This is a genomic window from Rhodococcus ruitaii (genome assembly GCF_055230935.1).
This window is the reverse complement of sequence record NZ_JBUYWC010000003.1, coordinates 115,344-230,686: the sequence shown is the minus strand read 5'-3', so window position 1 is coordinate 230,686 and position 115,343 is coordinate 115,344. Positions and strand designations below refer to the sequence as shown.

Here is a 115,343-nt window from a genome sequence, read left to right as displayed (position 1 = left end):
GGGCTTCTCGTCGCTGCTGCCCGACACCCACTCCCCCACGCGGAGCAGGGCCGCACGGAGCTCAGCGGGATCGACGGTCTTGCGCGGTGCCATGGTCACCGAGCGTAATTCGCTTCCTACACTCGACCGGACGCGGTCCCGGTCGTAGCATCCCCCGTCGCTTCGCTCGCCCCCGCGACAATCCGCACCGCGATCGCCCCCCCGACATTGATCGCGAGATGAGCCAGCGCAGGCGCGAGCACGCTGCCGCTTCCCCTGCGCAACCAGGCGAAAGCCAGCCCCGACAAGCTTGTGACGGCCACTGTGGTCGCAACGCCGTCGCCGGCCGCAATCGCGGGACGCACATGCCACAGCCCGAAGGCCACCGCCTGCGGGAGAGGGCCGACGAGGGCCGTCAACGCACCGCGGAAGAGCAGTTCCTCGGCGAGAACGGTCCCGACCGGAATGTGCAGTCCGATCCACTCGTAGAAGTCCTCGCGGCGCCCGCGCTCGTCGACGAAGTGGGTGCGCAGCATCGGAACCGTCAACGCGACGGCATAACCGACGCCGATCGCGGCCGCTGCGGCAGCCCCCCACCGGAGCCCTGCCCGTAGCCGCGACGGATCGAGGCCCAGTGCGTGCCGGTCGAGGCCCGACGCGCGGGTCAGCGCCACCGCACCGACTCCGGCCCCCACGGCGAGCAGGGCGCGACCACGCGGCCCCACGGGCGCTGCTGGCAGCGCGGCGCCGAGCGCAACTGCAGCCACCGCAGCGAATGGGCCGCGCCATATCCCGACACTCACTTTTCCGGCCCCTGCGTCGCCCTCAACGCGTCCAGCGCAATCCGCACCCTCTCGGTGTCGGTATCCGTCCACCCCTCGGGCTGGGTCACCGCGACCCACCCGTCGAGCACGGTGGTGCCATAGTTGTGCCCGTGTCCGTCCGGCACTCCCGCCGCGTTCGTCAGGTCGGCCGAGACCTGCCAGAACGTGACGAACGGGAACCAGCGCATCTGCGGAAGGCGGTCTGGTCCGGGAGGTTCCGACAACCAGTCGGGGCGCGTGAACAGCAGGTCTGTCGACCACCACACGACAGGGTCCGACGCGTGTTGGATGTACAGCACGCGTGGTGACAACCACAGGGTTTCGGGAACGCCGATGCTCTCGCGGCTGTCCGCGAACCGCACTATGAGACCGTCGGCATACACCGGATCGACCTCGGTGCTGCCCGGATCGCGGCGCTCGACGAGCTGGCTCCACAACCGATTCGAATTCGGTGGGCCGACCCACAACACGCCGTCGACGGTTTCCCGGATCTCGGCGAGGCTGTCGAAAGCGCCCTCACCCGATTGGGTTCCGAGGCTTTCACCGTAGATGAACAGCTCGGGCCGCTCGTCCTCGGGGAGCTCCAGCCAACGCTGATGCACCGTGTCGATCAGCAGCTGACCTGCGGCAGCCGCCGTTTCCTTGTCGGCGAGGAACGAGATCCAGCTCGGGAGGAACGAGTACTGCCACGCGACCATCGCGACATCGCCGTTGTGCACGAGTTCCATCGCCTGCGCCGCCGTAGGGTTGACCCAGCCGGTCCCCGTCGTGGGGATGAGCACCAGCACAGAACGATCGAACGCGCCCGTTCGCTCGAGTTCGTCGACGATGAGAGCCGCACGTTGTTCGGGTGTGTCGGCGGTGTCGAGTCCGACATACGCGCGAATCGGTTCCTGCGCGGGCGCACCGTTGATCGCGCTGAGTTCGTCGGCGTCCAGTCCCCGCGACACGAAGTTCCGGCCCTCGAACCCGAGCGTCTCCCATGGTGCAAAAGATTCGGGGCTTCCCGATTTCATGGGGTCCAGCGGCTGAACCACACCGGGCCGGGTGCCGTCGTCCTGAATGCTGAACGCAGAGTTCGTGATCGCGTAGGCCACCCGCAGGAGTACGCCGTCGATGACCATGAAGGTCGCGAGGACGACGACCATGACCGCGAGTGTGCGGGCGAGCCCCACCGGCATACTTGTGCGACGGATGAGTTGCCCGGCGATCCAGCCACCGACATCGCGGAGCCCGCGCCAGAGCGAGATCAGGACGGCGGCAACAACGAAGCTGAGCAGACATGTACGCAGATAGCCGCTGGTCGTGGTGCCCTCGGCGTCCATGAGTGCGGCGAGCTGTCGTTGCTGACCGGCGGCGAGCACGAGCGCCACCAGCGACGCGAGGATGCCGGCGACCGGAACCGCGACCTTGATTGCCCGTTCGACGGGCAACGGAAGCGGCCACCACGATCGCCCCCTGAGCACGAGCCGGGTGATGAGCCAGCCGACCACGCAGCCCACGCCGTAGCCGATCGTAGCGTTGATCCCGCCGATGATGCCTTGGAAGAGCCAATCGCGCGGAAGCAGCGACGGCGTGAGCGACCAGCAGAAGAACAGAGCTGCGAAGGCCAGCCCGGTCGTATCGAGACTGAACCACCCCCACACCCGTGCGGTGAAGGGGTAGCGTTCACCGAAATCGGTGGCCGCAGCGATGATCTGCCCCTGCCGGGCTTCGATCGCCGCCAGCCGATCGACCTGGGCAGCTGCCATCGGCTACCCGAACAGGGCCGGCAAGGTCCTTTCGTAGACCTCGCGGAGTTCGTTCATGGGCACCGAGAAATGGCCCTGGATCTCGATCGAATCCGCTCCCTCGTCGACGACACCGATCCGGACCCACGGCAGGCCCCGCGCCGTGCACATACCCGTGAACCGGGACTCCTCGGTGCGCGGGACAGCAACCAACACCCGGCCGGCAGACTCGGAGAACAGGGTCACGAACGGATCCGCGTCCTCGGGTAACAGGACCCGGCATCCAGTCTCCCCTGCGAGCGCGGCTTCGACGACAGCTTGCACGAGCCCACCCTCGGACAGGTCGTGGGCGGCGGAGATCAGTCCGTCGCGGGATCCTGCGAGGAGGATCTCCGACAGCAGACGCTCGCGCTCGAGGTCGACCTTCGGCGGCACACCACCGAGGTGATCGTGCTCGACCTGCGCCCAGACGGATCCGTCGAACTCGTCGCGGGTGTCACCCAGCAGGATCAGTGTCTCCCCGGGCTCGAGACCCAGACCGGTGGGGATGCGACGGTGCACATCGTCGATCACCCCGAGAACCGCGACCACCGGCGTCGGCAGGATCGGTGTGGAGCCGGTCTGGTTGTAGAAGCTGACATTGCCGCCCGTGACCGGGATCCCGAGCTGAGCGCAACCATCCGCCAGGCCGCGCACGGCCTGCTGGAACTGCCACATCACCGCCGGGTCCTCGGGCGAACCGAAGTTCAGGCAGTTGGACACGGCCTTCGGGGTCGCGCCGGTAGTCGCGACGTTGCGGTAGGCCTCCGCGAGCGCGAGCTGCGCACCCGCGTACGGATCGAGCTGGGTGTAGCGGCCAGACGCGTCGGTAGCCAATGCGATACCCCGACCGGTCTCCTCGTCGATGCGGACCACACCGGCGTCGGCATGCTCGGCGAGGACTGTGTTGCCGCGCACGTACCGGTCGTACTGCTCGGTGATCCACTTGCGGCTGCACAGTGCCGGCGACGCGAGCAGCTTCAGCAGCGTGGCCTTCAGCTCCTCGTCCGTCTCCGGGCGCTTCAGGTTCGCGGTGGTGTCGGCGACGAGAGCATCCTGCGTATCGGGGCGCTGCACGGGACGCTCGTAGACCGGACCCTCGTGCGCGACCGTGCGCGGCGGCACGTCGACGACGGTCTCGCCGTGCCATGTGATGACGAGCCGCTCACCGTCGGTGACCTCACCGATGTCGGTGGCGAGCACATCCCACCTGCGACACACGGCCATGAACGCGTCGACGTTCTCGGGTGCGACGACCGCGCACATGCGCTCCTGCGACTCCGAGGAGAGCACCTCGGCAGGTGTCATGCCCGTCGCCCGCGTCGGGACACGCTCGAGGTTGATGCGCATGCCGCCGTCACCGGCCGCGGCAAGCTCGGATGTCGCGCAGGACAGCCCGGCGCCGCCGAGATCCTGGATGCCGACGACGAGCTTGTCGCGGTACAGGTCGAGGCAGCACTCGATGAGCACCTTCTCGGTGAACGGGTCGCCGACCTGCACGCTCGGCAGCTTCTTCGGCCGGCCACCGGCCGAATCGTCGAAGGTTTCGGATGCGAGGACGGACACACCGCCGATGCCGTCGAGTCCGGTGCGGGCACCGAACAGGATGATGCGGTTGCCGGTGCCGGATGCGAACGCCAGGTGTAGATCCGAGGTTCGCATCGCGCCCGCGCAGAGGGCGTTGACGAGTGGGTTGCCCTGGTAAGAAGCGTCGAACACGGTCTCGCCGCCCACGTTGGGCAGACCGAGAGAGTTTCCGTAGCCACCGACTCCGCGCACGACACCGTCGACGACCCGCCGGGTATCGGGGTGGTCGGCAGCGCCGAAGCGCAGCTGGTCCATCACCGCGATCGGGCGGGCACCCATCGCCATGATGTCGCGGACGATGCCGCCGACACCCGTCGCCGCACCCTGGTAGGGCTCGACGTAGGAAGGGTGGTTGTGGGATTCGACCTTGAAGGTGACGGCCCAGCCGTCGCCGATGTCGACGACGCCGGCGTTCTCGCCGATACCGGCGAGCATCGACGAGCGCATCTCGTCGGTGGTGGTCTCACCGAAGTACTTCAGGTGCACCTTCGACGACTTGTACGAGCAGTGCTCGGACCACATCACCGAGTACATCGCCAATTCGGCGTCCGTGGGGCGCCGCCCCAGGATCTCCGTGATGCGGGTGTACTCGTCGTCCTTCAGCCCCAGCTCCCGATAGGGCTGAGCGACATCGGGGGTTTCGGCGGCGTGGGTGACGGTATCCACGTGCGATGACACTGGGCGTCGGGTCCCTTCACTCTGGGATCGAGAAACAGCAGGATCGAAATCAGCAGGCCGGGCGGGTACTGCCGGGAGCCAGTCTATCGGTGGGTCGGCCTCCCCGGCTCTTCCGGTGCCGCGGCAGTGTCGGCAACCTGGGTGCCGCCCTGCTCGGCGGGCGTACTTGCCCGGGGTGCGGCGGGTGCGGTAGCGCCGGGATCGACCAGTCCACCCAGGTCCACGGTGACCTCGTTCCCCACTGCCATCAGCTTCGGCGCACCGCTGTGTTCGGCGTCGTACCGATACCAACCTGAGTCGAGGGTGAACACCGCGATCACCGGCGGACCAATGAGATCGACGATCCAATACTGCGGAATCCCGGCCTCCGCATACTCCGAGAACTTCGTGACGCGGTCGGTGCGGGCGGTGCCGTCGACGGTGACTTCGAGGATCAGCCGCACCTCGTCCGACGAAGCTCGATCGGGATCCGCGTCGACGAGTGCCCGGTCGACCACGATGACGTCGGGAATGCGCACGGTGAGCGGCTCCTGGGTCACCAGTACCTCCACCCCACCGAGCACGCACAGGTGGTCGGGGAGCTGCTCGTCGAGTTGCAACGCCAGCGCGAGGGCCGCGTGGTCGTGCAGCGATCCGGGTCGCGGTGACGCGACGAGAACCCCCTCGCACACCTCGATGTGGAAGCGGTCGTACTCGGGCAGTTCCACCCATTCGCCGAGGTTCAGCAGGTGATCGGGGAAGGACGGGACACTCACGGCCGACCCCCGATCGCGAACTGGACTGGACTGGACGACCTCAGTCTCGCATCGGTAGGCGCGCCGGTCTCAGGAATGCGACAAGCGCGGTGTGAGAAAAGCGGCAAGCGAATCCGCATACGTCGTCACGTCGGCGGCACCCATCAACTCCCGCGCCGAGTGCATGGCGAGCTGCGGCGCACCGACGTCGACGGTGGTCAGGCCCGTCCGGGACGCGGTGATCGGGCCGATCGTCGAACCGCACGGCAGATCCGCCCGGTGGACGTACCGCTGCAGGGGGACACCGGCCTGCTCACACGCGAGAGCGAATGCGCCGGCGCCCTCCGCGTCGGTCGCGTACCGCAGATTCTGGTTGACCTTGAGCACCGGTCCGCCACCCACCACGATCCGGTGGGCGGGTTCGTGCCGGTCGGGATAGTTCGGATGCGTCGCATGTGCCATGTCGCCGGACGCGACGATCGACCCTGCCAGGGCACGCAGGAACTCGTCGCGCCCACCGCCGCGCACCAGCACGATGCGTTCCAGGACGGTGTTCAGCAGATCGGAGAATGCCCCGCGGTCGGACATGCTGCCGACCTCCTCGTGATCGAACAGGGCCAGCACAGGCATCGGTCCCGCATGCTCGGCGACGTGCCCGGTGGCGGCGAGCAACGCCCGCTGCCCCGCGTAACACGTGGCCTGATTGTCCAGTCGGGGTGCGCTGACCAGATCTCCCCCGGCACCGACGAGCGAGCTCGGTGCCAGATCATGCGTCATGAGTTCCCAGCCGAGGACCGCGGAAGGGTCGATCCCGGTCTGCTCCGCGAGATAGTCGATGAACGACCGTGGGTCGCGGCCGATCCCCCACACACCGTTGAGGTGGCGCTGCGGATCGAGGTGCACGCCCTTCCTGTCCTCCGACAGGTGGATCGCGAGCTGCGGCACACGCAGCACGGGCTTGTCGATGCGGACGAGCACGTCCTCCGTGCTGTGCCCGGCCCGGACGGTGAACCGCCCGGACACCCCGAGGTCGCGGTCGAGCCACGAATTGAGCCACGCCCCGCCGTACGGTTCGAGGCCGACGAGCTGCCACCCGGCCGACGCGAGATCGGGATGCTGCTTGATGCGCAGATTCGGGCTGTCGGTGTGCCCGCCGACGATGCGGAACGGCCGGGCCGGGCTCGGGTCGTCGCCTTCGGTGCTCCACGCGATGAGCGAGCCGCCCCGGATCACGTAGTACCTGCCCGGGTCGGCAGGCCAGCCGGTGGTCTCGTCGAGTTCGGTGAACCCGCTGTCGGTCAGCGTTGCCGCGACGGTCGCGCACACGTGGAAGGGTGAGGGCGACAGGTCGACGAAATTACACAGACCCTGGGCATCGGCATTCGTGATCGAAGGCATGCAAGCATCTTCGCACTCGCCGCTGAGGTCAGCGCCCCGACACCGCGGGCTGGGCCTGCCCCACACTCACGGTGACGGCATCCTGGTAGAACGCCACATAACCGCGGATCCGGGCCACCTGCTCCCAGGGTTCCTCGTAGCTCCAGCACAGCGACTGGTGGCCGTCCCCGTCGAAACGCCAATACGTGGCGTCACCCTTGAACGGGCACCGCGACCCGGCGTCCCCGGCCGGTGTCAGTTCCACGACGACATCTGCGCGTGGGAAGTAGAACACCAGGCCGTGGTCCTGCTCGTCGACCAGCAGGGATGCCGTGGTCTCGGCGAGCAGCACCCCGTCCAGCGTCGCCCGCACCACATTACGGCGCGAGTGGATATCGACGCGGTAGTCCGGCCTGGCCGCGAAGCCGGCGCTGCCCTCGGCACGTCTCCCGGCATCGTGCACACTCATAGGCTTTCTCCTGTCCGCCGTCACAACCGCGCGCTCGCGGGTATCGCGGAATGGTCGGCCTGCAGCGGCCGGATCATCGCTTCCTGGGTGAACGATGCGAGCAGGTCTCCGCTTTCGGTGTGCACCTGCCCACGCACGTAGGACATTCCGCCACCCACCTGCGTGCTCTCGTGCGAGTAGAGCAGCCATCCGGTCCACCGGACGGGTTCGTGGAATGCCACCGACACCGTCATGATCCCGGTCGAGATCGTCCGGTGCGCCTGGCTCGTTCCGACTCCGTCGTGTGCCCGCATGGTCGCGGAAACCGACAGGTGGCCGGTGAAGTGCGCAACGAGCGCCTTGGCGAGATCGGTGCGCGTCGGGATCTGGTCGTAGTGCAGCCAGGCGTACAGTTCCGGCGGCCCGACCACTTCCGGGCTACGGACGTCGGCAACGTCGACGACCCGCAGCTCCCGCCCGATCATGGGCATTTCGTTCCGGTGAGCGTCCTCGGGTGGAACCACATCGGGCCGGGGCGCGTGGTGGCGGATCACGTCCGGAGTAGGACGATCCGCGAGGATCGACACCATTGCGTGGCGTCGGCCGCTCTGGCAGACGGCGACATTTGCGCTGACCACGGTGCGTCCCGCGTGAACGACATCGATCTCGAAATCGACCGGCTCGTCGGCATCGACCGCGCGCGAGAAGATCGCTCGCGCGGATCGAACCTCCTTGTCGGGAAACCGTTTCGCTACCGCAACGATCGACTGGGCGAGCAGTTGGGTACCGTCCACTACGCGGCGACCTCCGCCATCACTCTCCCCGGTGAAGCTGTTCTCCCCCGTCTGCGACACGTCGAAGATGCGCAACATGCGCTCTACCGAAGAGCCTTCGGGCACAGGCGCTTCACCCGAAGCACCGGGATTCGCAGTGATGGGATCGGACGGCGCCGTGTCGGAAGGTGCCATGTGCCGCTCCTTCGGGAGTGGGCTCGGGAACGGTGCGCTATCGGAAACAGTGCGCTACAGCATACGTCGGGGCTGCCCGACTGTGGATCCCCAAAGTTTGCGTATTCCTACTCACGACACTGCCGATCGCGTCCGGCATACTTGACCCCGGCGCCATCGGAGGGGACGGAGGTGGCTCCAGCTCGGGATCCGATCGGGGGGTTGAATTCCGGGTGTAGACGAACGAGGGACCTCGAAGCCGATCGGGACGGCGACGGGGTCCCTCGTTCCGTTCCGAGCACAAGACCTCGCCGCCCAGCGGGCAGCGAGGTCTTGTCGAATCAGAGGATCAGGCGTTCACTACCGCATCGAGAACGCTGTAGAACATTCCGAGCCCGTCGTCGCTGGGGCCGGTGAGCGCCTCGGTGGCGTGCTCCGGGTGCGGCATGAGACCGACGACACGGCCGTTCGCCGACGAGATACCCGCGATGCCGCGCTGCGAACCGTTCGGGTTGTCGCCCGCATACCGGAACACGACGCGGCCCTCACCCTCGAGTTCGTCGAGCACCTGATCGGAAGCCTGGTAGCGGCCCTCGCCGGACTTGAGCGGCACGAGGATTTCGGCGCCCGACTCGTACCGCGACGTCCACGCGGTGTCGGTGGCCTCGACCTTCAGCCACTCGTCGCGGCAGACGAAGTGCAGACCGGCGTTACGGGTCAGTGCACCCGGCAGGAGCCCGGCCTCGCACAGCACCTGGAAGCCGTTGCAGATACCGAGGACGGGCATGCCGCCCCGCGCTGCCTCGACGACCTTGCCCATCACCGGAGCGAAACGGGCGATCGCGCCGCAACGCAGGTAGTCACCATAGGAGAATCCGCCGGGCACGATCACCGCGTCGACATTCTTCAGGTCGGCGTCGCCGTGCCACAGGCTCACGGCCTCGCCGCCGGCAAGCTTCACGGCGCGGGATGCATCGACGTCGTCGAGCGTTCCCGGGAACGTGATGACTCCGATGCGGGCGCTCATGCCTCACCGTCGATTCGACGGACCGTCCAGTCCTCGATCACGGTATTCGCGAGAAGACCCTCGGCGATCTTCTCGAGCTCGGCGTCGTCGACGCTACCGTCGATCTCCAGCTCGAACCGCTTTCCCTGACGGACGTCGGACACGCCCGCGAAGCCCAGCCGCGACAGCGCCCCGACAATGGCCTGGCCCTGGGGGTCGAGAATCTCGGTCTTGGGCATGACTTCGACGACGACACGCGCCACGTGCTGCTCCTCGGTAGTAGTGCTGGCACCCGGGGACGGACACCGGACACGGTGCAGTTTACCGGCTGACGCGTGTCCGCTCGGCACCACGCCCCACCCTCCCCCCCAACCAAGCTCCCCCCAACCGAGCGAATGGCACACTCGTCTCCGTCACCCGACGGAATGATCCATTCGTTCATTCGTGTGGCGGCATACTCGGTCCCATGCGACTCACCCACTTCGGCCACTCCTGCATCCTGCTCGAACACGACGGCACCACGATCCTGTTCGACCCGGGCACGTTCTCGCACGGATTCGAGGGCATCACCGGCCTCGACGCCGTCCTCGTCACCCACCAGCACCCCGATCACGCCGATCCGGCACGGCTCCCCGCACTGCTCGAAGCAAATCCCGATGCCGCGCTGTTCTCCGACCCGCAGTCGGCGGCGATGCTCGACGGCAACTGGTCGGCAGTGCGTCCGGGCGACACGTTCTCCGTCGGCAATCTCACCGTCCGCGGCACCGGTGGACGCCACGCGGTGATCCATCCCGAGCTGCCCGTGATCGACAACACCGCCTACCTGGTCGGCGACGACGCGAACCCGGCACGCCTGCTCCATCCGGGTGATTCGCTCTACATCCCGCACGAGAACATCGACGTGCTCGCGCTGCCGTCGGCCGCTCCCTGGCTGAAGATCTGGGAGGCGGTCGACTACCTGCGCGCGGTGAACCCGCGGGTCGCGGTGCCGATCCACCAGGGCATCATCACCGACCAGGCCAACGGGATCTTCTACGGCCGGTATTCCGAGATGGCGCCCGCGGGCACCGAGTTCCGGGTGCTGAAGCACGAGGACGGCGCCGAGCTCTGATGGACTACCGGGCAGCGCGACCTGCGGCCCGGCCCGAGAAGATGCAGCCGCCGAGGAACGTGCCCTCGAGCGCCCGGTAGCCGTGGACGCCGCCGCCACCGAAGCCCGCGACCTCGCCCGCGGCGAACAACCCGTCGAACACCGATCCGTCTGCCTCGAGCACCCGCGACGACAGGTCGGTCTCGAGCCCACCGAGTGTCTTGCGGGTGAGCAGGTGCAGTTTGACGGCGATGAGCGGCCCGGCCTTCGGATCGAGGATGCGGTGCGGCGACGCGATCCGCGCGACGCGATCCGGCTTGTAGGCACGGGCTGCGCGCAGCGCGGCCACCTGCAGGTCCTTCGTGTACTTGTTGGCGATCTCCCGGTCGCGGGCTTCCACCACCGACCGCACCGCCGCGTAGTCCAGCGGCGCGTCGGGGGTGAGTTCGTTCATTCCGGCGACGAGATCTGCGAGGTTGTCGCGCACCACGAAGTCGGCGCCACGCTGTTTGAACGCCTCCACCGGCCCGGGCGCACCCGATTTGATGCGTTGCAGCAACAGGCCGATGTCGCGACCGGTCAGGTCGGGATTCTGCTCCGAACCGGAGAGCCCGAACTCCTTTTCGATGATCTTCTGGTCCAGCACGAACCACGTGTGGTCGTGCCCGGTGCCCACGATGTGCTCGAGCGTGCCGAGAGTGTCGAAACCGGGGAACAGCGGCACCGGGAGTCGCTTGCCGGTGGCGTCGAGCCACAACGACGACGGCCCGGGCAGGATGCGGATGCCGTGGTTTGGCCACACCGGGTCGTAGTTGGTGATTCCCTCGGTGTAGTGCCACATGCGGTCGCGGTTGACGACGTTGCCGCCGGCCTTCTCGGTGATCTCGAGCATCCTGCCGTCCACGTGCGCGGGCACCCCGGTGAGCATGTGCTTCGGCGGCGCACCCAGGCGTTCCGGCCAGTTCTTCTTCACGAGGTCGTAGTTGCCCCCGATCCCGCCGGAGGTGACGATCACAGCACCTGCAGAGAACTCGAAGTCGCCGACGGCGGTCCGCGACGACTTCACTCCGCGCGCGGCAGTGCTCGGTTCGAGGACGGTGCCGCGCACGCCGGTGACGGCGCCGCCCGTCACCACCAGTTCGTCCACCTGGTGGCGGTGCTTCAGCGTCACCAGCCCGCGATCGACACCGTCACGGACCTTGCGCGCGAACACCTCGACGAGCGCGGGACCGGTTCCCCACGTGATGTGGAAACGCGGCACGGAATTGCCGTGGCCGCCGGCGTCGTAGCCGCCGCGTTCGGCCCAGTTGACCATCGGGAAGATCTTCAGGCCCCGCTCTCGGAGCCAGGCGTACTTCTCGCCCGCCGCGAACTCGACGTAGGCCTGTGCCCAGCGACGCGGCCAGCGATCTTCGTCGTCACGGTCGAATCCGGCGCTGCCCATCCAATCCTGGAGGGCAAGTTCGTACGAGTCTTTGATGCCGAGGCGGCGCTGATCCGGACTGTCGACGAAGAACAATCCGCCGAATGACCAGAATGCCTGTCCGCCAAGATTGTTCGAGTTCTCTTGATCGACGATCAGCACCTTGCGGCCCGCGTCGATCAACTCCCCGGCAGCGACCAACCCTGCAAGACCCGCCCCCACCACGATCACGTCTGCTTCCATGCCCGTGAACATTACCGAGCGGTAGCGCCGAACGGGAGGGGGTCGAGCCGGAAGAAGGTGATTCAGGCCACGCTTCGATCGAATACAGTGCGCTGCCAACGGTAAACGCTGGGCTCGGCGCCGTGATGCAGCGCGATGTCGACCGCGTCGAGCATCGCCTGCCGCGGCCCCGGCTTCGCCAGATGCGCCCCGGAGATCGCGACGCGCAGCAATTCGCCGCGCCGTGCGACGCGCCCGGCCCCGATCACCATGGCCCGGCACCACCACGGTTCGGTTTTCGCACCGTCGCCGATCCCGTACACACGGGACTTGACGACCGTGTCGCGCTCGAGGTCGCGGATACCTGCGACGTCGGCCATGAGCCGGAACCCCGTCTGCGGAAGCGCGGCGAGCGCACCGGGCGACGCGAGCCAGCGCGGCGGCGCGAACAGGCGGGTGCGCAGTCCGGTCTCCTCGAGCACACGATCGGCCGCGAGCAGCCGCAGGCGGGCCTCGTGTTCGGGAAGTGTGGCGAACTCGGCGCGACGCCGCTTGGTTGCGGCCTGGTCGTAGCCGTGCAGCACGATCGCATCGCCGCCCTCACGACGTTCGAGCAGCCACTCCTGGGTATCCGGATCGTTGATCAGCCGGTAGTGGTCCTTGAGCCTCGGCGCCACGAACAGCGACAGCGGCACACCGCGTTCATCCATCTCGCGCGCGAATCCGTCGACGTCGTCGCGTGTGGCGTCCCTGATCCCCGACACCGATACGATCAGCTGTCCGCTCATGTGTGCCACGATGCCGCACGCGAATGAACAGAAGTCATCGGGGGCCTGAAAACCGGCACAACACCTGCCGGCCTGGCGGCACACTGGGATAATGACCGACGAGCCTCGCGTGGACTGGGATCCGCGTTCCGAAGCGGTGCAGAAGAACCAGGTCGCGGCGTACGACGACATGCGCAGTCGATGCCCCGTCGCACACAGCGCCTATCGCAACTGGACGGTGTTCCGGCACTCCGACACGGTGGGGATCCTCGACGACCCCGACACGTTCAGCAATGCCGTGTCGTCGCACCTTTCCGTCCCCAACGGCATGGACCGGCCCGAACACACCCCGTTCCGCGCGATCAACGACCGGTACTTCACGCCCGAGAGAATGTCGGCATTCGAACCGGCATGCCGGGAAGTGTCGCGGGATCTCGTCGACTCACTCGGCGGCGGCGAGGCCGAGATCGTCGCCGCGCTCGCCGAACCGTTCGCAAACCACATCCAGTGCCGATTCATGGGCTGGCCGGAGCGTCTCCACGAGCCGCTGCGGGAGTGGACCCGCAAGAACAGGGAGGCGACGCGCGCACTCGACCGCGAGGCCATGTCGGCGATCGCCCTCGAGTTCGACGGCTACATCCGTGAGCAACTCGACGAGCGCCGCGCCGCGCACCCACCCGCCGACATCACGACCGAACTACTCGCCGAACGCGTCGAGGGCCGCGCATTGTCCGACGCCGAGCTGGTGTCGTTGATCCGCAACTGGACGGTCGGAGAACTGAGCACGATCGCGTCGTGTGTCGGCATCCTCGTCTCGTATCTGGCGGCGAACCCGGACATCCAAGCTCATCTCCGCGCGGAGCCGAACCGCATCGGTGCGGCGTGCGACGAGATCCTGCGCATGCAGGCACCGCTGATCGCGAACCGTCGGCGCACCACGCGGGAGGTGACGATCGCCGGGCGAACGATCCCCGCGGGCGAACGCGTCATGGTGCTGTGGGCCTCGGCGAACCGCGACGAGGATGTCTTCGGCGACCCCGACGAGTTCCGCCTCGATCGCGATCCGGTCGACAACCTGCTCTACGGCCGCGGCATCCACAATTGCCCGGGTGCCCCGCTCGCGCGGCTCGAGTTGCGGGTTCTGATCGAGGAACTGCTCGCCGCCACCGTGTCCGTCGACGCCGTCCCGGGAGCGACACCGGTCTACGCCGCGTATCCGGCGGGCGGGTTCGCGTCGGTGCCGGTGTCACTCCAGCGGAGTTGACCGGACGCGGTCTCGAAGGCCGGGACCGAAGCCCCTGTCGCGACCGGAGGGGTCTATTTTTCGGGCGTGACGAACCGGCATCCGACATTCCCCAGCCTGCTCTCGCCCGGCTCCATCGGCCCCCTCGCCCTGGACAACAGGGTCGTGATGCCCGCGATGGACATGAACCTGTGCGAGGACGGTGAGATCGAGCAGGGCGACATCGATCATTTCGTCGCCCGCGCCGCGGGTGGAACCGGGCTGATCATCACAGGTTGCTGCGCTGTCGCCTACCCCGCCGGCTGCACCAGCACCAAAGAACCCGGGCTGTCCGAAGACCGGTTCATCCCGGGACTCAGAGCCCTCGCCGACGCAGTCCACGAGGCAGGCAGCAAGCTGTGCGTGCAGATGACGCATCACGGCAAGGTGGCACGCATCGACACCATCGAGGGCCGGCCGCAGCTGGTTCCGAGCATCCCGAAGCCGCCGAGCGACATGAGCGCCATGGCGGACTGCACCCCCGATGAGCTGAAGAAGATGGCCGCCATCCAGGGCGGCAAGAAGACGACCTATCACGAGGCCACCGAAGACGACCTCGCGTGGCTGGTCCGCATGTTCGCCGAGGCTGCGGGCCGCGTCAAAGCCGCCGGTGGCGACGCGGTCGAGATCCATGCCGCCCACAACTACGTTCTCGGCGGTTTCCTGAGCCGGTACGCGAACCAGCGCACCGACGAATACGGCGGGTCGCTGGAGAACCGGGCACGACTGACGGTCGAGGTGATCCGCGCTGTCAAGGCCGAGGTCGGCGACAGCCTCGCCGTCATCGTGCGTATGGCCGGGCAGGAGTACGGCGAAACGGGCGGCCTCACCGTTGCGGAATCGGCCGACGCAGCGCGCATGTTCGAGGAGGCCGGGGCAGACGCAATCCATGTCACGGGTACCGCACTGAACGCATTCGCGAACTTCACCGACGGCCCGCTTCCGGACAAGGTCGGTTACTACACCGACAACGCCTCGGTCATCAAACGCGCACTGTCGATCCCGGTCATCACCGTCGGCCGAATGCTGCCCGATGTCGGCGAGACGATGATCGCCGAGGGCCGCACCGATTTCGTGGCGATGGGCCGCCAGTTGCTGGCCGACCCCGATCTGGTGAGCAAACTGAAGGCGGGACGGACCGAGCAGGTCCGGCCGTGTATCAACTGCTACGTGTGCGTCCAGGAGAACTTCTGGGACGACACACCGATCTGCGCGGTGAATCCCGCGCTGGGCGACGAGGCCCTCGTGCCCTTCGTGCGGGGCGCGACGAGCAAGAACGTCGTGGTCATCGGCGCCGGACCGGGCGGCCTGGAGACGGCCCGGGTCGCGGCCGAGCGCGGTCACCGCGTCACCGTGATCGACAAGACGGACCGGCTCGGCGGCACACTGTGGTTCTCGTCCCTCACCACCCCCGACAACGAGCGCCTGCTGACGTGGCTGACCGAGGAGATCACCAGGCTCGGTATCGACGTCCGGCTGAACACCGAGGCAACTGCGGAGTCGATCCGCGCATTGAACCCGGACGTCGTGGTCGTGGCCACCGGCGCGGTACGTGAACGACCGGCGATCCCCGGCGGCACCCTCCCCCACGTGCACACCGGCGACAGCATGCGTGCGCTGATGACGGGTACCGGCGACGTGTCGGATCAGTCGCTCGTCCTGCGTGTCGCGGGCACGCTCGGCAAGCTGGCCCGCATCACCACCAGCCCCGGCAAGATCCGCACACTCAGCAGCAAATACCTCAAGTTCGTTCCGATGGCCAAGGACGTCGTGGTGATCGGCGGCTCGCTGGTCGGGCTCGAGCTCGCCGAATTCATGGCCGAACGCGGCAGCCACGTCACGCTGCTCGCGGAGGGTCAGCAGCTCGGGGTGCCGATGGCGATGCCGCGCCGGTGGACCGCCGTCAAGCATGCGCGCGAGGTCGGCCTCGACATCCACCGCAACGCGACCGTGCAGCGCATCACGCCGAAGACCGTGGAATTCACCGTCGACGGTAAAGCCATGTCGGCGCCTGCACGCATGGTGATCGTCGCGTCCGGTGTCTCTGCGGCGGCACCGCTGGCCGACCAGCTCGCGGGCTCCGGCCTCGACGTGCGCGTGGTCGGCGATGCAGGCAGCGTCGACTACATCGAAGGCGCCATCCACACGGCGTGGAAGGTCGCGACCGAACTCTGACCGGTCCCGACAATCGCAACGGCCGCCGACATTCCTGTGTCGGCGGCCGTTGCGGTACGGACGTCAGGCGTCGGCAGGGTCCTTTTCGAGTGCCGCACCCGCGAACGTGTCGCGGTGCACGGCGTCGGTGAGCGGGCGTCCGGCGCGCCACCCGAACCGCTCGAGATCGGGGACCTCCTGCAGCGCGGTGACCGGTCCGACGCACAACCATGCGATGGGCCGGACCGGATCGGAGACACCGACGAAGTCGGCGAGGAACGGTTCCTCGTAGAACGAGACCCAGCCCACACCGAGTCCCTCCGCGGTCGCGGAGAGCCAGAGATTCTGGATCGCGAGCACCGCGGAGAACAGACCGGATTCGTCGATGGTGTGACGACCGAGGATGTGCTTGCCGCCGCGGTCCGGGTCGTAGGTGACGACGATGCCCGTGCCCGATTCGACGATGCCCTCGACCTTGATCGGATCGAAGGTTCCCTTGCGGTCCTCCGGCAACGAGTCGGCGAATGCCTGACGGCATCCGGCCACGTGCTCGGCGAACTGCGCGAGACGCTGCCGATCCTGCACGACCACGAAGTCCCAGGGCTGAGTGTTGCCGACGCTCGGTGCGTGGTGCGCGGCCCCGAGGACTCGCCACAGCACTTCTTCGTCGATCACGTCCCCGCTGAACTCGGCGCGCACGTCGCGGCGCATGCGGATGATGTCGTACAGCGCGTCGCGCGCATCGGTGGGAAACATGTCTTTGCTGCTCTGTTCTCGTGCTGTGTCGATCAGGATCAGGGTCGATCAGGATCAGGCCGGAAGGATCTCTTCGAGCGCGTCGATCACCTCGGGTGCGTCGGGCTCGGTGCGAGGACGGAAACGGTTCGCGATCGTGCCGTCGGGCGCGATCAGGAACTTCTCGAAGTTCCACTGGATGTCGCCTGCTTCGCCGCTCGCATCGGCCTGCTTCGTCAGTTCGACGTAGAGCGGATGCCGGTTCTCGCCGTTGACCTCGATCTTCTCGAGCAGCGGAAACGTGACCCCGTAGGTGGTGGAGCAGAACTCCTGGATCTCGTCGGCGGTACCGGGTTCCTGACCCATGAATTGGTTGCACGGAACACCGACGACGAACAGCCCGCGGTCGGCGTAATCCTTCGCGAGCTGCTCGAGCGCGGTGTACTGCGGCGTCAGGCCGCACTTGGAAGCAACGTTGACGACGAGCAGCGCGTGGCCGTCGTACGCACCGAGGCTGGTGGGTTCACCGGAGAGGGTGTTGATGGCAATGTTCTGCAGTGGCGTGGTCATACGACCAAACTATCGTGTCGGCTGCGCCACGGGCCCGGCACAGCCGCGCGGCCTGCGGACAGTAAGGCCGTGATCGGCACCAGGTTTCTGTCCGCAGGCGGCGCGTACGTCGAACGCTATGCACCCACCTTCTCGAGGGTGTGCTCCTTCTCCGGCTCGGGGAACCCGTGGTCGTCACCCAGTGCGCTCTCGTCGAACGGCTGCCGGCCCGAGAGCACCTCGTCCACCCGCTCGCGGTCGATCGACCGGGTCCAGGTTCCGATCAGGAGCGTCGCGACGGCGTTACCGGAGAAATTGGTGACCGCGCGCGCTTCCGACATGAAGCGGTCGACACCGACGATCAGCCCGACACCGTCGAGCAGGTCGGGACGATGGCTCTGCAGGCCACCTGCCAGCGTCGCGAGGCCGGCACCGGTGACCCCGGCCGCACCCTTCGACGCGATCACCATGAACACCAGTAGCGACACCTGCTCGGACAACGTGAGCGGACTCCCCATGGCGTCGGCGACGAACAACGCGGCCATCGTCAGGTAGATCGCGGTTCCGTCGAGATTGAACGAGTATCCGGTGGGCACGACGACACCCACGGTGGTGCGCTCGACGCCGAGATGCTCCATCTTGGCGATCAGGCGCGGCAGCGCGGACTCCGACGACGACGTCGCGAAGATCAGGAGGTATTCACGGGCAAGGTAACGGACGAGTCTGAACACCGAGACCCCGGCGACGGCCTTGAGCAGCGAGCCGAGCACACCGAACACGAACACCAGGCACGTGAGGTAGAAGGCGAGCATCAACGCACCCAACTGCACGACTGCGTTCAGGCCCGTCTGCCCGACCACGTTGGCGATTGCGCCGAACGCTCCGATCGGTGCGAGCCACAGGATCATCGTCAAGATCTTGAACACGAGCTTCTGGACATGCGCGACGCCGCGCAGAATCGGTTCGCCGGACTTCCCGATGCCCTGGAGTGCAAAGCCCACGAGCAACGCCACGAACAGTGTCTGCAGCACGCTGCCCGCGGTGAGCGCCGACAATAGCGACGTGGGAATGATCGACGAGATGAACTCGGCGGTGCCGCCGGCGGCGTGCGCCTGCTCCGCGAGTGCGGCGCCCGAGTCTGCGGTCGCCGGGTCGAGTGTGAGACCCGAGCCCGGGTCGAGAAGATTGCCGACCCCGAGTCCGATCGCGAGGGCAACCGTGGACATCCCGATGAAGTAGACCAGGGCGAGGCCACCGATCCGGCCGACGCTGGCCGCGGCACGCACCGATCCGATGCCCAGCACGATGGTGCAGAAGATTACCGGGCTGATCATCATCTTGATGAGATCGACGAACATCGTGCCGAGCACACCGAGCGACTTGCCCGCCTCGGGCGCCTGCCATCCGACAATCACGCCCGCGACCACCGCGACGATGACTCCGATGTACAACCAGTGGGTGCGGTCGCGGCGTTTCGCCCCGCGCGTGGTGATACTCATATGTGCCCTTCACGTTGTGGTGCGGTGTCGGCGACGAACCTGCTCGAATCGGGGTTCTACCGGCTCGGATACGGTGACCGAAGTCACGCTCACTGTGAACATCGTGGAGTGAAGGGCTTGTCCACAGAAGATTGCGTGCATTGTGTTCACGGGGAAACGCGCGCGTGAGCGATCGGTGAAACGGCGCGCGGCGGGAGGTCGACATGGGGTCAGGACCGGGCCGGAACCGTCCCTCGAGCGTCGCGCGACAACTGCTGATCCTGCAGCTGGTGGTGTTCACGGTGATGGTCGTCGTGGCGGGGGTCCTGTTCGTGCTCGACGAACGCCGCGAGGCCGACAACGCAACCGGTCGCGAGGTGAGCGATATCGCCGACACCTTTGCGCAGTTTCCCGAGGTCGCCGAGGGCATCGTCGCGGGCGCCCCGGACGGCGCCCTGCAGGTGCGGGCCGAACAGGTTCGCGTCTCCACCGGGGTCGATTTCGTGGTCGTGATGGGCATGAACGAGATCCGGCTGACCCACCCCTCCCCCGAACAGATCGGGCTGCCGTACACCGGCCACACGGATGTCGCCCGGGCGGGCGAGACGTTCACCGAGGTGTACACCGGTTCGCTCGGCCCGTCGATCCGGGCTGTCGCACCCGTGTACGACGAGACGAACGACCTCGTCGGCTTCGTGTCCGTCGGCGTGACCCGCACCCATATCTGGGAGGAGTTCGTCGCGGGGCTACCCACGATCCTCGGAATAGTCGCGGCAGGTGTCGCGGTATCGGCCGTCGGCGCATATCTCATCGCCCGGCGGTTCCGCCGGCAGACATTAGGGCTCGACGCGCGACAACTCCGCACTCTCTACGAGCATCACGACGCGGTGCTGCATTCCATCGGCGAGGGGTTGCTCGTACTCGATATTGAGCCGTCACGACCGCGGATCGACGTCGCCAACGACGAGGCACGGCGACTCCTCGATCTCCCGCACACGGGTCCGGTGCCGTTCGACGCGCTGCCCGCGACCCTCCGCGATCTGGCGACCCGCCACGACGTGCGGGACGAAGTCCACGTGACCGAGGGCCGTGTACTCCTGGTCAACAGCGATCCAGTGCGGTGGGACGGACGAATGCTCGGCACGGTCGTGACGCTGCGGGACCATACGGAACTGCAGAGCGTGCTCGGCGAACTCGACGCGGTGAAGGGTTTCGCCGATTCACTGCGCGCGCAGGCCCACGAATCCGCCAACCGTCTGCACACGATCATCACCATGGTCGAACTCGGCAGAACCGCCGAAGCGGTCGCCTTCGCGACCGACGAGCTTGCACTGTCGCAGGCGCTCATCGACCGCCTCACCACCGCCGTACGTGAGCCCGCGCTCGTCGCGCTACTTCTCGGAAAGAGTTCGGACGCCTCCGATCGAGGTGTCGAGCTGACGATCACCGAGGACACTGCACTCGAATCCACCTCGACCATGAGCACTCGCGACCTGGTGACGCTCGTGGGCAACCTCGTCGACAATGCGATCGACGCCGCGCGCACGTCGGACGAACCATGGGTCGAGGTGGGGATACGGCAGGATGGAACAACCATGATCGTCGAAGTCGCCGACAGCGGACCGGGCATGTCCGCACAGACCCTGGCCCGAGCAACCACCCGCGGCTATTCCACGAAGTCCGATCATCACGGGCTCGGTCTGGCGTTGGTCAACGGACTCGTCGCCAAGTACCGAGGAAGCCTGCGTACCGAGCAGTCTCTCGGCTCGATGGTGGTCGTGGAAATCCCGCTCGATCGCACCGGTACCGACGACGGTGCTGGCGAATGATCCGTGTCCTGATCGTCGAAGACGATCCGCTGATCGCGCAAGCCCATCGCGAATACCTCACTCGCATAAGAGGATTTGCCGTCACGGCGACGGTGCACACCGGACGGGATGCACTGCGCGCCGTGGCCGCCGCAGCCCACGGAGGCGAGCCGATCGATCTCGTACTCCTCGATATCGGACTTCCCGACACCAGCGGACTCGACGTCGCGGCCTCGCTCAGCGTGTTCCGGCCGAGCCCCGACATCATTGCTGTGACCTCGGCGCGCGAACTCGAAGTGGTGCGCACCGCTGTTGCTCGCGGGATCGTGCTGTACCTGCTCAAGCCGTTCACCTTCGCGGCCTTGCGCGACAAGCTCGACCACTACGTGGCCTACCGCGAGGCACTCGACAGCGGGAGCAAGGCTGCCGGTCAGCACGAGATCGATCGGGCAATGGGCGCTTTGCGCTCATCCGACAGCCGGGCCTCGAGCCCCAAGGGGATCGTCCCGGCGACACTCGATCGGATCGTCGGCTATCTCCGCAAGGCCGACGGCCCGTGCACTGCGGCCGAGGTCGGGGCCGGGATCGGGGTATCCCGGGTGACGGCGTGGCGCTACCTCGAACGCCTCGCCGACGACGGGGCGCTCGCGCGGGTCACCGAGTACGGCAAGGCTGGGCGTCCGCAGGTGCGCTATACCCGCCGGCCGTGACCGACGCGGTCACCGCCGGCACCGGAGACCGACGGCGGAGCCGGATCGCACCACTTGTCAGACAAGCGCTACTCTGTGCACTGGTGTAGCGTAAGGACCGGCGCCGGAGAACAACACAAGGAACGAGAGGATGCAGGCACTCACACGGACACCATTGTCCGAACAGGCGGCGGAAGCATTGCTCGACGAGATCGGCAACGGGCGATGGGAGATCGGCGAACAACTTCCCGGTGAAGTGGCACTGGCGCAGGAGCTGTCCGTGGGACGCTCGACAGTTCGCGAGGCCATTCGCCGCTTGGCCGCTCACGGGGTTCTCACCACCCGGCAGGGTGTGGGGGTGTTCCTCGCGGCGCGGGAACCGGTGGCACCGTGGAATCGGCTGGTCCAGATCGGAGAGATCGTCGAGGTGGTGCAGGTCCGGGTCGCTATCGAATCACGGGCTGCCGGGCTCGCAGCCCTGTGCCATCACGGCGATGACGAACGATCGATCCGGCAGGCACTGGACGCACGCAATGCTCTCGTTTCCGGCACGGCCGAAGACCTTGCCGCAGCGGATATCCGACTACACCGAACGATTGTTGCGGCCGCACATAATTCACTGTTGCTCGCGCTGTTCGACAGCCTGCAACAACGCCTGATCGGCGCCATGACCGATCTGCTGGTCATGATGCCTGCAACCGACCGCGACGCGGCCGACCACGTCGCCGTCGTAGAAGCAATCGTCGCGCGGGACACCGATGCTGCCGAGAAGCTGACCAGGGCACACCTGCTGGGACTCGCCGATGCCCTTACCCGAAACCACCGATGAGGACCACGTGAACATCGACAGCCGCCCTCCGGTCCTCCAGGTACACGGCGTCAGCGTCGTGCGCCAGGGCCGCCCGCTCATCGCATGTATCGACTTCGAGGTCCGCGCAGGCGAACAGTGGACCTTACTCGGGCCGAACGGCGCCGGAAAATCGACGCTACTCGCCTTGTGCGGGGCACGACTACACCCGACCACCGGCACGGTGCACGTCCTCGGGCATCGGCTCGGGCGTGTCGACATGCGCTCGTTGCGTACCCACATCGGCCATGTCGACCCACGGACCCGCATCGACCCTCACGTCACCGTGCGTGAGGCAGTGCTGACCGGACTCTATGCGTCGAGCGCGCTGCCGCCCCGAGCCGAGCCCTCGGTCGCCGAACGGACGAAGACCGCAGAATTGATCGAGATGCTCGGCCTCGGTGCGATCACCACCAGCCCCTGGTCGGTGCTCTCACAGGGAGAACGGGGCCGCGCCTTGATCGCGCGCGCCCTGGTCACCGACCCAGACCTGCTTCTCCTCGACGAGCCGACAACCGGTCTCGACCTTGCGGCTCGCGAGACTCTGCTCGGTGCCATCGCCGAGCTACAACAGCTCCGTCCTGAACTGTCCTCGGTGCTGGTCACCCACCACCTCGAAGAACTTCCGGCGTCGACGACACATGCTCTTGTCCTCGCGGGCGGCACAGTGGTGGCTCGCGGTGGCGTGGAGGACACCTTGACCTCCGAAACGATCACGCGTGCGTTCGGGCACCCGATCGTCCTCGAGCGCCGCGCCGGACGCTGGTCGGCCACCGGAGCTGTTGGAGCACACAGCGGTTAGACACGGCGCGCCGCGGTCAATGCGTCCCGGTGAACTCCACAACCGTCGAACCCCAGCCGATCGCTCCGAATCGGGGCTCTCCACAGCCCGCGTCCGAAATCAGCGCGGACAGTTCCGCCGCGGTGCGCTTACCCGATCCGTGCAGGCACAGATTCAGGAGATCGGCCTCGGTGTCGTGGTCGTCGGTGGTTTCCGGGTCGAGCAGATCAGTGACGAGCACGACCCTGCGCGCGGATGCACTGAGCGCGCCGAGCAGTATTCGCGCATCGGCGTCCGGGTGGAAGTCGACGAGGTCGACCGCAACGGCCAGGTCGACGGGTGCTACCAGGACGGTGAACTCGCTGGCGTCGACCCGGCCGATCCGGGCCCGTCGAGAGTCCGCCACGTCGCCCAGATTCCGGGTGGTCTGCGTGGGCAGTCCCACGAGAGTGATGTCGAGTTCCGGGCGGAGACGGGCGAGAGTGTCCGCGTACACCCCGGCGCCCTCCCCGTAGAGCGCGACGGTGCGTACCCCGTCGAAGTCGAGTGCATCGGGGAGAGCCGGTGCGCGGTAGACAGCTCCCGAGGCGACCTCCTCGTGGTAACCGTCCGCGAACGCAGCGTCCTGCTGTTTGTCCGAGAAGCTGTGTCCGGCCGCGGGAGCCCCCGTCCGCACCGATTCGAGAAGCCCCAGGAACGCCAGGTCGAGCCTGGTGTGGATCTTGTCGAAGTGCAGAGCCTCGCTGGCGAACGCGTCCTGATCGGCGAGGATCGATCCCATCTCGGTGAGCACGAATCGCCCGTCCTCGACCGCGATCAGGTCCATCAGCACCAGATGGCGCAGCAGCTTCGCCGTCGCGCCGGCGTGGGTCCGGCACTCGACAGCGATCCCCTCTGCGGTGCCGGCACCGCCGTCGATCGCCTCGAACAGACCGACCGTGACCGCTGTCCTGATTGCCAACGGGGGCAGCAACTCCGACATCTCGTGCAGTTGCGTGTCCGGGTCGACCTCGGTGTCCGCGGCGGCGGCCTGCGGCGCCGGTACGGTCGGCGCGACCTCACGGTGACGCCAGTAGCCGGTAATCTCGACGAACTGCTTGGCGATCTCCTTGTCCTGCTTCGCCCAGCGACGCAACGGCTTGATCGTCAGAGTCTCGCCCGCAACCCACAAATACGGCTGGCCCGGCCGCCATGTCGCTGCCTTTACTGCCTCGACCAGCCGCGACTCACCGCCACTTTCGGAACGGACCAGCCACGTGAGGTCCAGAGGTGCCTCACACTTCAGTTCCTGGCGATGCGACGGCTCGGCCACCTCGATCACCACCGTCGCAGGCAGGTCGGGCGGGAGTTGCTCGAGACAGTGCGCGATCGCGGGCAACGCCGTCTCGTCGCCGGCGATCAACATCCAGTCGGTTTCACGCGGCAGGCCGGCCGAGTGCTTCGGTCCGGCCATCAGGATCGTCTCCCCCGGCTGCACGCGATTCGCCCAATCGGAGGCCAACCCGCCCTCGTGCATTGCGAAGTCGATGTCCATCTCGCGCGTGTCCGCGTCGAAACGACGCACCGTGTAGGTCCGGCTGTATTGAAACGCTCCCGACGGCCATTCGACGGCGCCGCTGTCGGAGTTCCGCGGCACCTCGAATGGCAACTCCCCGGTCCGGGGGTCGACGGGCAACAGCTTGACGTCGTCGTCGAAGCCGCTGGTCCGCACCGGGGGCAATTCGACACCGTCTCGAACGTGACTGGCCATCGATGGTCCGCCGACCGTCACCCGTCGCATACCGGAAGTGACATCCTCGACTCGGAGGACGTCGACCTCCCGAATGCAGATCGGAAACACCTCGACGTCACGAACAGTTCCTGCCATCGATAGACCCTTCTCCACTGGATCGGCGCTCGCAATGCACAACGGCCACCTATGGTGCCATGGAGTCGATCTGCGGTGGGACGCTAGGAACGGAGCACCCCGGAAGTCTCCAGCACCCACGCGAACTCGAACGCCACCTCACGCCACTTCTCGTATCGACCCGACACACCGCCGTGACCGGCGCTCATCTCGGTCTTGAGCAGCAACGGCGACTCCCCCGTCTTCGTCGCACGCAGCTTCGCCACCCACTTGGCGGGTTCGACGTACAGCACGCGGGTGTCGTTGATGCTCGTGATGGCGAGGATCGCCGGGTAGTCCTTCGCCTCGACGTTCTCGTAGGGGCTGTACGAGCGCATGTACTCGTATACCTCCGGGCTCGCGAGGGGATTGCCCCATTCATCCCACTCGATCACCGTCAGCGGCAGCGACGGGTCGAGGATCGAGGTGAGCGGATCGACGAACGGCACGTTCGCGAGAATGCCCGCGAACAGTTCGGGCGCGATGTTCGCGACCGCACCCATGAGCAGTCCGCCCGCGCTGCCACCGTCGGCAACGAGCCGATCGGGGCTCGTCACGCCGGTGTCGACGAGGTGCCTCGCGCACGCGACGAAGTCGGTGAAGGTGTTCTTCTTCGTGAGCGACTTGCCGCGCTCGTACCAGTGGCGGCCCATCTCTCCACCACCGCGTACGTGCGCGACCGCGAACACCATGCCGCGGTCGAGCAGCGACAGTCGCGCGACCGAGAAACCGGGGTCGATACTGGCCTCGTAGGATCCGTACCCGTACAGCAGGGTCGGGGCGTTCGCAGTTGTGCCCTTCTTCGCGACGATCGACAAGGGGATCTTCGTTCCGTCGTCGGCACTCGCCCAGGCGCGGCGCTGCTCGTAGCGCGACGGATCGAAGTCGCCGAGCACCGGCTGCGACTTGCGCAGCAGCAGCTCGCCCGTGCCCACGACGTACTCGTAGACCCGCGTCGGGGTGATGAACGAGGTGAATCCGAGTCGCAGGGTGGGCTGCGTCCACTCCGGGTTCGCTCCGGGACCGACGGCGAACAGCTCCTCGTCGAACTCGAGTTCGTGGAGGTCGCCGTATCCGTCGTCGGTCAGCGGCCACACCGCGAGCCGGGTGAGTGCTTCGCGTCGGTAGCTCAGCACGAGGTGCCCTTCGAACGCCTCGACATCTTCGAGACGAACGTCCTTTCGGTGTTCGATCAGGGTGCGCAGCGCCGACGGATCCTCGACGGGGGCTTCCGCGAGGACGAAGTTCTCCGCTTTCTCGCCCGTGCCCGGGTCGACATCGTTGTGCAACACCAGGAACCGGTCCCGGCCTCCGACGACGGCGTGCTCGGCGCCGTATTCGACACCTTCACGACGAGGCAGCAGAACGCGGAATTCGCCTGTGGGATTGTCGGATTCGAGAACCCACCCCTCGGTGGTGATCTTCGATCCCACCCAGATCATCAGGTACTTCTCGCTACGAGTTGAGCCGATCGACACCCAGTACCGCTCGTCGGGCTCGTGGAAGACCTTCACATCGTCGTCGACGGCGGTGCCGAGCCGGTGCCGCCACACGGTGTCGGGGCGCCAGGACTCATCGACCGTCTGATAGAAGATATGGCTGTGGTCGAGGGTCCACGTGGCGCCGGGCGCGGTGCCGGGGATCTCGTCGGTGAGGAGTTCACCGGTGGTGAGATCCTTGAACTTCAGCGTGTACCGCTCGTCGCCCACGACGTCGGTCGAGTACGCAAGCAGAGTGCCGTCGTGGCTGAGTGAGAACGCACCGATGGAGAAGAAGTCGTGCCCCTCGGACTCGACGTTGCCGTCGAGCAACACCTGCTCGCCGGGCAATTCGGTGCCTGCCGTGACCTCCGGCGGGGTCCAATCATCTGGGTCGGTGATCGGGCACCGGCACTGGATTCCGTACTGCTTGCCTTCGACGGTGCGGGCGTAGTACCACCATTCGCGCATGCGGGTGGGAACCGACATGTCGGTCTCCTGCGTCCGCGACTTGATCTCCTCGAAGATCGACTCCCGAACCGGTGCCAGATGCGCGGTCTGCGCCTCGGTGTACGCATTCTCGGCTTCGAGGTACGCGGTCACGTCCGGGTCGTCCTTGTCGCGCAGCCACTCGTAGTCGTCGACGAACGTGTGGCCGTGATGGATGCGCTCGTGCGGAACCTTCGTGGCAACGGGCGGGGTCGGGGAGGTCATCGTGGTCAGCCGATCCAATCGTCGAAGGACAGTCCGGAAATGCGTTCGTAGGCCTCGATGTAGCGTGCACGGGTCTTGTCGACGATGTGCTGAGGCAATGCCGGAGGCGGGGTGTCGGAGGCACGATCCCACCCGGATTCGGCGCTGGTCAGCCAGTTGCGGACGATCTGCTTGTCGAAGCTCGGCTGCACCTTCCCCTCTTCGTACTCGGCCAGCTCCCAGTACCGGGACGAATCGGGGGTGAGCACCTCGTCGGCCAGCACGAGGTTGCCGGCCTTGTCGCGACCGAACTCGAGTTTGGTATCGGCGAGCATGATCCCGCGCTCGTACGCATAGATCGCTGCGCGGTCGTAGATGTCGAGAGTGTCCTGACGCAACTGCATCGCCAGGTTCAGTCCCACCTTCTCGGCGACCTGCTCGAAGCTGACGTTCTCGTCGTGATCGCCGAGCGCGGCCTTGCTCGCAGGCGTGAAGATCGGCTCCGGCAACTTGCTGGCTTCGACGAGACCGCTGTCCAGGGTCACCCCGCACACAGAGCCCGTGGCCTGATAGTCGGCCAGGCCCGACCCGGTGAGGTAGCCGCGTGCCACACATTCCACCGGCACCATCTCGAGGCGCTTGACGATGAGCGCGCGGCCGAGGACCTCGGCGGGAATCCGCTCGTCGTCGGGTTCGCCGGCAAGATGGTTGCTCGCGTCGAGGAGGTCGAAGAAGAACACACTCATCGCGGTGAGGACTCGCCCCTTGTCGGGGATCAGCGTGTCCAGGACATGGTCGTAGGCCGAGATCCGGTCGCTGGCCACGAGCAGCAGGTGCTCGTCGTCCACGATGTAGAGGTCGCGGACCTTGCCGCCTGCCAGGTGTGAGTAGGACTCGAGTGAAGGACGCACGGTGACACCTTAGTAGTCAGCACCGCCGCGTATCGCACGCCGTGGCGGATATCCTATTTGCCGGAAAAGACTTGTGACGATCGTCCCGGACGACGACGTAGCGAATCGGCGGATGGTGGCGAGCCCGTGCCAGGTCAGGTTCCCCTAATGTGACCGGTATGACGAATCGAGACGGGCTACTTCCTTCACTCATCGAAGTGTCGGCGATCGTGGATATCACGCCGGGTATGCGGCGGGTCACCTTCGCCGGGCGCGGCGTCGAGGTATTCGCGGCCGATCCGACGCGGGTACCGAACATCAAGCTCGTCTTCCCCCGGGCGAACGGCGACCTGGATGTTCCCGGCAACGACGGTCGTGGCCGTCTCACCTGGGACGATCCGACCGTCAAGCAGCAGATCCGCACGTACACGGTCCGGCGGCTCGATGCAGACGCAGCCGAGATGGACATCGATTTCGTCAAGCACGGCGACGAGGGCCTCGCCAGCGGATGGGCCGAGCGCGCACAACCCGGTGACGTGATCGGCGCTGCGGGTGGCGGTGGCGTCACCGCGGCGCGATCCGACTGGTACCTGATCGTCGGTGACGAGACCGCCCTGCCCGCGATCGGCCGGATGCTCGAGCACATGCATACCGATGCCACGGGTGTCGCGATCATCGAGGTCGCCGACGTGCACGAGCGGCAGAACCTCGCGCATCCGGCGGGCATCGAAATCCGGTGGGTCCACCGCGACGGCGCGCCGGCCGGTACGACAACGCAGTTGTTCGACGCCGCGACCGCCGTCGAGATCCCCAGCGCAGCACTCACGAAGTTCGCGTGGGTATCGGCCGAGTCGAAAACGGTACTGGCCATGCGGAAGTGGCTGCGCAAGGAGGCAGGCTTCGACCGCAGGTCGACACTGGTGATCGGCTACTGGCGACGCGGTATGTCGGAGACCGGTTACGGCACGACCGCCGACCACGATCGCGTCGACGACGAGCACGACGACGAGCACGACCATGGGCATGGGCATGGGCATGGGCATGCACACTCCCATTGAGACAACACCGCGGCGGTGTCGTAATTGCAACGGAACCGCTTGTTCCGTTCTGCCGCGCAATCAGGCACCATCTTTCCGGTGAGGACCAGACGCGGCGACAACCGATCCACCGACGACATGACGTATATCCCGCTCGGCTCGTCCGGCCAGGCGTCGATCGAACTGCGGAATGCCACGGCGATGCAGGACACTGCAGACTACGAATCACTGCGCGCAGCAATGGACGCGGAGTACTACTGGCGCGGTGTCAGGGAAACGTTCCAGATCGCGGATGATTCGTTCACCATGGTCTCGAGGGAGACACGCGATCGCCTCGACATCTCCGCAGCCGTGATGGCGCGCGCATCCCACTGGGTCAGCACCATCGAACTGGCCGCGGAGGGAGTGCACCTGTACGGGGCTCTCGTCGCATACACGCAGGGTGTCGGCGACAGCTACTCGGCGATCGAATCATGGGCGCACACCACGAAAAACGCCCTGCGGCCATGACGCGGATGCTGTGACCGGTCGGGGCCTCCCGCACGAGCAGCACCGAGCCCGGTAGGGTCGGCCGTGTGCCGGCGGGGGCACACGGCACCATTACGCTCGTGCTTGTGAAGACGATCCCCGGACAGGGGCTAGGTGCTCACTTCCTCGAGGGTCTTGTGGTCACCGTCGTCGAAGGTCCGCAGGGTCTTCATGAACACCGCCAGGATCACGGTGAGCAACAATCCGGCCGCACCGTAGGCCGCCAGCGCAACCTCGATCGGCACCAGGGACGCCACCACACCCGCGGCGACCGCCCCCAACGACGTACCAGCGGTGACCTGCGCCGACCACACCGCGGCAATGCGGCCGCGGTATTCGTCGGCAGTGTTGCGCTGCACCGTTGCGAACCGGACGACGTCCGCGAGAGAATCCCCGAACCCGAAGGCCGCCAGCCCGAGCACCACCACGATGAACACACCGGTGACGCCGGCACCGGCCAGTCCCGCCGCGGACACGGACATCAACACGAAGATCACCAGCCCGGATCGGCGCACCGATCCCGTCCACCCACTGGTGAGGGAACCGAGCACAGCACCGACCGCCGGTGCAGTGTAGAGCAGCCCGACGACCGACGGCCCCGCATTCAGCACCTCGTCCGCGAACTCCGGAATCAGCACTGCCCAGCCGGTCAACAGCATGGCGACGAAACCCACGACGAGCACCTGACCGACCACCCGGTTGCTCACTGCGTATCGGAAGCCAGACACGATCGAACCCAACGGCGATTCATCCGACACCTTCTCAGGTGGCAGCGAAGGTAGTCGAGTGATACAGAAAGTGGTGATAACGGTGGTGAACGCGGCAAGCGAATATGCCAGTCCCACACCACCGGCCGAGATCACGACACCACCCAATGCGGGCCCGACCATCGATCCGAGGTCTGCGGTGAGCGCCATCAACGCACCGGCCGCCGCCAGTTTGTCCCGAGGTACCAGGCTCGGCGTCACAGCCATGAGCGCAGTGGCCGAGATACCACCCGCGATTCCGTCGACGACCGAAAGCACGTAGATCGCCCACATCTGCGGTTCGGGGAGGAATGCGTTGACGGCGAGCAACGCGAACGCTACCGCGGCCGTCCCCCGGGCAATCGCAATCACGTTGCGCCGGTCGTATCGGTCGGCCAGTAGTCCACCGACGAATGTTGCTGCGAACGTTGTGATTCCGAGGATGGTGGATACGGCGGCGACATGCGCCGTCGACCCGGTGAGCTGGTACACCTGTATCGGCACCGCGACGATGAGGAATCCGAGCCCCAGCAACGAGACCACACGTGCGGTGAACAGGAAGCGGAACTCCCGGCTCGTGCGGAGCGGCCCGATATCGATGGTCAATTTGTCGACGAGTGACACGGCAACCTGCTCACTGCCCGACGAGCAATGAGAACCAGTGCTCGAGTTCGGGTTGTTCGGCGAGGGAGACGAAGTCGACCTCGGCTCCGGTTCCGCGCCACTGCTCCACCAGCGCCATCAGGCGCACCGAGTCGAGTCCCTGGTCCACGAGACTCACCGTCGGATCGAGTTCGTCGTCGTCGAGTTCGAGGATTCGTGCGGTGTCTTCGATCATGGTCATGCGATCCAGCATTGAGTTTCTCCTCCTGTTACGAATGTGCGCTGCTACGAACGTGTGCGACTGCCGGCGAGAAGCCGCGTGTTGTCGTCGGTCAATGCCACGACCATCAGTTCCCAGGCGCGCGCAAGAGCGTCGAGCATGTGTGCGTCGACCACTCCTGCCGCCGCCGCGAACTCGCAGTCGAGAACCGGTCCGAGCGGCGTGTCCTCGGTGATCGCGTCGACCAGCAGCACGTGGCCGAGCGGTGTGGACGAGTCGACGGAACCGCCCATCGCCGTGGCTTCGGGTGCACCCGACCACGGGCTTCCCGACTCCTCGCCGAGGGTCAGTCGTCCGAGATAGTTGAAGACCACATCCGGCGGCCGATAGTCCGCGAACCGCTCCGCGAACTGCGAGTCGAGACGTCGTAGGATTCCGAACCCGATGCCGTTGTCGGGCACCCGACTCACAGCCGCCGCCGTGGCCTGCAGCGCGGCGCCCGCGCTGCGAGCATCGAGGGGCGCACCGGCGACATCGACGTCCGACAGGTCGACCACCAGCGGATACATCGACGTGAACCACCCGACCGTGCGTGACACATCGACACCCGGCACCACCTGTTCCTCCCGGCCGTGTCCTTCGCGGTCGATACGGACGACGTCCCCACCGCGCACCGATGCAACCGCCACGGCGAGCGCGGCGAGCAGGACATCGTCCACGGCATCCGCCGCAAGAACCCGTTCGGTGACGTCGACGGGCAGGCGGACCTTCACCGACCGGGTGTCGTGGACAGTGTCGCGTGCCGGATCCAGCGGCCGGGAACCCAACCGGGGTTCGTCCGCTGCCACCGCCTGCTGCCACGTAGTCCAGGACGTGACGATCCGCTCGGACCGCGCCGCCTTCACCAGTTCCGCTGCCCACACCCGGAAGGGTGTACCGGCAGAGGTCAGTCCGACGACCTTCCCGCTTCCGGCCTGCTCGACGGCGTCGGCGAGATCGGGTACCAGGATGCGCCACGACACACCATCTACCACCAGATGGTTCACCGCGAGGAGCACACGGCCGGCACGGTCCGGCCCGAAATCGAACCAGACCACCTGCATCATGACGCCGTTCGCCGGATCCAGTGCTTCGTACGCAACCTCACGCTCACGCGCGAAGACGTCCGTGAAATCGTCGTTCGAGGACAGCGCCACGCGGCGCACCATGTGTTCTGCACCAACATGTTTCGCATCTGCGAACTGCTCTGGCACCGTCCACTGTGCTGCGCTGCTCTCGGTAATCACGAATCGCGATCGCAGCATCGGGTGCGCGGCGAGCAGGGCCTCGACGGCTGCCTCGAGGACCGGCACGGTGAGGCCCACGGGCGCGACGAGCAGGCGTGCCTGTGAGAACCGGTCGAGGCTCACTCCGGGCTCGAGCACATCCCACACGATCGGCGTCACCGGCACATCGCCGGTGGCGACGCCGAGCACCGCCGGCACCGCAGAGCCGGGTTCGGCGGCGTCGATCGCGACCGCGAGATCCTCGACCGTGCGCAGTTCGAGCACCTGCCTGGTAGTGATCCACATTCCTGCCGCGCGCACCTTCGACACCAGCTGGATGGAGACGATGGAATCACCTCCGAGCGCGAAGAAGTCGTCGTCGACACCCACCCGCTCCAGACCCAGCACGTCGGCGACGACCCGCGCCAGCGCGACCTCGGTCGGTGTGGTGGGTGTCCGGCTGCCGACGAGCAACGAGAAATCGGGTTCGGGCAATGCCTTCCGGTCGACCTTCCCGTTTGCGGTCACCGGGAACACGTCGAGGACGAGTACAACGGCCGGCACCATATAGTCCGGTATGCGTTCCGCAACACGTCTGCGCACCGCGGACGGGTCGACGTCGCCGTCGGGGATCACATATCCCACCAGACGCATGACGCCGCGCGCATCGGTGTGGGCGAGCACCACCGCGTCACGCACACCCGGCACGGCGGTCAGGACCGCTTCGACCTCGCCGAGTTCGACGCGGAACCCGCGGATCTTCACCTGGTCGTCGCCGCGCCCGAGGAAGTCGACGACCGGCGTCTCTCCTTCACCCCACACCCGTCGGACGAGGTCGCCCGTGCGGTACATGCGGGCACCGGGGTCGCCGAACGGACCGGGAACGAAACGCGCACACGTCAAGTCGGGCCGGTCGAGATAGCCGCGGGCAACGCCCGCTCCGGAGACGTACAGTTCGCCGACCACCCCGATCGGGACGGGACGGAGCATCGGGTCGAGGACATAGGCACCGGCGCCGTGGACGGCCCGGCCGAGGCACGGGGCGTCAGCGTCGGTGACTGCGCCGATGAGCGAATCGACGGTGCATTCGGTAGGACCGTACAGGTTGAAGGCCCGGCCATCAGTGAGCATCCGAAGCCGTTGCCACGAAGCCAGATTGACGGCTTCACCGCCGAATCCGACGGCGGCCGGACGATGGTCGCCGTCGTAGAGTCCGGCCGCGAGCATGCGGTCCAGGAACGACGGGGTCACCTCGAGGAAGTCGAGTTCGTGGTCGAGCGTGTACGCCGTCATCCGTTCCGGGTCGCGCATCGTGTCTTCGTCGAACACGTGCACGGTGTGGCCGTCGAGAAGCCACAGGGTCGGCTGCCACGACGCGTCGAATCCGAACGACCAGGCGTGACCGACCCCGATGCTGTCGCGGCCCGATGCGGCCACGGTCGGGAGGTAGAGGTCGGCTCGGTGACTGTCGAACAGGTTCAGCAGATTCGAGTGAGTGACGGCGACGCCTTTCGGGAGGCCCGTCGAACCCGATGTGTAGATGACGTAGACGCCGTTGTCCGGGTGCAGTACACCGAGTCTGTCCGTGTCGGTGACGGGCACGGCGGGCAACTCCTCCAACTGCTGCTCGACGGCGGGGTCGTCGAGGACCACGAGGCGAGCATCGCCGGTGATCGGGGCGATGCGGCTCTGCACCGACGCGACCGTCACGATCACGCGTGGCGCCGCATCCGAGACGAGGTGCGCGAGCCGGTCCTGCGGGTACGACGGATCCATTGGGAGGTACATGCCACCTGCGCTGATGGACGCTGCGATGGCCACAATCATGTGTTCTGAGCGCGGCAGGGCAAGACCGACCACGGTCTCCGGGCCGATGCCTGCCTCGATGAGCAGGCGTGCCACACGCGTCGACCTGTCCCCCAGGTCCGCGAACGACAAGGTTGTCGCACCGGACACGACTGCATCGGCGTCCGGGGTACGGGCGATCTGCCGCGCCAGAAGATCCGCGACAGTGCTCACGCCGCATCCCGGTGCGGGCGCGGTCGCCGACCACGCGCCCGACAGTCCGGCACGTTCGGATGCCGTCAGCAGATCGAGTGCCGCGACGGTCGACGGGCGTTCGGACGCGAGTTGCTCGAGGATCCGTACGAGGCGTTCACCGAGGGCAGCGGCGTCACGATCGCTGAACAGGTCGGTGCGGTATTCGAGGCCGAGGTGCAACGTGTCGTCGAGTCCCGCCACGAGTACCAGCGGGAAGTTCGTGGCGTCGCTACCACCGACCGACGTGACCTGCAGACCACCGTCGCGCTGTGCGCGGTCGAGCGCGTCCTTGTCGATCGGGTAGTTCTCGAAGACGAGGAGGGTGTCGAACAGATCGCCGATGCCCATGGCACGCTGGATATCGGCCAGGCCCACGTACTGGTGGTCCATCACCCGGTTCTGCGCGCTGTGCGTGCGGGTGACGACGTCGGCAAGAGACTCGCCCGCGGCAGTGGTCACCCGGACGGGGATCGTGTTGATGAACAGGCCGATCATCGACTCGACCCCTGGCACATCGGGAACACGTCCCGAGACGATGGCCCCGAAGACCACGTCGCTCCTGCCGGTGAGCGCTCCGATCAGGACACCCCACGCGGTCTGCACGAGGGTGTTCACCGTGACTCCGCTCCCTCGGCTCGTCGAGGCGAGGCGTCGGGCCAGTCCGTCCGGTCCCGGCACGGTGAGCTCGCCGGGGAACTCCGGACGCAGGGCTGCACCTGCCGGTGCGACGCGAGTCGGTTCGTCCACTCCGTCGAGTACCTCACGCCACACCTCGACACCTGCGGCGACGTTTTGCTGTCCGAGCCAGGTGAGGTAGTCGCTGAACGGCGCCACCGGTGGTAGCGACGACGCGCTCCCCCCGGCCGCGTAGATCTGCAGGAGTTCTTGCACGAGAAGCGGGGTCGACCATCCGTCGGAGACGAGGTGGTGCATGGCCAGCAGCAGTCGCGCCGAGCCGGGGCCGGTGACCGCGAGGGTGAATCGCACGAGGGGCGCTGCCCCGACGTCGAATCTGCGGGCGCGGTCCGCCTCCAGGAGGTCCGCTACTCGGGCGTCGAGGTCGATCGTGTCGCTCAGGTCGAGTTCGGTCAGTTCGGGAACGGCAGTGCGTCGTACCACACCCACCGGCTCTCCGGAGGGTCCGATCTGGAACCCTGTGCGCAGCACTGCCTGCCGGGCGACGAGTTCGTTCATCGATCGACGCAGCCTCGCGACATCGACCGGCCCTTCGAGGTTCAGGACGGACTGCATGATGTACACGTCGACACTCGCATCCGCGTCGCCGTCGTCGAGGCCGGACAGGAAGTACATGCCGCGCTGCAGCGGCGTGAGGGGCACGACGTCCTCGATCCCTCCGGGTGTCGCGGCATGCAGGTCCAATACGTCGTCGACGGTGAATCCGGATGCGGTGAGCGCCGACGGTACGGGTACGCCGATCGCGTCGGTGGAGGCGACACCCACCAATAATTCCAGTGTTGTGCACCACTTTTCGCCGATCCGGCTTACGATGTCAGACGCGAGAGCACCGGCCGAGAACGTGAACACTGCGGACAGCGCGGCGCCGTCCGGGCCGTCCTCAGTGATCGCATTGACCTCGAGGACGTGATCGAGCGGTGTGGACGGGTCGACGGAACCGCCGAGTGCTGCGGTCTCGGGCGCCGCCGACCACGGTGCCTGAGCGCTCTCGCCGAGGGTCATCCGCCCGAGGTAGTTGAACATCACCTCGGGGGCCCGGTAGTCGTCGAACCGCGTACGTGTCGCGGTGTCGAGGTGCCGCAGGATACCGAAACCGATGCCGTTGTCGGGGATTCGCGCGATGGATTCTGCGGCGTGCGCGACCGCGCGTACGAGGTCGCTTCCGGTAAGTGCGTGCTCGCTGCCGAGTTCGACGGTCACCGGATAGAGCGAGGTGAACCATCCGACGGTGCGCGACAGGTCTGTACCCGGCGCGATCTGTTCTTCTCGACCGTGCCCTTCCAGATCCACCCGCAGTGATGCTCCGCCACGCACGTCGGTGACGGCCAGTGCCAATGCGGCGAGCAGAACATCGGCGACACCGATCCCGAACGCGGCCGGGACGGTGGTCAGGATTCGCTCGGTGAGTCCCGTGGGGACCTGTACCTCGATCGACGAGGCGGTGGCGACGGTGTCGCAGGCCGGATCGAGCACTCTCGAACCGACAGCCGGTGCGTCGACCGATTCGACCGAGGGTGCCCACACGGGCCACGACGCCGTCACACGGTCGCTTTCCACCGCGGCGGTGAGGGAGGTCGCCCAGTCCCTGAACGAGGTGCCGGAGGTGTCGAGTTGCGGAGTGTCACCACGACGTGCGGCGTCGACCGCTGAGGCGAGGTCCGGCACCAGGATGCGCCACGAGACGCCGTCCACGACGAGATGGTGAGCGACGACGAGGATGCGTCCGGCACTCCCCGGCCCCGGGTCGAGGAACACGACGCGCAGCATGGTGCCGGCCGCGGGGTCGAGTGCCGCGACGGCATCGGTGTGTGCGGAGTCGACGAGTTCGGTGAGGTCGTCGTGCTCCCCGGTGGGCATCGTGATCCGGTGGACGAACGGGGCCGCGTCGGGCACCGCCTCGGGCACGATCCACGAGGGAGCGGCGTCGTCGCTCGTGAACTGCGAGCGCAGCATCGGGTGCGCGGCCAGTAGCGCCTGTACAGCGGCGACGAGATCCTGTTCCCGCATGCCTGCAGGCGCGATCAGTACCCGTGACTGCGTGAATCGGCGCAGCGTGTCGGAAGTCATCGTCGCGAGTGACTCCCGGACGATCGGGGTGATCGGGACCGAACCGGTCGCGACCGCGACCGAACGTGCCGGTTCGGCAGCGGGCGTGTCGCAGTTCGCCGCGATCGCGGCGGCAGTCCGCAGTTCGAATACCTGTCGCGCCGTCGCATGCACTCCTGCGGCGCGCAACCGTGACACGAGCTGGATGGAGACGATGGAATCGCCTCCTAGCGTGAAGAAGTCGTCGTCGACACCCACGTGTTCGAGGCCGAGAACGTCGGCGATCGTCGCGCACAGAGTCTTCTCCGTGTCGGTGCGAGCCTGGCCGGACCCCGCGAGTACCGCGAAGTCCGGTTCGGGTAACGCCGTGCGGTCCACCTTGCCGTTCGCGGTGAGAGGTAGCGCGGGTAGTGCCACGATCACCGCGGGAACCATGTAGTCGGGCAGTTGCGCGGCGAGCGCCGTGCGGATTGCGCCCGTATCGACGTCGTCGCCTGCGATGTATCCGACGAGTCGGGTGACCGCGCGCGCATCGGTGTGCGCGACCACCAAGGCCGTGCGCACGGTGTCGTGTGCGGAAAGGGCGGCTTCGACCTCGCCGAGTTCCACGCGGAATCCGCGGATCTTGACCTGGTCGTCGTCGCGGCCGAGGTATTCGAGTTGCCCGGCCGGAGTCCATCGCACGACGTCCCCCGTGCGGTACATACGGGCAGCCGGTCCGAACGGGTCGGCGACGAAGCGGCCGGCAGTCAGCCCGGGACGCCCCAGATAGCCCCGGGTGACGCCGTTGCCGGAGACGTACAGTTCGCCGGCGACACCGAGAGGCACTGGCCGTAGCCAGTGATCGAGTACGCGGACTCGGGTGCCCGGTGTGGGGCCACCGATGGTGACGGTGTCTCCGGAAATCTGCGCGCTGGTGGCGTCGACGGTGCATTCGGTGGGCCCGTAGCAGTTCTGCGCCCAGACGTCCGCGGCGGCGAGACGCTCCCACAGCATGCGGCTCACCGCCTCGCCACCCACGGTGACCGCAGCGGGGGTGTGCGTGGCCGGATCGAGCAGTCCCGCGTCGAGGAGCCGGGCCATGAGGACGGGAACGGTGTCGATGTAGTCGATCCGGTGGGTGCGCACGTAGCCGACGATGTGCTCGACATCGGCGCGGTGCTCGTCGGACAGCACGTGTAGCACATGGCCTTCGAAGAGCCACGTCAGTGCTGCGACGGCTGAGTCGAAGGCGAAAGGGTAGGTCAGCAGGACGCGCCACTGCCCGTCGCGCGGGGTTCGGCCCCCGCAGTGCATCGCGGTGGTGCGCTGGGCGGCGTGCAGGTCGGCGAGGTTGGCATGGGTGACAGCGACGCCCTTCGGCAGGCCGGTGGACCCCGATGTGTAGATCACGTAGGCGGTATGCGCGGGCTGTAGCGGGCCGCGACGGTCCGCGTCGGTCAGCGGGGTCGCGGCGAATCCGGCGCGGGCGGAGTCCACGGCCGGATCGTCGAGCACGAGCACCTCGACACCCTCGAGCAGCCGGCCGAGCGTCGCGGCGATCTCGGACGTGGTGATCACGAGTCGGGGCGCGGCGTCGGAGATCATGTGCTGCACGCGGTCTGCTGGATACGACGGGTCGAGCGGCAGGTAGGCGCCGCCGGCGGTGAGCACGGCGACGATCGCCTCGATCATCTCGGCGGTGCGGGGCAGTGCGAGTCCGACCCGGTCGTCCGGTCCGACGCCGCGGTCGACGAGCAGCCGCGCGAGTTGCGCCGAGCGGGCACCGAGTTCGGCGAAGCAAAGCCGCCTGTCACCGCATACCACGGCGGTGCGGTCGGCGTCGGCAACAAATGTGCTCGCGAGCACATCGGCGACGGTGTGTGCGGCAGGTGCGGGCGGCGCGGCGGACCAGGTGCCGAGCACCCGGTCGCGGTCGGCGACAGGTAGTACGTCGATGTGCGCGACCGGCATGTCGGGACCGGAGGCGAGCGCACCGAGGATCGTGATGAGCCGGGCACCGAGTCTCCGGGCCTCGTCGACACTGATCAGCGACTCGCGGTGATCGAGCCCGAGGACGAGGCGATCGGACATGCCTGCGGTGAGGACGAGTGGGTAGTTGGTGGCGTCGGTGCCGTCGGTGTCCGCGATCGCAATGCCGCCCTCCCGCTGCGCGCGGTCGAGCGCGGCACGGTCGACGGGGTAGCTCTCGAAGATCGTGAGAGTGTCGAACAGCTCGCCGATTCCGACGTCTCGTTGTACCTCGGAAATCCCGAGATAGTGATGGTCGACGGTGCGGGATTGTTCGAGCTGAACGTGGCGGAGCAGAGCGCTCACCGTCACGGCGGGGTCGAGCCGCACCCGCACCGGCACGGTGTTGATGAACAGACCGACCATCGACTCGACGCCGGTCAGTTCGGGCGGGCGCCCGGATACGGTAGCGCCGAAGAGGATGTCGTCGCGGCCGAGCAGACCTGAGAGGAGCATCGCCCACGCTGTTTGCAACACGGTGTTGAGCGTGACGCCGGTATCGCGGGTGAGTTCCGACAGTTTCCCGGTGAGGGCCTCGGGGACCGGGACATCCAGTTGGGCGCACCGCTCGGCCGAACTGGTGGATCCGGGGGGTGTGAGAAGGCTCGGTTCGCTCACGCCGGACAGGGTCTCGCGCCAGAGTGCCCGTGCGGCATCGTGATCCTGACGACCCAGCCACGCGAGGTAGTCGCGGTAGGGCCGAACGGACGGAAGGGCCGATGCCGAGCCCCCGGCCGCATAGATCTCGAGCAGCTCACGGACGAGGATCGGTGTCGACCAGCCGTCGACGACGATGTGGTGCGCGGTGAGCAGAAGCCGCACGTCGTCGGGCGCGAACCGTACCGACAACCATCGCACCAGCGGCGGCTTCGCGAGATCGAACCAGGTGCGCAGGTCCGCGTCGACGAGTTGCTCCAGCCGGGCCTGCGCCTCATCGGGCGCAAGCCCGCTGAGATCTTCGGAACTCCAGATCGACTCGACGCCGCCGACGACCAGACCCGCGGTGCGTCCGTCTTTGCGCGGGCGGAAACACGTGCGCAGGGACGCGTGTCTGTCGAGCAGCGACTGCGCCGACTCGCGCAGCCGGTCCTCGTCGACCGTGCCCGTCAATCGGATCAGGGACTGCACCGTGTAGGCGTCGGGGTCTGCCGTCCCCGCGATGCGAGCGGTCTCGTCAGGAGCAGCGACCGTACTCAGATAGAGCAGTCCCTCCTGCAGAGGTGAGAGCGGGACGATGTCTTCGAGCGCGGTGGAGCGAGTCATCTCTGCTTTCCTGACGGTACGGGATATTTCGGACACGACGACCACAGCCCCCGAGTCAGGGACGTCGGGGGCCGTGCCGTGGTCGAAGTGGCGCGGGTGTTCCCGCGACGGGTCTTACTCCTGGGGTTGGTTCGCCGGCAGCTGCTCCAAAGCCGCGTCGATGGAATCGAGCGCAAGGAGCGCAGTTTCGTAGGTTGCCGCATTGGCGTGCTGGACGGCGACGAGGTTGCCGGCCTTGACTGCGGGCAGTTCCTGCCACAGCGGCGAATCGAACACTTCCTGCAATTCCGGGGTGATCGAGCCGTCCGCTTCGACGCCGTAGACGATCACATCGATGTCAGCGAGGTTCTCGGGCATCCGTTCCATCGACAGGTACTCACCGTGGACGTCGGCCGGGTCGGCGGGCTCGCCGGGGAAGGTGAAGCCGAGGTCGTCGAACAGGTTGGTGGTGTACGACGACTCGTACTCACGCATGAACTCCCCGGGCTCGGTGCCGCACACACTGCACAGACCCGCAAAATCGAGTGTGCCGAGGGTATCGGCGTACTTGTCGGCGATCTCAGCGGCGCGGGCGTCGTAGGCGTCCTTGGACTCACCGTAGGTGTCACTGACGTTGGCGGCATCGGCATACTGCTCACCGAGCTCGCGCCACTCACCCGGGTCGGTCGGACCGAGGAACACGACGGGCGCGAGCGCCTCGAGTTTCGCGACGTCGACCTGCTCCTGCACGCGCGCCGGGACACCCATGATGATCAGGTCGGGATCGGCTGCGGTGACCGCTTCGTAGCCGATCTCGGCAACGTTCCCATCGGGCGCGACCTTCGGCAACGCCTCATACGCGGCGAGGGTCTCCTCGTCCATGCTCTCGATCTCGCGAGTCCACTCACAGACCGCAGCGAGGTTTGCCCCGGCCTGGATCAGCGGGAACGCTGCGTAGCCGCACGCAACGATGCGCTGTGGGTCGGCCGGGATCTCGATGGAACCGTTCTGAGCTTCGAACGTACGCGTCGCAGAGGAGGCAGCGGTGTCGGTGCCTTCGTCGGCGCTGTCGCTCGAGCATCCCACCAGCCCGACGGTCAGCGCAGCCGCTGCGCCGAGCACAGCGATGCTGCGCACCCGACTCCGTTCCAGAACCCGCATGGTGTCTCCCACATGTCTCTCAGCCGCGGCGCGTTGCCCCGGTCACGATTGGTTAGGCTAACCGAAAGGAGCTGCCCCGCCAAGCGCCTCGTTTATCCGAATTCCAACGAGAATTCGTCGACCTCCGACTGGTCCAGGCCACTCAGCGTCAGGTCCGACGGAGTGAAACCGCCCGCAGCGTCATCGACCGAGTGGTCCGCGAGCGCATGCAGTGCTGCGATCCAGGCGTCGGACAACGCCTCGACCGATGCTTCCGCCACGAGTCCGGGGCTGTATCCGAAAGTCCCCCGCAGAATCGGCTCGTCTCCCGAATCGTCTGTGAACACACCGATCTCCACCGCGTGCGCGACCGGCATGTCGGACTCGGTCGAGCCACCGAGCGCCGCAGCCTCAGGTGCGCTCGACCACGCCTGCCCTTCGGTCTCGCCGAGCGTGAAACGACCGAGATAGTTGAAGCCGATATCCACCGCTGGCTGCGCGGCAAGCTCCCCGCCACGCGCATCGTCGAGGTGTCGCACCATCCCGAAGCCGATCCCGCCGTCCTGGATCTCGCGCAGGTGTTCCTTGACCCGCTTGAGCGCGTCACCCGCGCTCCTACCGCCGGCGAACGCATCGGCGAGGTCCAGATGACCGACATCGAGCCGCACCGGATACAAGGTTGTGAACCACCCGACAGTCCGTGACAGATCCGCACCGGCCACGGCCTGTTCCTCCCGGCCGTGGCCCTCGAGATCCACCACCACGGCGCCCTCCCCGCACGCCTTCGCGGTTGCGAGGGCAAGCGCGGTGAGCAGAACGTCGTCCACTCCGGCATGGAATCGCTCGGGCACCGTCGTGAGCAGCACATCGGTCAGCGCCGCAGGAACCTGCACCTGAACCGTAGCGGTCTGCGCCATCGTGTGCGACGCGGGATCGGGTTCGCCCGAGGCCACACGCACCCGGCCGCCCGGGGCGAGGATCCGCTGCCACAAAGATATTTCGGAGCGGCGCGCAACGACACCGTCGCGTAGTCCCCGGGCCCACTGCCGCAGCGACGTGCCCGCACGCTCCGGAGTCGTCCCGTCCAGCGCGCCGGCGAGATCCGGCACGAGGATGCGCCACGAGACGCCGTCGACCACGAGATGATGCACCGCGATGAAGACCCTGCCCGGTACGTCGGGGCCTGCGTCGAAGAACACCACCCGCACCAGCGCACCCGAAGCCGGTGCCAGCGAGAGGTATGCCGTCTCGGTGGCCGCGACGATCGCGTCCCGCGGGTCGGACAATCCGGAGATGTCGATGCGGGACACCACCTCGGCAGCATCGACCGCCCCCACGGGACGCACATCGAACGTGCGTGCCCGATCGTCGAATACGGCGCGCAGGGCGTCGTGGGTGTCGAGCAGGGACTGCACCCCGCCGGTCAGTGCCTCGAGGGTGAGCCCGACCGGTGCGAGCAGCAACCTCGACTGCGCGAATCGCGCATACGGCCCGCCGCGGTCGAGCATGTCGTGAACGATCGGGGTCGCGGGGATCTCTCCGAGCGCCGCTTCCACATCCACCTCCGCGACGACCGACTCGACATCGGCCGCTCGCGACAGTCCGGCAGGTGTCCGATGTTCGAACACGTGCCGCGCGGTGAATCGGATCCCGGACGCGCGCGCCATCGACACCATCTGGATGGACACGATGGAATCGCCACCGAGCGCGAAGAAGTCGTCGTCCGGCCCCACGAGGTCGAGGCCCAGGACACCGGCCATCACCTCACACAGTCGCGCTTCGATCTCATCTGCAGGCATCCGCCTCGCCGACGCGGGCTCGAACTCCGGTGCCGGGAGCGCCCTGCGGTCGATCTTGCCGTTCACTGTCACCGGCAGTTCGTCGAGTACGACGGTGATCGCGGGAACCATGTAGTCCGGGAGCCGATCGGCGACGTGCACTCGAAGCTCATCCGAAACGGCACTCCCGAGTACTGCTGTGTTCCCGAGTACTGCTGTGTCCCCGGCGACATAGGCGACGAGTCGTTTGCGGCCCGGTTCGTCTTCTCGGACCACGACCGCCGCGGCCGAGACCGCCGGGTGCGCCGCGAGGACCGACTCGATCTCCCCGAGTTCGACGCGGAACCCGCGGATCTTGACCTGATCGTCGGCACGGCCGAGGTATTCGAGTACCGGACCGGCCTGCTCGTCGGCGACAACACTCCACCGGGCGAGGTCGCCGGTGCGGTACAGCCGGGCACCGGCACGTCCGAACGGATCGGCGACGAACCGCCCCGCTGTCTGCGCGAACCGCCCCACGTAGCCGCGGGTGACATGCGGACCACCGACATACAACTCACCCGGCACCCCGGGAGGCACGGGTCGCAGCCAGCGGTCCAGCACGAACACGCGGCCACCGACGATCGGGACCCCGAGGTTCGGAGCACTGCCGGGCGTGAGCACCGCGCCGGTCGCATCCACCGTGCACTCGGTGGGACCGTACATGTTCGACACCCGCAATCCCGGGATCACCGAAAGCCGCTTCCACAGATCCGTGGGAACGGCCTCGCCCCCCATCGTCAGCAACGACGGCCGATGGGCAGCGTCAGGATCCACGAGACCTTCGTCGACGAGGCGCGCAGCAAGCACCGGCCCGCAGTCGAGCGCGTCGATCTGCTGCTCACGGACGTACCGCACGATCGCCGCCGCATCGGGCAGCAGGTCCTCGGCGAGCACATGCACCGTGTGTCCACCGAGCATCGCGAGCAGCGGTTCGATCGATGAGTCGAACGCAAACGTGTAGCTCAGCAGAACCGCGCGGCGCTCGACCGCCGGATCGCCGACGGTGCGGGTGCGCACGGTGTCCCACAGGTTCACGACACCGCGATGCGGCACCGCAACACCTTTGGGCGTGCCCGTGGACCCCGACGTGTAGACGACGTACGCGGTGTTGTCAGGTGCCGATCTGCTGGATTCCGGTGCGCGGGCTCCGAGGTGACCGGAGAGAGTCCCCTCGACGGACCGGGAAGCACTTTCGCACACGGCCAACGCATCGAGATCGATGATCGTCGAGACTCCCGCGTCTGCGATCAGATACTCGTTGCGCCCGGAGGGTTGATTCGGATCGAGCACCAGGTATGCAGCACCCGACTTCCACACGCCGAGGATCGCGGCCACGATCCGCCCGTCACGGGGAAGGTCGAGTCCCACCACTGCTTCGACACCCACACCCAGGCCGTTCAGGTACAGAGCGATCCGGTCGGACCATGCATCGAGTTCGCGGAACGTCAGGGTCGTCGAGCCCGCCACCACCGCGACCTCGTCCTGGAACTGCGCGACCGTGGCCGCGAACAACTCCGGCACTGTCGCCGGCTCGGTGTCGGCACGCACAACCTCCTCAGACCTTCCTGCGGTCAGCAACTGACGCTCCGCATCGGTCATCAGATCCAGCTGCGAGAGCCGCGCATCGGGGTCGGCACACAGCACCGCGAACGCACGCACGACCCGCGCCGCGAGGGCGTCCGCGGATCCCTCGTCGAACAAGTCGCGTGCGTATTCGACTCGAACGCACAGGCTTCCGTCATCCACCTCGATGATGTCGAAGGTCAGATCGAACATCGCGGTGTCGTTCGCAACGAACGACGGTGTCGGCGCGAGGTCGGTGAATCCGGTGAGAACCGGCGGACTCTGATACTGCACCATCACCTGGAACAGCGGCTGGCGGGCTGCGCTGCGCTCGGGATTGAGTTGTTCGACGACGCGGTCGAACGGCACATCCTGATGCGAATACGCGGTGATGTCGCTGTCCTTGATGCGGGACAGTAGTTCCCGGACGGTGGGGTTTCCGGACAGGTCGGTGCGCAACACCACCATGTTGACGAAGAAGCCCACGAGGTCGTCCAGTTCCGGGGCCGGGCGTCCCGCGGTGGGTGAACCGAGGGGAATGTCCTCGCCTGCCCCGCTGTGCGAGAGCGCCAGCGCGACCGCTGCGTGCACCATCATGAACATCGTGGTGCCGGTCGCACGTGTCGTGGCCCGGACCCGGCCGGCGAGATCGACCGGGACCGGATGTTCTACGCCACCACCGGAGTACGACGCCACAGTAGGGCGCGGACGGTCGGTGGGAAGTTCGAGTTCTGCGGGGATCCCGGCCAGTTCGTCATGCCAGAACGCGAGCTGCCGCGCCGCGAGGGAGGTCTCGTCGGCAGCATCCCCCAACAGGTCACGTTGCCACACGGCGAAATCGGCGTATTGCACCGGCAGTGGGTCCGGCTCGTACGGTTCGCCGGACACACGCGCGGAGTAGAAGCCACCCAAGTCGCGCAACAGTAGCGGGGTGGACAGTTCATCGCTCGCGATGTGGTGCGCGAGCACGAGCATCACGTGTTCGTCGGGCTCGATGCTGAAGAGTCGAATGCGCAGCGGTACTTCATGCTCGAGATCGAACGCATGCCTCGCCTCGGCGTTCAGGCGGTTGTCGAGATGTTCGCGGCGCACGGATTCGACCGCACACGGGGGCGGCACCTCGTCGAGGATGCACTGCAGGCCCACTCCGTCCTGTTCGGTGAGCACCGTGCGGAGGCTTTCGTGCCGGGCCAGCAGGTCACCGGTCGCGCGGGCCAGTGCGTCGGGGTCGACGTGTCCGTGCAGACTCACCGTGATCGGCACGTTGTATGTGGGGCTCGGCCCCTCCATCCGGTACATGAACCACAGGCGTTGCTGCTCGAACGACAGCGGTGCGAGGCCGTCGCTCTCCCTGCGGAGAAGCTGTGGCCGCGCGGGAGCCGCTGTCACCCCGTCGCTGCAGCGCACGGCCAGCTCGCCAACCTGCGGGTGATCGAACACGGTGCGGATGGGCAGTTCGACACCGAGGGCGTCGCGGATCCGGGCGATGAGCTTCCCCGCACTGAGTGAGTGACCGCCGAGTGCAAAGAAGTCGTCGTCCACACCGGCCCTGTCGAGCCCGAGAATGTCGGCGTAGATCTCGCATAGTGCCCGTTCCGCATAGGTTTCCGGTTCGCGGGACGACACGAGCCCGGTGAAGTCGGGGTCGGGGAGCGACTTGCGGTCGAGCTTGCCGTTCGACGTGAGCGGCAGTTCTCGGAGAACGACGAGCGCCGCCGGCACCATGTATGCGGGCACGAGTTCCGAGATGAGACGCCGCGCATCGACGGGGTCGGGCACATCGTCCCCGACGAGGTACCCGATGAGCCGAGCGACACCCGACGGGTCGGTGCGAACCACTGTCGCGGCACGGGAGACCCCGGGGAGCCGCACCAGCGCGGCTTCGACCTCGCCGAGTTCGATCCGGAAGCCGCGGACTTTCACTTGGTTGTCGACACGGCCGCGGTAGACGATGCGCCCGTCCTCGGCCCACATGACGCGGTCGCCCGTGCGGTACAGACGTGCGTGTGGTCCGCTCCCGAAGGGATTGGCGACGAACCTCGTCGCGGTCAGCGCCGGAGCGTCGAGGTAGCCGCGCACCACGCCCGGGCCGGATACGTACAGCTCGCCCTCGGTTCCGGCCGGGACCGGCGCCAGACCGGCGTCGAGGATGTAGACGCAGTTGTTCGCCACGGGTCGCCCGACGACAGGTGCATCACTGTCCGAGACCTCCGCGACGAGCGTGTCGACGGAACACTCGGTGGGGCCGTAGAAGTTGAATGCCGGCCCGCTGCGCGCACGCAGGCTCTGCCACAATCGGTCCGAGACGGCGTCGCCGCCGAAGCCGAGGGTGGGCGGATTGCCGTCCGGGAAGAGTCCGTCGTCGACGAACTGTTCGAGCTGACCCGGTGAGAACTCGACGAAGTCCCACTTCTCGGCGTGCGCACGGTGCGCGAGGGCGGCCGGATCCCGTTGCGTCGTCTCGTCGACGATGTCGATGGTGTGGCCGTCGAGCATCCACAGGAGCGGTTGCCACGACGCGTCGAACGCAAACGACCAGGCGAGACCGAGCCGAAGAGCGTCGCGCCCGGATTCTCTTGCAGCCCTGGTGAAGACCTGGTCGCGGTGACTGTGGAAGAGGTTGACCAGCCCTCGGTGGGGAACCACCACGCCCTTGGGGCGCCCGGTGGAGCCGGACGTGTGGATCACGTAGGCGATCGAATCGGGGGTGAGCGGGCCACGTTCTGCAGAGTCGACCGGCTCATCGGAGACTTCGTCGAGGTCGAGGGCGTCGAGCGCGATCCGGGTGAGGGATCCGTCGGCTTCTGCCACCCTGCTGTCGGTGCTGCGGGAGGTGAGCACACACACCGGGGCGGTGGAACCGAGGACGTGCGACAGGCGTTCGAGTGGCTGATCCACATCGAGTGGAACGTACGCGGCACCGGTCTCGAGGACCGCGTGGATCGCGACGAGGGCGTCGACCGTGCGCGGCACCGCGAGCGCAATCCTGACATCCGGTGCGCGCAGATCCTGGTGCGACAGGAGATATCGCGCGAGTTTGTGGACACGGGAGCCGAGATGCGCGTAGGTGAGTGTCGTCGTGACATCCGCGACCGCCGGTGCGTCGGGGGTCTTCTCGATCTGTGTGTGAAACAGGTCCACGAGAGTCAGATCCGGTGAGACGGGGATTCCGGGGCTGTGGTTCCAGTGGTCGAGGATCTGTCGGCGTTCGGCCTCGGTGAGGATCGGCAGTCGCGCGAGCGTCGTGTCGTGATCGATGGTGGTGACCGCGTCGAACAGCGCGTCGAGCCGCGCGGCATGGATCTTCAACTCGTCGTCGGTGTAGATATCGGCGTCGGCGTCGAGAAACACCTCGAGCCCGGCACTGCCGTCGAGCGGCCGGACGGTGACCATGAAATCCTGCAGCGGGCCGCGGGCCACGGAGTGCACGGCCGCGCGGATGTCACCGAAGCGTACGAGGTCGCCGAAGGGCTTGACGTTGACCGACGGGCCGATGACACCGCGCGAACCGGAAGGAAGCCGCAGGTCGTGGTGGATATCCTCGCCGCGGTAGCGGTAGTGCTCACGACACAGCGCAACCGATTCGCGAACCTGTTCGACGAGCGAGGACAGCGTATCGCCCGCAGTGGGGCGCAGGCGCAGCGGCACGACGTTCACCGCGCTCATCGGGACCGTCAAGGCTGCCGAGCCGAGCCGGTTCATGACGGGAAAGCCGACGGTGAGGTCGTCGCGACCGGTAGCGCCGCGCAGGTAGGCCGCGACGAGCGCGGTGACCGCGTCGCCCCAGCTTCCACGTGCGGACTTGCCGAGGGCGGCGAGCCCGGCCTGGCGGCCGGCGTCGAGGGTGAAACGCACAGATCGAGACCGGCGCGCGATGTTGCCTGGGCCGGGTTTCAAGGCGACGGCTTCATCGACGTCGGCGAGGTAGTCGGCCCAGAATTCGCTGTCGGTGGCGAAGTCGGCCGAGGCCCTGTAGTGCTGCTCCTCGAGCACAACCGGTTCGACCGCGGTGAATCGCAGGGGCGGCGTGCCGTCGCCCGCGACGAGCGCGGTGTAGTGCTCACCGATACGCTTGTTGAACAACGAGAATCCGAACGCATCGAGCACGAGGTGGTGTCCGCACAGGTAGAGCGCGACATGATCGGCGGCGAGGCTCAGGACGGCGGCGCGTACACACGGATCGACGGCCGGGTCGATCGGCCTGGCGAGGTCGGTCGTCATCCACTGATAGGCCGCGTCCCAACGATCGGTGCCGGTCGCGCCGGATGCCGTGAGATCGACGACGGGAACGTCACCGAAGGAGCGTCGGCCCGGGAACTGTACGACCGTACCGTCAGGTTCGACCCGGAAGTCGGCAACCAGCACTTCGCAGTCCTGCGCAGCAGCGCGGACCGCCGCGGCGAGCGCGGCGAGGTCTACCGATCCGCGCAGTTCGATGCATTCCGAGGTGTTGAAGATCGGGTTGCCAGGATCCAATTGCTGAGCAAACCATACGCCTGTTTGGGCGCGCGTCAGGGCGAGTCCAGCGGTCGAAGGTCCGGACATGGGCACCGATCATCCCCTTTTGCGGCGGTCGAAAAGCTTTGAACGCGAAACAGATACGCGGCGCTGCACGGTGCGGCGCAGTATGGAACAGTACCAAAGGTAAGCCTAACCGTATATCTTCGTCACCGGTCGTGTGCACCCGCCGCGATCGATCAGCCACAACCGAAAGGCGTGAGTATGCACGCACCGGTCGCTGTCGCTACCGCAACCGGCCAGGTCGGACGGACCGCAACGCATCCGTTCGTGCTGTCCCGCCCGCACGGCACCACCCTGACGCACGGTGTCCGCGACCGCTTCGACTCCGCCGACGACGCTGCCGGTGCACTGCGCAACGGACGGGTTCGAGCCGTAGCCGGAGCCCTGCCCTTCGCGCCCGGGCACCCGGCGGCGCTCACCGCACCTATGACACTCGAGCACACCCCCACCCCATACACGACGACGCCTCCCATCCTGCCCACCATCCGGATCACCGGTGTCCTGCCCGCCGAGAACGAACACGTCGACCGCGTGGCCACGGCGCTGCGCCTGCTGCACGACGACGAACACGCACTGGAAAAGGTCGTACTCGCCCGCACCCTCACCCTCGAGGCAGAATGCGGCATCGACCCGGCGACACTCCTGGCCGCCCTGGTGTCCCACGACACCGTCGGCAACGGATTCTCCGTCGACCTCAGCGCTGCGGGCGCGAAATGGTCCGGACGTCATCTGGTGGGGGCAAGCCCCGAGGTGCTCATCCGCCGCCGCGGGAACCTCGTCAGCGCCCACCCGCTCGCCGGTTCTGCTCCTCGCAACTCGGATCCGGAGGTCGACCGCGCCACCGCCGAGGCGCTTCGCGCATCGGCCAAGAACCTGCGCGAGCACGCGCACGTGATCGAGTCGCTGCGGGCGTCGCTCGAGCCCCTGTGTTTGGAACTGGACATTCCGGATCACCCGTCCCTCACGAACACTCGACAGTTGTGGCACCTGGGTACCCCGGTGTCCGGCAGACTCCGCGACACGTCCGTCACCGCCCTCGACCTGGCACTGGCCGTCCACCCGACCCCTGCGATCTGCGGCACTCCCACCGGACCGGCCCGCGAGGTGATCCACGAGCTCGAAGGCGACCGCGGCTTCTACGCCGGTGCCCTCGGCTGGTGCGACGAGAACGGTGACGGCGAGTGGATGGTCACCATCCGCTGCGCTGTCCTCGAACCCGACGGCACGACATTGACCGCTCACGCGGGTGGCGGCATCGTCGCCGAGTCCGATCCGGCCGACGAGCTGGCCGAAACCACAGTGAAATTCGGCACCGTCCTCGACGCCTTCGGAGTTCGGCGATGACCGCCCCTGTCGCCCTCGTCGTCGGCGCAGCCCAGGGCATCGGCCGAGCAACCGCCCTGACACTCGCCGCCTCGGGCCACCGCGTCGTCCTCACCGATCGTGATCTCGACGGGCTGAACGAGACGGCGGCACTGCTGAACAGCGCAGCACCCGTCTACCAACTCGACATCCGCGACCGCGACGCCGTGGACACCGTGATCGCCGATGTCGAGAGCACGCACGGTCCGATCGAGGCACTCGCCCATGTGGCCGGGGTATTCTCGATCGCCTCGATCCTCGACTGCGATCCGGACGAGTGGCAACGCATCCACGACATCAACGTCACCGGGCTCGTCTCGGTACTGCGGGCCGTCGGACGTGCGATGCGCGACCGCAGATCCGGATCGATCGTAGTGGTCGGCTCGAACTCCGCGGGGGTGCCTCGGATGGGCATGGGCGCCTACGGGTCGTCGAAGGCCGCTGCAAGCATGCTCGTTCGAATACTCGGCCTCGAGCTCGCCGAGTACGGGATACGGGCCAATGTCGTCGCGCCGGGTTCCACCGACACTGCGATGCAGCGGTCACTGTGGCCAGATCCCACGGACGGCACCGGCGCACGAGGTGCAATCGAAGGGGATCCCGCACAATTCAAAGTTGGAATCCCATTGGGACGCATAGCCGAACCCGAGGACATCGCCGACTCGATCGAGTTCCTGCTCTCTCCTCGCGCACGGCACATCACCATGCAGACCCTGTACGTCGACGGCGGCGCCACGCTGAGATCCTGAACCGATACACCACCTACGACGTAAGGACCCCTCGTGACCTCCGGCCTTTCGCGCAGCGCGCTCGCCGACACCGTGCCCTATCCCGACGACTTCGCCGAACTGTACCGCGCGGCCGGTTACTGGACCGACGAGACCTTTGCGCAGTTCCTGCCCGCACGCGCCGACGCGTTCGGTGATCGAATCGCCGTCGTCGGACCGGACGCACGCGGCACACAACGCCGTGCAACGTACCGCGATCTCGAGGAGTCGTCCGCCCGGATTGCGGCGGGGCTCCTCGCATCCGGCATCCAACCCGGGGACCGGGTGGTTCTCCAACTGCCGAACATCGTCGAGTACACCGAAGTGCTGTTTGCGGTCTTCCGGATCGGGGCACTCCCGGTCTTCGCGCTCCCGGCCCATCGCTCGTCCGAAATCGGATACTTCTGCCGGTTCAGTGATGCGGTCGCGTACATCATCGGCGCCGAACACGGCGGGTTCGACTACCGCACGCTCGCCCGAGACGTGATCGACGGCCTCGGCCGCCCGCTCACCGTGATCGTCGCCGGAGAGGCCGAGGAGTTCACCTCGCTCGACTCGCTCCGCACCCACCACCGGACCGATGCAGCAGATCCGTCCGCCGACTCGGTGGCCTTCCTCCAACTGTCCGGCGGGACCACCGGAACCTCGAAGCTCATCCCCCGCACCCACACCGACTACCTGTACTCGGTGCGCGAATCAGCCCGAATCTGCGGCGTCGATGCCGACACCCGGATGCTCGTGATTCTTCCTGCGGCACACAACTTCCCGATGAGTTCCCCCGGAATCCTCGGAGTACTGCATTCCGGAGGTGCGGTGATCTTCGCTCCGGATCCGAGCCCCGACACCGCCTTCGAGGTGATCGAACGTGAGCGGGTGACCATGGCGTCGCTCGTTCCGCCGCTCGCGCAGGCGTGGTTGTCCGCGCGAGCACGCAGCCACCGAGACCTGTCGTCGTTGCAGGTATTGCAGGTCGGTGGGGCGAAGTTCCCGTCGGAGGCGGCCAAACGGGTGAGGTCCGAACTCGGCTGCACGCTGCAGCAGGTGTTCGGCATGGCCGAGGGGCTCGTCAACTACACACGTCTCGACGACGACGAGGACACGATCGTGTCGACCCAAGGCCGCCCGATCAGCTCCCACGACGAAATTCGAATACTCGACGACGACGACAATCCCGTCCCGGTCGGTACCCCCGGCCATCTGCTGACCCGCGGCCCCTACACGATCCGTGGGTACTACAATGCGCCCGAACATAATTCGACGACCTTCACTATCGACGGTTTCTATCGCACCGGCGACATCGTGCGGATCACCGACACCGGCTACATCGTCGTCGAAGGTCGCGCCAAGGACCAGATCAATCGCGGCGGCGAGAAGATCGCTGCCGAAGAGGTCGAGAATCACCTGATCGCTCATCCAGCGGTGCTCGACGCCGCCATGGTGTCGATGCCCGACCAGTATCTGGGTGAACGCACGTGCGCGTTCGTGGTGACCGAAGGCGACACACCCAAAGCTCTCGTGCTCAAGACCTTTCTCCGCGAGCGCGGGCTCGCGGCATACAAGATCCCCGACAAGATCCGGTTCGTGGATGCATTCCCGGTCACCGGTGTCGGAAAGATCAGCCGCAAGGAACTCCGGCGCGCGTTGTCGGCGACCCTGCAGCAATAGGACTCGGTAGACGGCGGTGGCCACCGCCGTTCTACTCACACTACGGCAGGTTGCCCGACACGGGCTTCGAGCGCGGCATAGCGACCGCCGAGCGCGACGAGCGCGTCGTGAGAACCGCGTTCGGCGATCCTGCCGTGGTCGAGGACGACGATCTCGTCGGCGTCGCGGACCGTCGAGAGCCGGTGCGCGATGGTGATGGTCGTGCGTCCGTGTCGCGCGGTGTCGATCGCCTGCTGCACCAGACGTTCGGTGTCGTTGTCGAGCGCACTGGTGGCCTCGTCGAGTACGAGAATCCGCGGATCACGAAGCAACGTGCGGGCAATCGCGAGCCGCTGCTTCTCGCCGCCGGAGAAGCGGTGACCGCGGGCTCCGACGACGGTGTCGTAGCCGTCGGGCAGCGATACGATCAGGTCGTGGATGCGGGCGGCGCGGGCGGCGTCCTCGATTTCCGCGTCGGTTGCGTCGGGCTTCGCATAGCGCAGGTTCTCGCGCACGGTCGCGTGGAGGAGATACGTCTCCTGCGAGACCACGCCGACCAGCGCCGCGACATCGGCGAGCGTCATGTCGCGTAGGTCGATGCCGTCGATCGTGACCCGCCCCGATGCCGGGTCGTGCAAGCGCGCGACGAGAGAGCCGAGCGTGGTCTTGCCGGATCCTGTCTCGCCTACGAGCGCAACCTGAGTTCCTGCCGGAATCTCGAGGGTGATGTCGTCGAGTGCAAGACGGTGGGCGCCGTCGTACCGGAAGCCGACGTTGTCGAATCGCACTGCCCCCGAAACTCGATCACGGTCGATGCGGGCCGGTTTCTCCGGGTCGTCGATCTCGACGGTGAGATCCAGGTACTCGAAGATGCGGCTGAACAGCGCGAGTGAACTGGTGATGGAGATTCCGACGTCGAGCAGGCTCATCAGCGGCCGGAACAGGGTCGATTGCAGGCCGGTGAAGGCGACGAGGGTGCCGATGGTCATGCCGCCGGACGTCGCGGGTAGCCCGGCCACGAGATAGAGCACCGCGGGGATCGCGGAGAAGACGATGTTCATGGTGGCCATGCGCCAACGTCCGGACAGTTGCGCGTGCAGTTCGAGCTCGGCAAGCTCGTCGGAGGTCCGCGCGAACTTGCCGGACAGTGCGGGACCGGTGCCGAGAGTCTTGACGAGGAGCACTCCGCTGACGGACAAGCCCTCTTCGATCTGGGTCTGCATGTCCGCCAGGCGGCGCTGTTGCCGCGCGGTGATCACGCGGCGCATCATCGCGACGCGGCGGGTGAGCCAGATGGCCGGCGGCAGCACGATCAGCGACAGCAACGCCAGCCGCCAGCTGAGGATCGTCATCGCGACGGCGGTACCGACCACGGCGGTCACATTGGACGCGATGGACGTGGCGGTGGACGTGACCACCGACTGCATTCCGCCGATGTCGTTCGTCAGCCGCGACTGGATCTCGCCGCCGCGGGTCCGCGTGAAGAAGCTCAGCGACTGCCGCTGCAGGTGGGAGAACACACGGGTGCGCAGGTCGTGCATGATCCGCTGCCCGACGGTCGTGGAGATCCACGTCTGGGCCACCCCGAGCAGCGAACTGGCCACGGTAACGGCGAGCATGCCGCCCACCGTCCACAGCAGCAGGCTCACGTTCTGGTGCGGGATCGCGTCGTCGATGACGGCACGGACGAGGAAGGGATTGGCGAGCGAGATCGTCGACGACGCGACGATGAGCGCGACAACCACGGCAATCTGCCAGCGGTAGGGAGCGAACAGGGCGCCGATGCGCCGCAGGCTGACGGGCGATTCCTTCAGCTGTTCGATGTCTTCGGGGGCGACCTTGCCGCCGCGGCCTCTGCCGCCGGTGGGCTTGGTGCCGGGTGGGGGCTGCATCATGCGCACCACCTCGATTCATGATCCGTTCGCATTTAGTGAGGTTGCCTCATTACGAGGCAACAGTCAACTGAGGTATGGTAAACGTCATGTCGGACTCCCCCGCCACACTCCGTGATCTCCTCATGGCCACCACTCGTACGCTGCGAAAACGGTGGCACGAGAGGATCCGCCCCTGGGAGTTGTCCCCGCACGAACACCGGGCGCTGCGGGTGATCGGCAATGTCGGCGAGCCCGCCCGCCTGGGCGTCGTCGCGAAATCGCTGCACATCGCGCCTCGGTCGGCCACGGAGGTCGTCGACCGGCTCGAGTCCCGCGGCCTGACCGAGCGACTGCCCGACCCCGCCGATCGACGCGCGGTGTGCGTGCACCTCACCTCCGACGGACGGCACCTGCTGACCGAGCTCGACGCCGCGCGCGATGCCGACGCAGCCGAAGTCTTCGCCCCACTCGATGCTGCCGAACGCGCCGAGCTCGCCCGCCTGCTGCGCAAGCTCACCGACGACCACAGGTCGCACACCGGAAAATCCGTTGCCCAGGCGAACGAGTGTCCGTAACCTCGGCGAGCGTCCACTCATCCGCGAAGGGAGACGCAGACATGCTGCCGGTCACCGAGCGCGACATCAGGTCGTCGTTCATCAACTGCTCGAAGGGCGACGCAAAACGCCTGTCCGTACCCGCCGACCTGGACAGCCTCCACTGGGATGACCTCGATTTCCTCGGCTGGACCGATCGGTCGTATGCCGGCCGCTGCTACGTGGTGGCCCAGCAGGACGACCACCTGGTCGGGGTCGCGTTGCGGCACGAGTCCGGCGGCAGACGGCCCGCGCAGATGTGCTCGATCTGCCAGACCACACACCCGAACGGTGGAGTACACCTCATGGCGGCACGCAAAACCGGCGAGGCCGGGCGTCGTGGAAACACGGTCGGCACCTACATGTGCGCCGACCTCGACTGCTCGCTCTACGCGCGTCGCATGAAGACTCCGAGCGGGGGCCGCCTGTACCGCGACGACTCACCGCTCGACAGCCGCATCGAGCGCGTCCGGTCCAATCTGGACGCCTTCATCACCCGCGTCGGCTCCTACTGATACCGGCGAGCGATAATACCTCGATCGCGCAAGAACTCGACGATCACCGCGCTGGCCTCCGCCGGCGTAGTCGTGGTCGTGCAGATCCGCAGGTCCGGGTTCTCCGGCGTCTCGTACGGGGAGTCGATACCGGTGAAGTTGACCAGATCTCCGCGACGCGCCTTCTTGTAGAGGCCCTTGGGATCCCGCTGTTCGGCAACCTCGATCGGGGTGTCGACGAACACCTCGCAGAACTGGTCCGGACCGATCACTTCGCGTGCCGCCTCACGGTCGGCGCGGAAGGGCGAGATGAACGACGCCAGGACGATCAGTCCGGCATCGGCCATCAGCCGGGCGACCTCGGTGACTCGGCGAATGTTCTCCACCCGGTCCGCCTCGGTGAATCCGAGGTCCCGGCCGAGGCCGTGCCGGATGTTGTCACCGTCGAGCAGATACGTATGACACCCCAGCGCGTACAGGGTGCGCTCGAGCTCGTTGGCGATGGTCGACTTCCCTGAACCGGACAGGCCGGTCAACCACAGGACCTGTGAACCGTGCCCGTTGAGCGCCCGGCGGGCATCGCCGTCGACGTCGACGGCCTGCCAGTGGATGTTGCCGGACCGGCGCAGCGAATGGGTGATCATGCCGGCGCCGACCGTAGCTCCGGTGAGCCGGTCGATCAGGATGAAGCCACCGGTGTCGCGGTTCTCGGAGTAGGGGTCGAACGGCACCGGCCGGTCGAAACTGAGATTGCACACCCCGATCTCGTTGAGCGCAAGTGTGTTCGTGGCGATCTTCTCGAGTGAATCGACGTTGATCTTGTGCTTCGGCTTGGTGACGCGCGCGGCCACCGTCATCGTGCCGATCTGGCACACGTACGAACGCTCGGGGAGCATCTCGTGCTCCCCCATCCATACCACCTGCGCCTCGAATTGATCTGCGACACCGGGCGAAGCGTCGCTCGCGGCGAGCATGTCGCCCCGGCTGATGTCGATCTCGTCGGCGACGGTGATCGTGACGGATCGACCCGCGACGGCTTCGTCGAGATCGCCGTCCATCGTGACGATCCGGTCGACGGTGGTCGTCGTACCGCTGGGCAGTACGCGCACGCGGTCGCCGGGATGCACGCAGCCGCCGACGATCTGTCCCGAGAACCCTCGGAAGTCGAGGTCGGGCCGGTTGACCCACTGCACCGGCATGCGGAACGGCGCATCGCGCCGATCTTCTGCTATCTCCACCGACTCGAGGTGTTCGATCAGCGTCGGGCCCTCGTACCAGGTCGTGTTCCCGCTGTGTTCGGTGAGATTGTCGCCCAGGTACGCCGACATCGGGATTGCGACGACATCGGTCACGCCGATCGCGGCGGCAAACGCCGAATAGTCGTCGGCGATCTGCTCGAACACCTCCTGCGAGTAGTCGGCCAGGTCGAGTTTGTTGACAGCCAGCACCACGTGTCGGATACCCAGCAGCGACACCAGATACGAATGCCTCCGGGTCTGGGTGAGCACACCTTTGCGTGCATCGACGAGAATCACGGCGAGGTCGGCAGTAGAGGCTCCGGTGACCATGTTACGGGTGTACTGCTCGTGTCCCGGGGTGTCGGCGACGACGAACTTGCGGCGTTCGGTGGTGAAATACCGGTAGGCGACGTCGATCGTGATGCCCTGCTCGCGCTCTGCGGCCAATCCGTCCACCAGGAGCGCGAAGTCGAGTCCGCCGCCCTGGGTGCCGACCTTGCGCGAATCCGATTCCAGCGCCGACAGTTGGTCCTCGAAAACAAGTTTCGACTCGTACAGCAACCTGCCGATCAACGTGCTCTTGCCGTCGTCGACACTGCCGCATGTGATGAAGCGAAGCATCGACTTGTGTGCGTGCCGCTCCAGGTACTGATCGATATCGTCCGCAATGAGATCGGAGGGATGCGTCATCAGAAGTAACCTTCCTGCTTCTTCTTCTCCATCGACGCGGTGCCGTCGTGGTCGATCACGCGACCCTGACGCTCGGACGTGGTGGTCAGGAGCATCTCCTGGATGATGTCGGTCACGGTCGCGGCGGTGGACTTGATCGCGCCGGTCAGCGGGTAGCAACCGAGGGTGCGAAACCGGACACTCTCGAGTTCGGGCACCTCTCCGGGTAGCAACGGCATCCGGTCGTCGTCCACCATGATCAGTGTGCCGCTGCGCTCCACGACGGGTCGCTTCGCGGCGAAATAGAGGGGCACAATGGGAATGCTCTCCTGCCGAATGTATTCCCACACATCGAGTTCCGTCCAGTTCGACAGCGGGAACACGCGGAGGGACTCGCCCGGAGATTTCCGCATGTTGTACATCCGCCACAGTTCCGGACGCTGACGCTTGGAATCCCACCGATGTTCGGCAGACCGGATCGAGAACACCCGTTCCTTCGCGCGGGACTTCTCCTCGTCACGGCGGGCCCCACCGAACGCGGCATCGAACTTGTACAGATCGAGGGCCTGCTTGAGTCCCTCGGTCTTCCACATGTCGGTGTGGATTGCCGACCCGTGGGTGAACGGATTGATCCCCTTGTCGATACATTCCGGGTTCTTGTACACGAGCAGATCGAGATCGCCTGCGGCGGCGGTCTCGTCACGCAATTTGTACATCTCGCGGAACTTCCACGTCGTATCGACGTGGAGAAGCGGGAACGGCAACCGCGACGGGTAGAACGCCTTGCGTGCCAGGTGCAGCATTACCGCGCTGTCCTTGCCGACCGAGTACAGCATCACCGGGTTCTCACTCCCCGCGACCGTCTCTCGCATGATGTGAATGCTCTCTGCTTCGAGGCACTCCAAGTGGGTCAGGGACTTTCCGATCGTGCTACTCATCGTCCGAGCACCTCCAGTGCATCTCCGGCCAAGTCGGGACGGCAGATCAACAGGTCCGGCAGCCAGGGATTCTCCTGGTTGTAGCGGAGCGCGGAACCGTCGGTCCGTGAGACATGCAGTCCAGCGGCACGCGCCACCGCTACGGGTGCGGCCGAATCCCACTCGAACTGGCCTCCGGTGTGGGCATAGATATCGGCCTCGCCCCGCACGACGGCCATGGCCTTCGCGCCGGCCGATCCCATCTCCACGAGCTCTCCGCCGAGAGCGTTCGCGAGGGCGAGCACGGGTTCGGGTTTGCGGGTCCGGCTCACCAGCACGCGCGGCACCGCGCGTCGAGACACGGTGTTCCGGGTCGCGGAGCCCGACGGAAGGGCAGTGCAGAATGTGCACGCCATCGCCGGAACAGCGACGGCGCCGGCCACGAGCGCCCCTCCCTCGACGAGAGCAACGTGGACCGCCCAGTCGGTGCGACCGCGTTCGCCGAACTCCCTGGTCCCGTCGAGCGGATCGACGATCCATACGCGATCCGCCCCGAGTCGAGCGTGGTCGTCGGCGCCCTCTTCCGACAGGACGGCATCGCCGGGGAACCTCTGCGCGAGAGCACCGACCAGATACTCGTGGCTCCGCAGGTCGCCCATCCGGCGGATCTCATCCGGATCCGCGCCGTCGGCGGCGAGATCGGATCGAATCTCGAGGAGTAATTCTCCTGCAGCAGTTGCCAATTCTGATGCAGCGAACGCGTCGACAGTATTCGCTGAGGGTTCGCGCGAGCACGCCGCCGCAGTGACGTCATGGGCCATGAAGTGACTGTAACCACAGAACGAACAATGTTCAATCTTGAGTTCGAACAACGTTCGTTCTCGACAACAGTGCCGTACGACATCCCTGCACGTCGTGCATCGGCAGCAACCATCCCCGGCTACGGTGGGACGATGGGCAACGCAAGCAACAAGTCGATCTACGGCGACGCCGAGGCCAGGCGGCGCCGCACACTCGACGCGGCCGCAGCCCTGCTGGATGACGGCGGATACTCGGCACTGACGATCCGTTCGGTCGCGAAAAGCTCAGGGACGAGCGTCGGGTTGATCTACCAGTACTTCACCGACAAGCAGGACATCTTCATCTCGCTGCTCAACGAAAGCCAGATCGAATCCCGGTCGTTCGTCGAAGCCCTTTCCCGCGACCAGGGTGTCGCTGCCCTGCTCGCCGCGGTGATCCCCGAGTCCACCCGTCAGTGGGGCCGAGTCGGCCGATTCACCGCCATCTGGCGCGACGTCGAAGGCGACAACCCTGCCGAACGCGAATCCATCCGCGAAGTGCGGCGAACCGCCCGCGAGTACAACATCGAGCTGCGCGCCGCTCTGGCAGAGGCCGCCGCCGCCGAACATCGGACCCTGCGCGACGACCCTGCCATGCTCCCGTTCGTCCTGTCCGTCCTCCAGGGCGTAGCCGACACCATTGTCCACAATTGGGCCGCAGACCTCGACCACGCGGAGCTCACAGAGTTCGCCGCGGCATCGCTGACCCAGGCGATCACAGTGCCTGGAGAGGCTCGGGCACAAGCGTGACCTTCGGCGCGGCCGACGGTCCCACTCAGCGGTAATCGGTCGATGTGACCGCACGCACAGCCATACCGTCCCCTCTCGAAGCCTCACGGAATTCAGGAGCTCGGATGAGTACAGCGGTGATGCCCGATCGGCCCCGATCGGCACGTGCACAACAGCGATACGAACGAACCCGGCCGGTCTGGGTGATCATGGCCGTCCTGATCGCGGTGGAGATCATCAGCGCGTTCGAAACATCGATGATGTACGCGGCGCTCCCGACATTCGCCGAAATCTTCGCCGCGGACGCCTCTGCCGTCGGGTGGAGCGTCACGGCATTCCTGCTGGTTGCTGCGGCCTCCGCCGCCGTGTGCGGCCGACTCGGCGATATGTACGGCCGAGAGCGCGTCTTGATCGTCGTCCTGATCTGCGCGGCAGTCGGATCCGTCGTCAGCATGGCCTTCGGTTCACTCTGGGGGATCATCGTCGGACGTGCGATCCAGGGTGTCGCGGGCGCGATTCTGCCCCTGTGCATCGGCCTCGCCCGCGAACACCTCCCGGCCAAGAAGGTGCCGATGGCCATCGCGTTGATCTCGGGATCTGCGGTCGCGGCCGGTGCCGCATCCCTGCTGGTGGCCGGTGCGATCATCGATCTCGGTGACTGGCGGTACATGTTCGTCGTCACCGCGGTCTACGCCATCGGGTGCGTCGTCCTCGTCGAAGCCGTGCTGCCGTGGCGTCACCGCAACGCCGAACGTCAGCAGGTCGACTTCGTCGGTGCGATCGGTCTGGCGATCTCTGTGACCGCCATCCTGCTGGCACTCACCCAGGGCAAGTCCTGGGGCTGGGGCGATACTCGCGTGCTCGGTCTCCTCGTGGTCGGTATCGCTGTCTTCGCCTGGTGGGTGCGCTGGGAACTGGGCCGCAAGACTCCGATCATCAACCTGCGCCTGCTCGCCGAACGGAACGTCGCTGCCACCATGCTCGCCACCGTTGCGCTGGGAATCGGACCGATCGGCGTGACGACGATGCTCATTCCCATCATCATGCAGACACCTGTCACCGCGCCGTTCGGGCTCGGACTGTCGGCCACCCACGCCGGGATGCTCTCGTTCATCGGCGCGATGATCGGGATGCTCTTCACTCCGCTCGCCGGCAAGATCTCGGCGTCCCTCGGAGCCCGATCGTCACTGCTTCTCGGCACGACGGTGTTCATGATCGCGTGCGCGTCGTTCTTCGTCTTCCACGACTCTGTCGTCGGCATGACCGCACTGGTTGTGACTGTCTCCGTCGCAACCGCGTTCGCCTACACCGCACTGCCGAACCTGCTCGTCGAGTTCGTACCCGAACACAACACCAGCGAGATCACCGGAAGCCAGTCGGTCGTGCGCACCGCAGCAATGGCAATCGGCACATCGATCGCGACGGTTCTGCTCGCCACGCTCGTGGTGCCCGGCACGACGACACCGACGGTGGCCGCTCTCGGGGCGGTGTGCGCGATGCTGGTCGTCATGTGCGCCATCACGATCGTGCTCACACTCAGCATCAAGTATGCAAAGAGCTGACGAGGCGAAGGGGCGGATCAGATTTCGGCATCAGTGGCAACTGCGCAGGCGGCGTCGACATCGATCCCGACCACCGCAGTCCCGCCCGGCAGATCCGCCCCCGTCATGACGGTGGCCGCAGGTCGCGGTACTTGCGCAGTTCCTGCTTCGCGATCGCACGCTTGTGCACCTCGTCGGGACCGTCGGCGAAGCGCAGTGTGCGCAGATGCGCGTAGGCCATGGCGAGCGGGAAATCATCGGTGACACCGCCACCACCGTGGACCTGGATCGCGCGGTCGACGATCTTCAACGCGATGTTCGGTCCGGCAACCTTGATGGCCGCGATCTCGGTGCGTGCTTCCTTGTTGCCGACCGTATCCATCAGGTATGCGGCCTTGAGGGTGAGAAGACGGATCATCTCGATCTCGATGCGCGCCTCGGCGATCCAGTCCTGGATGTTCGCGTTGTCGGCGACCGGCCTGCCGAACGTGACGCGCGATTGCGCACGCCTGCACATCAGTTCGAGGGCGCGTTCGGCCACACCGATCGATCGCATACAGTGATGGATTCGGCCGGGGCCCAGACGTGCCTGACTGATCGCGAAACCTTCACCCTCACCCTTCAGGACGTCCTTCGTCGGAACCCGGACCCCCTCGAACAGGATCTCGGCGTGGCCTTCGCGGTCGTGGTAACCGAAGACCGGCAGGTTGCGCACCACGGTGACGCCGGGGGCGTCGATGGGGACGACCATCATCGACTGCTGCCGGTGGGGAGCAGCGGCGGGGTCGGTCTTGCCCATCACGATGAGCACCTTGCAGTTCTTGTGCATCGCGTTGGACGCGAACCATTTACGCCCGTCGAGGACGTAATCGTCGCCGTCGCGGACCATCGACATCTCGATGTTGGTGGCATCCGAACTAGCGACATCGGGCTCGGTCATCGCGAAGGCCGAGCGCATCGTGCCGTCGAGCAACGGCTTCAGGTATTTCTCCTTGTGCTCATCCGTTCCGAAAAGCGTGAACACCTCCATGTTTCCGGTGTCCGGGGCGGCGCAGTTGCACGCCTCCGCTGCCAGCGGGCTCCGGCCCATGATCTCCGCCAGCGGGGCGTATTCGAGGTTGGTGAGCCCGGGGCCCCACTCCGGATGCGGATGGAAGAGGTTCCACAGCCCGCGCGAGCGCGCTTCCGCCTTGAGGTCCTCCATGATGGGCGGGTGGAAGTGCGGATCGCCGGCTTCGGACATCTGACGGTGATAGACGGCCTCGGCCGGGTAGACGTGGGAATCCATGAAATCCAGCAGGTCCGCCCGATATTTCTCGGCGCGCGGTGACAAGTCGAACAGGGACACGGCAAGCTCCTCGAAGAGTCGATCAGGATTCGGACATCAGAGACCGCTGGTAGCGCCGCATTCCACGCAGCCACCGGTCGTAGTCGGCACCCTTGTTCCGGTACATCTGGAGCACCTCGGGGTGCGGAAGGATCAGGAACCGTTCTTCCCGGATGCCGTCGAGCACGATCTCGGCGACGTCGACGGGCTCGAGCACGGCCGCGGAGGACATCACGGCGCGGGTACCGAGGTCTCCGAGGGATGCTCCGGAGTTGCTGCCGGAGTACAGCAGTGGCGTGTTGACACCCATCGGGCAGATACAGCTGACGCGGACGCCCCGGTCGCCGTACATCACCGACAGCCATTCTGCGAATCCGACGGCCGCGTGCTTGGTGACGGAATACCCGGCCGCACCGATCTGGGTGAGTAGCCCCGCCGCCGATGCGGTGCTCACGAAGTATCCTTCGCCGCGCTCGACCCATCCGGGGACGAGAAGTGTCGCGGCCCGGATATGCGCCCGCAGGTTGACGTCGAAGACGTTCTCCCACTGGGCGTCGTCGAGGTCGAGCCCGGGTGCGCCCGTGATGCCAGCGTTCGCGAAGTACAGGTCGACCGGCCCGAAGCGAGTTTCGGCGATCTCGATGACCCGTGCGATCGCGGTGGCATCGGATGCGTCGGCACCTACGGCGACGGCACTGCCGGGGTGTTCTGCCAGGATGCGCGCGACCGTCTTCTCGGCAGCGGAAGCGTCGAGGTCGACCACCACGACCCTGGCTCCTGCGTGTGCGAGGCCGCCAGCAAGGGCGTCACCGATCCCGCTCCCCCCGCCGGTCACGATGGCGACTTTCCCTGCAACGTCCACTTTGCCTCCCGACAGCAGCGTTCCTCGTCCCCCGCACTATAAGTTGAATACGGCGTCAACTTCAACTAGTGAGGTCGTGGAGCCGGCACGTGCCACACAACCCGCAGGGGACTCCTACGTCTCGGTGCGACCGTACGCGCGAAGTACGTCGGCCATCAGCAGATCCAATGCCTCGCCCGCGGGCACCTCACTCCGAGCTCGCTTGTAGTTCAGAGACAATGTGAGGTCATCGAAGCGCGCGATATACCTACCCCCTTCCGGCGTGAGCCACCAGATTTCGACCTCGACCCCGGCGACAGTCGTGGTGTCCCACACGCTGTCGGGCTCGGAATGTCCCGACACCCACAATGTCGCCTCGGGGGTGATATACGAGTTCACCCCGGACCACTCGCATCCTGGCTCGGCAAGAAACTCGCGTGGCATCGCCTCCCCCGCTCCCAACAGATCGAGAGTCTCGCCCGATATCGCGGTACACGGGTCGATACCCTCCGCCGCTTCGGGATCTGCGACCGTCGAGACGGTGGTGCCGTTGCGGGTCACGGTGACTTCTTGCTGGCTGCAGGCAACGCAGGCCGCGGTCGCGAGGAGAGCGAGGGTAGCGATGCGAGTCGTCATGCCCGCATCGTACGACGACCGGACGCCTGAGACGGGTCAGGTTCCCTACGTGATCCGCAGCGCGTTGACCCACAGCCGGGTCGCAGTATAGGCGAGCGTGTCCATGTCCACGGACTCGTCCTCGTCGACAACGAAGTGAGTAAAGGCAAGTCGGCTGATCATGCCCGACAGCGCCTTCGACGCCAAGAGCGCGTCGACCTCGCGGTCGGCGAGACCGCGGTCCTGTAGATGCGCAATGCTGCGCGCGTTGCGGCGGATGAAGGCGTCGCCCCGCTTCTGACGCAGTTCACGGAAGACCGGATCGATGTGCGAGACCTGCTCCAGCAGACCCATCAGCTTCGCGTTACGCCGATACGCCTCGAGATACGCCCGGTTGCTCGCCTCCACGACCGCGGCCGGATCGTCCTCGTCGGCCACCCGCGGCATGCCCGGATGAAGCATGTCCTCCTGCGCCAGTTCGAGCACCGCCGCGAAGATCTCTTCCTTGCTCGAGAAGTACGTGTAGAACGTCCCTGCCGAACACTTCGCATGCTTCGTGATGTCGACGAGCCGGGTATCGAGGTAGCCGGTGCTCTCGAACACCGTCCGAGCAGCGGCGATCAACGACGACCGTGTCCGCAACCCCCGCTCGGTGACCGGCAGATCCCGCAGCAACGACGACGGCGCCATCGACGGAGGGGCGTCGTCGAATGTGTCATCGGTGTGAGAACGCGGCACTCTGTATTTATACGTGATCGGCACGTGACCGCTGACCACCCTGGACGAGCGCCCCGAGGAGCCGCGACCGTGAGCGAACCGCTACCTCTTGCCCGCGCACGTCGCGAGGTCGCGCCCGGAGCGGTGCACGTGCCCGAGTGGCTGGACCGCGACATGCAACGCCGGTTGGTCGACGCATGCCGCGACTGGGCGCGGGGCCCGGCCCCCATGCGGCACACCGCGCTTCCCGGAGGCGGCATCATGTCGGTACAGACCGCCTGCCTGGGTTGGCATTGGTCTCCGTACCGCTACACGCGCAGGGCGGTGGACGTCGACGGCGCACCCCTCCCCCCGCTACCCCACTGGCTCACCGACCTCGGCCGCCGAGCAGTCGCCGACGCATACGCGCGCCCTCGCGACGTCTACCGGCCGGACACCGCCGTGATCAATTTCTACGACGCCGACGCCCGGATGGGGATGCACCAGGACAAGGACGAACGCGTCGCGGAACCCATCGTGTCGTTGAGCCTCGGCGACGCATGCCTCTTCCGGTTCGGAAACTGCGAGACACGAGGCCGCCCCTACACCGACGTGCGACTCGAATCCGGCGATCTCTTCGTGTTCGGCGGTCCGTCACGGTTCGCGTATCACGGTGTACCCGCAGTCTTTCCGGACACCCGTCCGGCCGACCTCGGAATGACACGGGGACGCCTCAACATCACCCTTCGCATGACGGGCCTCTCACCCACGCACTGTGATCACTTTCACGATGAAAACGACAAAATAGACAGCTGCCCGGAGCCGGGGGTCCGATAGTATCGGCTTCAATCATCGCCTGTCGGGGGCCGACCAGGAGATCTGTGCATGCCCCGGACCACCCACATATCCACCCGCGCCTTCGGATTGTTCGCCTCAGCGCTGATCACCGCCGCGGGCACCACACTGGTCACCGCACCCACCGCTACCGCCGACGACGCAGGCCCCTGCCCGGACCGCTACGTCCTGGCGGTCGACGGCACCAAGGGCTTCGGCACGCCGGACTCGATCGACCCGGATTCGCCGCTCGTGGAGATCTCCGACCGCCTCCGCGGTCCAGGCACCGTCGTCGAACACATCCGATACCCCGCCGTGGTCCTGCCGATGCCCAGTTCGGGTTCCCACGACGACGGCGACGGTATCGACGACGACGGCGCGATCGCCTACGACAGATCCAAACAGATCGGACATCAGCAACTACGCGAGACCATCACTGCCCGTCACGGCATGTGCCCCGACGCCGATCTGTTGATCCTCGGCTATTCGCAGGGCGCCTCGATCGCCGGCGACGTCCTCGCCGAGATCGCCGCCGACGGCTCCGTACCACCCGACCGGATCAGCGGCATCCTCTACTCGGATCCCCGCGACACCCGCGGCGTCGAGACCCTGTTTCCGGGTCCGCTTGTTCCCGGTGTGACGCTCGGCGGCGCGCGTCACGAATTCGGCCTGATTCCCGTCCAGCGGATCTGCATCGAAGGCGACGCGATCTGCGACAGCCGCACCCCCGGCGACAGCGACGATTGGCTCAAGGAGAACGTTACCGGGTATCTCGAACTGCACACGAAATACCCCGACTACCAGCCCTGACGAGCGCGCACATCCACAGCCTCACCGTCGATCGCGAGATCCGGCCACTCGCTTCAAACCGCCACCGCACGTCCGGATTCGAGTCGAAGAACGCGATCTGCGGCGGCGATGGATTCGTCATCGTGAGTCACGCAAGCAACTGCCGCTCCCTAGCGAGTCGCGTACTCGGCGAGGATCTCACGTGTGCGCCGGCGACTGACCGAATCCAACCCGGCGGCGGGTTCGTCGAGAAGCGGAATCGACTCCTCTTGCACGACCCCTTGGGCAAGGAGTGCTCGTACGAAGCGATCGAGTTGCCCGACAGTATCGAGTACACCTGGCGCGGTATCGCTCGCGGACCGAATGAGCAAGCCTACGTTCTCGCAACCGATGGATCCGGATATCAGCGACTCGTCGCGCAATGGCTGTGCATGAACTTCACGCTTGCGTCCTGCGGTCGGGCACCTTAAAGTGAACGTCATTCATAAATAGATGTGGCAACCCTAACCTAATTCAAAGATTCACTGCCGACGACAATCGGTTTCCCCGACGCCACAGGAGTGCCATGACGACCACCACACCTGCCACCGTTCCCCCGTCAAAAGACCAGCGACAGACATCTGACTCCGCCCACGAGCAGAAGGGTCAACAGAAGGCAGGCGCCCGGGCGCTGAAAGAGCTGATGAGTCCGGTGTCGGCGCGCCTCACCGCCGGTCGGGTCCTCGCGGCGACGTCAGGCATCCTCGCAGTGGTCCCCTATATCGCCCTGGTGCGAATCGGTGATCTCCTACTCAGTGCCCACAACTCGAACAGCGCCGTCGACGGCGACGAGGTCGAGCTGTGGATTCGAATTCTCCTCGTCACCTTCCTACTCCGGCTGGTCATCTACTTCACCGCGTTGCTCGTCGCCCACTTCGCCGACATCAAGCTCGGTCACATCATCCAGCTTCGACTGGTGAGACGGTTCTCCCGCGTTCCGCTCGCCTGGTTCACGTCCACCAATTCCGGACGCGTACGAAAAGCGCTGCAGGACGACATCGGAACAATCCATCACCTCATCGCCCATCAACCCGTGGACGGGACCAACGCGGTGATGATGCCTCTGGCGTTGATGGTCTACGCCTTCATCATCGACTGGCGCCTGGGACTACTGTCGATCGCGACGATCCCGCTCTACGCCGGCGCGATGGCCGGGTCCATGCGCGGCATGGGCGAGAATACCGCGGAAATGGACCGGCGACTGTCCACCGTGTCGGCACGGATGGTCGAGTTCGTCACCGGCATATCGGTCGTCAAGGCGTTCGGGCGCGTGGGCCGTGCCCACCGCGGCTATCAAGAAGCCGCCGATGACTTCTACGACTTCTACCTGGCCTGGGTCAAGCCGCTGATCCGGGTTTCTGCGCTCGGGACCTCAGTGCTCGCCGTACCGCTGGTGCTTCTCATCAACATCGGCGTCGGGGCGATCCTTGTCGATCGCGACATCGTCAGCACCGCCGATGTGCTCGCCGTCTGCCTCATCGCGCTGCTGATCCCGTACGCACTCGAGACCCTGATGAATTCGATGTGGGCCCAGCAGATGGCAGGGGGCGCCGCGCTGCGGCTCGTCGATCTGGTGAACACCCCGGTCCTGTCGCGCACCGACGATGGACATGATCACGAACTCCGTTCTCACGAGGTCACATTCGACCGAGTCAGCTACACCTACGGTTCCGGTCCCGATGCGGTACTCGCCGTCGACGACGCCTCGTTCACCCTTCGGCAGGGGACTGTCACCGCACTCATCGGCCCCTCCGGGTCTGGCAAATCGACGATTGCCACGTTGCTCGCGCGCTTCGACGATCCTCGGTCGGGGACCATCCGTATCGGCGGGGTGCCGCTCGATCGGATCGCAGACCTGTACGCCCATGTCGGCTTCGTACTTCAGGATCCCCAACTTCTCGGCATCAGCATCCGCGACAACATCATGCTGGGACGACCGGATGCCACCGACACACAGGTTCGGGAAGCAGCGGCCGCCGCCCGGATTCTCGACGACATCGAGGCCCTCCCGGACGGCTTCGACACCCTCTACGGCACCGAGTCGGGGTTGTCCGGCGGGCAGGCGCAACGCATCGCGATCGCCCGAGCGCTGCTCGTCGACGCCCCGATCCTGATCCTCGACGAAGCCACTGCCCTCACGGATCCCGAGTCCGAACACCACATCCAACACGCCCTGTCCACACTTGTCCGGGGCAGGACTGTTCTGGTGATCGCCCATCGTCCCGAGGTCATCAAGGGCGTCGATCGGATCATCGTGGTCGATTCCGGTCGTGTGTCGGCCATCGGGACCCATGAAGAGTTGCTCGGCCACCCCGAATATGCGCGCTTGTGGCGAGTGACCGGAGCCGAGTTGCGCCTCACCGAAACCGACCGTGCCGGCGGCACCGACTGCGAAGGAACCCGCCGATGAAACTTCCGCTGATCGACATCGTCCCCCGGATGCAGCGCATGATCTCACACCCGGAGAACATGCGGCCTGCCATCGTCGCCAGCGTGATCGTGGGCCTGGTCGAAGGTTTCGCGCTCGCGGCTCTCCTCCCCACCATCAGCGCACTGGCAGAGGACGACGCGGTCTGGGGGCTGGGACTTGCCGGCTGGCTGTGGGTGCTCGGCATCCTGTCGGTGGCCAGTTTCCTGCTCAACTACTGGGCCAACAAGGCCAATTACGACGTCGCGCTCGACTTCCTACGAAGCTTCCATCGCCTTGTCGGTGACCAGGTCGCCAAGCAACCCCTCGGGTGGTTCGCGCGGCCGCTGGCGGGTGCCCTGTCCCGAATGGTGTCGTCGGAGCTGATGTCGGCGGGCGAGATCTTTGCCCACATGTTCGGGCCACTCGTCTCGCGCAGTACGGCGGCGATCGTGATCATCGTCGCCGCGTGGTTCTGGGACCCCGCGCTCGGTCTGATCCTCACCGCTGCGGTGCCGGTGTTCGTCCTCATCACATTGGCGTCGACGGCACTGATGCGCAAGGGCAGGTCGATTCACGAACCGAAGGAAGCCGTATTGGCCAACCGGGTTGTGGAGTACGCCCAGTGCCAGGGCGCGATCCGCTCCTGCGCCCGCAACGACGACTATGCGCCGCTGGGGCACGCGCTCGAGGGCGCGTATTCGGCCAAGAAGCGAGGGCTGTGGCTCGAGACGATCGGCATGCTTCTCAGCGGAATGGTCACCCAGGGTGTGATCGTGGTGCTGATCACCGTGACCGGATCGCTCGCCACGGACGGTTTCCTGCAACCGATCCCGGCGCTGGCATTCATCGGCCTCGCACTGCGGTTCACCTCGACGCTGTCGGCCATCACCGAGAGCGCGATGGGTCTGGAGTCGCGACGACCACTGCTCGACGCGCTCGACGACGTACTTACCGCGCAGCCCCTACCCGAGCCCGGCGCCCCCGGAACGCTGCCCTCGCCGGGCAGCGTGGAACTCGACGACGTCACCTTCTCGTACTCACCCGGTTCCGCGCCGGCGGTGCGCAATGTCTCGATGACGGTCTCCCCGGGTTCGATGGTGGCTCTGGTCGGTCCCTCTGGCAGCGGCAAAACAACCATTGCGCGGCTTCTCTGCCGCTTCTACGACGCCGCCGAGGGACGGGTACTCGTTGGCGGTCTCTCCGTGACCGACCAGACTTCCGAGCAACTGATGGGCCAGCTGTCGATGGTGTTCCAGGATGTCTATCTGTTCGACGACACGCTCGAGGCCAACGTCGCGGTGGGTCGCGACGACGCGACCGAGGCGGAGATCCGAGAGGCCGCTGACCTCGCCGGCGTCACGGAGATAGCCGAGCGGCTACCCGACGGCTGGCACACACGGGTCGGGGAAGGTGGCCGGGGCATCTCCGGCGGAGAGCGCCAACGAGTGGCGATCGCGCGGGCCCTGCTCAAGAAAGCACCGATCGTCCTGCTCGACGAGGCGACATCGGCTCTCGATGTCGAGAACGAAACAAACATCGTCGCGGCAATAGAGAGACTGCGCGAACAGGCGACCGTCGTCGTCATCGCCCATCGACTTGCCACGATCATGGGAGCCGACAAGATCGTCGTGCTCGATGCCGACGGCAGGATCGCGGGCCAGGGGACGCACGAGGAACTGCTGACTGCCGGAGGCACATACTCTCAGTTCTGGCGTCGGCTCGAGGAGGCGCAGGGCTGGCAACTGGCGCACTAGCGTCTACGTAAACCTGATACATCCTGCCACCTACGTGCCAGGCAGTCCAGATCCACGTTCCTCACGGCTACCCGCGGCATCCTGCGACACCGTGGGCTCGACCGTGTCCCACACCGACGCTTCAGATGCAGGACGAGACTTCGATTTGTTCACCCCCTCAGTCGAGATCGGGGCCGGAACAAACGCTTCGATCCTGGCCGATGGCGTCGTCATGGCACTCGGCGGCCTCTTCGAGGCGCACGGTTTCGGAAAGTATCAGCAAGTATTAGGTATTTCGTCTACTGTCGCTAGCCTGGTGGCATGGACCATGTTGATGGCACGAACGCGGGCTCACCGGTCCTGCTGAGCAAGAAGGCCGGGCGGAAGCCGGTTTTCACCGAGCAGGACGTCATCGATGCCGCCCTCGACGAGGGTCTCGACCGCTTCACGTTGTCCGCTGTGGGTCGTCGCCTCGGCGTGGCAACCACTGCGCTGTATCGTCTGTTCGCTTCGCGCGACGAGATCGTCGTAGCGTGCCTCGACCACATTGCTGCCGGAATCCGGGTGCCCGACGATGATGCAGCCGACTGGCGCACGATGCTCCAACTCTGGGCGGACGAATGTTGGCGGGTGTGTGACGACTTTCCCGGACTCAGCCGGCTGGTCTACAGCTACGCCTCCGCATTCACCCGCATCGAGGGGGTCATCGCTGCGTATGCCCGAGCCCTGGCGGCGCACGACAAAACAGACAGGCAATCCCTGTTCGCACTCGACTTCATCGGAGACACCGTCTTTGCCTGTCACCTCGGCGTGGAGTCGTGGCGGAACGTCGACGACAGCGGCACCACCGGCTTCGATCGCATGAAAGAAGCCGTGGGCCACGAGTCGATCATCGAGCCACGCGAATCCTGGCGTGAGCGGGGTGTGGTCGACACCAAGATCGAGTTCATCCTCATGGGATTGGAGCATCACTGGCCGGAGATCTGAACCTGCACTCGACCTCGTCTCGAGGCCGCGGTGATACTCCAACACTCGTTGCACCACAAAGTCATTGACGACCCCGAAGCGAGCTGAGCGCTGCCTGGTGTGCGGGTACCCTGGCGAGAGTGGGCTCGGACTACTACCACCTGGCGATGCGGTGCTCGGAGAGACTGTAGTGGGTGCCCCAGAATCGAATTGGCGCCGCAGTCACCAAATCGCCCACGATCCATTGACGCACGACCAATTCGGTACGGTGGTTATATGAGCGGCGATTTCCCCGATTCGCAGATCTCACCCGACGGCGACCTTCTCGCCCTCGACCGTCAGGTGTGTTTTGCCCTGTCGGTGGCAAACCGTGCGGTGCTCGCGGTCTACCGGCCGATCCTCGAGCCGCTCGGACTGACGCACCCGCAGTACCTCGTCATGCTGACCCTGTGGGAACAAGCGCCACTGTCGGTCAAGGAGATCGGCGCACTCCTGCAACTCGATTCTCCGACGCTGTCCCCGCTGCTCAAACGGCTCGAGACCCTCGGTTTGATCACCCGCACCCGAAGCGCGATCGACGAGCGGCGACTCGACGTCGACCTGACCGACCCCGGTCGCGACCTGCGCGCCGACGCCGAATCCGTGCCGGTCCAGGTCATCGCTGCGCTCGGCGTGGACATCTCGGAACTCGAGGAACTGCACCGAGTCCTCACCCGGATCAACGCCGCTGCCCTCGCCCGACTGGCGCAGCACCCGTAGTGGCAGGGCACGTCCACACGGGAACTTCCGGGTATCGCCAGTCAGCTCCCGACACCCACGACCACCACTGTCGGTAGTCGTCGGGGCGACACCACCAAGTTGAGGATCAGGTCCACCCACTCCATCATCACCTGCCGCCCAGTTCCACAAAACGGGTCACACCGTCCAAAGTGCGCTCCAGACCGAACTCGAACCAAGCGTTCAGATCCGGGGGCCCAGTCAGTTCCGAAGCCAGTTGCAGCATCGTCTCAGCACCGATCGACGTCAGCGCCTCCGCCCCCGCCTGGCCGGTGTCCTCGAATGCGGCCGAGACATTGTCGTCGGCGTCGTCGTTGATCGCGAGCATTGCGGCACCCTGAACGAAGGAGCTGACTGTCATCACGATCCAGAGTTTGTGCGTTGCACTCACTTCGAGTTCGTTCACCGCATGCATCGACCATTCGATCTCGGCGGTCGTCCCGGGACCCATCGGCAGCTTTGTGCTCGCCATCACCCCGAGCATCCAGGGATGCTTCCGATAGCGGGCCCATTTCGCCCGGGCGGTGAAGGTCAGGCGGCTTCGCCAACTGTCGAACTGCTTCTCGGGTGGATAGGCGGTCTCTGCAACCACCGCGTCGGCCATCAGGTCGACGAGTTCAGCCTTCCCTGGAACGTATCGGTAGAGGGTCATAACTCCACTACCCACTTCTCGAGCAAGCCGATTCATCGAGAGGGCGGCTAGACCTTCGGAGTCAGCGATCTCGATGCCCGTCCGGATGATCTTGGGGAGCGAAAGACCAGGCTTGGGTCCGCGTGAGCCTCGCTGGTGGCCGGTCCAGAGGAGAGCGTGGCGTCGCCGAGCCCGTTCAGCCCTGCCGTCGCCATCTTCAGGCATACCCACAACCACCTTTCTGCGTGTACCGTACCAAGTATTAAGTGCGTTCCCCATACGCAGTAAATTGCGGACGGAGCACTTGCTGCCTGGCCGACCAGACCGAAAGAAGGACGTTGATGCCCTACCCACCAGGTGAAAACCGATCTCGTGTAGACGATCTCGACGCCATCCGCGGCTTCGCCCTACTTGGAATACTCATCGTCAACATCACATTCATGGCCTCCGGCTATCCCGGCAATCTGGCCATCGATCCGGCATTCACCTCGAACATCGACGATCTGACTCGCTGGCTCTCGTCCGTGTTCGTCGACATGAAGTTCTATGTCCTGTTCTCCTTCCTATTCGGCTACAGCTTCACCTTGCAGATGGCCTCAGCCAGCCGAGCAGGCGTCGACATCCGTCCCCGCATGATCCGCAGGATCGTCGGGTTGTTCGTGTTCGGGGCTCTGCACACCGTGTTTCTTTATGGGGGCGACATCCTCATGACCTACGCCGTCGTCTGCGCAGTACTGCTCGCGATGCGCAACGTCAGAGATCGCACAGCACTGCGCGTAGCCGCCGTCGTCTACGGCGTGGTCCTCGTGAGTCTCCTGGTGAGCGGGCTTTTCCTCGACAGCTCCGCGTTCCTGCCCTCCGCAGCCGACGCGCAGGCGAACGGGGCCGCTGCGACGGAGTCGCTACTCGGCGGTTGGCGTGAGGTGATCGGCCACCACATCGACGGTCTCGCCCTGCTGATCGTCCAGGCGATCAGCATGCAAGGCCCGACGGCACTTGCGATGTTCCTGCTGGGAATGCTGGCAGGCCGACGAAAGCTGCTCAGCGGGATCCGCGGAGATGAGTGGGCCCTCCGGAGGATTCAACTGGCCTGCTTCCCGATCGGGCTGCTCGGTGCAGTGGTGTACGCCAGCGCGGGAGCCAACCACAACACACTCGCCGTCGCGGCCAGCGTCGCCACCGCGCCGCTCCTGACAGCGGCATACGTCGCGACCTTGCTACGGCTGATGCACCGCCACCGGACGTCTGCAGTCCGCTCTGCGCTTGCCCCGGCAGGCCGAATGGCGCTGACCAACTATCTCGGGCAGTCCCTGATCGGCCTGCTGATCTTCAGCGGCATCGGACTCGGCCTGGCCGGATCGTTGTCACCGCTGGCGACCATGGGCGTGGCCGTCGTAGTCTTCGCCTTTCAGTTGGCTGTGAGTGCGTGGTGGTTGCGCAGGCGTCGGTACGGCCCGGCGGAATGGTTGCTCCGCTGGATCACCAACGGCGTACGACCGACCAAGAGCAGCGTCTCCCCGAAGGTGCCCTGAGTTGCGACATGGAGTGGACGCACATCCCTTCATCCACGAGGACGACCTCTCCGCGATCACGGCCGTGCGCCGAAAAACTCGGGTCAGCGCGGTGGGAGCAGCGCGACCGAGGCCTCGCCCGTGTACACGAGGAACGTCAGTGTCTCCTGAAAGTACAACTGCACACTCTCGGCATCGTGTGAGAGGTATCCGATCGACAGGTCCTGCCCCACCTGCAGGTCGTAATCGCCGCCGCGAGTGGTCATGACGAAGGCACCATCGATCGCCGGCGCCCAGATGATCTCACCGTCGATCAGTCGCCGAATCTGCTCGCGGATCGGGTATCCGTGGTCTGCGGTCTCGCTGACCTTCGTGAATGCGTCGGCGCTCAGCAGCACCGAGTACGGACCGCCCACACCGGCGAGACGCAACTCCGATAAGGCCAGGCTGATGGTCTCCGGAATGTCGCGAGGGTCCTCGGCCAACTGCAGTGCGGTGTTGGTCGACGACGCTCGAATACCCTCGATCCCGGCAGCAGCGTATCCCTCGAAGATCGCGCGGTCCTCGGCGAAGGCGATCTTCTTGGCGGCTTCTTTCACCGCGTCGAGATCGACATCGTGGGCACCGCGCTCGACGTTGTCGAGTTCCTCGCGCAAGAGCGTGAACGGCACCCGCAGTTCGACCACGTTCGCGACCCGATGCTGCCGCGCCGCCACGCCATCGGCCGGGGCGTCGATCTCGGTGGTACGCCCGAGACCGACCGCCGCGAAATCGGCACCGTGCGGACCCGAGAAGTCTACGACGATCCGGCCGGCGACGTGACGCTTGAAGGTCCGGGAAGCTTCCTCTTCGATCTCGGCCCACGCCGCATCCGTGATCGGGGCCAGTTCGCGATACAGATTGTTCACAGCATTGAACTCCTTCTGAGAGGGCCGATTCCGAGGGATCCGTCTCCGACGGTCGGTGCGGTGGATTCATCGACGGTGCCGAAGTCCTGCGGAGCAGGAGGAAGGTCGTCGAGGAATTCCATGGACGGGCAGAAGAACAGGGTGCCCGTGACGGCCGTGGAGAAATCGAGAATCCGGTCGTGATTTCCGGGCGGATCTCCGAGGAACATGTTGCGCAGCATCTGCTCGGTCACCTCCGGTGTTGCCGAGTACCCGATGAAGTAGGTGCCGAACTCGTCGGCACCGAAGCTCCCGAACGGCATATTGGCCCGCAGGATCTCTCGTTCGACGCCGTTCTCGTCGACGATCGTGTTGAGCGCGACATGTGAATTCGCCGGCTTGACGTCGTCGTCGAGTTCGATGTCGTCGAGTTTGGTGCGCCCGATCGCGCCTTCCTGCTCCTCGACCGACAGCGCGTTCCATGCCTCGAGATCGTGCAGATACTTCTGCACGATGACATAACTGCCGCCGGCGAAGGCACGGTCGCCGTCGGCGACCAGAGTCGCAGCAACGGCATCGTCATCTTCGGGGTTCTCGGTGCCGTCGACGAACCCCAGCAAATCGCGGCGGTCGAAGTACCGGAATCCGTGGGTCTCGTCGACGACCCGCGCGACACCGCGCAGCCGATCGTTGATCTTCCCCACGAGTTCGAAGCACAGGTCCATCGTCGACGCGCGCACATGGAACAGGAGGTCGCCCGGCGTGGCGGGTGCGTGGTGCGTGTCGCCGTCCAGCGGGATGAATCCGTGGAGCTCGGCGGGGCGCGGCCCGGAGAACAGCCGATCCCACAACGCCGATCCGATCCCGGCAACCACCGAGAGCCCGCCGTCGGGGATGCGGAATCCGACGGCACGACGCAGGCTCGCGAGGTCGGCGAGTAGATCCCGGGCCGCGGGCTCGCCGCCCTCGTCCACCGTGACGACGAGAAAGATCGCCGCCTCGGTCAAGGGCGTCATGATCGGCTGTGAACCTGGCACAAGATCACCGTAGTAGAAACGGCCTCGACATGGGAGGCCGAGACATCACGCCTCGGCGGCACTCTGCCCGGCACGACGGCCGAAGAAACTGCCGTCCCCCAGGGACGTTCCGGACGCGTAACCGCCCGCGCAGACGCCGGACGTACACCGACCTGCCGCGAACAGGCCGCGAATGGGCTCACCCGAGACGTGCAAAACCTCGGAGTCGACCGTGGTGCGCAGGCCGCCGAGGGTGAAACCGCCGGTCATTTCACGCAGATCGATCGCAGCGACCGGCGTTCCGATCGGCTTGACCCATTCCGGCTTCTTGCCCAATAGCGGATCCTCACCGTGTGCTGCATGCCGGTTGTACACCTCGACGGTGGACCGCAGCGCACCCGCGGGCAAGCCCATCTCGGATTCGAGCTCGTCGACGGTCTCGCACACCCACTTCGGTTGGTGGCGCAGCTCCTCGATGGCGGTCGGACGAGACATACCCTCCTCGTACGCAGCCTCATCGATGATGAGGAACGCCTGGTTCTGATTCTCGAACAACGTGGCCTGCCCGACGCGCCCCGGGTAGGTGTCCTCGTTGATGAAACGCTGGCCACGCCCGTTGACGAGGATGCCGCGGACGAACAGTTGCGGATCACAGAAGAACGCAACCTCGGTGGCATCCATGTGCGCCAGATCTGCGCCGAGAGCCTGCGCCATCCGGATCGCGCGGCCGTCGTGCTCCTCGATCGACGCCGCAGGACGACCGGCGATCCGCGGCGCGAACGATCGGACCATCGTGTCGTTGTAGGCAAAGCTGCCGGTGGCGAGGACGACCCCGCGGCGAGCGCGCACGGCGACATCCCTGCCGTACTGTTTGGCCAACACACCCACGACGCGGCCATCGGCGTCGACGATCAGCCGTTGTACCCGCATGTCGTACTGGGCCTTGACACCGAGTTCGACAGCCTTGTCGGTGAGCGGCTTCATCAGCATGAAGCCGCCGCCCTTTTCGGTGTCGGCATTCTTGTTGTCCATCTGCGGGACGTGGCCGCGCGGCGCAGGCGGGATCGAGGTGTTGAACGGTGCCGCATTCTCGCCACCGCTGTACATCAGACCGTCGTCCTGCGGTGGTTCCCACCCGGGCTCACCCCAGAAACTCATCTTGAACGGAACGCCACACTCGTCGACCAGCCAGTGATAGTGGTCGACGCTGCCCTCGCAGTAGACGTCGATCTTGGCTTCGTCGACGCCGGGACCGAGTGCGGCCTTCATGAAGGCTTTCATGTTGTCGACGGTGTCGTCGAACCCGCACGCCTTCTGCAGTGGGGTGCCGCCACCCATATAGATGAAACCGCCGGCCATGGCCGCCGCGCCGCCCCATCCCCCTGTGCGTTCGAGTACCAGCACCTCGGCGCCTGCCTGCGACGCACTGACGGCGGCTGCGGCACCGGCCACGCCGAACCCGGCGACAACGACGTCGGCCTCGAAGGCCCAGTCGGAGATTTCCTCAGCACGAACGGGACTGATCGGAGTGTCTTCTGCCATGTGCGCGTCCTCTCACCAGATGATGTCGAGCACATAGTTCAGGGATGGGTGGTCTTGTGTCAGAGCACCTCCCGTTCATCGGGAAATACACTGACACGGACAACGCACTCCCACTGGTCAGTTCATGTCCAGGTGAACCACGGAAAGAGCCGAGGCGACCACATCGACGAGGTCGACATTGTCCGAGTCGGACGTCACCCAGTACTCCAAGGCAACGGTCAGGGCATCGATCAACATGCGGGAGAGCAGGAATGATTCGAGCCCATTCGGATCCAAGCCGGACCGCTCAGCGATGACGGGACGCAGTTCGTGGCTGAGGTCGGCGGCTGCGACCATCCATCGAGCCCGAATATCGGAAACGGAAGTCATCAGAACGAAAAGACTCCTGAGTGATGCGATCTCAGCGAATCTGTAGTGCCTGAACGTCCCGAGGAACGCCTCATGTACGGCGGTTGCCGCAGGTTCGGTGCGCGGCCTCGCAGCGAGATAGCTGACGAAGTCACGAATACCGGTTGTCATCACCGGCGTGAGCGTGTCACATTTTGCATCGCAGTGCCGGTAGAACGTGCGGACCGAAATCCCCGCCCGCCGGGCGATGTCCTCGACCGTTGTCTCGTCGAATCCTGCCTCGAGAAACAGGTGCGCCGCGCTGGCCGCGATGTCCATGCGCATCGATGTTCGTCGCCGATCGAGCAGCGACTCGCCGTTCTCCATCACATTCCCTCCCCCAATGTGTCTTGACACACATTAACACCGTGGCACAGGATGGCTACCTGTCACAGACTGGCATCTCGTCGATGGCCCCCATCCCATCTCACGAAAGTTCACAACATATGGCTCGTACCTACCTCCTGACCGGTTGCGCCTCCGGGATCGGCGCCGCAACCGCCGCATACCTGCGTGAATCAGGCGCTCACGTCATCGGCGCCGACCTTCGAGACGCCGACATCACCGCTGACCTCGCCACGATGGCAGGCCGACAGACGCTGGTGGACCAGGCGCGCGTCCTCAGCGGTGGACGCCTGGACGGCGTCATTGCCTGCGCCGGCGTGGCACTGTTCGACCCGCTCACCATCAAGGTGAACTACTTCGGCGCCGTCGCGACCCTCGAAGGGCTACTTCCACTGCTCGCAGACGGGACCGACCCCCGCGCCGTGGTGATCTCCTCGGTCGCGTCGCTGCACCCGACCGACTCCGCAATCGTCACAGCATCTCTGGCCGGCAACGAAACCGATGCGGTCCGGGCGACGCAGGAAGCCGTCGCTCGCGGCGACGGCGCCCAGGTCTACGCTTCGTCGAAATCTGCAATCGCGCGCTGGGTTCGCCGCACCGCGATCACTCCCGCCTGGGCGGGCGCCGGCATACCGCTCAACGCGATTGCGCCCGGCACTGTCGTCACTCCGTTGATCCGCCCGTTGCTGGATACCGACGAGGGACGCAAGGCGATCGACGACAGTGTTCCGATGCCGCTGTCCGGCCACGCCCAGCCCGAGCAGATCACGCCCCTGGTGTCGTGGCTCGTCTCCCCCGAGAACTCCCATGTGACCGGCCAGGTCGTATTCGTCGACGGCGGAGCCGACGCAGTCCTGCGCGGCGACGCCGTCTGGTAACAGCGAGAAAGAGACAATGATGCTACAACCCCGATCACGCTCGATTCGACGACGCACAACACTAGCTTTCACTGGTATTTGCATTGCTGCGCTTGCTATTACGAGCTGCTCTGGAGCCGAATCCGCACCGGAGGACAACTCGGCTGCGCCGGCCGATCTGCATACGACAGTCAGCGACGCCTTCGACTACACCTTCCCACTGTTCGAATTGTCCCGTCACCGCTGGAATGCACTCGATACGCCCGGAAGTACGACCAGCACGACCCTCAACAACTTCGTTCATTCGCGTGCACTCGCCGGTCCCGACGACACGTGGGCAAACGGGCCGAGCCAAGACGTACTGTATTCCACTACCTGGCTCGACCTCTCGGCCGGCCCAGTTCATCTGGACACGCCCGATACGGGTGATCGGTTCTACGTTCTCACCTTGATCGACTTCTATTCGAATACCTTCTTCTATGCTGGTGAGCGGACCACCGGTACGGAAGCGCAGAAGTACTTCGTGGTGGGACCGGATTGGGAGGGAGAGGCACCACCGGAGGCGACTCTCGTGAGGGCGCCCACCAACGACGTCTATGTCAATCTCCGTGTCCAGACCACCGGTCCGGCCGATCAGGCCGCCGCCAACGCTGTGCAGGACGGCTTCCGATTCTCCCCGGCTCGGCCCGAAACGGAACCGTCGTCCACGCGGGTCCAACCCATCGCCGGTGACCTGCGGAGTTACATCGATGTCGTCAATGAAACCATGGCGCTCAATCCACCCCCAGCTGACGAGAACGATCTGGTCGCCATGTTCCGTGAAGTCGGAGTGTGTGGATCGGACTGCAGTTGGGATTCGATGAGCGACGACGCAAGGGACGCCTGGACCACTCAATTCCCTGAACTCGGCGATCCCAGGCGGTACATCGAACGGGTAGAGAACGAGGGACAGGGTGTCGGATGGATCGACTACAGCCCCCCGGGAGTCCAGCTCGGTACTGCTGAGCAGAAAGACTATGACATGCGCGCCTACGCATTGTCCTCCGGCGGAGGAATGCTCGGCATGTCCCGCGAAGAAGCCAACTATTGGATGACCTTCACCGACGGCGACGGGAATGCCCTGGTAGGAACCGAAGACCATGTCCTTCGCCTCCCTCCGGGTGGGATCCCGTCGCAGGCATTCTGGTCGATCTCACTGTACGAAGTACGGGAAAACGGCCAGTACCCGTCGCCGAACCCGATCGACCGATACGTAGTCAGCAGCGATACAGACGGGCTGATCACCAACCGAGACGGCAGCATCGAGATATCCATCCAACCGCATGCACCGGCCGACCCGTCGAGCAACTGGCTACCGAGCCCCTCGGATGGCAAATCCTTCATTCTCTTCGCCCGCTCCTACAACCCGGGTCCGGAGGTCCTCGAGGGCACCTTCGTCATGCCCCCTGTCGAAGCCGCGTGATGAAGAAGAGGTGACCCCCGTGATCACAGAGACGGCCCCGCGTAGCAGAGCTTTCTCGCCTGGCGGAATCCTCCCTCGCGGACTTCTACGTGATCCAGAACACTCCGATAGCGGGCCGGCATGACAGGCCTGCCGTACTTCACCGGACACTGAGAGCGAGAACAAATGGGAAAGCTTGACGGCAAGGTTGCTTTGATCACCGGCGCAGGTCAGGGCATCGGTCAAGGCATCGCGCACGCACTGGCCAAGGAGGGCGTCGCGATCGTGGTCGCCGGTCGCACCGAATCGAAGCTCGCCACAACTGTCGAACAGATCGAAGCGTACGGCGGCAAGGCCGTGCCGGTGCCGTGCGATGTGAGCGACGCGGACGACGTTCGACGCGCAGTGGACCGGACGACGAGCCATTTCGGTGGTGTCGACATTCTCGTGAACAACGCGAACGACTGCCAGCCAGGTCCGTTGCTGTCGGTCGAGGACGACGACTTCCAGCGTGCATTCGACACCGGTCCGTTGGCGACGCTGCGCCTGATGCGAGCCTGCTACCCGTCCATGAAGGAGCGCGGTGGCGGGTCGATCATCAACCTCGTGTCGTCCGCGGCGGTTCGGTGGGATGCGAGCAACTACGGCGCCTACGCAGCGACCAAGGAAAGCATGCGTGCGCTCTCTCGTGCGGCCGCGTGCGAGTGGGGTGTCGATGGAATTCGGGTGAACAACATTGCGCCGCACGCGTTGTCGCCCGCTCTCGAATGGTGGATCGGCGAATACCCCGACGAGGCAGAAACGTTCAAGGCCGGCATTCCCCTACGCCGGATAGGCGACGCGCAGAGCGACATCGGTCGAGCCGTGGTGTTTCTGGTGAGTGATGATGCCGACTATCTCAGCGGTGCCACGATCCCACTCGATGGCGGCCAATCCCGCTGGGGCTGACAGACGCACACTCGATGGGAGTCCATGCACCGTGATCGGCACAGCACCCATTCCCTGGCCCTTCGCCGACACGGTCCCGGACCGCTGACCGGGATGTGGGCTCCCCATCGCCGACAGGACGATGAACTGTCGAACTACGCTGGAAAATCCGGCAGCACAACACTATTCAAAACCATTCGGAGGTAATCATGGGCAGACTCGACGGCAAGGTTGCGATCATCACGGGTGCCGCACAAGGCATGGGCGAGGCGACTGCTCGACTCTTCGTCAAGGAAGGGGCGCGAGTCGCCCTCGGTGACGTGCTGGAAGACAAAGGACGCGCGCTGGCCGATGAACTCGGTGATGCCGCGTTCTTTGCAGCCCTCGACGTGACCAGCGCAGATGCATGGGCGGCATTCATCGCCGAGACCGTCGGAAAATTCGACGGCATCGACATTCTCGTAAACAATGCGGGCGTCATGCACTGGTCGCCGATCGAGGACATCGACATCGCCGCGACCGAGCGGCTCCTCGACGTCAATGTCCTCGGAAACTTGCTGGGCGCCAAAACGGTTGTGCCCGAAATGAAGCGTGCGGGACGTGGGGTCATCGTGAACATCTCGTCAGTGGACGGTTTGCGCGGTGTCAACGGATTAGCCGCGTACACCGCCAGCAAGTGGGCGGTACGCGGGCTGACCAAGGCACTGGCATACGAGTTGGGGCCCTCGGGCATCCGGGTGTGCTCGGTGCACCCCGGCGGCGTCGACACCACCCTCGGCAATCCGACCGGACGCGTCGGCGACGAGCTGCAGAGCCAGTACGTCGGCGTGCCATTGCAGCGGATCGGCGAACCAGAGGACGTCGCGCACGTCACTCTGTTCGTTGCCAGCGACGAGGCATCATACATGTCGGGTGCCGAACTCGCCGTCGACGGCGGCTGGGCGGCAGGTACCTACTACCCCGGCCTGCCGGGAACGCCGCCGGCACTGATGCCGCAGTCAGCGATGTGAGACCACATCCGAGGACGTATCCTCCGCTGTTGTGATGTGACTCGTTCTCCCGGCAGCGCGGTCGAGGACATTCGATCCCGCTGCCGGGGACGGGCTCGTCGGCGAGGAGACCGGGCTCACGTCACCATCCACGACAGCACCGACGTAGTCTGCAACCACACCACCACCGAGTACACGACGAGCATCACGAGACTGATCGGCAGCAGCCTGCGTAGGAGCAGCCCGTCCCTACCCGCCAAGCCCTCCACCGACGACACCAGAGCGAGATTCTGCAGCGCGATCGGTGTACCGGCAGTACCGCCCGTCATGTTTCCGGCGACCAGGACCGTCGGATCGAGTCCGGCCTGCTGCGCTGCCGATACCTGCAGACTTCCGAACATCGCGTTCGACGCGGTGTTCGAACCGGTCACCACGACACCCAGCCACCCGAGGACGGGCGCGAGCAGGGCGAACGCAGCCCCCGCGCCCGCGAGGAACTGACCGATCGTCGCGGTCTGACCCGACAGGTTCATCACATAGGCCAACGCGACGACGGACGTCACTGTCGCGAACGACCACCGCAACTGCACCACCGCGGCAACGAAACAGCGCAGGGCGTCCCCTACCTCGACGCGCAGCAATACGATCGACAGCAAGGCCGCGACGAATACGATGGTGCCCGGCGCCGTCAGCAGATTCAGGGTGAACGTCTCGGCCGCGGGGACTCCGCCGTCCGCGGTCTCCACGTCGAGACCCGGCCAGGTGAACGAGAACGTCGCACCCGACAACATCGACGCGACCGGACCGATGCGGCTCACCAGAAACACGACGACGATCAACGCGTACGGTGCGAACGCTTCGACGATCCGGCGGGTACTGTCCGGCTCGTGCTGCGGCGCGGTGGATGCATCCCCCGCCGGGGGCGACCAGAAGCGCAGCACGATCAACAACGCCACCAGCCCGGCGGCGGCACCCGCGATGTTGCTCAACCCCACCACGAAGTAGGTCGCGCACAAGAACTGCGCGGCCGCAAAAGCGACGCCGACGGCCACCGCCGCCGGCCATGTCTGCCGCATCCCTCGGGCACCGCCGACGACGGCGACGAGCACCAGCGGCACGAATGCCGCCAAGACGCACACCTGGGTCGCGACTACGGGCCCGATCTCCTCGATCGGAATCTCCGACACCTTCGACATCGTGAGGATCGGCGTGCCCATGACACCGAGGGGCGTGCCCACGGCGTTCGCGATCAACGCCGCAGCAGCCGCGCGCACCGGATTCAACCCTGCCCCGATGAGCACCACAGTGGCGACGACGATCGGTGTCCCGAAGCCCGCAACGGCTTCGAGGAGCGCACCGAAGAGAAACGCGATGACGATCGTCAGGATGCGAGGGTCCGGGGAGACCCTCGCGAAGGCACGGGTCAGCACGTCGAAATGTCCCGACTCCACTGTCAGCCGGTATACGAACACCGCGCTCACGACAGTCCACATGATCGGGAACACGCCGAAAGCGGCGCCCTCGATGCCGGAGCTGACCGCGGACAACAACGGCATCCCGTAGACGGTCGCGGCGAGCACGATTGCCACCACCACCGCGACCACCGCAGCCAGATAGGACTTGACGCGGAACACCGCGAGCATCACCAGCATCGTCAACAGCGGGAGTACCGCAGCCAGGGCAGACCACGCGATCGACTCACCGATCGGCGCGATCGGCTGCACATACGTCACGAGATCACCCTTCGAGCACGGTCAAGGCGGACCTGATCGCACCGGCGGTACCGTCGAGCGCCATCCGGTCGGGCGACTGGGGCCGGGCACGAACCCCGAAGCCGTCGCCACTCGCGCGTGGAACGACATGAAGATGCACGTGGAACACTTCCTGCCCCGCGATCGCTCCGTCGGCGAGGAAGAGGTTCACCCCGCCGATCGGGAGTGAACTCGACCGCAGCGCCGTGGCGATGCGTTGCCCCGCGGCGAACACCGCGGCGCCGTCGTCCGGATCGAGCTGCGCCAGACCGGATGCGTGACGCTTGGGGATCACCAGTAGATGCCCCGGGGTGAAGGGACGGATGTCCATGAACGCGACGACGTCGGGTTCGTCGAGCACCACGCTGGCCGGCGCCACTCCCGCCACGATCGCACAGAATATACAGTCGTTCACAACGGTAAGGATCTCATTCGGGGTCTAGGCTTCGGCAGTCGGCCGTCGAGCAGCCCCCAGCACCTTCAGCAACTCTTCCTCCACGATGCCGCGATCACGCTGCGGATCGTCACTGTGTGCCAGGTACAGCATCGCCTCTTCGACGGCTGCGACAATCAGATGAGCGAGCACCGATTCGCGAATCGACGCGGCCTCGTCGTCGGGCCTGAACGACTCCAGCATCCCTTCGACGCTGCGCAACGTCGAGCCGCGGTGTCTTTCCCGCACGTCCGCCCATCCGAGGACCGCGGGTGCTTCGATCAACAACAGACGACGGGTCGGCTGATCGTAGACCGCATCGAGTGAGGCCAGCACCGCAAGCGTGAATGCCTCCCACGGGTCGTCGATCCGTTCTGCCGGGACGAGTGTTTCCTCGGCGTCCCGCTGAAGCCGCTCGATCACACCCTGGAACAGCTCACGCTTGTTCGCGAAATGGTGGTAGAGAGCTCCACGGGTCACCCCCGCCACGGACACGATCTCCTCGGTCGCAGCCTCCGCGTATCCGTCGCGAAGGAACACTTCGAGCGCGGCGTCGAGGAGCGCGGTGCGTGTGCGCACCGCGTCCCTCACCCGACCGTTGTTTTCCACCTTCTCCGACACCATGGCCTCCCCTGTTGTATGCAGCTACCCCCATCGAGCTCTCCCCTGGTAGCGCTTGCCGATGCCTACAGAATCGGAGCCGGCGAGTATGTCGCCGCTTCCGGGTAGCGCGTTACCAAATCTTCCACAGCGTCGACCACCCGCGCGACCTGCGCCTGCGCAGCGCCGACGAACACCGACCGGTCGGCCAATGCCTCGTCGAGTTCCGCACGATCGAGCGGCAACCGTTCGTCGGCCGCGAACCGGTCGAGCAGATCGGGCTCGCGCCCCTTCTCGCGCATCGCCAGTGCCACCGCGACCGCGTGCTCCTTGATGGCCTCATGCGCCGTTTCCCGTCCCACTCCCGCGCGCACGGCGGCCATGAGTACCTTGGTGGTCGCGAGGAACGGTAGGTACCGAACGAGTTCCTTCTCGATCACCGCTGGGTACGCGCCGAATTCGGTGAGCACAGTAAGGAACGTCTCCATCTGACCGTCGATCGCGAAGAACGCATCCGGCAGCGCGACACGGCGCACGACCGAACAGAACACGTCGCCTTCGTTCCACTGGGCACCGGCGAGCTCGGCAGCCATCGAGGCGTAGCCGCGCAGCACCACCTGCAGCCCGTTGACTCGTTCGCACGAGCGGGTGTTCATCTTGTGCGGCATGGCCGACGATCCGACCTGGCCCGGCTGGAACCCCTCGGTGACCAGCTCGTGTCCGGCCATGAGGCGGACGGTGTGTGCAAAGGACGACGGACCCGCACCGACCTGCACGAGCGCCGACAGCGCATCGTGGTCGAGCGAGCGCGGGTACACCTGGCCGACGCTGGTCAGCACGTGCGAGAAGCCGAGGTGCTCCGCGACCTTCGCTTCGAGCTGTTCGAGCTTGCCGGCATCGCCGTCGAACAGGTCGAGCATGTCCTGGGCGGTGCCCATCGGGCCCTTGACGCCGCGCAGCGGGTACCGGTCGATCAGTTCACGCACGCGTTGCAGCGAGATGAGGAGTTCATCGGCCGCCGACGCGAACCGCTTCCCCAGGGTGGTGGCCTGCGCCGCGACGTTGTGCGACCGTCCGGCCATCACCAGCGCCGAGTATTCGGCGGCGCGCTCGGCGAGTCGGGCTGCGACCGCAACACCGTGTGCGTGCACGTGCTCGAGCGATCGCAGGATCTGCAGCTGCTCGACGTTCTCTGTCAGGTCGCGGCTGGTCATGCCCTTGTGCACGTGCTCATGACCGGCGAGGGCGTTGAACTCTTCGATTCGGGCCTTCACATCGTGGCGGGTCACGCGTTCACGTGCGGCGATGGACTCGAGGTCGACCTGTTCGAGGACACGCTCGTAGTCGGCGACCGCCTCCGCCGGCACCTCGATCCCGAGTTCGGCCTGGGCACGCAGCACCGCGAGCCACAGTTGGCGCTCGAGCACGATCTTGTGCTCCGGCGACCACAACCGCCGCAATTCGGGGCTGGCATACCGGCTGGCGAGGACGTTCGGGATGTTGCTCACAGCGCATGAGTTTACGGATCCATTATGCGTGCTCACGCATCGGCTGGCGGTGCGACGGTGTTCACGACGTCGATCAAGATCACTCTCGCAAGCCCTCTCGGATCGGGATCGAGTGCACCGAGGCCGCCGAGGACCGCGCCGTCGACGACCGCGACGAGACGACGCAGCTGATGGTGGTGCGCCGTCCGACCACACCGATGAAGAAGTTCGGTGAGCAGGCCTTCGACCTGGTCACGGATCTGGAGTTGCACGTCGCGCAATTCCGGATGGCGCGCCGTCGCGATATATCGCTCGTACCGAGAGATGAGCAGTTCGCGATCGATACCGAGCGGACCGATGAGCAGATCGACGATCAGCTCCGCAGTGGACACATCCGTGCGATACGCCTGCGGAACCTGCCTCACCCACTCACCCATCTGCTCGAGTTCGCGCATTCCGTTGAAACGCACAGCACAGGCCACGAGGTCGTCGAGCGAATCGAAATAGTACGTCGTGGACGCCAGCGGTAAACCCGACCGTGTCGCGACGGACCGGTGCCGAACCGCCTCGATTCCGCCTTCGAGAATGAGATCGGCTGCGGCCTCGACCAGCGCCCGGCGGCGCCGCTCGCCCTTCGGAGTCGCAGCAGTCGACACCTAGTCATCGTGACAGCCCAGTTGCCCCTACCAGAGGCGAACGGGCCAGAGACCACCCGGTAGGATCGGGCAGCCGGCATGGGGGCTCGGCAATCGCGTCCCTGGTCGTATCGACACGATCGGAGCGAATTCAGATGAAGCGTCGTCGGTTCCTACAGGCATCAGCGCTGGGCGCAGCTGTGGCATCCGTGGGTGTGCCCGGGGTCCGGCTTCCGGTCGCGTCGGCGCTGCCCATCGGCATCGACGAATACCGTCGCCTCGTTCCCGAACTGTTCCTCCCTCCCCCCACACCTCCGGCGCATTCGGAGGTCATCGTGGTCGGTTCCGGATTCGGCGCGAGTGTCGCCGCACTGCGACTCGCGGAATCCGGCTCGCAGGTGACCGTGCTCGAACGCGGTATGCGCTGGCCACGCGACCCACAGCGGGAGATCTTCACCACCGATCTCCTCGCCGACGGTCGCGGCTACTACCACCGCACCTCGTTCACCGGCCCCACCGGAATTCCTGTCGTGTGCGACGACTTCGCCGGTGTACTCGACGTGACCGACTACCCGAACATGTCGGTGTGGCGAGGCGCCGCGGTCGGTGGCGGCTCGATCGTGTTCACGGGTGTGATGATCGCCCCCGAACAGCGCTTCTTCGAACAGGTATTCGGCGAGCGGTTGAGCTACGACGAGATGAGCTCGACGTGGTACCCGAAGGTGCGATCGATGTTGCGACTCGACCCGATGCCCGACGACATCTACTACACCGGTGAGTTCACACATTCGCGACGCTGGGACGAAGACGCCATCAAGGCCGGCTACACCCCGCATCGCATCGACGGGATCTGGAACTGGGATGTCCTGCGAGCCGAGTTCGCGGGGTCCGTGCGCCGCTCGGCGGTGGCAGGCGAGACCAACCTCGGCAACTCGAACGGCGCGAAGTTCGATCTGACGCAGAACTACATTCCCGCCGCGGAGGCAACCGGCCGCGCCCAGGTGTGCCACGCGCATCGGGTGTTGTCGATCGGCCAGGAGCCCGATGGTCGTTATGTGGTGGACGTGCAGGCCGTGGATCCCACCGGCGCCGTCCTGGGCACCTCGACACTGACGTGCGACAAGCTCGTACTCGGCGCCGGTACGGTCGGCACCACCGAACTGCTCGTCAAGGCACGTCACACAGGTTCACTGGCGAACCTCAACGAGCATGTCGGCCGTGGCTGGGGCACCAACGGCGACGCGGCGCTCGTGCGCTCGGTGGCAGTGACCGATGGTTTCGGTGGCGATCAGGGCGCGCCGGCCGCGTCACGAGTCGTCGACGAGTCCGGCCTGCCGCTGAGCCTCGAGAACTGGTTCGTGGCAGGCACCGCGAAAGACGTCGGCATGCTCGCTTCCCTCGGCATGACAATGGACCCGACCCGCGCCGACGTCGTGTACGACGCGAGTGCCGATCGCGCGGTCGTGAATTGGCCTGCGGGCGGCGAACGCGCGAGCATCGACGCACTCCGTGCTGTGCACAACAAGATGGCTGAGGCCGGCGGTACCGTGCCCGGCGCAGAGCCGATGGCCGCAGACGTCAACGCGTCGTTCACCGCGCACCCGCTCGGGGGTGTCGTGATGGGCGACGCGACGGATGGTTACGGCCGGGTGCACGGTCACCCCGGCCTCTATGTCATCGACGGCGCGCTGATACCCGGCAGTACCGGCACCGCCAACCCTGCACTGACCATCGCCGCACTCGCCGAACGCAACATCGCGCAGATCATCGCGCAGGGTAGCTAGACGCGCTCAGCGCGGGCGGGAGCCGATCAGAAAGCCGGTAGCCATCCGGCGAGCCGATCCAATGCCGCTGACACATCGGCGGTCGACCCCGCGAACGACAGGCGCACCGTCTCGTCTCCGTGAACGGTGTCGAAGTCGATGCCGGGTGCGAGCGCCAGGCCGGTGTCGTGCAACAGTCGCGCGCACCACGCGGTGGATGTCTCGTTTTCGAGTAGGTGCGAGATGTCGGCGTACACGTAGAACGCGCCGTCGGCCGGCGCCAGCTTCGAGATACCGAGATCCGGTAGGCCGGACAACAACAAGTCACGGCCCCCGGCGTAGCGGGCGACGTGCCCATCGAGTTCGGCCCGCGATTCGGCGCAGAATGCCTCGATCGCCGCGAACTGCGAAATCGACGGCGGACACACCGTCATGTTCGACGCCAGGCGTTGCAAGGCGGGTCGCAGCGATTCCGGCACGAGCATCCACCCGAGCCGCCAGCCCGTCATCGAGAAGTACTTCGACACCGACCCGACGACGACGGACTCCCTCGACGTCAGCCAGGACGTCGCCGTCGCCGGTGTTCCTGGGGTACCGAATTCGATGCCGTGGTAGATCTCGTCCGAGATCAGCAGCGCTCCGTGATCGTCGCACCAGCGGGCCAGTGCGGCGAGTTCGTCCGGTTCGATCATGGTGCCGGTCGGGTTGGCCGGACTCGCGACCACCAGCCCGGCAGGCGGGGTGTCGAGCGCCTCGAGCATGGCCACGGTGGGCTGATAACGGGTGTCGGGGCCGCACTCGAGTTCGACGACGTTGCAGCCGAGCGCGGCGAGCGTGTTGCGATAGGCCGGGTACCCGGGCCGCGCGACGACCACGGTGTCGCCCGGGTCGAATGCGGCGAGAAACAGCAGGGTGAAGGCACCCGACGACCCGGTGGTGACCACGACGTCGTCGGCAGCGACTTCGATCCGGTACCGGTCGCGGTGGTACCCGGCGATCGCTTCACGCAGCGGGAGGATCCCGAACGTCTCGGTGTAGCCCAGGAGTTCGGCGTCGATGGCGCGCCGGGCCGCGCGGAGTACCGGCGCGGGGGCCGGTGTCGACGGCTGCCCCGCAGCCAGGCTCAGCACGTCGCCGTGGGTGCGTTGCCGCTCGGCGGCAGCCTTCCACACGTCCATGACATGGAAGGTCTCGATACGGGAGCGTCGGGATTCAGTGCGCACGATCTAGACGGTAGTCGTCCTCCCCGGACGCTCGGAGTCGGACTGTCCGCGACCGAGTGCGGCGGTGCCGTCATCCACGCAGACAGCGGTAGGCACCACGGGCAGCAGCAGGTGCGAATCGAATCGTCCACCCGCGTGCACAATATGGAATCCCTGGTTGATCGTACGGTCGTGCCGGATGTCGGGGAGGGTGTCGAAATCGTGGCCGGTGATGACCAGCGCGAGTGTGGACCCGGCTTCGAAGAAGGTGCTGTGCGGCATGATTTCGATGTCGACGGGCACGATCTGCCCCGCGAGCAGCGGCCAGTACGCGGCGGGGTCGACCACCGGACGGTATGCAGTCGACGCCTCCGGATCGAGCGCTCGGTGCGAGACGCGGATCCATCCGTGCGCGACGACTCCCTCTTCGAAACCGTTGTGCCCCTCGAAGCGGACCTCGTCGCCCGACGGATCGATCTTCTTCAGCGCGACGAACAGGTCCATGTCCGAGGCGTCCTTGGCCTCCACCCACAATCGCAGGGCGGCGTGTCCGGTGATCTCGGTGTCGTCGTCGAACCTCGTCGTGAAGACCAGTTCGTCGCCGGCGACCGGGAACATCCGCACACTCGTCTCCTCGGCCGGCCGCTCCGAGTTCAGGCCGTCGCCGGCGTGATCGAGGTGGAGCGGGACGTAGCGCGTGTCCGGAATCGGCCACTGCGATGTATGACGTTCGGAGTAAGTACGCAGGTCGTGTCGGGTTTCGACGCGAACGCGCGGAATCTCGTCGAATCCGTTGTCCTCGTTCTTGAGGAAGCGGTCGAAGAAACGGCGTTGCATATCCAGCGAGTCGGACCCGTAGAACATCTGCCAGGTCTTCCTGCCGTGCGTGTACAGCCACTTGTCGCGCGAACCGAGCCGCGTGTAACCGGTGATCGAGCCGCGGGTGCGGGGCCCTTGATCGGACCAGGACGCTCCCACGAGAGCAGGCACGGTGACGTCCTCGACAGGGGGCGGACCTGCCACATGCCGGAACCTGTCCGGGAATCGCCGCATCAACCAGGGCGCGACTCTGCGTATGGATGCCGTCGCCGACCGGCACCCTCGGTGAATCGCGCGATACCAGAATTCGCTGTAGCGGGTCTCCGGGATGCCGCCGTGGCAGAGACTGTCGAGGAACGGATCGGTGACACCCTCCCACGGGACAATGGCGGCAAGGTGCGGTGGATGTTGCGCCGCGGTGTACCACTGCAACGTCGCCAGGTACGACGCCCCGGCCATGCCGACCTTTCCGGTGCTCCAGGGTTGTTCGCCGGCCCATTCGACGACGTCGGCGGCATCCGCGGCAGCCCGGCCGAGCAGCAACCGCGGGCGGCCGTCGCTGGCGAAGCAGCCGCGCAGATCAGCGACGACGACGGCGTATCCGCGGGGCACCCAGTATCCGGGATCGGGGGCTTCGAACGCCGTGTGGTCACTCAGTTCGAATTCTCCGACGAAGTTGCCGGACTCTGCCAGTTCGTCGAAGTTCACCGGGTAGTCGTCGGCATCGGCATCCTTGCCGTACGGGGTGACACAGACGAGCACGGGCCACCGCGCGCTGCCCTCCGGCCGGTATACGTTCGCCCGCAGGATGGTGCCGTCGCCGATGCGTATCGGAACGTCATGCTCGACGACGATGTCGCTCGGCAGCGCGTAGAACCTGACGCAGTGATGTTCGAGCGGGGTCGGATCCAGCGTCGATACACGCTTCCACGAACCCATGTGTCACCTCAGGCCCCTTCAGAAGATGCACCGAGTGTGAAACATACTTGCTGTACGCGCAAGTTCTCCCGCGGTCGCTCAGAGCGTGATGCGACCTTCGACAGCGGCGAGACCGATGTCCTTGCGGAAATGGCCGCCCGGAAGCTTGATTCCGTCCAACGTCGCGTATGCGTCTGCCCGTGCCGACTCGAGATCGTCGCCGACGCCGACGACGCTCAGCACGCGACCACCGGCAGACAGGAGCACACCGGTGTCGCCGCGCTTCGTACCGGCATGGAGGACCTTGTCAATGTCAGCTCCGCTGGTCGTGTCGCTGTCGGCTCCGCTGATCGTGTCGCCCGTGCGCGGGCTCGCGGGATAGTACTCCGCGGCCAGCACGACCGTTACGGCCGCGCCGTCGCGCCACTGCAGCGGAGGTAACTGCGCGAGCGTGCCGTTTGCGACCGCCCCCAGCACTTCGCCGAGCGGGGATTCGAGCAACGCGAGCACGGCCTGAGTCTCGGGATCACCGAAGCGGCAATTGAATTCGACGACCGCCGGGCCTTCCTTGCCGATGGCCAGACCCGCGTAGAGCAAGCCGGAGAATCCACAACCGCGACGCACGAGTTCGGCAGCGACGGGCCGGACGACGTCGTCGACAATCTGCGTGACGGCACCGGCGGGCAACCATGGAAGCGGCGTGTACGCGCCCATTCCGCCGGTGTTGGGGCCGACGTCGCCGTCGCCGACGCGTTTGTGATCCTGCGCGGGAAGCAGTGGCACCACCGTCTCGCCGTCGACCAGGCAGAACAGCGACACCTCGGGTCCGTCGAGGAACGACTCCAGCAAAACAGGGTGACCGTTCTCGATGATCTCCGCGGCGTGGTCACGCGCGGCATCTCGGTCGGTGGTCACCACAACTCCCTTGCCCGCGGCAAGGCCGTCGTCCTTGACCACCCAGGTCGGGCCGAATCGGTCGAGGGCCTCGTCGATGGTCGCGGGAGAGTCGACGACCTCACTGCGTGCGGTACGCACACCCGCAGCCGCCATGACGTCCTTCGCGAATGCCTTCGATCCCTCGATTCGAGCGGCGTCGGCGGACGGACCGAAGCACGGGATGCCCGCCTCACGCACCGCCTCGGCGACCCCGAGCACGAGCGGGACCTCCGGTCCGATCACGACGAGGTCGACCTGCTGGTCCTTCGCGAGCGCGACGACTTCGTCGGCGGACGAAGCGTCGACCGGATGCTGTTCGGCGATCCTCGCGATACCGGCGTTGCCCGGAGCAGCCAGAACGGCCGTCACACCCGGATCTCGGGACAGAGCCAGAGCGAGAGCATGTTCACGGGCACCGGAGCCGATTACGAGTACGCGCACGCCCGACAGACTACGGGACGGGACTCCACACGAGATCGGCACGGCCGCGGGTGCGAGCGACAGCGGACGCGTTGGGCAGATCCACCTCGCGAACCCAGTCGCGGGCCTGCGACCTCGCGCGTCCACCCACACGATGCCGGTGGACCAGGCGTGGGGTCAGCGTTCCGGTGGGCACGTCCAGATAGATCACGAGATCGAGCAGTGGACGAATCTCCTGCCACCCGCCGGTATCGAACAACAGGTAGTTCCCTTCGGTGACCACCACGCGGGCAGCCGGTTCGATGGCGTGCACCGCAGCCACGGGGTCGTCGAGTCTGCGCGAGAAGTCGGGGGCGTAGACAGTTTCGTCGCGGCGCAGTCGTAGGCGCTGGAGCAGCTCGCGGAATCCCGCCACGTCGAAGGTGTCGGGCGCCCCCTTGCGCCCACGTGCGCCGCGGAGGTCGAGCTGGGCGTTGGACAGGTGGAATCCGTCCATCGGCGCCAGACCAGTCTCGACCCCGGCGCGGGCGAGCGCTCCGACGAGCAATCCGGCCGCACGGCTCTTCCCTGATCCCGGTGGTCCGCACAACCCGACGACCGTCCGACGGTCCGTCGGCAACGGGGCCAGAACCTCGGTGACGAGCTCGGCGATCAGCGCGCGCTGCGTGCCGACGCGTGCGGATCCGGGCCCGTTCATGACGGTGAGGATACGGCCGGTAACGCCGGCCGGCTGGACACACTCCAGCGCTGCGCCTACCGTTAATCCGTAATTCCGAATTTTCGAACTTACGGAGCACTGATGTCGACGAAAGTCCTCGCCGCACTTGCCGCCGCGACCGCCCTGACGCTCACGGCGTGCACCGACTCGCCCTCCGGCGACACCACCGCAAGCACCGAAGCCACCGCGGCCACCGACTGCGCCCCGGCCCCCGCCGCCGACGTGACGAGCCCCGAAGGCTGGATCGGATACCTCGCCGAACACCCCGACTCCGTCGGTCTCGTCATCGACGACGGCAACGGGAACGTCGTCGCTCACGGCGCCGACGATCCACAACCACTCGCGTCCGCAGTCAAGATCGTCCACCTGGCCGCGTACTCGCAGGCCGTGGCGGACGGCAGCCTCGACCCCACCGAACAGATCCCCGTCGCAGAATGGGAACGCTGGTACCTTCCGGACACGGACGGCGGCGCGCACCCCGCCGCGCTGGAACGCCTCGGCGTCACCCCGGAAGGCACGGTGACCCTCGACGACCTGGTGTCGGCGATGATCCAGGAGAGCGACAACGCCGCACCCGACTACCTGCGTGATCGGCTCGGCGACGACGCGCTGACGGCAGCCGCCGAGCGAGGCGGCTGGGACGACTTCGAACCGCCCACCCTGCTCGGCAATACGCTCGAGTTCGTGGCACCCGAAGACACCGGCCCCGACCTGTGGGAGACCGCGCAGCGATACGCGAACGATCCCGGCTTCCGCGCCGAGATCCTCCCACTCCTGCAGGAGCCGGATGTGCTGCCCGACGACCCGTTCGGCGAAATGGACCGCACGCAACGAGAGGACAACACGGGAACTGCCGACCAGCTGACGGGCATCCATCGGGCGATCGCCGACGGGTCGTTCGGGGACGGAGCGGACATCGCTCGCGGTCATCTGGAGTGGCAGCCCGCACCTCCCGGCGCCGAGGGTCTGGGATTCAAGGGCGGAAGCCTGCCCGGGATACTCACGGAGGCGATGAGCCTGCGACTGGCCGACGGCACCGTCGCCACCGCGGTGATGCTGACATCGAACATGACGGAAGCCGACTACACGGCCGCGCTCGGAAGCTTCGCGCACCAAGGCGTCATGTTCGCGGCGATGACCGAACCCGAGATCCTCGATCGGATACGGTGCGCGGTGTGAACGACCGCCCGACCGGCAGCCACGAAGACCGCATCGCCGACCTCGAACGGCGTGTCCGACTCCTCGAGAACAGCGCCGCGCCCGAGGAGAGTCCGGCCACGGCATCAGCGGGGGCGGCAGGCAGCATCGGCTACCAAGGCACCGTGGCGTTGTCCGGCACCGTGTCGTGGACCATCGAATACGACGCTGCCGCCACCCTCGATCTCGATGGGTCCGCGATCGCAGCGGTCCTCGACGCGCTCGGCAGCCCCGCCCGGCTCGCGATCGTGCGGACCCTGCTGCGGGGGCCTGCAACTGCTGGGGAATTGCAGGAAGCGACCGAGCTGTCGTCCCCTGGCCGCCTCTATCACCACCTGAGGACACTTTCGGCTGCACATGTCGTCGAACAGCAGTCCCGCAACCGCTACCACATCCCACCTGCGAAGGTCGTCCCGTTGCTGGTCATCTCGCTCGCGGCCGCAGATGTCGCCGAGCAGCTGTGAGCGGCCTATTGTGCCCGTATGGCTTCAGTGTTCAGCATGATCATTTCGGGTGACCTTCCCGGCCGTTTCGTGTGGGAGGACGACGACGTCGTTTCCTTCCTCACCATCAATCCATTGACCGAAGGGCACGTCCTCGTCGTTCCGCGACAGGAAGTGGACCATTGGCAGGACATCGACGACGACCTCTGGGACAAGGTCAACCATGTCGCCCGGATCGTCGGTCGCGCGGTGTGTTCCGCGTACGAGGCGCCACGAGCCGGACTGGTGATCGCCGGTCTCGAGGTCCCCCACCTGCACCTGCACGTGTTCCCCGCGCACACCCTCGGGGACTTCGACTTCTCGCAGGCGGAGAAGGATCCGTCGGCCGAATCGCTCGATCGCGCCCGCGACCGCATCCGTGCGGCCCTGCGCGCGCAGGGGCACGGAGACCACGTCCCCGCCTGAGTTCCGTCGCGGTTCAGGCGCTCCAGGTCGCCGATGCAGTCGACAGCGACTCGTCGGCGGCCACGGGCACGGCTCCCGGGTCGTCGCCGAGGGGATTGTCCAGGAACGCGGCCAGCGCCACCCACGACGTGGCGGGCGCCGTTGTTCCCGCGAGAATGCCGAGGTGAGTACCCGGCACACGTACGCACCACACTCGAGGTGCCCCGGTGAGCACCGCAGTGACAGGCTCGACCGACGGAATCGGAGCCAGGACGTCGCCGGTGCCGCCGAACGCCAGCACCGGTACGTCGACGTCGGCCAGCGCGACGACGCGGCCGCCGAGTTCGAGCAGCCCGGTCGTCAGTTCGTTACCCACCGTCACCTGCACCGCGAGCTGACGAAACGCCCGACCCGCGTATCCCTCGATCTCGTTCTGGAACCGGTCGACGCGCTCCATGCGTGCGAGCTTCTCGGTGTCAGCGATATTGGCAGCAACGAACCACGGCCGCCGCACCTCACGCTCGAGCGCGGTGAGCCGATAGGCCATCCGCACCAACGGTGCGGGAATCCCGCCGAAGAGCTGGTCTGCCACGTCGAGCACGGGGTCCACGAGGAACTTGCCCGCCAGCCGCGGAAGCATCATAAGCGGGATCCTCCGGTAATCGATGGGGGTCCCGAACATGGTGATCGAGCGGACCGGAAGCTCCGGGTGCGCCGCCGAGGTCAACAGCGCCAGGCTTCCCGCGATGCTCCACGCAACGAGATCGACCTTGCGTCCGCCCGAGAGTTCCGCGACACGGTGAATCGCCTCGGGCAGCACGTCATCGACCCAGAATTCGAGCCCGAGATCGCGATCGTCGCCGGTGATCTCGCCGTACTCGATGAGAAAGACACTGCGGCCCAGACTCACGAGATGCGCCGCGAGACTCTGCCCCGGCATCAGGTCGAAGCAGGTCGGCGACGCGGCCAGCGGTGTCACGAGCAGGACGGGGTCGCCGGACCCCTCGGGACCGAAGCGGCGCAGTGTGCGATGCGGACCATCTCCCACCACCACCGACGGCGTCCGGTGCGGCTCGGCGACACCGTCCGCGACGAACAGTCCCCACGCGTTGCGTGCCGCGTTCGACACGAAATCCGTAATCCCCATCTTCGACCTGCTCCCCATACATCGACCGACACTGCACACTGCGGGACGATTTTAGAGCAGGTCCGGGCTGCTCACCCGGGACGCAGACGCGGCAGTATCACCCGGAATGTCGCGCCCTTCCCCGGGGCACTGTCGACCTCGACGGTGCCACCGTGCGCCGCGACCAACGCCGCGACGATGGACAGACCCAGCCCACTGCCCCCACCCGTGCCAGCGGAGCGGGAACGGGAACTGTCGGTGCGGTAGAACCGCTCGAACACGCGCTCCTGGTCGGTCTCCGACAATCCCTGCCCCGTATCGACGACTTCGAGCACGGCATCATCACCGACGGTGCCCACCCGCACGGTCACGTAAGCATCGTTCGCGGTGTGCGTCACCGCGTTGGTCACGAGATTTCCGAGCACCTGCCGCAACCGGACGTCGTCCCCGATCACTTCAGGTGTACCCGGACCGTCCACGACCTCGAGGTCGATGGTGCGGTCGGGCGCGACAACCCTCGCATCGTGCACCGCGTCTGCCGCGAGCACGAGTAGATCCACCGGCGCGCGCTCGAGCGGACGTTGCTCGTCGAGCCGTGCCAGCATCAGCAGGTCGTCGACGAGCAACCCCATGCGCTGCGACTCGCCTTCGATGCGATCCATCATCATGTCGGTGTCGTCGCTCGCGCCCTGCCTGTACAGTTCGGCGAACCCCCGGATCGTGGTGAGTGGCGTGCGGAGCTCGTGACCTGCGTCTGCGACGAACCGCCGCATCCGCTCTTCCGAACGTCGCGCCGACTCCTCCGACGCTTCGGTGGCCGTGAACGCCTCCTGAATTCGCGAGAGCATCGTGTTGAGTGCGACGGACAAGCCACCCACCTCGGTACTCGGATCCGATTCCGGGACACGTTGATTCAAGTCACCTGCGGCGATCGCGGCTGCAGTGCGCTCGACCTCCTGCAGCGGGCGCAGACTGCGTCGGACCGCAAAGTACCCGGCGGCGCCGAGCAGAATGAGCACGACCCCGCCGATGACGAACTGCAACAGGATGAGTCTGTCGACGATAGCGTCGGTCTCTGTCAACGCCTTCCCGACCGTGGAGACACTGCCGTCGGGGTTGTCGGTCGTCAGCACCCTCCACGGCTCACCGGATCCGTCGTCCGAATCCACCGTCCGGAGTCCGCGTTCGAGTGGTCGCGGCAGCTGAGGGGATCCGCTCTGATCGTTGATCAACAGGCGGACCTCACCGTCCCGGTCGGCGAGGCGAAAATAGTAGGGGCTCGGCGGGCGTCCGGATTCGAGGGACGCCGGCGGAGGAGGGCCGGCCCCGAGGAGTGGTCTTGCCCAGGTCTGCGCGGCATCGTGCAGCTCGCTATCGACACGGGCGATCATCGATGCCTCGAATGCCGAGGTGACGGCGAAGCCCGATGCCAGCAGGCCCACTCCCGCGAGGAGAACGAGGGCGGCGACCAGTTTCAGCCGCAGCGGGAGGACACGCAGCCGGGACCTCACGTCCGAGGCTCACGCATCACATAGCCGACACCGCGCAGTGTGTGGATCAGTGGAGTGTCGCCGGTGTCGACCTTGCGTCGTAGATACGACACATACGACTCGACGACACCCACCTCGCCCCCGAAGTCGTACTTCCACACGTGTTCCAGAATGCGGGGTTTACTCAGCACCGTGCCCGCGTTGACCATGAAGTAACGCAGCAGCGTGAACTCGGTGGGAGACAGTGACACCGGCTTCCCCCTCTTGAACACCTCGTGGGTGTCGTCGTCGAGTTCGATGTCGGCGAACGTGATCCGTGCCGATCTCTCCGACCCCGACATCGTGCCCGCGCGGCGCAGGATGGTGCGCAACCGCGCGATGAGCTCTTCGAGGCTGAAAGGCTTGGTCACGTAGTCGTCGGCACCGAGGGTCAGCCCGGATATCTTGTCCTCGACGGCATCCTTGGCGGTGAGGAACAGAACCGGTATGTCCATGCCGTCGGCGCGCAGGCGCCGCAGCATCCCGAATCCGTCCATGCCGGGCATCATGACGTCGAGGATCACCGCGTCGGGGCGGAAGCGGCGCGCTGTGTCGAGGCCTTCCGCACCGCTCGAGGCGGTCTCGACCTCGAAGCCCTGGAATTTCAAGCTCACCGACAGCAATTCGACGATGGTCGATTCGTCGTCGACGACGAGGATGCGGGCTTCGGGTGCGTCATTCACGTAGGTGATTGTGGCGCCCCTCGCTGGATCCTGTCTGGACGTTTGCTGTGAACTCCCTGCGAACCGAACTCCCTGCGAACCGAACTCCCTGCGAACCGAACTCCCAGAAGTGGGCCCGGTGACTTCGGCCACCGGATCCTTGCCGCCGTCGACCGAAGTTCCTAGCCTGGACCGATGGTGACCGCCTCTCGGTCTCCCGGACGAGCGCACCGTACCCGGCCAGCGACAAGACGGTGCAGGAGTTGTCATCGTGGCATGGTTCGTCCTCGTAGCATCCGGGATCCTCGAAGCGGTGTGGGCCACTGCATTGGGCAAATCGGCCGGGTTCACCCGACTCGCCCCCAGCATCGTCTTCGTGGTGGCACTGACATTGAGCATGGGCGGACTGGCCTACGCGATGCGCACCCTTCCCGTCGGCACGTCGTACGCGATCTGGGTCGGCATCGGTGCGGCACTGACCGTGGGCTATGCAATGGTCACCGGTACCGAAACCGCATCCGTCGTCAAAATTCTGTTGATCGGCGGGATCGTCGCATGCGTGGTGGGCCTGAAAGTCCTGCACTGATCGCGGGCCTGATTGGTGTGTGCCTCCGGTTACAGTGAACTCATGAACCTGGGGTCCGTGCTCTCGGCACCGCTTCGCGTCGGCCTGGCCACGGCCGATTCCGCGCTGCTCGTCGCCGAAACCGTCATCGGCACGATACGAATCGCGGTGCAACCGGCGACCTATTCGGTGCTGGGCGCGGTGAGGTCGACCGATACACGCGATTCGCTCGGGCTGCTGCAGCAGGTGTCGCGGCTGACGGCGGGCGATCGCGGTCTCGGGCAGGCGCTGCGTCCCGGCGGACCACTCGACCGCCTCCTCGCACCGGACGGTCCGGTGGATCGTCTCACTGCCCCCGGCGGCCCACTCGAACGACTCCTCGAACCGGGCGGCGCACTCGACCGGCTGACAGTCCCGGGCGGCCCGCTCGACCGGATCCTCGCCGACGATGGGGCGCTCGACCGGCTCCTTTCCGAGGGCGGCCTTCTCGACCGCATCACCGCACCGGACGGCCCGCTCGAACGACTGCTGGCGCAGGACGGAGCAGTCGAGCGCCTCACCGCACCCGGCGGTCTGGTCGATACTGCGCTCCGCCCCGGCGGGGTGATGGAACGCGCGCTCGCTGAAGGCGGCGTGCTCGACGTACTACTGTCCGAGCGCGGCACGCTCGAACGACTACTCGTCGAGGGTGGCCCGCTCGATCAGATCGTGTCGCTGTCCGAGACCCTCGCGAGCCTCACACCGGGCATAATCCGGATGAACGAGAGCATCGACACCCTGCAGGAAACCGTCGAGTTGCTCCGTGGTGCGGTGGGTCCGCTCGGTGACCTCGCGGGCAAACTCCCGGGCCGTTGGTTGCGCAGCAGTAAGGGCGAGATCCTCCCGCCTCCCTGACCAGGAACGATTCGACCGTTGTGCACGTCGTGTCACGGTTCCGCGTCATATATAGACAGAAGCAACCTTTTCGGAAGGACGCTTCTGTCTATATGTGCGGCAAACGCATCGAGGGACCACGACTGCGGAAACCCGTCCGAGGAGCCCGCCATGACGCGGTCGATGTCGTCACCCGGGTCGGTGTTCGCGTAGTACTCCGCCTCGTGTTCGTTGACGACGAGCGGGTCGGCCTGGAGGATTTCGGGCGCGACCGGAGCGGTGGGGCTGGGATTGAGCACGAACCTGCGCTGTCGAGCACGAGCCCATGACGCCGCAGCGTGCGTCACCGGGGGTGGGAGTTCGAGCTGAGTGAGGACGACAGCCGGATGCAGCTCATCGAGCGCTTCGGTGACGTACTCCGGTGGCTCGCGTCACGAACACCGTCAGGTCGAGATTCAGGGATCCGACGACGGCCACGACTCGGCGGTGTACCGGTATCAGTCGGCGGCACGGCCGGGTTGGAGCCCTGGGCACACCATGTGCACCACTTCGTCGGCCCAGGACTCGTCGACCCGTCCGTGTCGCAGGTATGCGCCGAGATACGACCCGACGAGTGTGGACACCGCGGTGTCGATGTCGAGGTCCGCACGGAGTGCACCGGCGTCGACGGCCGCGCGGAGAACGTCTGCCGCGACTTGACTGCGACTGTTGATGATGTCGCGGAACGATTCGGTGAGGTCCGGGTCCTGGTCGGTGAGGATCGCGCTGACGCTGCCCATACCGATGTCGCTCGACAAAGCCACCCGGATCAGTTCGACGGTCCATTTCACCCGGTCGTACACGCAGAGCCCGTCGGGTACGCGCGGCGCCGCGGACTGTGATTCGAGCGCTGCGTCCAGCAGTTCATCGCGGTTGGCGTACCGCCGGTAGATGGTGGTCTTCGCGACACCGGACAGTGCCGCGACGGATTCCACGGTGACCCGGTTCGGGCCGTGTGCACGCAGAATCGTGAGTACCGCACCCAGAATTCTCGAGTCCGTCCCGGCGCGCGACTTGCCGGGACGTCGCGGCGACATGGACGCAGGTTCCACGTCGGCATCGACAACCATGTCTGTCCTTCCTAGGGCGAGTGTTCCCCGCTGATGCATCGAGTCTGCGGAAAACCGCACCCCGAATCAAACACTACGAAACGATACGCTACGCTTAGCGTATCGTTTTGCCAATATTTCAGTTCTAGGAGCTGCGCATGACAGAGATTTACGCACCGACTCCGGGATACAACATCGATTCGGAGATACTTCTCGAGAGCTACCGCACATACGACGCCGTGGAACACGCGATCGACCACCTGTCCGACGAAGGTTTTCCCGTCGAGTACCTGCGGGTCGTGGGCCAGGGGGTCACCACCGTCGAGCAGGTCGAAGGCCGAATGACCACGGCTCGTTCGACCGCCAAGGGTGCGGGTGTAGGTGTGTGGACGGGCCTGCTGTTCGGACTCCTGCTCGCCGTCTTCCTTCCCGCGAGCACCGTCGCCGGGCCGGTCCTCGTCGGCATCGCACTCGGGTCGTTGTGGGGCGGCGCCCTCGGCTTCGTCGCCCACTACAGCACCGGTGGTCGACGCGACTTCATCTCCCGCAAGAGCATCGAAGCCAGCAGATACGACCTGATGGTCGAGCAGGATTTCGCTGCCGACGCGGGCGCCAAGCTCGCGCTACGGTGAATCCACCCACCCGAGGGCTCACTTTCGCCCCGACAGGCCTGCTCCGAGATGGCATGATCCGACCATGGCCGGTTCAACGTCGAACTCACCACCGCAGTTGTCGGTGGGCACTGCCGTGATCGTCAGGTCCGTGCCCGGGGCCACCGAGACAAGCCCGAGTCCCGGCACGATCGTCGAGGATTACGGCACCTCCCAGCAGGCGGTCGGCGACGACCTCGGGCGCAATTGGGCGCCGATCCGCCGGTGGGCGGTTGCACTCGACGACGGGCGACTCGTGTTCGTCGACGACGACGACCTGGATATAGCCCCTGCTTGACCGTCCGCTCAGGCAGCGACGATCCCTGCCACCGGAATCCTGGCATCGACGGCCTGACGGAAATTGATCATCGCGCGCCCGAGATGATCCCGGTTGGTGACGAGCACCGCTCCCGTGGCGCGACGCTCGAGCAGGACATCGTTGGTGAAGCGCGCATTCTCCACAGTGGATGTCGATTTGGATTCCTCGATGATCCGCTCGGGTGGAATACCCCGCGACACCAGCCAGTCCTTCATGGCCCCGGCCTCGGTGACGCCGTCACGCGGCACTCCTCCGGTGACGACGATGGGTGCCGTCGGGTACTGCTCCGCCGCACGGAGAGCCGCTTCGAGCCGCTGCTCGAGCACGGGCTGAATCTTGCCGTCCTCGGTCAGTCCGGCACCGAGGACCACTAGGTGGGTGCCGATCGGATTCAGATCGAGCATCACCGGAAAGCGCGGGGTCAGCTTCTCCAGCTCGGTGCATGCGATGATCAGCTCGTCGATCGTGCCCTGACAGAGCGGCGTGACCGACAGTATCCCGTTCACGACGGTGTCCACCGTGGGTGCTGCTGCGGCTTGCCCTGTCGAAACCCCGAACGTGGCCGCCGCTGCCATCGTCGTCGCGAGCGCTGCCCGTCGAACACCTCTCATGCACGTCTCCCATCCAGGCGTGGTCGGATTCCGGCTGCGCCGCACTGTGCCACACCGGGCGGCCCGCAGGGGCATCACAGCAGCACCGTCGGAGACGTTCACCAAGCACAGGGCAAGATTTGAGGAAACCCGACAATACGAGAAGGACCATCCGGACAAACCTCCGCGTGCGGAATCCGACTCCCGCAACGACGGGTGAGACCCGGTCGGGCCAAAGCCGAAAAAGAGGCTGCGACCAGCCTTTACGCTGGTCGCAGCCTCTTTTTCGTGGAGCCCCCTGTCAGGATTGAACTGACGACCGCTCGCTTACAAGGCGAGTGCTCTACCACTGAGCTAAGGAGGCATTTCAAGCGCGGCCCATCATATAGTGCGTCACACTCGCCGTGCACACCCACCCGCTTTGGATACCGTGGAACTCATGCGTTTCACCCCTGCCTGCCACGAGCTCGTTGCGGACGGCCGCCGGTGAACATACTGGGTGGCGTCGCCAATCTGATCTTCGGCAAGCGGCGTGCGACCATCGACGCGGTCACCGCTGCGCCCGCGCCGCTGCAGCCGATCGACCTGACGGACGACGCCGTGGTCGCCGAAGCCCTCGACGTAGCGGTCCGGGTCGGTGAGGTTCTCCTCGCTGCGGGCACCGGCGCAATCGACACCTCCGAACAGGTACGGTTCGTCGCCGCCACCTACGGTCTGGCCCAGTGCGACGTCGACGTCACCTACAACTCGATCGTGCTGTCGGCCTATCGCGGGCAGACGATGCCTCCGGCCAGCACCATGCGCGTGGTGCAGTACCGATCGATGGACTTCACCCGGTTGGCAGCAGTCGATCGTCTCACCCGGAGGATCCGGCGCGACGCCATCTCACCGGCACAGGCCCACGAGGAACTCATGGCGCTCACCGGGGCGCCCCACCCCTACAACCGCTGGGTTGCAACGATCGCGTGGTCGGGCATGGCCGCGGCGATCTCCGTGCTGCTCGGTGGTGGGTTCCTGGTTGCATTGGTGGCATTCGCATCGACCTTCGTGATCGACCGCGTCAACCGGCTTCTCAACACCGCGGGGCTGCCGTTCTTCTTCCAGCACGTGATGGGCGGCATCATCGCAACGGCCCCGGCCATCACGTTGTACGGGCTCCGCGACGTGCTCGGATTCGAGATCTTGCCGGGCCTGATCATCGCGGCGGGCGTGACCGTGCTGCTGTCCGGGCTCTCTCTCGTGGGTTCGGTGCAGGATGCCATCACCGGCGCGCCGATCACCGCGTCGGCGCGGTTCTTCGAACTGCTGATGATGACCGGCGGGATCATCGCGGGTGTCGCGACGACACTGCGCATCGCCGAGGTGTTCGGGGCCGAACTCCCCCTGATCACGTATGCGCCGCCACCTGATCTGAATCAGTTGCCGACGAAGGTCACCGCAGGCGCGGCGGCCGCTCTGTTCTACGCACTGGCCTGCTACGCGGAGCGTCGGGCCCTGACAGTGGCGGCCCTTGCCGGCGCTGCGGGGGCCCTCGTCTACCAGTTGTCTCTGGGCCTGAGCCTCGGGCCGATCGTGTCGTCCGCGATCGCCGCGACGGTGATCGGCTTCGCCGGTGGCCTGATGGCCCGCCGCGCGCTGATTCCGCCGCTCGTCGTCGCGGTTGCCGGTATCACCCCGCTGCTGCCGGGCTTGGCCCTGTACCGGGGTCTGTATGCGATGCTGCGCAACGAGGTCACCACCGGCATGACAGCGTTGTTCGCCGCGTTCGGCATCGGATGTGCCCTCGCCGCCGGCGTGACCCTCGGTGAGTGGCTGGCCCGGACGACGCGCCATCCCCGGATTCTTCTCGGTGCTGCCGCGAGCGGGCTACGCCGACCGCAGATGCGCCGGACCGGGTCGCGGACCGCAATGGAGGAAGCCGAGGACCGGCCGAGTGCCACCGCGACCACCGGGCCGATACCGGTCATCGACGGCACCGGCCCCCTGGCCGTCACCGAGAGCACCGGACCGCTGGCCGTCACCGAGGGCACCGGACCGCTGGCCGTCACCGAGAGCTCCGGGCCGCTGCCGGCGTCACGGACTTCCACCACCGCACCCATGCCTACGCAGAAGACGAGAGTCACCCAGCGACTTCGTCGGCTGCGTGACTCTCGTCGGATGTAGAAGGGTTCTATGCGCTGCCCTGTCGGGCCTTCTCGTCGGCCTCCATGGCGTCGCGCAGGCTCTTGGGACGCATATCGGTCCAGTTCTGCTCGACGTACTCGACGCATGCGGCGCGCGACTCTTCGCCGAATACCACCCGCCACCCCTGCGGAACCTCGGCGAAGGTCGGCCACAGCGAGTACTGCTCCTCGTCGTTCACGAGAACGTAGAAGCGGCCGTCTTCGTCGTCAAATGGATTCGTGCTCATCTCGCCTCACTTGTTGCGTAGGTGTGCTGGTTCGGAATTCTACCAAGCTCGCCGATCCCTGCGTGCTCCACCGAAGGCTCCGCCCGCCCCACCGATTGCCGCTGCAGCCGGCGTTCGAGGACCGAAGAGAGAACCTCTCCTGCCCGAACCGCCGCGTTCGACAATAGCGACGCAGTCAAACCGTGAGTCTTCTCCGTCCCTCCCAGCAGGTACAAATCGGCCGCGACATCGGCAGGCAACTCCAGCCGGTAGTCGCGTGCCACCGGCGGCGCCGGGGTGTCCCACGCGAGATCTCCGAGGATCGAGCCGAGCGGTGCCGGCTCGAAACCGGTCGCGAGGACGACGGCGTCGCACTTCAATGTGTCGGACAGACCGTCCAGGTTGTTACGAACCACCACCTCGATGCCCGCGGAGGTCTCCTCGGTGGTGAGCACTTCGGATGCACGACGCATGAACAGTCGGCGCGGTCCGCGTACCCGTTCGCGGTATTCGGTTGCGTACAGCGCTTCGATCAGTTCGGGCGCCACGACCGAATAGTTGGTGCCCTTGTGCAGCGCGAGGAGACGCTCGCGCTCCTCGGACGGAGCGGCGTGCAATTCGTCGACCACATCGGGGTCGAAGATCCGGTTGGCGTACGGGCTGTCGTCGGCGGGGCTGTAGCCGAACCGGCCGAAGACGTTGTGGACCTCGGCCTGCGGGTAATGGGTGTGCAGGTACTGCACCACTTCGGCGGCACTCTGACCGGCGCCCACGACGACGAACCGCTGATGAATCGGGGACGGCATCTCCTCCAGGTGGAACAGGACGTCGTGATTGTGGAAGCAACGTGACGACTCGGTCGCCCAACCGGGAACGCGCGCCCGCAGACCGACACCCATCACGACCGTCCGAGCGTGGACGACACTGCCGTCCGCGGAGCGGACCGCGAACAGGTCCGCGCTCCCCTGCGCGTTCCGTAACGGTTCGACGGACACGATGTCGGCGCCGTAGCGAACCTCGGTACCGACCCGTCGAGCAGCCCACTGCAGGTAGTCCTGGAACTCGAGCCGGGTGGGAAAGAACGTCTGATGGTTGACGAAGTCGACGAGCCGACCGTGCTCGTGGAGGTAAGAGAAGAAGCTGTAACTACTGGTCGGGTTCCGGAAGGTGACAAGATCCTTGGGGAAAGCGATCTGCATGGTGGAGCCTTCGAGGAGCATTCCGGGATGCCACGCGAACTCGGCACGACGCTCGAAGAAACACGCGCGGACCTCGGTGCCGGGCCAGCTTTCGTTGTACTCCTCGATCGCGATGGCCAACGCCAGATTCGCGGGTCCGAAACCGATGCCGACGAGGTCGAAGACGTCCTCGTGCGGGGCGCCGTGCACCTCCGAGTGACCGGTGAATGTGCTGGATCGGTCGATCATCACTCAACTTCCGTAGTCGGGGGCACGATGCCCGCAGCCGGCTCGCCTCAACACCCCTGAACAAAGCTCAGGCTAACCTTGGTTCGGCGAGCGTACCAAGCGAAGTCCCCGCTGTGGGGACCCTCGTTCGGCTGCGCCCACGACCTCCGCCGACGTGCCTGAAATGACACGAGCGCGGCGGACCCCCAGGGATTCCGCCGCGCTCGCACCACCCTCAGGTTCTAGTCGGCCAGGAAGTCCAGCAACAGCTTGTTCACGGCCTCCGGACGCTCGAGGTAGCCGTAGTGGCCGGCGTCCGGGACCTCCTCGTACCGGGCGTTCGGGATCGCATCGGCCACCTCACGTGTCAGGTACGACGGAATCATCCGATCATCGGCGAAGCCGACCGACAGGCACGGCACCCGCACCGCCCGGTAGGCAGCACGACGATCGAATTCCCGATCCATGCCCAGCTGAGCCCGCACACCGGGCGACACGCGACCGCCACTGAACTCGAAGACGTCGAGCCAGTCGCGAGCAGTGTGCTCATCGGCCAGCGACGCCGGAGACAGGTTCATCACGGCCGTGAGCGCAGCCTGGTATTTCGCAGGCAGTTCGACCCCGCTGTCGTACAGCTGACGCTCACCTTCGGTCAGGGTGATCTGGAAACGGTCCATCCGAGCGTGTCCCGCAAGGAACACGGCCTTCCGCACGAGGTCCGGCCGGGCAAGCGCAAGTTCCTGCGCAACTCGCGAACCCATCGATGTTCCGACGATGTGCGCCGGACCGCCGAGCAGTTCGATCAGACCCGCCGTGTCTTCGACCATGTCCTCGATGGTGATACCGCCGAGGCTCTCCCCCGACGGTGCGATACCGCGATTGTCGAACGTCGCGACGCGGTATCCCTCGTTCACCAGTGCGGGAACCTGATGCAGCTCCCACACGCGACCAGGGCTACCGGTCCCCATGATCAGGACGACCAGGTCGCCGGAACCCTTGACCTGGTAATTCAGCGGGATTCCGTTGATCGTGGCGATGGGCATGAAAACCTTCCTCGGCAAATAGCGATGAGCGAACAGCGCCACACGACGACACGTGGCGCACCCCCGTAACACCGTACCGCGGCGGATCGTCGCCCCGCCCGGACACTCGCCTGACTCGATCCAGCAGAAGGCGGGTGGCGTCGACGTGTCCGATTCTCATAGAGTCGGGTAGAGCGCCTGCTCACAGCAGTCACCCCGGGAGGACAATCATGGCCGCGGAACCCACGGCGAAAGACATCGTCGACGAAGAACTCGTACCCCTCGCCGACGAAACCGCACGCCAAGCACAGCGCGTCGTCGCCGCATACGCCGAGGACGCGGACGAGTGCCGCATGCTCCTGTCGATGCTCGGCATCGGCCCGCTCGACAAGAACTGAAAAAACGACCCGTAGGCGGAGAGGAAAGATGTGACGACCGACGAGGCGGTACCGCGTCAAGATTCCGACACGTTCACCGAATCGGACTTCGTGGTCGTCGCGAACCGTCTCCCGGTCGATCTCGAACAGCTACCGGACGGCACAACCCGCTGGAAGCGCAGTCCCGGCGGTCTCGTCACTGCGCTCGAACCGATCCTGCGCAGTAACCGGGGCGCATGGGTCGGCTGGGCCGGGGTCGCAGACGCGGAACTCGCCCCGATCGTCGAAGACGACATGGTCCTGCATCCCGTGCCGCTCACCGCCGACGAGATCGCCGACTACTACGAAGGCTTCTCCAACGCGACCCTGTGGCCGCTCTACCACGATGTCATCGTGCGCCCGGAGTACCGGCGCGAGTGGTGGAACTCCTACGTAGAAGTGAACAGGCGATTCGCCGACGCCACGGCGAAAGCCTCCGCGCACGGCGCGACAGTGTGGATCCAGGACTACCAACTCCAATTGGTCCCGAAGATGCTCCGGATGCTGCGACCCGACCTCACCATCGGATTCTTCCTCCACATCCCGTTCCCGCCGGTCGAGTTGTTCATGCAGATGCCGTGGCGCACCGAGATCGTCGAGGGTCTTCTCGGCGCCGATCTCATCGGGTTCCACCTCGCGGGCGGTGCCACGAACTTCCTCTACCTCGCCCGCCGCCTCGCTGGTCATCAGACCTCCCGAGGCACCGTCGGGGTACGGTCCAAGCTCGGCGTGGTGCAGGTGGGGTTCCGTACCGTGCGGGTGGGCGCGTTCCCGATCTCCATCGCCTCCGGGGCCCTGGACGAGCAGTCTCGCAGCAAAGAGATTCGGTCGCGCGCCAAGGCGATTCGGAAAGAACTCGGCAATCCGGCGAAGGTCTTGCTGGGCGTCGATCGATTGGACTACACCAAAGGGATAGACGTCCGCCTCGATGCGCTTCGTGAACTCATCGCGGAGGGGCGCGTCGACCCCACCGACACCGTCATGGTGCAGCTAGCGACACCGAGTCGTGAACGCGTCGAGTCGTACGTGCAGATGCGCGGAGAAATCGAAATGGTCGTCAGCCGAATCAACGGTGAGTACGCCGAAGTCGGGCGCCCCGTGGTGCACTACATCCACCGCCCGGTCCCCCGCGAGGATCTCATCGCGTTCTTCGTTGCGGCCGACGCAATGCTGGTGACCCCGTTGCGAGACGGAATGAATCTCGTCGCCAAGGAATACATCGCATGCCGAAGCGACCTCGGCGGCTCACTGGTACTCAGCGAATTCACCGGTGCTGCTGCAGAATTGAGGCAGGCATATCAGTGCAACCCACACGACCTCGAAGATGTCAAGGACAAGATCGAAGCCGCGCTCACCCAGACTCGCGATGAGGGCCGCAAGCGGATGCGTGCCCTACGTCGGCAGGTGCTGACCCACGACGTGGACCGCTGGGCTCGCGCCTTCCTCGACGCACTTGCGCATGGCGGGGCAGCCGGGCCTGCTCTGGTCACCCCCGCAGAAGTCGGAGAACCGAGCTGACCGGACGATTCTCCCGGCTCTAGATCGGCGTCAACCGGTTCACGAGCCAGCGGCCGTCCTGTTTCTCGAGCTCCACGCGTACTCGGCTTCCGCTGCTCACAGCCTCCGGGTTCTCGGAACTGGTGGTGATCTGGTTGAGGAACAACAGCGTCACGGCATGGTCGGCATCGGCCGTCACCACCGACGACGCCTGCACATTCACCTGCACGCTGATCGATTTCTCCTTCGCGCCGGGCGCGATGATATTCCGCATCAGGTTCATGTACTCATCCCGAAAATCCCCGGTCAGCCCTTCCCCGGCGGCCTCGGTCTGCTCGTCGACGTTGTCGAAGTCGTACGCAAGCATCGCGACGGCCTGCTCTTCGGCCGCAGCCACCGCCTCGCTCCGGGCGGACTCGGCCGCGGAATCCTGAATCTTGCCGTATCCCAACCAACCGACGAGCACCGCGAACACCACCGCCACCACCCCGAGGGCACCGGCGATCAACGGCAGCTGCGACTTCGCCGTCCCGGTATCCGGACCATGCCCGGCCTCAGTGGTGCTCTCGGCGTCTGTGGTGCTCCCGGCGTCTGTGGTGCTCCCGGCGTCTGTGGTGCTCTCGGCCTCTGCGTCGGCAGCTGTCACGCGCTCGTCCTTCCGATCATCGCTCACGGCACGAACTCCACCTTCGATGCCAGCAAGCGGCCTTCTTCGTCGCAGACCGTCACGCGGAGGCGGAAGTCACGCGGCTCGGGTTCGCTCTGGTCGGCATTGCTCACCATCGCCCGCGCCGCCACCAGTGATGCGGTGCACGAGCCGTCCTCGTTCTGAATTCCGGCTTCGAGCACCTCGCCCGTCGTACTGACCCCGGCCTGCTGCACGACCTCGACGAACGGACCCTCGCGACCTTCGAATTCGGCCTTGAAGTCGCCTGTTGCGCCCTCCATGAGCCGCTGGACGTCCGCATCCGCAGTCTCTGCCTGGATACTCGTCAGGTTGAGCACAGTTTGCCGCGCGGCCTGCAGGTACTCCTCACGGCGGTCGTTCCGGTCGGCGGCGCCCTGCCGTTCGAACAGCAACCATGCCCCAGCGGCGACCAACACGACGACCAACACGGATGCGGCAATCGTGACGACCTTCGCCCATCGCGGTCCGGTACCCGGTCGACCCGGCTCGCCCGGGGCAACCGGTTCGGCCTTCTTGGTCAGCGATACCGTGTCCTCTTCGGGTTTGTTGCTCGTGTCGTCCGCCATCAGCCCTGCTGTGCCTTCATGTAGGTTTCCAAATTCGTCCCCTCCCCGAGGTCTGCGTGCCGATACACCGCACCGTCGCTCCCAATGTACGTGCCCGTCTGGGGATCGATCCGTCGCGCGGTCACTCCTGCCGGAGCAGCGTCGGATTCGCCTTCGGTGTGCGACGCCGGCGTCGGCATCTCGCTCTCGGACCCTACCGGGGTGGGTGCCCCGATCCACGGGTTGTCCGTGTAGCCCGGCGTATACCCGGTACGGCACTGCTCCGGGTTCGGCGCGCGCCGACCGGGATACTCCATACACGGCGCATTCCGGGCGCCGCGTACCGCGTTCGAATCCGACTGCGGCAACTGGCAGAAGATATCAGGAGGAGTGTCCACCACCGATGTATCGCTCGGACTGCGCCACTGATCCGGCGGGAGGAATCCCGACAGGCATGCCGGCGGATCGTTCAGCTGCAGATGGAAGTCCACCAACGCACCGTCCTCAGCCGGTCCGCCGCCCGCAGCGGTGATCAGTGCGCTCGTCATCGGTGGATACAACACGAGAATCTGCTCGATACCCGCGTTGTAGATGACGCCCACCTCACCGACGCTGACCAGGTTGGCTAGGAGAATCGGCAACGTCGGCCGCAGGTCTTGCAGGAGGGTCTCGGCCTCAGCGGCAGCCGACGGCCCCTTTTCCATGAGCGCCCGCAAATCAGGATCACTCTCGCGGAGCTGGTCGGTGAATGTCATCATGTCTCGGGTCCACGATCGAATCGAGTCGCTGCTGACAACCTGCGTGTCCAGAAGCGGTCCGAGTTCGTCCAGGAGCCTGCGCGTTTCGCCCGAGCTCGCCGATGCCTCCTGCACGAACAGGCGTGTGGAGTCGATCAGCCTCTGCAGGTCTGTGCCGGTGCCGTTGAACGCCTCGAAGGCCTCATCGACGACTGTCTGCAACCGGGTGTCGGAAATGCTGGCGAGCAATACATCTGCTTGGTCGAGGAGCGCGCCGACTTCCTGTGGAACGGTCGTGCGATCGACGGGGATCACATCGCCGTCACCGAGGTGTTCGCCCGTGGACGCGCCGTCGTGCGGGACGAGGTCGACGTACTGTTCACCGACGGCCGACACACTGCGCACCGCGGCGTCGACGTCCGCGGGAATCTTCTGATCGGACTCGATGGACAGCACCGCATCGACGCCCACCGGCGACAACGTCACGCTCGTGACCGTGCCGACGGTGTTCCCCCGGTAGGTCACGTTCGACTGGGGATACAACCCGCCTGTCGATGCCAGCTCGACCGTGACGTTGTATCGGCCGATACCCGCCAGCTGAGGAAGACGCACGTACTGCAGCGACATCACGACCAGCCCGATCACAGTGAGTACCGCGAAGATCGAGAGCTGGATACGAACGAACTTGGTGAGCATCATGGTGCCGGCACCTCCCAGGGAAGACCCGGAATCTTGATCTCGCCGATGCCCGGGATGGTCACCGTCCCCTCCGTACTGGGCGGAGCCGGTGGGGGTGGCGCCAGCGGCGCCCGGAATGGATCGACTGCCTCGGCCGCAATTCCGGCGTCCTGCCCGAGGATCCCTTCCGGCCCCGCAAGACGCCCGGCCAACGGTGTTCCGGTCAGGAAGTTGAGGTCGAGCCGGTCCAGCGTCAAGTCGATGGTCATCGCGAGGTTCGTGTAGTCACCTCGAATGATCTGGTCGAGACCCGCCTGTGGGAACGGGTAGGTCAACAGCACACCGAGCACCTCGGTCAGTGCGCTGCCCGAGTCGGCAAGCGCACGCAGTGTCGGAGACAAGGCCTGCAGGTTCGTCTTCAGGTCGTCGCCGCTGTTCTCCACGAGCCTGCTCGCGACCGTACTCATCTCCCCCAGCGACGACATGGCAGACGTCAGGTTCTGCCGTTGATCCGACAGCACCTCGAGCGCGGGGGGAAGCTCTTCGAGTGCTCTGACGAGAGTGTCGTTCTGGCCGTTGACCGTAGCGGCCAGCCGGTCCATCCCTTCGAGTGCCGACACGATGTCGTCCCGTTGGGTGTCCAGAGTCGAGACGAGTTCGTCGAGCCGCGGCACCAGATTGCGGATCGCGTCTTCTCGACCCACGAGGGCCGCATTGAGCTCGGTGGTGATGTCGTTGATCTGCGCGAGTCCACCGCCGTTGAGTACGACCGACAACGAGGACAGAGTCTGCTCCGTCGTCGGGTAGGCGCCCGCACGTTCGATCGGGATGATGTCGCCGGGTTCGAGCCGCCCCTGCGGATCTTCGTCGATCGGTGATGCCAGTTCGAGATGCTGCGATCCGAGCAGCGACGTCTGGCCGATACGAGCAGTGGCGTTGGCGGGTAGTTCGACGCCGTTTTCGAGCGACACCG

The 115,343-nt window shown here is 66.0% G+C and carries 97 protein-coding genes, 1 tRNA gene and 1 riboswitch (2 of these 99 cut by a window edge); of the genes, 38 read left to right on the top strand and 60 right to left on the bottom strand.

What is annotated here, in order from left to right:
* The 10 genes from ACZI8W_RS04240 to purS all read right to left on the bottom strand — a co-directional run.
* A protein-coding gene (locus ACZI8W_RS04240; RefSeq protein ID WP_463367243.1) for a sterol carrier family protein crosses the window boundary here: on the bottom strand, positions 1-93 show its 5' end (the start). Its footprint begins 294 nt before the window's first position; the window shows 93 of its 387 coding nt (coding positions 1-93); its start codon is at positions 91-93; the stop codon falls past the left edge of the window.
* A 23-nt stretch (positions 94-116) separates the two neighbouring features.
* A complete protein-coding gene (locus ACZI8W_RS04235) occupies positions 117-782 on the bottom strand; it encodes a CPBP family intramembrane glutamic endopeptidase (RefSeq protein WP_463367242.1) in 666 nt (221 codons plus the stop codon).
* Positions 779-2,554, bottom strand: coding sequence for an alpha/beta hydrolase (locus ACZI8W_RS04230; protein ID WP_463367241.1), 1,776 nt, complete (start codon positions 2,552-2,554; stop codon positions 779-781). The genes ACZI8W_RS04235 and ACZI8W_RS04230 overlap by 4 nt, the downstream gene beginning before the upstream one ends.
* 3 nt (positions 2,555-2,557) lie before the next feature.
* Entirely contained in the window at positions 2,558-4,837 is a 2,280-nt protein-coding gene (gene purL / locus ACZI8W_RS04225) for a phosphoribosylformylglycinamidine synthase subunit PurL (RefSeq protein ID WP_463367240.1), read from the bottom strand.
* An 83-nt stretch (positions 4,838-4,920) separates the two neighbouring features.
* Entirely contained in the window at positions 4,921-5,592 is a 672-nt protein-coding gene (locus ACZI8W_RS04220) for a Uma2 family endonuclease (RefSeq protein ID WP_463367239.1), read from the bottom strand.
* A 69-nt stretch (positions 5,593-5,661) separates the two neighbouring features.
* Positions 5,662-6,969, bottom strand: a complete 1,308-nt coding sequence (locus tag ACZI8W_RS04215) for a M18 family aminopeptidase (protein WP_463367238.1) — start codon at positions 6,967-6,969, stop codon at positions 5,662-5,664.
* Between the two features lie 28 nt (positions 6,970-6,997).
* Positions 6,998-7,417: a DUF427 domain-containing protein gene (locus ACZI8W_RS04210; protein ID WP_463367237.1), complete on the bottom strand. Its 420-nt coding sequence runs from the start codon at positions 7,415-7,417 to the stop codon at positions 6,998-7,000.
* A gap of 20 nt (positions 7,418-7,437) precedes the next feature.
* A complete protein-coding gene (locus ACZI8W_RS04205) occupies positions 7,438-8,268 on the bottom strand; it encodes an acyl-CoA thioesterase (RefSeq protein ID WP_463367532.1) in 831 nt (276 codons plus the stop codon).
* Positions 8,269-8,692: 424 nt separating this feature from the next.
* The gene (purQ, locus tag ACZI8W_RS04200) at positions 8,693-9,370 is read right to left on the bottom strand and encodes a phosphoribosylformylglycinamidine synthase subunit PurQ (RefSeq protein WP_463367236.1); all 678 of its coding nucleotides are present in this window, start codon (positions 9,368-9,370) and stop codon (positions 8,693-8,695) included.
* On the bottom strand, positions 9,367-9,612 hold the full coding sequence (purS, locus tag ACZI8W_RS04195; protein ID WP_463367235.1) for a phosphoribosylformylglycinamidine synthase subunit PurS: 246 nt from the start codon (positions 9,610-9,612) through the stop codon (positions 9,367-9,369). Before purS ends, purQ begins: the two co-directional genes overlap by 4 nt.
* Before the next feature lie 203 nt (positions 9,613-9,815).
* Between purS and ACZI8W_RS04190 the strand changes: the two genes are divergently transcribed.
* Positions 9,816-10,460 carry an MBL fold metallo-hydrolase gene (locus ACZI8W_RS04190; RefSeq protein ID WP_463367234.1) on the top strand — a complete coding sequence of 215 codons (645 nt, stop codon included), beginning with the start codon at positions 9,816-9,818 and terminating at the stop codon, positions 10,458-10,460.
* 4 nt (positions 10,461-10,464) lie between these two features.
* On the opposite strand, the gene ACZI8W_RS04185 is transcribed toward ACZI8W_RS04190, so the two are convergent.
* Both ACZI8W_RS04185 and ACZI8W_RS04180 read right to left on the bottom strand, forming a co-directional pair.
* Positions 10,465-12,105, bottom strand: coding sequence for an FAD-binding dehydrogenase (locus ACZI8W_RS04185; RefSeq protein WP_463367233.1), 1,641 nt, complete (start codon positions 12,103-12,105; stop codon positions 10,465-10,467).
* Between the two features lie 62 nt (positions 12,106-12,167).
* A complete protein-coding gene (locus ACZI8W_RS04180) occupies positions 12,168-12,872 on the bottom strand; it encodes a DUF2334 domain-containing protein (protein ID WP_463367232.1) in 705 nt (234 codons plus the stop codon).
* 91 nt (positions 12,873-12,963) lie between these two features.
* On the opposite strand from ACZI8W_RS04180, the gene ACZI8W_RS04175 reads away from it, so the two are divergent.
* Positions 12,964-14,115 (top strand): cytochrome P450, encoded by a 1,152-nt coding sequence (locus ACZI8W_RS04175; RefSeq protein WP_463367231.1) that lies wholly within the window; start codon positions 12,964-12,966, stop codon positions 14,113-14,115.
* Between the two features lie 66 nt (positions 14,116-14,181).
* On the top strand, positions 14,182-16,308 hold the full coding sequence (locus tag ACZI8W_RS04170; RefSeq protein WP_463367230.1) for an oxidoreductase: 2,127 nt from the start codon (positions 14,182-14,184) through the stop codon (positions 16,306-16,308).
* Between the two features lie 63 nt (positions 16,309-16,371).
* Here the strand turns inward: ACZI8W_RS04170 and bluB are convergent, their stop codons facing one another.
* The 3 genes from bluB to ACZI8W_RS04155 all read right to left on the bottom strand — a co-directional run bounded on the left by bluB (position 16,372) and on the right by ACZI8W_RS04155 (position 19,070).
* Positions 16,372-17,043 carry a 5,6-dimethylbenzimidazole synthase gene (bluB, locus tag ACZI8W_RS04165; protein ID WP_463367229.1) on the bottom strand — a complete coding sequence of 224 codons (672 nt, stop codon included), beginning with the start codon at positions 17,041-17,043 and terminating at the stop codon, positions 16,372-16,374.
* Positions 17,044-17,097: 54 nt separating this feature from the next.
* Positions 17,098-17,592, bottom strand: a complete 495-nt coding sequence (locus ACZI8W_RS04160) for a glutathione peroxidase (protein ID WP_463367228.1) — start codon at positions 17,590-17,592, stop codon at positions 17,098-17,100.
* A gap of 116 nt (positions 17,593-17,708) precedes the next feature.
* Entirely contained in the window at positions 17,709-19,070 is a 1,362-nt protein-coding gene (locus ACZI8W_RS04155) for a cation:dicarboxylate symporter family transporter (protein WP_463367227.1), read from the bottom strand.
* 203 nt (positions 19,071-19,273) lie between these two features.
* Here ACZI8W_RS04155 and ACZI8W_RS04150 point away from each other — a divergent pair, with 203 nt between their 5' ends.
* The 4 genes from ACZI8W_RS04150 to ACZI8W_RS04135 all read left to right on the top strand — a co-directional run bounded on the left by ACZI8W_RS04150 (position 19,274) and on the right by ACZI8W_RS04135 (position 23,195).
* The gene (locus ACZI8W_RS04150; RefSeq protein ID WP_463367226.1) at positions 19,274-20,878 is read left to right on the top strand and encodes a sensor histidine kinase; all 1,605 of its coding nucleotides are present in this window, start codon (positions 19,274-19,276) and stop codon (positions 20,876-20,878) included.
* Entirely contained in the window at positions 20,875-21,567 is a 693-nt protein-coding gene (locus tag ACZI8W_RS04145) for a response regulator (RefSeq protein ID WP_463367225.1), read from the top strand. Before ACZI8W_RS04150 ends, ACZI8W_RS04145 begins: the two co-directional genes overlap by 4 nt.
* Before the next feature lie 130 nt (positions 21,568-21,697).
* Complete coding sequence (locus ACZI8W_RS04140; protein WP_463367224.1) at positions 21,698-22,375, top strand: FadR/GntR family transcriptional regulator; 678 nt, start codon at positions 21,698-21,700, stop codon at positions 22,373-22,375.
* Positions 22,350-23,195 (top strand): ABC transporter ATP-binding protein, encoded by an 846-nt coding sequence (locus ACZI8W_RS04135; RefSeq protein WP_463367223.1) that lies wholly within the window; start codon positions 22,350-22,352, stop codon positions 23,193-23,195. The genes ACZI8W_RS04140 and ACZI8W_RS04135 overlap by 26 nt, the downstream gene beginning before the upstream one ends.
* A 16-nt stretch (positions 23,196-23,211) precedes the next feature.
* Here the strand turns inward: ACZI8W_RS04135 and ACZI8W_RS04130 are convergent, their stop codons facing one another.
* The 3 genes from ACZI8W_RS04130 to ACZI8W_RS04120 all read right to left on the bottom strand — a co-directional run bounded on the left by ACZI8W_RS04130 (position 23,212) and on the right by ACZI8W_RS04120 (position 28,141).
* Positions 23,212-25,041 (bottom strand): siderophore-interacting protein, encoded by a 1,830-nt coding sequence (locus ACZI8W_RS04130; RefSeq protein WP_463367222.1) that lies wholly within the window; start codon positions 25,039-25,041, stop codon positions 23,212-23,214.
* Between the two features lie 83 nt (positions 25,042-25,124).
* Positions 25,125-27,251: a S9 family peptidase gene (locus ACZI8W_RS04125; RefSeq protein ID WP_463367221.1), complete on the bottom strand. Its 2,127-nt coding sequence runs from the start codon at positions 27,249-27,251 to the stop codon at positions 25,125-25,127.
* Positions 27,252-27,256: 5 nt separating this feature from the next.
* Complete coding sequence (locus ACZI8W_RS04120; RefSeq protein WP_463367220.1) at positions 27,257-28,141, bottom strand: phosphoribosylaminoimidazolesuccinocarboxamide synthase; 885 nt, start codon at positions 28,139-28,141, stop codon at positions 27,257-27,259.
* 158 nt (positions 28,142-28,299) lie between these two features.
* Between ACZI8W_RS04120 and ACZI8W_RS04115 the strand changes: the two genes are divergently transcribed.
* Positions 28,300-29,178, top strand: a complete 879-nt coding sequence (locus tag ACZI8W_RS04115) for a siderophore-interacting protein (protein ID WP_463367219.1) — start codon at positions 28,300-28,302, stop codon at positions 29,176-29,178.
* 78 nt (positions 29,179-29,256) lie between these two features.
* Positions 29,257-29,667 carry a hypothetical protein gene (locus ACZI8W_RS04110; protein WP_463367218.1) on the top strand — a complete coding sequence of 137 codons (411 nt, stop codon included), beginning with the start codon at positions 29,257-29,259 and terminating at the stop codon, positions 29,665-29,667.
* Positions 29,668-29,795: 128 nt separating this feature from the next.
* Here the strand turns inward: ACZI8W_RS04110 and entS are convergent, their stop codons facing one another.
* The 5 genes from entS to ACZI8W_RS04085 all read right to left on the bottom strand — a co-directional run bounded on the left by entS (position 29,796) and on the right by ACZI8W_RS04085 (position 49,627).
* Positions 29,796-31,055 carry an enterobactin transporter EntS gene (gene entS, locus ACZI8W_RS04105; protein WP_463367217.1) on the bottom strand — a complete coding sequence of 420 codons (1,260 nt, stop codon included), beginning with the start codon at positions 31,053-31,055 and terminating at the stop codon, positions 29,796-29,798.
* 10 nt (positions 31,056-31,065) lie between these two features.
* On the bottom strand, positions 31,066-31,287 hold the full coding sequence (locus ACZI8W_RS04100) for a phosphopantetheine-binding protein (protein ID WP_463367216.1): 222 nt from the start codon (positions 31,285-31,287) through the stop codon (positions 31,066-31,068).
* A 32-nt stretch (positions 31,288-31,319) separates the two neighbouring features.
* Positions 31,320-40,574: an amino acid adenylation domain-containing protein gene (locus tag ACZI8W_RS04095; RefSeq protein ID WP_463367215.1), complete on the bottom strand. Its 9,255-nt coding sequence runs from the start codon at positions 40,572-40,574 to the stop codon at positions 31,320-31,322.
* Positions 40,575-40,688: 114 nt separating this feature from the next.
* Entirely contained in the window at positions 40,689-41,714 is a 1,026-nt protein-coding gene (locus ACZI8W_RS04090; protein WP_463367214.1) for an ABC transporter substrate-binding protein, read from the bottom strand.
* Positions 41,715-41,806: 92 nt separating this feature from the next.
* A complete protein-coding gene (locus tag ACZI8W_RS04085; RefSeq protein ID WP_463367213.1) occupies positions 41,807-49,627 on the bottom strand; it encodes an amino acid adenylation domain-containing protein in 7,821 nt (2,606 codons plus the stop codon).
* 171 nt (positions 49,628-49,798) lie between these two features.
* On the opposite strand from ACZI8W_RS04085, the gene ACZI8W_RS04080 reads away from it, so the two are divergent.
* Genes ACZI8W_RS04080 through ACZI8W_RS04070 form a run of 3 tightly spaced genes read left to right on the top strand, consistent with a single transcriptional unit; the run spans position 49,799 to position 53,391 of the window.
* The gene (locus tag ACZI8W_RS04080) at positions 49,799-50,941 is read left to right on the top strand and encodes an isochorismate synthase (protein WP_463367212.1); all 1,143 of its coding nucleotides are present in this window, start codon (positions 49,799-49,801) and stop codon (positions 50,939-50,941) included.
* Positions 50,938-51,708, top strand: a complete 771-nt coding sequence (locus ACZI8W_RS04075; protein WP_463367211.1) for an SDR family oxidoreductase — start codon at positions 50,938-50,940, stop codon at positions 51,706-51,708. Before ACZI8W_RS04080 ends, ACZI8W_RS04075 begins: the two co-directional genes overlap by 4 nt.
* A 33-nt stretch (positions 51,709-51,741) precedes the next feature.
* Positions 51,742-53,391, top strand: a complete 1,650-nt coding sequence (locus tag ACZI8W_RS04070) for a (2,3-dihydroxybenzoyl)adenylate synthase (protein WP_463367210.1) — start codon at positions 51,742-51,744, stop codon at positions 53,389-53,391.
* Between the two features lie 35 nt (positions 53,392-53,426).
* Here ACZI8W_RS04070 and ACZI8W_RS04065 read toward each other — a convergent pair whose 3' ends face one another.
* Positions 53,427-55,265 (bottom strand): ABC transporter ATP-binding protein, encoded by a 1,839-nt coding sequence (locus tag ACZI8W_RS04065; protein ID WP_463367209.1) that lies wholly within the window; start codon positions 55,263-55,265, stop codon positions 53,427-53,429.
* A gap of 74 nt (positions 55,266-55,339) precedes the next feature.
* On the opposite strand from ACZI8W_RS04065, the gene ACZI8W_RS04060 reads away from it, so the two are divergent.
* On the top strand, positions 55,340-55,819 hold the full coding sequence (locus ACZI8W_RS04060; protein ID WP_463367208.1) for a MarR family winged helix-turn-helix transcriptional regulator: 480 nt from the start codon (positions 55,340-55,342) through the stop codon (positions 55,817-55,819).
* Between the two features lie 41 nt (positions 55,820-55,860).
* On the top strand, positions 55,861-56,352 hold the full coding sequence (locus tag ACZI8W_RS04055) for an FBP domain-containing protein (RefSeq protein WP_463367207.1): 492 nt from the start codon (positions 55,861-55,863) through the stop codon (positions 56,350-56,352).
* Here ACZI8W_RS04055 and cysN read toward each other — a convergent pair.
* From cysN to ACZI8W_RS04040, 3 genes are read right to left on the bottom strand one after another with little or no spacing between them, the layout of a single operon-like run.
* Entirely contained in the window at positions 56,346-58,259 is a 1,914-nt protein-coding gene (gene cysN, locus ACZI8W_RS04050; protein WP_463367206.1) for a sulfate adenylyltransferase subunit CysN, read from the bottom strand. The two genes, ACZI8W_RS04055 and cysN, sit on opposite strands and share 7 nt — an antisense overlap.
* Complete coding sequence (gene cysD / locus ACZI8W_RS04045) at positions 58,259-59,176, bottom strand: sulfate adenylyltransferase subunit CysD (RefSeq protein ID WP_463367205.1); 918 nt, start codon at positions 59,174-59,176, stop codon at positions 58,259-58,261. The genes cysN and cysD overlap by 1 nt, the downstream gene beginning before the upstream one ends.
* Positions 59,173-59,976 carry a 3'(2'),5'-bisphosphate nucleotidase CysQ gene (locus ACZI8W_RS04040; protein ID WP_463367204.1) on the bottom strand — a complete coding sequence of 268 codons (804 nt, stop codon included), beginning with the start codon at positions 59,974-59,976 and terminating at the stop codon, positions 59,173-59,175. The genes cysD and ACZI8W_RS04040 overlap by 4 nt, the downstream gene beginning before the upstream one ends.
* 27 nt (positions 59,977-60,003) lie before the next feature.
* Here ACZI8W_RS04040 and ACZI8W_RS04035 point away from each other — a divergent pair, with 27 nt between their 5' ends.
* On the top strand, positions 60,004-60,744 hold the full coding sequence (locus ACZI8W_RS04035; RefSeq protein WP_463367203.1) for a TetR/AcrR family transcriptional regulator: 741 nt from the start codon (positions 60,004-60,006) through the stop codon (positions 60,742-60,744).
* A 104-nt stretch (positions 60,745-60,848) separates the two neighbouring features.
* Positions 60,849-62,285, top strand: coding sequence for an MFS transporter (locus ACZI8W_RS04030; protein ID WP_463367202.1), 1,437 nt, complete (start codon positions 60,849-60,851; stop codon positions 62,283-62,285).
* A gap of 103 nt (positions 62,286-62,388) precedes the next feature.
* Here the strand turns inward: ACZI8W_RS04030 and ACZI8W_RS04025 are convergent, their stop codons facing one another.
* The 4 genes from ACZI8W_RS04025 to ACZI8W_RS04010 all read right to left on the bottom strand — a co-directional run bounded on the left by ACZI8W_RS04025 (position 62,389) and on the right by ACZI8W_RS04010 (position 65,737).
* The gene (locus ACZI8W_RS04025; RefSeq protein WP_463367201.1) at positions 62,389-63,612 is read right to left on the bottom strand and encodes an acyl-CoA dehydrogenase family protein; all 1,224 of its coding nucleotides are present in this window, start codon (positions 63,610-63,612) and stop codon (positions 62,389-62,391) included.
* 22 nt (positions 63,613-63,634) lie between these two features.
* A complete protein-coding gene (locus tag ACZI8W_RS04020) occupies positions 63,635-64,453 on the bottom strand; it encodes an SDR family oxidoreductase (protein WP_463367200.1) in 819 nt (272 codons plus the stop codon).
* A 114-nt stretch (positions 64,454-64,567) separates the two neighbouring features.
* Positions 64,568-65,068: a hypothetical protein gene (locus tag ACZI8W_RS04015; RefSeq protein WP_463367199.1), complete on the bottom strand. Its 501-nt coding sequence runs from the start codon at positions 65,066-65,068 to the stop codon at positions 64,568-64,570.
* 45 nt (positions 65,069-65,113) lie between these two features.
* Positions 65,114-65,737 carry a TetR/AcrR family transcriptional regulator gene (locus ACZI8W_RS04010; RefSeq protein WP_463367531.1) on the bottom strand — a complete coding sequence of 208 codons (624 nt, stop codon included), beginning with the start codon at positions 65,735-65,737 and terminating at the stop codon, positions 65,114-65,116.
* A 117-nt stretch (positions 65,738-65,854) separates the two neighbouring features.
* Here ACZI8W_RS04010 and ACZI8W_RS04005 point away from each other — a divergent pair, with 117 nt between their 5' ends.
* Both ACZI8W_RS04005 and ACZI8W_RS04000 read left to right on the top strand, forming a co-directional pair.
* A complete protein-coding gene (locus ACZI8W_RS04005; RefSeq protein WP_463367198.1) occupies positions 65,855-66,580 on the top strand; it encodes an alpha-ketoglutarate-dependent dioxygenase AlkB family protein in 726 nt (241 codons plus the stop codon).
* 48 nt (positions 66,581-66,628) lie between these two features.
* Positions 66,629-67,387 carry a cutinase family protein gene (locus tag ACZI8W_RS04000; protein ID WP_463367197.1) on the top strand — a complete coding sequence of 253 codons (759 nt, stop codon included), beginning with the start codon at positions 66,629-66,631 and terminating at the stop codon, positions 67,385-67,387.
* Positions 67,388-67,536: 149 nt separating this feature from the next.
* Here the strand turns inward: ACZI8W_RS04000 and ACZI8W_RS03995 are convergent, their stop codons facing one another.
* Positions 67,537-67,737: a P-loop NTPase family protein gene (locus ACZI8W_RS03995; RefSeq protein ID WP_463367196.1), complete on the bottom strand. Its 201-nt coding sequence runs from the start codon at positions 67,735-67,737 to the stop codon at positions 67,537-67,539.
* Positions 67,738-67,931: 194 nt separating this feature from the next.
* On the opposite strand from ACZI8W_RS03995, the gene ACZI8W_RS03990 reads away from it, so the two are divergent.
* From ACZI8W_RS03990 to ACZI8W_RS03975, 4 genes are all read left to right on the top strand, one after another.
* Positions 67,932-69,815, top strand: coding sequence for an ABC transporter ATP-binding protein (locus ACZI8W_RS03990; protein WP_463367195.1), 1,884 nt, complete (start codon positions 67,932-67,934; stop codon positions 69,813-69,815).
* Entirely contained in the window at positions 69,812-71,569 is a 1,758-nt protein-coding gene (locus tag ACZI8W_RS03985) for an ABC transporter ATP-binding protein (protein WP_463367194.1), read from the top strand. The genes ACZI8W_RS03990 and ACZI8W_RS03985 overlap by 4 nt, the downstream gene beginning before the upstream one ends.
* Before the next feature lie 300 nt (positions 71,570-71,869).
* Positions 71,870-72,535, top strand: a complete 666-nt coding sequence (locus tag ACZI8W_RS03980; RefSeq protein WP_463367193.1) for a TetR/AcrR family transcriptional regulator — start codon at positions 71,870-71,872, stop codon at positions 72,533-72,535.
* A gap of 255 nt (positions 72,536-72,790) precedes the next feature.
* Positions 72,791-73,273 carry a MarR family winged helix-turn-helix transcriptional regulator gene (locus tag ACZI8W_RS03975; RefSeq protein WP_463367192.1) on the top strand — a complete coding sequence of 161 codons (483 nt, stop codon included), beginning with the start codon at positions 72,791-72,793 and terminating at the stop codon, positions 73,271-73,273.
* 127 nt (positions 73,274-73,400) lie between these two features.
* Here the strand turns inward: ACZI8W_RS03975 and ACZI8W_RS03970 are convergent, their stop codons facing one another.
* Positions 73,401-74,147 (bottom strand): TetR/AcrR family transcriptional regulator, encoded by a 747-nt coding sequence (locus ACZI8W_RS03970; RefSeq protein WP_463367191.1) that lies wholly within the window; start codon positions 74,145-74,147, stop codon positions 73,401-73,403.
* Between the two features lie 116 nt (positions 74,148-74,263).
* Here ACZI8W_RS03970 and ACZI8W_RS03965 point away from each other — a divergent pair, with 116 nt between their 5' ends.
* Positions 74,264-75,454, top strand: coding sequence for a DUF418 domain-containing protein (locus ACZI8W_RS03965; RefSeq protein WP_463367190.1), 1,191 nt, complete (start codon positions 74,264-74,266; stop codon positions 75,452-75,454).
* An 83-nt stretch (positions 75,455-75,537) separates the two neighbouring features.
* Here the strand turns inward: ACZI8W_RS03965 and ACZI8W_RS03960 are convergent, their stop codons facing one another.
* The 4 genes from ACZI8W_RS03960 to ACZI8W_RS03945 form a co-directional block, all read right to left on the bottom strand.
* Positions 75,538-76,341, bottom strand: coding sequence for a family 1 encapsulin nanocompartment shell protein (locus ACZI8W_RS03960; RefSeq protein ID WP_463367189.1), 804 nt, complete (start codon positions 76,339-76,341; stop codon positions 75,538-75,540).
* The gene (locus tag ACZI8W_RS03955; protein ID WP_463367188.1) at positions 76,338-77,336 is read right to left on the bottom strand and encodes a Dyp-type peroxidase; all 999 of its coding nucleotides are present in this window, start codon (positions 77,334-77,336) and stop codon (positions 76,338-76,340) included. The genes ACZI8W_RS03960 and ACZI8W_RS03955 overlap by 4 nt, the downstream gene beginning before the upstream one ends.
* A gap of 66 nt (positions 77,337-77,402) precedes the next feature.
* The gene (locus tag ACZI8W_RS03950; protein ID WP_463367187.1) at positions 77,403-78,878 is read right to left on the bottom strand and encodes an FAD-dependent oxidoreductase; all 1,476 of its coding nucleotides are present in this window, start codon (positions 78,876-78,878) and stop codon (positions 77,403-77,405) included.
* A gap of 117 nt (positions 78,879-78,995) precedes the next feature.
* Positions 78,996-79,592, bottom strand: a complete 597-nt coding sequence (locus ACZI8W_RS03945) for a TetR family transcriptional regulator (RefSeq protein WP_463367186.1) — start codon at positions 79,590-79,592, stop codon at positions 78,996-78,998.
* A 119-nt stretch (positions 79,593-79,711) separates the two neighbouring features.
* On the opposite strand from ACZI8W_RS03945, the gene ACZI8W_RS03940 reads away from it, so the two are divergent.
* The 4 genes from ACZI8W_RS03940 to ACZI8W_RS03925 all read left to right on the top strand — a co-directional run bounded on the left by ACZI8W_RS03940 (position 79,712) and on the right by ACZI8W_RS03925 (position 83,845).
* Positions 79,712-80,488, top strand: a complete 777-nt coding sequence (locus tag ACZI8W_RS03940) for an SDR family oxidoreductase (RefSeq protein ID WP_463367185.1) — start codon at positions 79,712-79,714, stop codon at positions 80,486-80,488.
* Between the two features lie 208 nt (positions 80,489-80,696).
* Positions 80,697-81,929, top strand: coding sequence for a DUF1254 domain-containing protein (locus ACZI8W_RS03935; protein WP_463367184.1), 1,233 nt, complete (start codon positions 80,697-80,699; stop codon positions 81,927-81,929).
* A 165-nt stretch (positions 81,930-82,094) separates the two neighbouring features.
* Positions 82,095-82,856 carry an SDR family NAD(P)-dependent oxidoreductase gene (locus ACZI8W_RS03930; RefSeq protein WP_463367183.1) on the top strand — a complete coding sequence of 254 codons (762 nt, stop codon included), beginning with the start codon at positions 82,095-82,097 and terminating at the stop codon, positions 82,854-82,856.
* Between the two features lie 188 nt (positions 82,857-83,044).
* A complete protein-coding gene (locus tag ACZI8W_RS03925) occupies positions 83,045-83,845 on the top strand; it encodes an SDR family NAD(P)-dependent oxidoreductase (RefSeq protein WP_463367182.1) in 801 nt (266 codons plus the stop codon).
* A gap of 116 nt (positions 83,846-83,961) precedes the next feature.
* Here ACZI8W_RS03925 and ACZI8W_RS03920 read toward each other — a convergent pair whose 3' ends face one another.
* The 5 genes from ACZI8W_RS03920 to ACZI8W_RS03900 all read right to left on the bottom strand — a co-directional run bounded on the left by ACZI8W_RS03920 (position 83,962) and on the right by ACZI8W_RS03900 (position 88,751).
* On the bottom strand, positions 83,962-85,557 hold the full coding sequence (locus ACZI8W_RS03920; protein WP_463367181.1) for an L-lactate permease: 1,596 nt from the start codon (positions 85,555-85,557) through the stop codon (positions 83,962-83,964).
* 4 nt (positions 85,558-85,561) lie between these two features.
* Entirely contained in the window at positions 85,562-85,990 is a 429-nt protein-coding gene (locus ACZI8W_RS03915; protein WP_463367180.1) for an HIT family protein, read from the bottom strand.
* 24 nt (positions 85,991-86,014) lie between these two features.
* Positions 86,015-86,632, bottom strand: a complete 618-nt coding sequence (locus ACZI8W_RS03910; protein WP_463367179.1) for a TetR/AcrR family transcriptional regulator — start codon at positions 86,630-86,632, stop codon at positions 86,015-86,017.
* Positions 86,633-86,694: 62 nt separating this feature from the next.
* Positions 86,695-88,116, bottom strand: coding sequence for an adenylosuccinate lyase (gene purB / locus ACZI8W_RS03905; RefSeq protein WP_463367178.1), 1,422 nt, complete (start codon positions 88,114-88,116; stop codon positions 86,695-86,697).
* A gap of 32 nt (positions 88,117-88,148) precedes the next feature.
* Positions 88,149-88,751: a TetR/AcrR family transcriptional regulator gene (locus ACZI8W_RS03900; protein WP_463367177.1), complete on the bottom strand. Its 603-nt coding sequence runs from the start codon at positions 88,749-88,751 to the stop codon at positions 88,149-88,151.
* Positions 88,752-88,885: 134 nt separating this feature from the next.
* On the opposite strand from ACZI8W_RS03900, the gene ACZI8W_RS03895 reads away from it, so the two are divergent.
* Complete coding sequence (locus ACZI8W_RS03895) at positions 88,886-90,514, top strand: GMC oxidoreductase (RefSeq protein WP_463367176.1); 1,629 nt, start codon at positions 88,886-88,888, stop codon at positions 90,512-90,514.
* A gap of 26 nt (positions 90,515-90,540) precedes the next feature.
* Here the strand turns inward: ACZI8W_RS03895 and ACZI8W_RS03890 are convergent, their stop codons facing one another.
* The 4 genes from ACZI8W_RS03890 to ACZI8W_RS03875 all read right to left on the bottom strand — a co-directional run bounded on the left by ACZI8W_RS03890 (position 90,541) and on the right by ACZI8W_RS03875 (position 95,485).
* Entirely contained in the window at positions 90,541-91,716 is a 1,176-nt protein-coding gene (locus ACZI8W_RS03890) for a pyridoxal phosphate-dependent aminotransferase (protein WP_463367175.1), read from the bottom strand.
* 3 nt (positions 91,717-91,719) lie between these two features.
* On the bottom strand, positions 91,720-93,453 hold the full coding sequence (locus ACZI8W_RS03885) for a CocE/NonD family hydrolase (protein WP_463367174.1): 1,734 nt from the start codon (positions 93,451-93,453) through the stop codon (positions 91,720-91,722).
* A gap of 78 nt (positions 93,454-93,531) precedes the next feature.
* The gene (gene purD / locus ACZI8W_RS03880; protein ID WP_463367173.1) at positions 93,532-94,809 is read right to left on the bottom strand and encodes a phosphoribosylamine--glycine ligase; all 1,278 of its coding nucleotides are present in this window, start codon (positions 94,807-94,809) and stop codon (positions 93,532-93,534) included.
* Positions 94,810-94,819: 10 nt separating this feature from the next.
* On the bottom strand, positions 94,820-95,485 hold the full coding sequence (locus ACZI8W_RS03875) for a nucleoside/nucleotide kinase family protein (protein ID WP_463367172.1): 666 nt from the start codon (positions 95,483-95,485) through the stop codon (positions 94,820-94,822).
* 102 nt (positions 95,486-95,587) lie between these two features.
* On the opposite strand from ACZI8W_RS03875, the gene ACZI8W_RS03870 reads away from it, so the two are divergent.
* From ACZI8W_RS03870 to ACZI8W_RS03860, 3 genes are read left to right on the top strand one after another with little or no spacing between them, the layout of a single operon-like run.
* The gene (locus ACZI8W_RS03870; protein ID WP_463367171.1) at positions 95,588-96,685 is read left to right on the top strand and encodes a serine hydrolase; all 1,098 of its coding nucleotides are present in this window, start codon (positions 95,588-95,590) and stop codon (positions 96,683-96,685) included.
* A complete protein-coding gene (locus tag ACZI8W_RS03865; protein ID WP_463367170.1) occupies positions 96,682-97,167 on the top strand; it encodes an ArsR/SmtB family transcription factor in 486 nt (161 codons plus the stop codon). Before ACZI8W_RS03870 ends, ACZI8W_RS03865 begins: the two co-directional genes overlap by 4 nt.
* Before the next feature lie 18 nt (positions 97,168-97,185).
* Positions 97,186-97,611 carry an HIT family protein gene (locus tag ACZI8W_RS03860; protein ID WP_463367169.1) on the top strand — a complete coding sequence of 142 codons (426 nt, stop codon included), beginning with the start codon at positions 97,186-97,188 and terminating at the stop codon, positions 97,609-97,611.
* Positions 97,612-97,624: 13 nt separating this feature from the next.
* Here ACZI8W_RS03860 and ACZI8W_RS03855 read toward each other — a convergent pair whose 3' ends face one another.
* The 3 genes from ACZI8W_RS03855 to ACZI8W_RS03845 all read right to left on the bottom strand — a co-directional run bounded on the left by ACZI8W_RS03855 (position 97,625) and on the right by ACZI8W_RS03845 (position 100,928).
* On the bottom strand, positions 97,625-98,737 hold the full coding sequence (locus ACZI8W_RS03855; RefSeq protein ID WP_463367168.1) for an alpha/beta hydrolase: 1,113 nt from the start codon (positions 98,735-98,737) through the stop codon (positions 97,625-97,627).
* Between the two features lie 71 nt (positions 98,738-98,808).
* Positions 98,809-100,227: a sensor histidine kinase gene (locus tag ACZI8W_RS03850; protein WP_463367167.1), complete on the bottom strand. Its 1,419-nt coding sequence runs from the start codon at positions 100,225-100,227 to the stop codon at positions 98,809-98,811.
* Positions 100,224-100,928 (bottom strand): response regulator transcription factor, encoded by a 705-nt coding sequence (locus ACZI8W_RS03845; RefSeq protein ID WP_463367166.1) that lies wholly within the window; start codon positions 100,926-100,928, stop codon positions 100,224-100,226. Before ACZI8W_RS03845 ends, ACZI8W_RS03850 begins: the two co-directional genes overlap by 4 nt.
* Positions 100,929-101,102: 174 nt before the next feature.
* A riboswitch (guanidine-III (ykkC-III) riboswitch) is annotated at positions 101,103-101,168 on the top strand.
* A 10-nt stretch (positions 101,169-101,178) separates the two neighbouring features.
* Here ACZI8W_RS03845 and ACZI8W_RS03840 point away from each other — a divergent pair.
* Together ACZI8W_RS03840 and ACZI8W_RS03835 are read left to right on the top strand one after the other, a co-directional pair.
* Positions 101,179-101,493, top strand: coding sequence for a DMT family transporter (locus ACZI8W_RS03840; RefSeq protein ID WP_463367165.1), 315 nt, complete (start codon positions 101,179-101,181; stop codon positions 101,491-101,493).
* A gap of 42 nt (positions 101,494-101,535) precedes the next feature.
* A complete protein-coding gene (locus tag ACZI8W_RS03835) occupies positions 101,536-102,366 on the top strand; it encodes an ABC transporter (protein ID WP_463367164.1) in 831 nt (276 codons plus the stop codon).
* A 32-nt stretch (positions 102,367-102,398) separates the two neighbouring features.
* On the opposite strand, the gene ACZI8W_RS03830 is transcribed toward ACZI8W_RS03835, so the two are convergent.
* Both ACZI8W_RS03830 and ACZI8W_RS03825 read right to left on the bottom strand, forming a co-directional pair.
* Positions 102,399-102,644 (bottom strand): hypothetical protein, encoded by a 246-nt coding sequence (locus tag ACZI8W_RS03830; protein WP_463367163.1) that lies wholly within the window; start codon positions 102,642-102,644, stop codon positions 102,399-102,401.
* 198 nt (positions 102,645-102,842) lie between these two features.
* Positions 102,843-103,454 (bottom strand): TetR/AcrR family transcriptional regulator, encoded by a 612-nt coding sequence (locus tag ACZI8W_RS03825; protein ID WP_463367162.1) that lies wholly within the window; start codon positions 103,452-103,454, stop codon positions 102,843-102,845.
* Positions 103,455-103,591: 137 nt separating this feature from the next.
* On the opposite strand from ACZI8W_RS03825, the gene ACZI8W_RS03820 reads away from it, so the two are divergent.
* Both ACZI8W_RS03820 and ACZI8W_RS03815 read left to right on the top strand, forming a co-directional pair.
* The gene (locus ACZI8W_RS03820; protein ID WP_463367161.1) at positions 103,592-104,065 is read left to right on the top strand and encodes a YflT domain-containing protein; all 474 of its coding nucleotides are present in this window, start codon (positions 103,592-103,594) and stop codon (positions 104,063-104,065) included.
* 64 nt (positions 104,066-104,129) lie between these two features.
* The gene (locus ACZI8W_RS03815; protein WP_463367160.1) at positions 104,130-104,381 is read left to right on the top strand and encodes a hypothetical protein; all 252 of its coding nucleotides are present in this window, start codon (positions 104,130-104,132) and stop codon (positions 104,379-104,381) included.
* Positions 104,382-104,389: 8 nt separating this feature from the next.
* Here ACZI8W_RS03815 and ACZI8W_RS03810 read toward each other — a convergent pair whose 3' ends face one another.
* Both ACZI8W_RS03810 and ACZI8W_RS03805 read right to left on the bottom strand, forming a co-directional pair.
* Complete coding sequence (locus ACZI8W_RS03810) at positions 104,390-105,013, bottom strand: YdcF family protein (RefSeq protein ID WP_463367159.1); 624 nt, start codon at positions 105,011-105,013, stop codon at positions 104,390-104,392.
* Positions 105,014-105,281: 268 nt separating this feature from the next.
* A tRNA-Thr gene (locus ACZI8W_RS03805) sits at positions 105,282-105,356 on the bottom strand.
* Between the two features lie 122 nt (positions 105,357-105,478).
* On the opposite strand from ACZI8W_RS03805, the gene ACZI8W_RS03800 reads away from it, so the two are divergent.
* Entirely contained in the window at positions 105,479-107,155 is a 1,677-nt protein-coding gene (locus ACZI8W_RS03800; RefSeq protein ID WP_463367158.1) for a threonine/serine exporter family protein, read from the top strand.
* Positions 107,156-107,162: 7 nt separating this feature from the next.
* Here ACZI8W_RS03800 and ACZI8W_RS03795 read toward each other — a convergent pair whose 3' ends face one another.
* The 3 genes from ACZI8W_RS03795 to ACZI8W_RS03785 all read right to left on the bottom strand — a co-directional run bounded on the left by ACZI8W_RS03795 (position 107,163) and on the right by ACZI8W_RS03785 (position 109,830).
* Entirely contained in the window at positions 107,163-107,402 is a 240-nt protein-coding gene (locus ACZI8W_RS03795; protein ID WP_054805259.1) for an MbtH family protein, read from the bottom strand.
* Positions 107,399-108,808, bottom strand: a complete 1,410-nt coding sequence (locus tag ACZI8W_RS03790; protein ID WP_463367157.1) for a lysine N(6)-hydroxylase/L-ornithine N(5)-oxygenase family protein — start codon at positions 108,806-108,808, stop codon at positions 107,399-107,401. Before ACZI8W_RS03790 ends, ACZI8W_RS03795 begins: the two co-directional genes overlap by 4 nt.
* Before the next feature lie 221 nt (positions 108,809-109,029).
* Positions 109,030-109,830: an alpha/beta fold hydrolase gene (locus ACZI8W_RS03785; RefSeq protein WP_463367156.1), complete on the bottom strand. Its 801-nt coding sequence runs from the start codon at positions 109,828-109,830 to the stop codon at positions 109,030-109,032.
* A 209-nt stretch (positions 109,831-110,039) separates the two neighbouring features.
* Between ACZI8W_RS03785 and ACZI8W_RS03780 the strand changes: the two genes are divergently transcribed.
* Both ACZI8W_RS03780 and ACZI8W_RS03775 read left to right on the top strand, forming a co-directional pair.
* Positions 110,040-110,207: a hypothetical protein gene (locus ACZI8W_RS03780; RefSeq protein ID WP_463367155.1), complete on the top strand. Its 168-nt coding sequence runs from the start codon at positions 110,040-110,042 to the stop codon at positions 110,205-110,207.
* 30 nt (positions 110,208-110,237) lie between these two features.
* Positions 110,238-111,743, top strand: a complete 1,506-nt coding sequence (locus tag ACZI8W_RS03775) for an alpha,alpha-trehalose-phosphate synthase (UDP-forming) (RefSeq protein WP_463367154.1) — start codon at positions 110,238-110,240, stop codon at positions 111,741-111,743.
* Positions 111,744-111,762: 19 nt separating this feature from the next.
* Here the strand turns inward: ACZI8W_RS03775 and ACZI8W_RS03770 are convergent, their stop codons facing one another.
* The 4 genes in view from ACZI8W_RS03770 to ACZI8W_RS03755 are tightly spaced (each overlapping or abutting the next) and all read right to left on the bottom strand, a layout consistent with a single transcriptional unit that may run on beyond the window.
* Positions 111,763-112,395: a twin-arginine translocation pathway signal gene (locus ACZI8W_RS03770; RefSeq protein ID WP_463367153.1), complete on the bottom strand. Its 633-nt coding sequence runs from the start codon at positions 112,393-112,395 to the stop codon at positions 111,763-111,765.
* Positions 112,392-112,976, bottom strand: coding sequence for a hypothetical protein (locus tag ACZI8W_RS03765; RefSeq protein WP_463367152.1), 585 nt, complete (start codon positions 112,974-112,976; stop codon positions 112,392-112,394). Before ACZI8W_RS03765 ends, ACZI8W_RS03770 begins: the two co-directional genes overlap by 4 nt.
* Positions 112,976-114,391: an MCE family protein gene (locus tag ACZI8W_RS03760; protein WP_463367151.1), complete on the bottom strand. Its 1,416-nt coding sequence runs from the start codon at positions 114,389-114,391 to the stop codon at positions 112,976-112,978. The genes ACZI8W_RS03765 and ACZI8W_RS03760 overlap by 1 nt, the downstream gene beginning before the upstream one ends.
* A protein-coding gene (locus tag ACZI8W_RS03755) for an MCE family protein (protein WP_463367150.1) crosses the window boundary here: on the bottom strand, positions 114,388-115,343 show its 3' portion. Its footprint extends 262 nt past the window's final position; only the last 956 of its 1,218 coding nucleotides appear in the window; its start codon lies off the right edge, out of view — the gene reads right to left on this strand; the stop codon is at positions 114,388-114,390. Before ACZI8W_RS03755 ends, ACZI8W_RS03760 begins: the two co-directional genes overlap by 4 nt.

Coding starts and splice junctions, on each gene's coding strand:
- ACZI8W_RS04230 (WP_463367241.1), bottom strand. CDS start 2,554: ATGGCAGCTGCCCAGGTCGATCGGCTGGCGGCGATCGAAGCCCGGCAG.
- ACZI8W_RS04215 (WP_463367238.1), bottom strand. CDS start 6,969: ATGCCTTCGATCACGAATGCCGATGCCCAGGGTCTGTGTAATTTCGTC.
- ACZI8W_RS04210 (WP_463367237.1), bottom strand. CDS start 7,417: ATGAGTGTGCACGATGCCGGGAGACGTGCCGAGGGCAGCGCCGGCTTC.
- ACZI8W_RS04205 (WP_463367532.1), bottom strand. CDS start 8,268: ATGTTGCGCATCTTCGACGTGTCGCAGACGGGGGAGAACAGCTTCACC.
- purQ (WP_463367236.1), bottom strand. CDS start 9,370: ATGAGCGCCCGCATCGGAGTCATCACGTTCCCGGGAACGCTCGACGAC.
- ACZI8W_RS04190 (WP_463367234.1), top strand. CDS start 9,816: ATGCGACTCACCCACTTCGGCCACTCCTGCATCCTGCTCGAACACGAC.
- ACZI8W_RS04185 (WP_463367233.1), bottom strand. CDS start 12,105: ATGGAAGCAGACGTGATCGTGGTGGGGGCGGGTCTTGCAGGGTTGGTC.
- ACZI8W_RS04180 (WP_463367232.1), bottom strand. CDS start 12,872: ATGAGCGGACAGCTGATCGTATCGGTGTCGGGGATCAGGGACGCCACA.
- ACZI8W_RS04175 (WP_463367231.1), top strand. CDS start 12,964: ATGACCGACGAGCCTCGCGTGGACTGGGATCCGCGTTCCGAAGCGGTG.
- bluB (WP_463367229.1), bottom strand. CDS start 17,043: ATGTTTCCCACCGATGCGCGCGACGCGCTGTACGACATCATCCGCATG.
- ACZI8W_RS04160 (WP_463367228.1), bottom strand. CDS start 17,592: ATGACCACGCCACTGCAGAACATTGCCATCAACACCCTCTCCGGTGAA.
- ACZI8W_RS04155 (WP_463367227.1), bottom strand. CDS start 19,070: ATGAGTATCACCACGCGCGGGGCGAAACGCCGCGACCGCACCCACTGG.
- ACZI8W_RS04150 (WP_463367226.1), top strand. CDS start 19,274: ATGGGGTCAGGACCGGGCCGGAACCGTCCCTCGAGCGTCGCGCGACAA.
- ACZI8W_RS04145 (WP_463367225.1), top strand. CDS start 20,875: ATGATCCGTGTCCTGATCGTCGAAGACGATCCGCTGATCGCGCAAGCC.
- ACZI8W_RS04140 (WP_463367224.1), top strand. CDS start 21,698: ATGCAGGCACTCACACGGACACCATTGTCCGAACAGGCGGCGGAAGCA.
- ACZI8W_RS04135 (WP_463367223.1), top strand. CDS start 22,350: ATGCCCTTACCCGAAACCACCGATGAGGACCACGTGAACATCGACAGC.
- ACZI8W_RS04130 (WP_463367222.1), bottom strand. CDS start 25,041: ATGGCAGGAACTGTTCGTGACGTCGAGGTGTTTCCGATCTGCATTCGG.
- ACZI8W_RS04125 (WP_463367221.1), bottom strand. CDS start 27,251: ATGACCTCCCCGACCCCGCCCGTTGCCACGAAGGTTCCGCACGAGCGC.
- ACZI8W_RS04115 (WP_463367219.1), top strand. CDS start 28,300: ATGACGAATCGAGACGGGCTACTTCCTTCACTCATCGAAGTGTCGGCG.
- ACZI8W_RS04100 (WP_463367216.1), bottom strand. CDS start 31,287: ATGCTGGATCGCATGACCATGATCGAAGACACCGCACGAATCCTCGAA.
- ACZI8W_RS04095 (WP_463367215.1), bottom strand. CDS start 40,574: ATGACTCGCTCCACCGCGCTCGAAGACATCGTCCCGCTCTCACCTCTG.
- ACZI8W_RS04090 (WP_463367214.1), bottom strand. CDS start 41,714: ATGCGGGTTCTGGAACGGAGTCGGGTGCGCAGCATCGCTGTGCTCGGC.
- ACZI8W_RS04080 (WP_463367212.1), top strand. CDS start 49,799: ATGCACGCACCGGTCGCTGTCGCTACCGCAACCGGCCAGGTCGGACGG.
- ACZI8W_RS04075 (WP_463367211.1), top strand. CDS start 50,938: ATGACCGCCCCTGTCGCCCTCGTCGTCGGCGCAGCCCAGGGCATCGGC.
- ACZI8W_RS04065 (WP_463367209.1), bottom strand. CDS start 55,265: ATGATGCAGCCCCCACCCGGCACCAAGCCCACCGGCGGCAGAGGCCGC.
- ACZI8W_RS04060 (WP_463367208.1), top strand. CDS start 55,340: ATGGTAAACGTCATGTCGGACTCCCCCGCCACACTCCGTGATCTCCTC.
- ACZI8W_RS04055 (WP_463367207.1), top strand. CDS start 55,861: ATGCTGCCGGTCACCGAGCGCGACATCAGGTCGTCGTTCATCAACTGC.
- cysN (WP_463367206.1), bottom strand. CDS start 58,259: ATGACGCATCCCTCCGATCTCATTGCGGACGATATCGATCAGTACCTG.
- cysD (WP_463367205.1), bottom strand. CDS start 59,176: ATGAGTAGCACGATCGGAAAGTCCCTGACCCACTTGGAGTGCCTCGAA.
- ACZI8W_RS04040 (WP_463367204.1), bottom strand. CDS start 59,976: ATGGCCCATGACGTCACTGCGGCGGCGTGCTCGCGCGAACCCTCAGCG.
- ACZI8W_RS04035 (WP_463367203.1), top strand. CDS start 60,004: ATGTTCAATCTTGAGTTCGAACAACGTTCGTTCTCGACAACAGTGCCG.
- ACZI8W_RS04030 (WP_463367202.1), top strand. CDS start 60,849: ATGAGTACAGCGGTGATGCCCGATCGGCCCCGATCGGCACGTGCACAA.
- ACZI8W_RS04015 (WP_463367199.1), bottom strand. CDS start 65,068: ATGACGACTCGCATCGCTACCCTCGCTCTCCTCGCGACCGCGGCCTGC.
- ACZI8W_RS04010 (WP_463367531.1), bottom strand. CDS start 65,737: ATGGCGCCGTCGTCGTTGCTGCGGGATCTGCCGGTCACCGAGCGGGGG.
- ACZI8W_RS04000 (WP_463367197.1), top strand. CDS start 66,629: ATGCCCCGGACCACCCACATATCCACCCGCGCCTTCGGATTGTTCGCC.
- ACZI8W_RS03990 (WP_463367195.1), top strand. CDS start 67,932: ATGACGACCACCACACCTGCCACCGTTCCCCCGTCAAAAGACCAGCGA.
- ACZI8W_RS03985 (WP_463367194.1), top strand. CDS start 69,812: ATGAAACTTCCGCTGATCGACATCGTCCCCCGGATGCAGCGCATGATC.
- ACZI8W_RS03980 (WP_463367193.1), top strand. CDS start 71,870: ATGGACCATGTTGATGGCACGAACGCGGGCTCACCGGTCCTGCTGAGC.
- ACZI8W_RS03975 (WP_463367192.1), top strand. CDS start 72,791: ATGAGCGGCGATTTCCCCGATTCGCAGATCTCACCCGACGGCGACCTT.
- ACZI8W_RS03970 (WP_463367191.1), bottom strand. CDS start 74,147: ATGCCTGAAGATGGCGACGGCAGGGCTGAACGGGCTCGGCGACGCCAC.
- ACZI8W_RS03965 (WP_463367190.1), top strand. CDS start 74,264: ATGCCCTACCCACCAGGTGAAAACCGATCTCGTGTAGACGATCTCGAC.
- ACZI8W_RS03955 (WP_463367188.1), bottom strand. CDS start 77,336: ATGACGCCCTTGACCGAGGCGGCGATCTTTCTCGTCGTCACGGTGGAC.
- ACZI8W_RS03950 (WP_463367187.1), bottom strand. CDS start 78,878: ATGGCAGAAGACACTCCGATCAGTCCCGTTCGTGCTGAGGAAATCTCC.
- ACZI8W_RS03945 (WP_463367186.1), bottom strand. CDS start 79,592: ATGGAGAACGGCGAGTCGCTGCTCGATCGGCGACGAACATCGATGCGC.
- ACZI8W_RS03940 (WP_463367185.1), top strand. CDS start 79,712: ATGGCTCGTACCTACCTCCTGACCGGTTGCGCCTCCGGGATCGGCGCC.
- ACZI8W_RS03930 (WP_463367183.1), top strand. CDS start 82,095: ATGGGAAAGCTTGACGGCAAGGTTGCTTTGATCACCGGCGCAGGTCAG.
- ACZI8W_RS03925 (WP_463367182.1), top strand. CDS start 83,045: ATGGGCAGACTCGACGGCAAGGTTGCGATCATCACGGGTGCCGCACAA.
- ACZI8W_RS03910 (WP_463367179.1), bottom strand. CDS start 86,632: ATGGTGTCGGAGAAGGTGGAAAACAACGGTCGGGTGAGGGACGCGGTG.
- ACZI8W_RS03895 (WP_463367176.1), top strand. CDS start 88,886: ATGAAGCGTCGTCGGTTCCTACAGGCATCAGCGCTGGGCGCAGCTGTG.
- ACZI8W_RS03885 (WP_463367174.1), bottom strand. CDS start 93,453: ATGGGTTCGTGGAAGCGTGTATCGACGCTGGATCCGACCCCGCTCGAA.
- ACZI8W_RS03875 (WP_463367172.1), bottom strand. CDS start 95,485: ATGAACGGGCCCGGATCCGCACGCGTCGGCACGCAGCGCGCGCTGATC.
- ACZI8W_RS03870 (WP_463367171.1), top strand. CDS start 95,588: ATGTCGACGAAAGTCCTCGCCGCACTTGCCGCCGCGACCGCCCTGACG.
- ACZI8W_RS03860 (WP_463367169.1), top strand. CDS start 97,186: ATGGCTTCAGTGTTCAGCATGATCATTTCGGGTGACCTTCCCGGCCGT.
- ACZI8W_RS03855 (WP_463367168.1), bottom strand. CDS start 98,737: ATGGGGATTACGGATTTCGTGTCGAACGCGGCACGCAACGCGTGGGGA.
- ACZI8W_RS03835 (WP_463367164.1), top strand. CDS start 101,536: ATGAACCTGGGGTCCGTGCTCTCGGCACCGCTTCGCGTCGGCCTGGCC.
- ACZI8W_RS03825 (WP_463367162.1), bottom strand. CDS start 103,454: ATGGTTGTCGATGCCGACGTGGAACCTGCGTCCATGTCGCCGCGACGT.
- ACZI8W_RS03820 (WP_463367161.1), top strand. CDS start 103,592: ATGACAGAGATTTACGCACCGACTCCGGGATACAACATCGATTCGGAG.
- ACZI8W_RS03815 (WP_463367160.1), top strand. CDS start 104,130: ATGGCCGGTTCAACGTCGAACTCACCACCGCAGTTGTCGGTGGGCACT.
- ACZI8W_RS03810 (WP_463367159.1), bottom strand. CDS start 105,013: ATGAGAGGTGTTCGACGGGCAGCGCTCGCGACGACGATGGCAGCGGCG.
- ACZI8W_RS03795 (WP_054805259.1), bottom strand. CDS start 107,402: ATGAGCACGAATCCATTTGACGACGAAGACGGCCGCTTCTACGTTCTC.
- ACZI8W_RS03790 (WP_463367157.1), bottom strand. CDS start 108,808: ATGATCGACCGATCCAGCACATTCACCGGTCACTCGGAGGTGCACGGC.
- ACZI8W_RS03785 (WP_463367156.1), bottom strand. CDS start 109,830: ATGCCCATCGCCACGATCAACGGAATCCCGCTGAATTACCAGGTCAAG.
- ACZI8W_RS03780 (WP_463367155.1), top strand. CDS start 110,040: ATGGCCGCGGAACCCACGGCGAAAGACATCGTCGACGAAGAACTCGTA.
- ACZI8W_RS03765 (WP_463367152.1), bottom strand. CDS start 112,976: ATGGCGGACGACACGAGCAACAAACCCGAAGAGGACACGGTATCGCTG.
- ACZI8W_RS03760 (WP_463367151.1), bottom strand. CDS start 114,391: ATGATGCTCACCAAGTTCGTTCGTATCCAGCTCTCGATCTTCGCGGTA.